This is a genomic window from Chromobacterium rhizoryzae (genome assembly GCF_020544465.1).
Lineage (GTDB): Bacteria > Pseudomonadota > Gammaproteobacteria > Burkholderiales > Chromobacteriaceae > Chromobacterium.
This window is the reverse complement of the sequence record NZ_CP066126.1, coordinates 797,738-913,080: the sequence shown is the minus strand read 5'-3', so window position 1 is coordinate 913,080 and position 115,343 is coordinate 797,738. Positions and strand designations below refer to the sequence as shown.

Here is a 115,343-nt window from a genome sequence, read left to right as displayed (position 1 = left end):
TGAAGATCACCGCGCCCACCAGCAAGGCGCTGTACAGCAAGGTGCCCTCGCAATGGAAGCGGTAGAGCGGATACACCCAGTAGCCGACGAAGAAGGTCAGGTGCAGATCGCGGCACGGCGCCAGCAGCAGGCATACCGCGGCAAAGCCGCCGGCCAGCCACAGCACGACCACGATGCGGTAGGGCCCTTCCTCCTGCGGAAACATGAACCACATCATCATGCTCCACACCAAGGCGCTGAACAGCATCAGTTGCCGCAGCGCCTGGTAATGCCGGAACACCTGGTCCTGGGTATGCGCGTAACGGCGAAAGCGGTAGACCAGGCGCGCGAACAGCAGCTGCATCAGCAGGAACATGCCCACCCAGCACAGGATGCGCCAGCCGGGCGCGTGCCCGTACATCAGCACGCCAAACAGGGGAATGGCGATGAAGGACTGCAGGATAGAGAGCTGAAGCATGGAGACGAACTGGCGCACCAGCTCTGCCTCCAGCTGCGGGTGCGCGGCCTGCCAGGGAAACGGCATCAGAATGCCCAGTCTTCGCCTCACGCCCCGGCCTCTCTCGCCAGGCAGACGCGGTCGCGCCCTTGCGCCTTGGCCTGGTACAAGGCCTTGTCCGCCTGTTGCAGCAAGCCCAGCGGATCCACGCCCCGCCGCCAGGCGGCCACGCCGCAGGACAAGGTCACCGGCAAATCGCCGGTCCAGCGCCGCCAGTCCCAGCCGCCCACCTTGTCGCGCAGCGTTTCCATGCGCCGGCTCAATTCGGCGCCGCTGCAGGCCGGCGCCAGCAGCAGGAATTCCTCGCCGCCGTAACGGCCGAACAGCTCGCCGTCCGCCAGGGCCTGCTGCGCCAGCTCGCACAGCTGCTGCAACACTTCGTCGCCGCGCGCATGGCCGCAGCTGTCGTTGATGCGCTTGAAATGGTCCAGGTCGATGATGGCGATGGCGAAAGGCGCGCCCTGGGTTTCCGAAAGCTCCAACAGGCGCTCCATTTCCCGCATCAGGGTTCGCATGTTCAGCACCCCGGTCAAGGGATCGCGCGAGGCCAGTTCGCTGATGCGCTCCACGGCGCCGTCCAGTTCTATGTTTTGCCGCTCCAGTATCGCGTTGTAGCTGTCCAGCTGCGTCTGTTCCAGCGTCAACTCGCGCATCAGGCTGGCGTTTTCGGCGCGCTGCCCCATGGATTCCAGCGCGAAGCGATGCAATAAGGCGGTGAACAGCGTCAGCGACAGGCAATAGATGATGCCGGAAGCGCCCACCCAGCGCAGCACCGCCTCCGGCGAGAGAAACATGCGCAGCAGCAGCAGGCCCCAGAGCGGGCCGACGAAGCCGTAAAACAGCTCCCGGCGCGCGGACAGCATCGCGCCTTGCACCGCGCTGACCGCGATGCCCCACAGCACCACGATCAGGCTGTAAGTCAGATCGTCGCCGGGCATCAGAATCCAGGCCGCCAGGCCCCAGCCCGCGCCCGCGGCGACGATCTGCGCCGAAAAACGCCTATGCAAGGCGGCGATCTGCCAGGCGTCGTGCTCGGGGCAGCGGCAGGCGCGCCACGTGGTGCCCCACAGGCTTAGCAGCAGCAGGCTGAAAAGCAATAGCCACAGCAAGGCGGCCACCAGCGGCGCCCGCCCCCATTCCAGACCGGTCAGCAGGGCCGCGCCCAATAAGGCGTGCGGCACGGACAGGTGGGTGGAGCGCATCGCATGCAGCATGGTGAAGCTGTCCAGCTGGCTGATCGGCAAAGACATGGCTTGGGCCTGTCCTATTTTGGAAACTTATTGTTAGTTATAGCGAGCAATGCGCCAAACCGGCCAAGGCCGCGCAAGAAAAAGCCCCGCGGGCCAAGGCGCGCGGGGCAGGGTCGGACGCAATCCGTTAAAGACGGATTACAGGTCCTTGGCGTTTTCGGCCAGGTAGGAAGCCACGCCTTCGGCGCTCGGCTTCATGCCTTTCTTGCCCTTGTTCCAACCGGCCGGGCACACTTCGCCGTGCTCTTCGGTGAATTGCAGCGCGTCAACCATGCGCAGCATTTCGTCGACGTTGCGGCCCAGCGGCAGGTTGTTCACCACTTGGTGCTGCACCACGCCGGAACGGTCGATCAGGAAGGAGCCGCGGAAAGCGACGCCGCCATCGGCTTCAACGTCGAAGGCCTTGCACAGTTCGTGCTGGATGTCGCCCACCAGGGTGTAGCCAACTTGGCCGATGCCGCCTTTTTCCACCGGGGTGTTGCGCCATGCGGCGTGGGAGAACTGGCTGTCGATGGACACGCCGATCACTTCCACGTTCTTGGCTTTGAAGTCCGCCAGGCGGTGATCGAAAGCGATCAGCTCGGACGGGCACACGAAGGTGAAGTCCAGCGGGTAGAAGAACACTACCGCGTACTTGCCGGCGGTAGCTTGCTTGAAGGAGTAGTTGTCAACGATCTGACCATCGCCCAGCACGGCGGAGAAGGTTTTCGCGCCATCGAAGAAGGGGGCTTGTTTGCCAACGAGTACGGCCATTGCGGATCTCCTTAAAGGTCTTGGTATGACTGCGCTTCCCTGTTCGGGCATCGGGAAACGCGGCGGAATGCGAGGCTTTATAAAACAGGGCCGCCGACATCGGCAAATTGTAAATCCATATCGTTGCGATAAAGTTTTGCAATGTCGGCCCGGCAGGCGCTCGCTTACAAGTATGAGGCCGCTATTAGATTGGGCCAAAAGCGCAAGGTTCAAGCCGACGTCTCCGGCCGGCCCGGAATAAAAAACGGCCGCTGCATGGGCAGCGGCCGTCGGCATCGCGTCAAACCGGCATCAAGCGGACGGCTCGGCCTTCTGGCGCAGACGCAGGTTCAGTTCGCGCAGTTGCTTGTCGTCCACCGCGTTGGGCGCGTTGGTCAGCAGGCACTGGGCGCGCTGGGTTTTCGGGAAGGCGATCACGTCGCGGATGGACTCCGCGCCGCACATCAGCGTCACCAGACGATCCAGGCCGAAGGCCAGGCCGCCGTGCGGCGGCGCGCCGAACTTCAGGTTGTCCAGCAGGAAGCCGAACTTGTTCTGCTGCTCTTCCGGGCTGATCTTCAGCGCGCCGAACACTTTTTCCTGGATCTCGGCGCGGTGGATACGGATGGAGCCGCCGCCGATTTCCCAGCCGTTCAGCACCATATCGTAGGCGCGCGCCAGGCAGGCGCCCGGATTGGTGGCCATCAGGTCCTCGTGGCCCTGCTTCGGGCTGGTGAACGGATGGTGGCAGGCGGTCCAGCGGTCGTCGTCCTCGTCGTGCTCGAACATCGGGAAGTCCACCACCCACAGCGGGCGCCATTCCTTGACGAAGTAGCCGTTGGCCAGGCCGTGTTCGTGGCCGATCTTGATGCGCAGCGCGCCGATGGCCTCGTTCACCACCTTGGCCTTGTCCGCGCCGAAGAAGATGATGTCGCCGTTTTGCGCGCCGGTGCGCTCGATGATGGCTTTCAGGCCGTCAGCGGACAGGAACTTGACGATGGGCGACTGCAGGCCTTCTTCGGTGGGCTTGCTGGCGTCGTTGACCTTGATGTAGGCCAGACCCTTGGCGCCGTAGATGCCGACGAACTGGGTGTAGTCGTCGATTTCCTTGCGGCTGAGGCCGGAACCGCCCGGCACGCGCAGGGCCACCACGCGGCCGCCCGCCATGTCGGCCGCGCCGCGGAACACCTTGAACTCTTCCGACTTCATCACATCGGTCAGTTCGGTGAATTTCAGGTCCACGCGCATGTCCGGCTTGTCGGAGCCGTAGTAGAACATCGCGTCGGCGTAAGTCATGCGCGGGAACTGCGGCAGTTCCACGCCCAGCACGTCGCGGAAGATCTCCTTGGTCATGCCCTCGGTGATGTCCATGATCTGGTCCTCGTTCAGGAACGAGGTCTCGATATCGATCTGGGTGAATTCAGGCTGACGGTCGGCGCGCAGGTCTTCGTCGCGGAAGCACTTGGTGATCTGGTAGTAGCGGTCGAAGCCGGCCACCATCAGCAATTGCTTGAACAGCTGCGGCGATTGCGGCAGCGCGAAGAATTCGCCCGGGTGCACGCGGGACGGCACCAGGTAGTCGCGCGCGCCTTCCGGCGTGGAGCGGGTCAGCATCGGGGTTTCGATGTCGATGAAGCCCTGCTTGTCCAGATGGTTGCGCACGCCCATCGCCACCTTGTAGCGCAGACGCAGGTTTTTCTGCATCGCCGGACGGCGCAGATCGATCACACGGTTGGTCAGGCGCACGTTCTCGGACAGGTTCTCGTCGTCGATCTGGAACGGCGGCGTGGCGGCGGCGTTGAGGATCTCGATGTCCTTGGCCAGGATTTCGATCTCGCCGGAAATCATCTTGCTGTTGGCGGTGCCGGCCGGACGCTCGCGCACGATGCCGGTGATGGACAGCACGTATTCGCCGCGGCTGCTGTCGGCCAGCTGGAACGCTTCCGGGGTGTCCGGATCGATCACCACCTGCACCAGGCCTTCGCGGTCGCGCAGGTCGATGAAGATCACGCCGCCATGGTCGCGGCGGCGGTGAGCCCAGCCCTTCACGGTAACGGTCTGGCCGAGGTATTTCTTGTCAATAAGTCCGCAATAGTCGGTACGCATTTGGGTAAACCCTTTTATTCAAATTCGGTGAGGCTTCCCCGCCCGGGGGAAAGAAAGGCGTTAAGGGCTAGACAGGGTGTCGGTCTAGCCCTGCCGATTATGTTCGTCGTTCAGACGCGGACGCTGAGCGGCCGGAGGCGGGTTCGGCGCCACCATGCCCATGGAGATCGCGTATTTCAACGCTTCGTCCACGCTCATGTTCAAGGCGCGAGTGTCCTTCTTGGCCACCATCACGAAATAACCCGAGGTCGGGTTGGGAATGGTGGGCACGTAGACCCCGATGAACTCGTCGTCGGACAGCGATTCGGACACGACTTCAGGCAGCGGGCCGGTTTGAAACGCCACCGTCCACATGCCGGAATGAGGGAACTGCACCAGCAGCGCCTTTTTGAAGGCCTGGCCGGAGTCGGACAACAGCGTGTCGCTGACTTGCTTGACGCTGTTGTAAATGCTTTTCACCACCGGGATGCGGGACAGCAGCGCATCCCACATGTCCAGCACGCGCTGACCCAGCACATTGGCGGCCAGCATGCCGGTGCCCAACAGAATCAGCACCGACAGCACCACGCCCAGGCCCGGCAGATGGAAGCCGAGCAAGGCCTCCGGCTGCCATTCCTGCGGCAACAGGTTCAGCGTCTGGTCCAGCGAAGTGACGATCAGGTTCAACACCCACAGCGTCACGGCCAAAGGCAGCCACACCAGCAAGCCGGTGACGAGATAGCCCTTAAGCGTCATTTTGATTTGCGGCGTCATCGAGGTTTACGCGCACCCACAGCCGGTGCCGCAGCTATGACCGCCGCCGCTGTCCGAAGACGCGGAGGAGGAAGAGCCGGACGCGGACGCGCCGCCCTTGAAGTCCGTGGCGTACCAGCCGGAACCCTTCAGCTGGAAGCCGGCCGCGGACAGCTGCTTGCGGTACTCCGCGCTGCCGCAGGCCGGGCATTGCGCGACAGGCTCGTCGCTGAGTTTTTGCAGATGCTCTTTGGCGACGCCGCAGGCGCCGCAACGGTATTCGTAGATTGGCATAGCTTTGCTTCCCCACCAGTAATCATGATGGCATAATAAACCGAACTCATGCTGCACTGCACTATCCGAGCGTGAACTTACGCTCGGCATGCCTAGTCGGACAGATGCGGACGAACGCCCCCAAGATCAAGCCTTCGTTCCCGCCAAATCGTCGATTATATCCGACTGAATCGTCAATACAAAAATCCCTTTGCTTCATTAGCCCGCAATACTGCCCTGCAACCCTACAAATCCCGGAGGTCACATGGTTTACCAAGAGGGTCAGATGGAAAGCATTCGCAACATTCTTGCCGGCAAGAAAGGCCTGATCGTAGGCATCGCCAACGAGAACAGCATCGCCTACGGCTGCGCCAGCGTGCTGCGCGACCTGGGCGCGGAGTTCGCCGTCACCTACCTGAACCAGAAAGCGGAAAAATACGTGCGCCCGCTGGCCGACCAGCTGGGTTCGCCGCTGGTGCTGCCGCTGGACGTGGAGCAGCCGGGGCAGATGGAAGCGGTGTTCGAGGCCATTCGTCAGCAATGGGGCAAACTGGATTTCGTCATTCACTCCATCGCCTATTGTCCGATGGACGATCTGCACGGCCGCGTCACCGACTGCTCGCTGGAAGGCTTCCAGCAGGCGATGCGCGTGTCCTGCTACTCCTTCATCGAAATGGCGCGTCTGGCCGAACCCTTGATGAGCCAGGGCGGCAGCCTGATCACCATGAGTTATTACGGCGCCGACAAGGTGGTGGAGAACTACAACATCATGGGTCCGGTCAAGGCGGCGCTGGAAAGCGTGTCGCGCTACCTGGCCAGCGAGCTGGGCGCCAAGAATATCCGCGTGCACGCGGTGTCCCCCGGCCCCTTGCGCACCCGCGCCGCCTCCGGCATCGCCCACTTCGACCAGTTGATCGAGGACGCCATCGCCCGCGCGCCGCAAAACCGCCTGGTGGAAATCGAGGACGTGGGCACCACCTGCGCCTTCCTGATCTCCGAAGCCGCCCGCGGCCTGACCGGCCAGACCATCTATGTCGATGGCGGCCATCACATCAAGGCCTGAGGGAGCACGCCATGACACGCGACGAACACGCTTTTTCCGACATCCTGCAACAGGCCGTCGGCCTGGGCCCGCTGCCGATGGCGGTGACCCACCCCTGCAGCCGCGAGGCGCTGTTGGGCGCGGTGGAAGCCGCCGACCACGGCATCGCCACCCCCATCCTGGTGGCCCCCGCCGCCAGGCTGGCCAAGCTGGCCGACGAACTGGAAGTGGACCTGAGCCGCTTCGAGCTGGTCGACGTGCCGCACAGCCACGCCGCCGCCGAACAGGCGGTGAGCCTGGTCCGCGACGGCTACGCCGACATCCTGATGAAGGGCAGCCTGCACACCGACGAATTCATGGGCGAAGCGCTGGCGCGCGGCACCGGCATCCGCACCGACCGCCGCATCAGCCACGTCTGGATCATGAAGGTGGAGACCTATCCGCGCTATCTCTTCATCACCGACGCCGCGATCAATATCGAACCGGACCTGCTGACCAAGCGCGACATCTGTCAGAACGCCATCGATCTGACCCAGGCGCTGGGCATACGCCAGCCCAAGGTGGCCATCCTGGCCGCGGTGGAAACCATCAATCCGGCGATGCGCTCCACGCTGGACGCCGCCGCGCTGTGCAAGATGGCGGACCGCGGCCAGATCACCGGCGCCATCCTCGACGGCCCGCTGGCTTTCGACAACGCCATCTCGCGCGAAGCCGCCGACAGCAAGGGCATCGTCTCGCCGGTGGCCGGCGATCCCGACATCCTGCTGGTGCCGGATCTTGAGGCCGGCAATATGCTGGGCAAGCAGCTGACGTATCTGGCCGCCGCGGCCTCCGCCGGCATCGTGATGGGCGCGCGCGCGCCCATCGTGCTGACCAGCCGCGCCGACGACGCCAACGGCCGCCTCGCCTCCGCCGCCGTGGCCAATTTGCTGGCGCACAGACGCCGGCAAAGCGGACAGCGGACATGAGCCGGGTGCTGCTCGCCGTCAACGCCGGCTCCTCCACGCTGAAATTCCGCGCCTTCGCGCCGGACGGCCGCCAATTGCTGGCGCGCGGCATGGTGGACCGCTTCGGCCAGGCCAAGCCGGAGCTGCAATTGCTGGACGGCAAGGGCCAGACGCTGAGCCGCCACGCGCTGGACGACGGCAGCCGCGGCAGCGCCATCGCCGCGGTGATCAACAGCCTGGCCGATCAGCAGCTGGAACCGCTGGCCGTGGTGCACCGCGTGGTGCACGGCGGCGGCCGTTTCACCGCCGCCATGCGGCTGGACGCCGACATCCGCGCCCAGCTGGAGGACTACGTGGCGCTGGCGCCGCTGCATCAGCCGGTCAGCCTGTCGGTGATCGCCGCCTTCGAGGAATACGACGCCCGTTTGCCGCAGTTCGCCTGCTTCGACACCGCCTTCCACGCTCAACAGCCGGAAGTGGCCACCCGCTTCGGCATCGCCCGCCATTGGCATGACGACGGCGTCCGCCGCTACGGCTTCCACGGCCTGTCCTACGCCGCCATCGCGCGGCGGCTGCCGGAGCTGGGCCTGGAGCGCGCCAAGGTGGTGGTCTGCCACCTGGGCAGCGGCGCCAGCGCCTGCGCGCTGGACGCCGGCCGCAGCATGGCGTCCAGCATGGGCTTCTCCGCGGTGGACGGCTTGATGATGGGCAGCCGCCCCGGCTATATCGATCCGGAAGTCATTCTCTACTGGCAGGAACAGGCCGGCATGAGCGTGGCCGAGGTGAGGCGCGAGCTGTACAAGAACTCCGGCCTGCTCGGCGTCTCCGGCCTGTCCTCAGACATGCGCGAACTGCTGGCCAGCGATTTGCCGGCGGCGCGCGAGGCCATCGAGCTGTTCTGTTACCGGGTGGCGCGTGAAGTGGCCAGCCTGGCGGCGGCGATGAAGGGGCTGGACGCGGTGGTATTCACCGCCGGCGTGGGCGAGCACTCGCCGGAAGTGCGCGGCCGGGTGCTGCAACAGCTGGCCTGGCTGGGCTTTGAAGTCGACCAGGCCGCCAATCTGGCCCAGGCGCGGCGGCTGACCACCGCCGCCAGCCCGCGCGCGGCCTATGTGCTGCCTACCGACGAGGAAGGCGAAATGGCGCGCCAGGCGGCCGCGCTGCTGCAATAAGCGCAGGGCCCGCCCATGGGCGGGCCTGCTTCGGACCTGTTCACAATCTTTTCAACAGCCGCGCAGCGAACTCCAAAGCTGGCGAGACTCACTCCAGCCAGTCGCTCATCGTCAGCCCCACGCCCAGCGCGCGGGTGCGCACGTTGTAATCGATCAGGCTTTCGCCGTAACCGTCGAAAGCCTGCACATAGCCGCGCAGCTTGCCCTTCACCGGGAAACTCCAGTCCAGTTGCAGTCCATGCTTGCCGCTGTCGAAATTGGGCCGCCACATGGCGCTGAAAGTCTGGCCGCGGTACTGGTAGATCGCCTGCAGATCCCCGTGCCCCATGTATTTGACGATGTCGGGATTGTCGTCCTTGTCGCCGGACTCCGGCAGCCTGGCCCACCAGCGGCCTTGCAGCGTGAACGGACCGTTGTCCAGCGCCGCCATCGCGTACACCCGGTTCCAGCTGCGCGACAAGGGATTGGCGCGGCCGTTGGATTGATGCAACAAACCCAGGCCGCCCATGCGCAGCCGGGTGTCGCCCCAGGCCCAGGCGGACGGCAAGGGGAAGGTAAGAATCAGTTCCGGCTCGTAGTCGGTGCCGCGGAACGGCGCGGAATGCGCCTGGTTGTAGATTTGCCAATGCGATTGCTGGGTGTAGGCGAACCACAGGTTCAGCGGGGTATCGAAAATGTCTTCCCACACCTTGGTCTTGAACGACAGCTGGAACTTGGCCTCGGTCTTGTCCAGTTCCCCGCCCGGCGTCTGGCTGGGCGGCCGGGTCGGCGACTGCGGCTCGTTATTGGGCTTGGCCATCTGCCAGACCGGCAGATAGTAATTGGGGCGGTATAAGCGAAACCCGAAGGTGTCGCCGCGCGAGCGCCCGTCCAGATCCCAGGCTTCGGCCAGCCGGCTGGGAGCCGGCGCGGCATCCGGCTCTACGCCGGCGGCTGGAAGCGGGCGCTCCGGAGGCGCGGCGGCCGCGGAAGACGGCGCTGCGGGCGCCGCAGCGGCGGGCACAGCGGCCGCCAGCCCGTCGTAGCAGGCCAGACGCAGCCTGGCGTCCGCCAGGCGGCCGCAATCGGCCAGTTGCTGCGGCAGTTCCGCCGCCAGGGTCTGCGCCGCGCACAAAGCCAGCGCCCAAGCCGTCCATCCCGACATAGCCATGCCTCCAGCGAGGGAAATCGATGCGCCAGACACACAAAAGGCTCCGCGATGCGGAGCCTTTGCGTATTCTTCAGCGCTGGGCTGTGATCAGGCCATGGCCTTGATCTGAGCCGACAGACGGCTCTTGTGACGAGCGGCCTTGTTCTTGTGGAACACGCCCTTGTCAGCAATGCGGTCAATCACTTTTTCGGAAGTCTGGAACACTACCTTGGCAGCGGCTTTATCGCCTGCTTCAACTGCCTTGAGCACTTTCTTAACTGCGGTACGGAACGCAGTACGCAGGCTGGCGTTGTGCGCGCGCTGCTTAAGGGCTGTGCGTGCACGCTTGCGAGCTTGTGCGCTGTTAGCCATGAATCTTTCTCCTGATGAGCGGAATCTGAAACCCGCGATTCTAAGCCCTAAACTCAGGTTTTGCAACAATAAACCTGGCGGCGTACACTAGCGGGCTTGCTCAACGCTAGATAAACCACCCGCAACATGAATCTGCTCAAGGCTCTGGCTGCTGTCAGCAGCATGACCATGGTGTCCCGCATCCTGGGTCTGGTCCGCGATACCATCATCGCCCGCGTTTTCGGGGCCGGCATGGCCGCCGACGCCTTCAACGCCGCCTTCAAGATTCCCAATATGCTGCGCCGCCTGTTCGCCGAAGGCGCGTTTTCGCAGGCTTTCGTGCCCATTCTCGGCGAATACAAGAACCAGCGCAGCGAAGAGGAAACCCGGGAATTCATCGCCAAAATCACCGGCGTGCTGGGCTCGGTGCTGCTGCTGGTCACCGCCGTGGGCATGCTGGCCGCGCCGCTGATCATGTGGATATCCGCGCCCGGCTTTTACCGCGAGCCAGCCAAGGCCGCCTTGTTCGCCGACATCCTGCGCGTGTCCTTTCCTTATATCTTCTTCATTTCGCTGTCCTCCATGACCGGCAGCGTGCTCAACAGCTGGGGCAAGTTCTCGATTCCGGCTTTCACGCCCACCTTCCTCAACCTGAGCTTCATCGTGTTCGCGCTGTTCTTCAGCAGCCGCTTCGACCCGCCCATCATGGCGCTGGCCTGGGCGGTCTTCGTCGGCGGCCTGGTGCAACTGGTGTGGCAGCTGCCCTTCCTGAAGCAGATAGGCATGCTGGCGCGCCCGGTGTTCGCCTTCCGCGACCCGGCGGTCTGGCGCGTGATCCGGCAAATGGGGCCGGCCATCTTCGGCGTGTCGGTGGCGCAGATCTCGCTGCTGATCAACTCCACTTTCGCCTCCTTCCTGCCCACCGGCAGCGTGTCCTGGATGTATTACGCCGACCGGCTGATGGAGTTCCCGTCCGGCGTGCTGGGCGTGGCGCTGGGCACCATCCTGCTGCCCTCGCTGTCCAAACACGCCGCCACCCGCTCCGACGGGGAGTTCAGCGTGCTCTTGGACTGGGGCATCCGCCTGTCCCTGCTGCTGGCGGTGCCGGCCACGGTGGGCCTGGGCCTGCTGTCCGGCCCGCTGCTGGCCACCCTGTTCACCTACGGCAAATTCACCGCCCACGACGCGCTGATGTCGCAGCAGGCGGTGATCGCCTACTCCTTCGGCCTGCTCGGTCTGATCCTGGTCAAGGTGCTGGCGCCCGGCTTCTACGCGCGCCAGGACATCAAGACCCCGGTGCGCATCGCGCTGATCACCCTGTGCCTGACCCAGCTGATGAACCTGGCCTTCGTGTTTCCGCTCAAGCACGCCGGCCTGGCGCTGTCCATCGGCCTCGCCTCCTGCCTCAACGCCGGCCTGCTGCTGCGCGCGCTGCTCAAGCGCGGCATCTACCAGCCCTCGGCCGGCTGGGGCGGCTTCCTCAGCAAGATGGCCGTGGCCATCGCGGCCATGGCCGCCGCGCTGCTGGCGCTGCAATGGCTGCTGCCCGTCCACTGGCACGGCCCGGCCTGGCAACGCGTGGCCTGGCTGAGCCTGCTGGTGTCGGCCGGCGCGGCCGTCTATTTCGCCGCGCTGTTCGCGCTCGGCTTCCGCCCGCGCGACTTCATGCGCCGCGAGCGCTGAGATGCCGGCCGGCCCGCGCGCTCCTCTCCTGACGCCGGCCGACCGTCAGACCGCCGGCGTGCTGCTGGTCAGCTGCCTGTGCCTGACCTTGCTGTACTACCCCGCCAACCGTTACTGGATGATGGACTGGCTGCTGCAATGGTGGCCGGCGCTGGGCTTGTCTTTCCGCCAGCAGGTGGTGCACAACCCGGACACCGATCTCTACCGCGCCGCCTACTGGGCGCTGGCCAGCATCGCCAGCTACTGCCTGCTGCCGCTGCTGGCCATCCGGCTGCTGGATCGCCGCCCGCTGGCCGACTTCGGCCTGGCCTGGCCGGACCGCGCCACGCTGAAGACGGACCTGAAGCTGTTCCCGCTGTTCTACGCCCTGATGCTGCCCTTGGTATGGTGGGCGTCCGGCCAGCCGGGCTTTTTGAAGATCTACCCCTTCTTCCGGCTCAGCCCCGGCGAGAGCTTATGGCCGCACTGGCTGCTGTGGGAGCTCTTGTATTTCGCCCAGTTCGCCGCGCTGGAGTTCTTCTTCCGCGGCTATATGGTGCACGGCCTCAAACCGCGGCTGGGCGTCAGCGCCGTCTTCGTGATGGTGCTGCCCTACTGCATGATCCATTTTGAGAAACCGCTGCTGGAGAGCCTGGCCGCCATCGTCGCCGGCGTCGCGCTGGGCGCGCTCAGCTACCGCTACCGTTCCATCTGGCTGGGCATCGCGCTGCATTGCAGCGTGGCGCTGACCATGGATTTGATGGCGCTGTGGCGCAAGGGCCTGCTTTAAAAAGCGGCTCACGATCTGCCGCCTCTTTGAAAATCGATATAATTCAAGCCATGAACACTCAAGCCATGTCCCCAGAGCAATCCCCTCTGGGCAAAACCGTCAGCTACCAGGATCATTACGATCCCCATCTGCTGTTTCCGATCCCGCGCCAGGCCAAGCGCGACGAAATCGGCGTGGACGCCGCCGCGCTGCCCTTTGCCGGCGTGGACATCTGGACCGGTTTCGAACTGTCCTGGCTCAACGCCCGCGGCAAGCCTCAGGTGGGCATCGCCGCCTTCCGCATCCCGGCCGACAGCCCGAACCTGATCGAATCCAAATCCTTCAAGCTCTATCTGAACAGCTATAACCAGACCCGGATGGCCGGCCTGGACGCGCTGCGCCGCCAGCTGGCCGCGGACCTGTCCGCCGCCGCCGGCAAGCCGATAGGCGTCGACATCATGCTGCCGCAGCAGTTCGGCGGCGAAACCGTGGCCGAACTGGCCGGCGACTGCATCGACGATCTGGACATCGAAGTGGACAACTACGCGCCCTGCCCGCAGATCCTGCGCGCCGACGCCGGCGACGTTGTCAGCGAGACCCTGTGCAGCCATCTGCTGAAATCCAACTGCCTGGTCACCGGTCAGCCGGACTGGGGCAGCGTGCAGATCCGCTACACCGGACCGCGGCTGGACCGCGAGGCGCTGCTGCGCTACCTGATAGGCTTCCGCCAGCACAATGAATTCCACGAGCAATGCGTGGAGCGCATCTTCACCGATCTGCTCCGCGCCTGCGCGCCGAGCCGCCTCACCGTCTACGCGCGCTACACCCGCCGCGGCGGACTGGACATCAACCCCTTCCGCAGCAATTGCGGCGAGATGCCGGTGGGCAACACCCGTACCGCGCGGCAATAAGATCCTTACTAAGCGGGAAAGCGAACAGGCCGGCGAATGCCGGCCTGTTTATTAATGACAACGATGTGATGCGAGCCACCCATTCACAGACAAAATTCATTTAGACCAGTCAATTGTATATAGAAAATAAAACATACTTCCGGCTTAGTAGGAGCGGGCCTATGTTTCATTAAATAAAAAGGCGCATATCCACGCTCCCTCTCTATTTCAAATGCAGTTCTAAACATGCGCACATAGGACTCATTGCCTTTCGAAAGTGCAAGCCAAACCGATCTTGCTGCTGAAAAGCACCACAGAGCCTAATCCGCTTATCAATTGACCGGTTAATGGCTTGCGAGGCGAGGAAAATTTTATTGGCAACTATCAAGCATTGATTCTCATCACAAGTAGCAGCCCCATAGGCTTCTCATTCAAAACCAGCTTCTAATTAATCTTCACAACCAGCTCTAAACTTATCAAAAACATGCCTTCCATATTATCCATTTTCACATCATTAGAAGCCACCTTTCCTTGATAGAAACCATTAATTATATCAACAGATCGATTTGCTATAACATAGCTTGAACCCATCATCACACCAACCGTACATTTAATTAATTGCATTGCTTTTACTCCCTTGCTTTCCTGCAGCCAATACTAGTATTTTCAATTATTTTATTTCATCTAAAAAATAGAAATCCACCTCAGGCTTTGCAGATAATGAAGCACGCTTGATAAGATAAAAGGTAGCATAAGCAGCTCCCTTTCCTGTTTCAAAAGCTGGCGTCAGCACACAAATATAAGATTGCCCCGGTTTTGTGATATCAAAAAAGATAGTACCAGCATTTGAAAAACCGTCACCAGGCTTAACTCTACTATCATTAGAGTGATTAACTGCTTGCGCTGCCAAAAATTTTTCACCACCAACGATTAGATATGACTGATCATTACAAGTCATAAAACCATAGCCATATTTTTTCCCATCAACAAAAATATCTAGCCGATCCTCACAACTTGAATCTGGCTTATCTGAAAATGCCCCATGCAACTTGGTCACTTTGATATTGCTAGAAGTTGGACCCCAGTTATAACAACTTTTTACAACGTCATCAGGCGGGGCTGCCAACACATAGTTAAAACACACCAACAACACACTAGCCATATATTTTCTTACTTGCATTGCTTCGCCCTTTCTGCCTTTAAGTATTGCTCATTAACTTTCCAAAAAACAATATCCCCATAAGCAGCAGTTGAATCATACATATAGTCATATGTATCAAATGTTCCTTGCTCCTTTCGTGCAGGGGGAGGTATAATCCCAAGAATATTGTGCTCAGGCGAAACAAAGCGGAACCCAACTTTATACCTATAATGCCTTTCACCTTTTATTTTGAGATCTTTAGACACTCCATCCCAAAAACACCCTCCATTACTGTAATCCACTCCATAGGCTAACGCATTTCTCGCCGCCTCATATGCCTGTGTGTATTTTTTAGCATCACTAGCGCACATCAACTCCTTGTAACGCACATTGCCATCGGTAAGCACATAGGCATACCGAGGGTACTTTTCATGAATTTTTGAAGCGACCCAACCTGTTGCCAGGTATCGCATGTCCTAATCATTACCAGCGCTAAAGCTTGAGGTGTAAAAAAACAGGCCGGTAAGTACAGGCCTGTTTACTAATAAAAGTGGGCTAGCGCGATCAGCCCTGCTCATTAAGACAAATATTATTTATCCCAATCGATTTTATCTATAAAATAAAAGTCAACTTCAGGGGTTATACTAGACTGGCCATGCTTGATCAAATAGAAAGTTAGATAATTATTCCATTTTCCACTATCAAAAATGGGGGAAATGATACAAAGGTAAGATTCACTTCCCTTTTTGACATTCAGCAAAGTTGTTGAGCTACCCGAAAAAGTATTGCCCGGGACAATATTTTTATCAATTGAATGATTAATTGCCTGAGAAGCTAGGAAGAATTTATTAGACACAATCAAATATTGCTGACTATTACAAGTACTATACCCATATATTTTCCCATCAACTTTAGCCTCCAGTTGATTTTCACAGCCGGCAGCAGCCTTCTTCGCAAACCCACTTACCACATCTTCAACTTGCACCCCTTGTGATACCACCTTCATTTTGCGACAGCTTTCCAAAATATCCGCTGATGGCGACGCCAAAGAGCTCACCGCATAAACCCCCCACACCCCTGCAAAAAATCTAATCAATTGCATTGCTTTGCTCCTCTTGCCGTCATATAACGATCATTAATTTTCCAAAAAATGGTTTCGCCATATGCGGAGGTTGACTCATAAACATAATCATAAAATCCAAATTCTGCTCTCTTATTTTTAGCAGGAGGTTCAGCGATATCAAAAACATTATGAGAAGGAGATGTAAATTTAAAACCTTCTATATATCGATAAGCACTCGTTCCTTTCACTTTCAGATCTCGACCATCCCAAAAACATCCTCCATTGCTGTAATCCACTCCATAGGCCAGAGCATTCCTCGCCGCCTCATATGCCTGCGTGTATTTTTTAGCATCACTAGCGCACATCAACTCCTTGTAACGCACATTGCCATCGGTAACCGCATAAGCATATTGTGGGTACTTCTTCAGGAACTTTTGCAGCGACCCTCCTTGTTGCCAGGCATCGCGTTTCCTGACCATCGCCGAAGCAATGCCGTACATCTCCTCCTTCACTTGCTGCACCGAGCTTTCACCGTACACGATGGCGGCCAGCAGCTTTTCTTGGGTAACGGCATTGATATCGGGCTTGCAAGGTGGCGGGCAGGGTTTGCCGGGAGCGGCCTTGGCCCATGGGGCCAGCATTGCGGTTTCCACGCATTGCTCTGGGTCCGGCCTGCTGCAGCTGCGCCCATCCTCTGACAAGGTCCAGGAAGCATCCGGGCAGGCCGGCAATACGCAGCTATGGCTGCTAGCCCAATATCCCGCACCAGGCGGGCACTCCGCCGAAGTCATCAGCGACAAGGCCATATAGTCAGGCAGATTGGGTTGCCGGCAGCGGTCCGGTGGTAGAAAGGTAGTATTGAAGTTGGCGCAAGCGCCTTGTTGAGTATCGGATCGCTTATCCCAGTTGATCCCAGGAGGGTAGACCACGTATACGGTTTTCGCCGGCGTCACCAGCGGCAGCATTTCAGCTTTCACAGCTAAAAATGGCATCCCTGACAACACCAGCGCACAGCTGACACGGTGCAGCATTCCTCACCTCGCATCGCAAGTTATGAGCGCATCCCCGGGGCAGAGTGTTTTACCAAATTTATTAATTTGTTAAATTACAATAAAAGAAATGCTCTGCCGACTGTCACAAAGGGCAGATCACCAAGTTCCAAGGAGACAAAAAGGCCTGCCAGGCATGGCAGGCCTTTGAAGAAGCAGCCTACTGTCGGAGCGGCCACTAGAGGTAAACAGCGCACTGGCAACCATACATCAGTATGGGAAAGGTGCTATCTCCGTTGGTCGCTAGGGATAGAACCAGTAAAGGCTATACCCCATCGCATGCACCTTGCCGGCGTCCAGCCGCATGGTGACCTTGACCTCGCTATTGGAATTGAAGTGGCCGAGCTTGAAATCGTCCGGCTTCAAATACTCCTTGGGCGCGAACACCTTGCGGATCAGCACCTGATCGTCCGAATCCTTCAGCGTCACTTCCAGCATCGGATAGGCCTGGGAGTAAGTGGCGTGGTTCTTCAGCGTGGCGGACAGCTGGATCAGATTGGGGAAATCCGGGACGAAGGCCAGTTCCGACCACTCCGTGCGCACGCGGGCGATATCGGTGGGCCAGGGCACGGCGCAGCCTACGGCGCCGCAGAGGTTTTCCAGCGTCGGGCGCAATTCCGGCACTTCCGCGGCGATGCGGGTGCGGTTGAAATACACCAATTGACCGGCCAACACCAGCACGCCTATCGCCGAGGCGACGACGGCCAGGAAGGTCAGCGCCGGATGGCGTCTTCGCGGCGATTCGTCCGGCTCGTCTTCGCCATGGCTGGACGGCGGCTCGACGCGCGCCTCCGGCGCCGGCTTGGCAGGCGGCTCTTCGAACTTGGGTTCCGGAACCGCTACCGGCGCAGGCTCCGCCACCGACTCCGGCGCGGGGCGGCGGCGGTTGCCGAACACCTCCGGCGCGGGTTCCGCCACGGCAGACGGCTCGGCGTCAAAGGGGTTGCCCAGCGGCGCGCTGACATGGCGATTCTGCATCGCCTCCGCCAACGCGCGCTGGAACTCCTCGACATCGGCGCGCGCGGCCGGGGCTTCCTCCGCCTCCGCCATCGGCGGCGGCATCAGCAGTTCGTCCGGCGGCGCTTCCGTCGCGCTGGAGCCCGGATCGAAATCCGGCACTTCCAGCTCGAAATCGTCCAGCGCCTCGCTCTGCCGAACCTGAGTCTGGACGGGCGGCGGCGCCGCGGCGCGCGGAGGTTCCGCCGGCGGCGCTTCCGCCGCGACGAAATGCTCGGTGGCGTTGAACACATGCGAACAGCGCCCGCAGCGCACCAAGCCATTGGCGGCCGCTAACTGGGCATCATTGACCTTGAAGCGTGTCTGGCAATTGGGGCACTGTGTCGTATATGTCATACCGTGGGGCGTCGGGTTCCTGTCAGTCTGGTCCATCCTTCGTCGAACACCGGAGCGTCCATCTGGAACCACTGTTCATAGATGGCCGACAGTTCTTCGGCTTGTTCGGCGAGAATGCCTGAAAGCACGATTCTACCACCGGTTTTGACGTGGCTCGCCAGCAACTGGCCCAACATGCGCAGCGGATTGGCCAGAATATTGGCCAGTACCACGTCGTAGACCGCTTCCGGGTTCTGGTCAGGCAGACAGAAGTCCGCCTTGACCTGGTTCTGTTCCGCGTTGTCCTGGCTGGCCCGCACCGCCTGCGCGTCGATGTCCACGCCCAAGGCGGAGGCCGCGCCCAGCTTGAGCGCGGCGATGGCGAGAATGCCGGAACCGCAGCCGTAGTCCAGCACGCTTTCGCCGCCTTGCAGCTGGGCGTCCAGCCATTGCAGGCACAAGCGCGTGGTCGGATGGCTGCCGGTGCCGAAGGCCAGGCCCGGATCCAGTTGCAGATTGACCGCGTTCGGCGCCGGCGGCTCGTGCCAGGTCGGCGTGATCCACAGGCGGTCGGAAATCCGGATCGGGTCGAACTGCGACTGGGTCAGACGCACCCAGTCCTGCTCCTCCACCCGCTCCACATTGTAGCTGGGCAGGGCCAGACCGCAGGCGTTGGCGGCGGCGGCGATCAGCAGGGCCACGTCGGCCGCTTCATCAAACAGCGTGATGATGCGGCTGCGACTCCACAGCTTGTCCACCGGCTCGCCGGGTTCGCCGAAAATCGGCTCTTCGCGCTCGGTGCCGGCAAAAGCGTCTTCGATCGCGGTGGACAGCGCGCCGGCGTCCATCAGCGCGTCGGCCAGACGCTCGGCGACGGTTGACTCGGCGTCAATGGTGGCTTGCAGCCAGGCCATCACGCGCCCCCTTTTTTCTGCTGCGACAAACGCTGCTCCAGATAGTGAATGCACGTGCCGCCGCGCTGGAAGGCCGCGTCCATGAACAGTTCCTGATGCAGCGGGATATTGGTCTTGATGCCGGAAATGGAGATTTCCGACAGCGCCACCCGCATCCGCGCCATCGCCTGCTCGCGGGTATCGCCAAAGGCGATCAGCTTGCCCACCATGGAATCGTAATGCGAAGGCACGGTGTAGCCCTGGTAAATATGCGAATCGATGCGGATGCCCGGGCCGCCGGCCGGGTGATAGCTTTCGATCTTGCCCGGGGACGGCACGAAGGTGAACGGGTCCTCGGCGTTGATCCGGCACTCCATCGCATGGCCGCGCAACACCACGTCCTTCTGTTTGTAGCGCAGTTTCTCGCCGGCGGCGATGCGGATCTGTTCCTGCACGATGTCGATGCCGGTGATCATCTCGGTCACCGGGTGCTCAACCTGCACGCGGGTGTTCATCTCGATGAAGTAGAACTCGCCGCGCTCGAACAGGAATTCAAAAGTGCCGGCGCCGCGGTAGCCGATGCGGCGGCAGGCTTCGGCGCAGGCTTCGCCAATCTTCTGACGCTGCTTGTCGGTGATGCCCGGCGCAGGCGCTTCCTCGATGATCTTCTGGTGGCGGCGCTGCATGGAGCAGTCGCGCTCGCCCAGATAGATGGCGTTGCCGTATTCGTCGGCCAGGATCTGGATTTCGATGTGGCGCGGCTCTTCCAGGAATTTTTCCATGTAGACGGTGGGATTGCCGAAAGCCGCGCCGGCTTCGGTGCGGGTCATCTGCACCGAATTGATCAGCGCGCCCTCGGTATGCACCACGCGCATGCCGCGACCGCCGCCGCCGCCGGCGGCCTTGATGATCACCGGGAAACCGATCTTCTTGGCGATCTTGACGATCTCGGCCGGATCGTCCGGCAAAGCGCCTTCGGAGCCCGGCACGCAGGGCACGCCGGCCTCTATCATCGCGTTCTTGGCCGACACCTTGTCGCCCATCTGACGGATGGTGTCCGGACGCGGACCGATGAACACGAAGCCGGACTGCTCGACGCGCTCGGCGAAGTCGGCGTTCTCCGACAGGAAGCCGTAACCCGGGTGGATGGCCTGGGAATCGGTCACCTCGGCGGCGGCGATCAGGGCCGGCACGTTCAGATAGCTCTTGCCGCTGGGCGCCGGGCCGATGCAGACCGATTCGTCGGCCAGCTTCACGTACTTGGCTTCGCGATCGGCCTCGGAATGCACCACCACGGTCTTGATGCCCATCTCGCGGCAGGCGCGCTGGATGCGCAGGGCGATTTCACCCCGGTTGGCAATCAGAATTTTTTCAAACATGGAATTCTCCGCTGGCGGATTCCGCGGCCGGCGTCGTCGCCGGCGGGGGCCGCCAATGCTGTCGTGGCAAACGACAAGGGCACAGACGCTGCGCCGTGCCCCCTTGCCGTCTGCCTGTCGTCTGGCTTACTCGATGATGAACAACGGCTCGCCGAATTCCACCGGCTGGCCGTCTTCGACCAGAACGGCCTTGACCACGCCGGAGCGGTCGGCTTCGATCTCGTTCATCAGCTTCATCGCTTCGATGATGCACAGGGTGTCGCCGGCGTTGACGCTCTGCCCCACTTCGATGAAGCTCTTGGCGCCCGGGCTCGGTGAGCGATAGAAGGTGCCCACCATCGGCGACTTCATCGCGTTCTTGTCGTTGTTGGCCGGCGCGGCGGCTTCGGCTGCCGGAGCGGCCACGGCGGCGGCTTGGGCGTTGGGCACTTGCAGCGCGGTCATCGGCTGAGCGTAGGCCATCTGCGGCGCGGCGGATACGCGGGTAATGCGGACTTTTTCTTCCCCCTCGGTCACTTCGAGTTCGGCGATGCCGGATTCCTCGACGAGATCGATCAGCTTCTTGAGTTTACGGAGATCCATTGATAATCCTTCGAGTGGGATATTCGGTAGAGTGAGTTAGGCCTGCGCGGCAAGATGCCGGATGGCGTGCGCAAGCGCCAGTTCATAGCCGTGGGCGCCGAGTCCGCAGATCACGCCGACCGCGAGGTCGGAGAAATAGGAATGCTTGCGGAACGGTTCGCGGGCATGAACGTTGGAAAGGTGGACTTCGATAAACGGCACTTGCACCGCCGCCAGCGCGTCGCGCAAGGCGACGCTGGTATGGGTGAAAGCGGCCGGATTGACCAGAATGAAGGCAGTACCGTCATGCAGGCACTGCTGCACGCGATCAATCAACACATGTTCCGCATTGCTCTGCAATGCCGACAATTCAAACCCCGCGGCGCTAGCCTGCTGTTCCAGCCGCTGGTTGATATCGTCAAGCGTTTCCCGGCCGTAGTGCTGCGGCTCCCGCTGTCCCAGCAGATTGAGGTTGGGGCCGTGCAACACGAGGATTTTTCCGGTCAAAGCCTGCTCCTGTTTATCATCTTGGGCGCGAGTTTGCCGCAATTCGCTGCAAGATGTCTAGCTTTTGCATCATTTCAAACAGTTGTTTGGATGGCGAACACGGCGGATCTTCGAGTCAAAGCACTAGTATCCACGGGCGTTTTTCCGCCTGGCAAGTTTTTACCGCCTGGCCGAAAATCGATGTTGATTCAGCGCAAATCCCGCCACTTCGCTCACTAAGCTGATGCCGGCCGGCGGCGGCGCGGGTATAATTTGCCGATTCTGAATCTTTTACGCCTTATGCAGCTTTCCGACTTCGACTACCACCTGCCCGAGCGCCTGATCGCCCAGCACCCTCCGGCAGAGCGCGGCGCCAGCCGCCTGCTGCGCGTGGCCGGCCATGACCGCGCCAATCTGCGCTTCACCGACTTCATCGATCAGGTCAGCCCCGGCGACGTGATGGTGTTCAACGACACCCGCGTGATCAAGGCCCGGCTGTTCGGCGAAAAAGCCAGCGGCGGCAAGATCGAGGCGCTGATAGAACGCGTGCTGGACGCGCATACCGCGCTGGCCCACGTCCGCGCGTCCAAATCGCCCAAACCCGGCACCCGGCTGATCTTCGCCGATCGCTGGGAGGCGGAAATGGTAGAGCGCCACGGCGAACTGTTCAAGCTGCGCTTCCTGGCCGAGGACAATCTCTTCGACATCCTGGAAGCTTCCGGCAAGCTGCCGCTGCCGCCTTATATAGAACGCGGCGCCGGCCACGAGGATGACGAGCGCTACCAAACCGTCTACGCCCGCGAGCGCGGCGCGGTGGCCGCGCCCACCGCCGGCCTGCACTTCACCGAAGACATGCTGGAACAGCTGCGCGCCAAGGGCGTGCAACTGGCCTACGTCACCCTGCACGTCGGCGCCGGCACCTTCCAGCCGGTGCGGGTGGACAATATCGCCGAGCACAAGATGCACAGCGAAATCTACGAAGTGCCGGAAATCACTCGCGCGCTGATCGCAGAAGCCCACGCCGCCGGCCGCAAAGTGCTGTCGGTGGGCACCACCAGCATGCGCGCGCTGGAATCCGCCGCGCGCGGCGGCGAACTGGCCGCCGGCTGCGGCGAAACCGACATCTTCATCACCCCGGGCTACCGCTTCCGGGTGGTGGACCGCCTGCTGACCAATTTCCACCTGCCCAAGTCCACGCTGCTGATGTTGGTGTCCGCCTTCGCCGGCTACGAGGAAATCCGCGCCGCCTACCAGCACGCGGTGGAGCAGGAATACCGTTTCTTCAGCTACGGCGACGCCATGCTGCTGGAACGCAAAGACTGATGCGCGGCTTAATCGGCCGCCTTTGAGGATCAGACCATGTCCGGACTCTCTCCCGACGCGCCCGCGCCGCAGGAAATCCAGCTGCACGCGGTGTCGCGCGTGCTGGAAATCAGCTTCGACGACGGCGCCCGCTTCGAGCTGCCCTGCGAATACCTGCGCGTCTACTCGCCCTCGGCGGAAGTGCGCGGCCACGGCGCCGGCCAGGAAGTGCTGCAAGCGGGCAAGCGCCATGTCGCCGTCACCGCGCTGGAGCCGGTGGGCCATTACGCGCTGAAGATCACCTTCGACGACGGCCACGACAGCGGACTGTACAGCTGGAGCTATCTATACGAGCTGGGCGCCAAGCGCGACCAGTACTGGCAGGATTATCTCAATCGCCTCGCCGCCGCAGGCGCGAGCAGGGAGTGACCATGGACAAGACGACCCACTTCGGCTTCAAGACCGTTGCCGAAAGCGAAAAAGCCGCCAAGGTGGCCGATGTGTTCCACTCGGTGGCCAAGAAATACGATGTGATGAACGACCTGATGTCCGGCGGGCTGCACCGGGTGTGGAAACACTTCACCCTGACCACTTCTGGCGTCAAGGCCGGCGACAAGGTGCTGGACATCGCCGGCGGCACCGGCGACCTGTCGCGCGGCTGGGCCAAGCGCGTGGGCAAGAGCGGCGAAGTATGGCTGACCGACATCAACAGCTCCATGCTGACCGTGGGCCGCGACCGGCTGCTGGACGACGGCCTGGTGCTGCCGGTGTCCTTGGCCGACGCCGAGAAGCTGCCCTTCCCCGACAATTACTTCGACGCGGTGTCGGTGGCTTTCGGCCTGCGCAATATGACCCACAAGGACGCGGCGCTGAAGGAAATGTGCCGGGTGCTGAAGCCGGGCGGCAAGCTGATGGTGCTGGAGTTCTCCAAAGTCTGGAAACCGCTGTCGCCGTTCTACGACTTCTACTCCTTCAAAGCGCTGCCGGTGATGGGCAAGCTGGTAGCTAACGACCCCGACAGCTACCAGTACCTGGCCGAATCCATCCGCATGCATCCCGATCAGGAAACGCTGAAGCAGATGATGCTGGACGCCGGCTTCGGCAAGGTGGATTACCACAATATGAGCGGCGGCGTGGTGGCCCTGCACAAGGGCTACAAGTTCTAAGACCCTGCTCAAAGTCCGCTGCGTGTCAGCGATACGGCGTTGAAACCAAGCTCAAAATGCTCATGTGCCACGCGTACATTCCGCTTTTTCACTCGTTTTCGCCTTGTCTCGCTCTGGCTCGCAAGACTTTGAACAGCTTCTAAGAGCCTGATTACGATCCGCGGCGCTCCGGCAATGCGGCCTTAGACCCTTTCACCTTCCAATCACGGCGGAGACAGCGCATGGGCATCCAGATCGCGGCATTCAACCACCTGTTGAACCAACACCCGGCGGTGCGGGCGGAACTGGCCGCGCACGCCGGCCGGCGCGTCGCCGTGGCGCTGCCGCCCTTCCACGTGGCCGGCGTGTTCACCGACGACGGCTGGCTGGCCGCCTGCGAGGGCGAGCCGGAAGCCACGGTGCGGCTCAAACACGCCGTCGCGCTGGCGGCGGCGGCCGGGCGCGACCCGGCGCTGAGCGACATCCAGCTGGAAGGCGACGCCGAACTGGCCGCCGCCGTCGGCCGCCTGCTGGGCCGCCTGCAATGGAACGCCGCCGAGGATCTGTCCCGGCTGGTGGGCGACGCCGCCGCCCAGCGCGCGGAAACCCTGGCCCGCGGCCTGCTCGGCTTCAAGGGCCAGGTGGCCTGGCGGCTGGCCGCCAACTGGGTGGAGCATCTGCGCGAGGAAACGCCGGTGCTGGCCGGCCGCCGCCAGGTGCAAGGCTTCGTCGCCGCGGTGGACACCTTGCGCGACGACGCCGGCCGCCTGGAAAAACGCCTGGCGCGGCTGCAGGCCGCGCTGCAACAAGAACAGACAAAGGCCTGACGGCACATGCGGACTTCGCGCTTCATCAAGATCGTTTCCACCTTCTACCGCTTCGGCCTGGACGACTTCCTGGAAGGCCATTCCAAGCTCGGCTTCGTCCACAAGCTGTTCGGCCTGCTGCCGCTGCGTCGCGACACCAGCGCGCCGCTGCCGCAGCGGGTACGGCTGGCGCTGGAAAGCCTGGGACCCATCTTCGTCAAATTCGGCCAGGTGCTGTCCACCCGCCGCGATCTGCTGCCGCCGGACTACGCGGACGAACTGGCCCGGCTGCAAGACCGGGTGCCGCCCTACGACGGCCTGCAGGCGCGCGAGATGATAGAACGCAGCCTGGGCCGCAAGGTGGACGAACTCTACGTCGATTTCGACAACACCCCGGTGGCCAGCGCCTCCGTAGCCCAGGTGCACAAGGCCTGGCTGCGCCAGCCCGACGGCGGCCGCGGCCGCGAAGTGGCGGTCAAGGTGCTGCGCCCCGGCATCCAGCCGGTGATCGAGCAAGACCTGGCGCTGATGGGCACGCTGGCCGGCTGGGTGGAAAAACTGTTCACCGACGGCAAGCGGCTGAAGCCGCGCGAAGTGGTGGCCGAGTTCGACAAATACCTGCACGACGAACTGGACATGATGCACGAGGCCGCCAACGCCTCACAGCTGCGCCGCAACTTCAAGAACTCGGACATGCTGATCGTGCCCGAGGTGTTCTACGACTACACCAGCCGCGACGTGCTGACGCTGGAATGGATGCACGGCATCCCGGTGGGCCAGGTGGACCGGCTGCGCGAAGCCGGCGTGGACCTGTCCAAGCTCAGCCGCTTCGGCGTGGAAATCTTCTTCACCCAGGTGTTCCGCCACGGCTTCTTCCACGCCGACATGCACCCGGGCAATATCTTCGTCGCCGCCGACGGCCGCTACATCGCGCTGGACTTCGGCATCGTCGGCACCCTGACCGACACCGACAAGCACTATCTGGCGGTCAACTTCCTCGCCTTCTTCAACCGCGACTACCACCGCGTGGCCACCGCCCACATCGAATCAGGCTGGGTGCCGAAAGACACCCGCGCCGAGGAGCTGGAAGCGGCGGTGCGCACCGTGTGCGAACCCATCTTCGAGAAGCCGCTGTCGGAAATCTCCTTCGGCATGGTGCTGCTGCGCCTGTTCGAAACCAGCCGCCGCTTCAATGTGGAAATCCAGCCGCAACTGGTGCTGCTGCAAAAGACCCTGCTCAATATCGAAGGCCTGGGCCGCCAACTGGATCCCAATCTGGATCTGTGGGACACCGCCAAGCCCTTCCTGACCAAGTGGATGAACGAACAGATAGGCTGGCGCGGCCTGCTGCGCACGCTGAAGCACGAAGCGCCGCAATGGGCCACCACCCTGCCCACGCTGCCGCGCAAGCTGAATGACGCGCTGTCCTCCGCCAACAGCGAGCTGCTGATCAGCGGCTACATCCAGCTGATGCGGGAACAGAAGCGCCAGAACTGGCTGTTGGCGCTGATCGCCGTTCTGCTGGCGGCCTTGCTGCTGAAAAACTGGCTCTGAGGCCCTCGTAAAGCATGATTTCATTCATGCCCTGCTTCATCAGGCCCTCAAGCAGGCATGGCGGGATCAAGGTTTCCAAGCTTCAGCCGCCCGCCATCCTGCAAACAGGAGCGCCCGTTTCAATGCCGGCGCTCCGTGCGTCTGCAAGCCCCCTTGCCAAGCCAAGCGGGGCTTTTATCTTTATTGGGTGCCTGACGTGATGGACCGCTCTTCCACTCTTCACAGGGAAAACTCGAAACGCCGGTTTGAGGGCGACAACATGTCTTCCTCGGCAATCGCCACACCCATTTCACCCATCCGGATGCCAATCCGATCACGCAAGGCCTGCAAATCTTCCCATGCCTGCGGGTGAAGCGCCTCGGCCACCATCAGCACGGTGTCCGTGGTCGGCGAAATCACCGACTGAGCGCCTTGCCGGAAAACCCAGCGGCGGGAATGCGCCTGATGATCCTCATCGGCAAAAATGATTTCACCCACGGCCGGCCGCTCAATCTCGCCGGAAAATGCCTGATACGCCTCCAGACCGTTCGCCGGTCTGACCACCACGCCTCCTCTAAGGCATGCGCAATCGAATGCCGCAATCGGAATGGCCGCATGCATGGACTCCGCGTTAAGCGCGTCGATCAGCGGCAAGACATGAGGTAGGCATCCCTCCTTCCGGAAACGACGCAGCAGCGCCTCTGCCGCGCAGCGATACTGCGTGGGCTTCAAGCCCATCTCAGCATAGGTTTGGCGCCATACCTGCAGCGACGGGACCTCGCTCTCGGCCCTCTCCGCCTGCAGAGCGGCAACCTCTGCATAAGTGGAGTCAAGCGCTCCCGCATTCAGTCCGGCGTTTCCAGCCTGTCGCAGAACCAGAACCAGGGCTCTCAGTTCCGGGAATCGCCCCCACACTTCGTCAGAATGATGAAAGTACATCTTTCCTAGCCCCCTCTGTCCTCATGCCTGGGTTGGCCATCACGGGATGAACGAATGCCGCTCACACTTGCGGCACCGGCTTCAAACGCGCCGGAATCGTCAGCACCAGAATGGCGAGCATCACCGCCGCGACGCCGACGGCTTGGCTCATTTCAATTTGCTCGCCCAGAACCAGCGCGGCAAGCAGCACCGCAGTCAAGGGCGCAACGGCGGTGAATGTGGCGGCTTCGCTTCCGCTTACCCGCGCGGCCCCGCCATACCACAACAGAAAACCGCCGACGGTCGGCACCAGCGCATACCAGATCACCGCCGCAATCGCCTCGGAACCCGGCATGGCAAACGGCAGCTCGAGGAAGGCAACGGGCAAGGACACCAACAGACCCAGAACCGTCATCGCCGTGGTCTGCAACAATGGCCGCAAAGGCGCTCGCATGCGCTTGTTGAGCAGAATGAAAGCGCTTTCGCAGACGACGGCCCCCAAAATGCAGGCCATGCCGATGAGAGACAGCGGCCCGGAGCCTTTCCACGCCACTGCCATCACGCCAATGGTGGCGAGCCCTACCGCAATGAGCAGCCGCGCGCTTGGCCGCTCCCCCAAAACCATGACAGAAAAAAGCGCGGAGACCGCGGGGAGCGTTCCAATGATTACGCCCGCATCGGCGGCAGGAAGATAGGACAGGCCGGAAATCAACAAGGTCGTGTAACCGACGCTCCCCGCCCCCGCCTGGAGCAGAAGCAAAAACCCGTCGCTGCGCGTCAGTTTTGGCCACCTCTCCCTCTGCAGGAGAAGCAAGGGAATCAACACAGGCAGTGCGAGAGCAAACCGCAGCGCCGTCGCAAAAAAAGGAGGCATGCTCCCAGCGATGAATTTTGAGGCGATCACGGTAGAACCAACGGTCATCATCGCCAACGTCAACATCAGATATCCGAGAGTGCGGTTTGACAATTCCACCTCCGTTCATGGCTAAGCTCACAAACGGATTTACTTCACGCGCTATTTAAAATCAAGCCTTTAAAAATATCGTCAATAGCTATTGATTTTTGTAGCTTCCAAGAAAGTTCGCTTCGCAAGCATCCATCCATGGCGATGGCGTTCAGCGAATTCCTGGGCAAGTTATGCCATACAGCACTTATTCACATCGATACATTTCAAATAAGGCGGCCAAGATGCTTTTGACTTTCTGAAGGGGAATGCGGGCCCAGGATTTTCGCAAGGGCGGGCACCATGAATCTCTCCCGAGACCCAGGCGTTCATACCGCTTACGCCAACAAGCCGGCTGCCTATGCACAGGCTGAGCAGGAGTTTAATGAACGGACAAAACAAGGCATCTCATGTCCGCCCCGCCTTTGACCACGCTTGCCCGGCGGCGGCATCAAGCCTTTTATAACCATGACATGCAAAGGACGGACAGAGGCGGTGTAATGAAAAAGGGAAACGCCCGCCTCCGCGCATCGCCTTAAGGTTCCGGCGGCGGCCCGGCACGGTTTGAGCTGTGCCCGCATGATTATCCAAGCCCGGGACGGGCATGAATGCAACAGCACATCCATTCACAGCTCGCGCAGCGCCGTGCCCTCCGCCGGCTTGCGCAGCCAGCCTTCCAGCAGCTTATAGCTGTCCAGGTCAAAGGACGGCGCGCCCTCCAGCGGGCCGCCGTCGCCCTGGCGCGAGCCCAGATAGCACCAGCGGTCGAACACATGCTCGGCGCGCTCGCCGGTCACCTCGTCGGTTTCCACCACCGCGATGGCGCCGGCGAACGGCCAGGCCTTCACCTTCAACTTGGCCAAGGCGCCCAGCAGCCGGATATTGTGCACCTCCGCCGGCTCGCGGCCGATGCAGGCGCCGCGGCAGCGGCCCAGCTTCAAAGCCGCGCACGGCGCGCCCTTGCGGCTGGTCACCGCCTCCACGCCCAATACCGACTGGCACAACGCGTTGCCCAGCGCGATTTCCGCCAGGATCTTGCGCGCCTCCCGCGCATGGCGGAACAGGCCGTACAAATCCGCGGTGCGGCTGAAATCCAGCTCGCGCGCGTACACCACCTTGGGGCGGGTGAAGCCGTCCTCCGTCTCCAGCTGGATGGAGCACAACTCCGGGCTCAGCTTGCCGCGGTGGTTATGCTGCGGCTTCAAGGCGTGAATCAAGCGCAGTTCCAGCAAATGCGCGCCGAACTCGCCCAGGGTCTCCTGCCACTCCACCCGGCCGATGGGCTCGCCGATATGCACCTCGCGGCTCTTGCCGCCGCCCTTGACCGCGGCGAAATGCGCCAGCACCCGCGTGCGCAGATTGCCGCCCTTGCCCACGTACAAGGGTTTGCCCTCCTCCCCGTACAGCGCGTACACCCCCGGCACGTCCGGCAGCAGCTCCAGTTGCTCTTGCAGCGCCGCCGGCAGGCCGGCCAGTTCCGGCGGCGCGGCCAATACCGCCGCCATCGCCGCGCCCACGGCCGCTTCGCCCAGTTCCTGGCTGGCGATGCCTAGGAAGCGATGCACCGCTTCCGCGTCCGCCAAGGCCCGGTGCCGCTCCGGCAGGCGAATGTCGTAACGCTCTATCAGGCTGTCCAGGCTGTGCTTGAAAAACTGCGGGTAGAGCCGGCGCGACAGCTTGACCGTGCACAGCGACTGGCTCTGAAAGCGCAGTCCGGCGCGGCGGAATTCGTTTTTCAGGAAGCCGTAATCGAAGCGCGCGTTGTGCGCCAGGAACAGGCGGCCGGACAGCATGGTCAGCAAGCGCTCGGCCAGATCGGCGAAGCTCGGCGCCGCCGCCACCATGGCGTCGGAGATGCCGGTCATGTTCTCGATGAAGGGAGGGATGGGCTGGCCGGGGTTGATCAGAGAGCTGAAGCGCTCCACCCGGTCGCCGTCGATCAGGATGACGCCCACCTCGGTAATGCGGTCGCGGCTGATGTGGCCGCCGGTGGTTTCCAAGTCGACGATGGCGCAAGGCTGGGCAAACAGAGGGTTCAATGTCTGGCTTTCAAGTGCGGCGCGCGGCGGCTTGATTGCACTATAGCCGCCGCCCTGGCCCCGCAGGTTGCAAATCAAGAGCGGCATTTTACTCCAAGAGCCGTGGCCCCATCCGCTTTCCGCCGCATCCGGCCGCGCCTACTTCGCCTTCGCCACCGGGATGTCCTCCCAGCGCGTGGTGTAGGCCGGCGACAACATGTCCTGCTTCATCTTCCACGGCTGCTCCAGCCCTTCCGCCAACAGCTTGACCGTGCCGCGGCCCATGCGATGGTTGATCGCGTCCAGCGCCGCCATCAGGCGCCGCGCCTTTTCCGGATCCGGTCCCTCCGCGAACAAATCCGGCTGCGCCCGTTCCGCGTCCACCAGCTGCCAGGCCATCACCCCGCATTTCTGATAGCCGGCGCCGGGCCGCCACAAACGCTCCACCGCCCGCCCGGCCGCGGCCGCCAGCACCCGGCTGTCCGCGCTGGCCGGCAACAAGGGCACCACCTCGCTGTCGCGCTGCACCGTGCCTTGCTGATACACACCGCGCTGCAAGCTCACCTGCAGAAAGGAAGCCAGCGAGCCCTGGCGCCGCAAGCGCTCCGCCACCTGCGCCGCGTGCATCGCCACCGCCTCGCGCGCCTCTTCCAAACGCGTCACCTTGTGGCCGAAGGAGCGCGTGGACATCAAGGATTGCCGCGGCGGCAGCGCCTCCTCCAGACTCAGGCAGGACAGGCCGTCCAGTTCGTCGGCGATGCGCGCCACGGTGACGCCGAAACGGCGGATCAGCCAATCCCGGTCCGCCGCCGCCAGCGCCGCGGCGTGGCCGATGCGCTCCAGACGCAGCTTGGCCGACAGCTTGCGGCCCACGCCCCAGATCTCCTCCACCGCCACCTCGGCCAGCAGCGTTCGCCGCTCCGCCGCGTCCAGCGCTTGCAGATTCATCACCCCGTCGCGGGACGGGTCCAGCTTGGCCAGGTGGTTGGCCAGCTTGGCCAAGGTCTTGCTGGGGCCGATGCCGACGCATACCGGCAGGCCCAGGCCGCGCGACATGGCGTCGCGCATCCGCTGCGCCAGCCGCTCCGGTTCCGGTTCGCCGCCGATGTCCAGAAAGCATTCGTCTATCGAATACACTTCCTGCGCGCGCGCGAAGCCGGCCAATAGCCGCATCGCGCGGCCGGACAAATCGCCGTACAGCGTGTAATTGGACGAGAACACCGCCACGCCCAGCTGCTCCAGCCGCGCCTTGTGCAGGAAGTAAGGCGCGCCCATCGGCACGCCCAGCGCCTTGGCCTCGGCCGAGCGCGACACGATGCAGCCGTCGTTGTTGGACAACACGACAATGGGCGCGCCGGCCAGGCGCGGGTTGAACACCCGCTCGCAGGAAGCGTAGAAGGAATTGTTCAGGGGCTTGCAAAAGGTTACTAATCTAGTATTTTAAAAACAATAAGTTACGTGGCAGGCGTATCAGTAGACGAGTAGGTTCTAGCTTCGTAGTTTTAACCTCCACGAAAACCTATGGGGAGCAAGGATATGTGCATCGTCAAGGCCCGGGTGTCAGGCTAATGGAGCTAGTGTGGGCAACCAAAGATTTAGTCATTGCTGGCCGTCCATATCCAGGCTTTCCCGTTTTGCTTTGGGATTCGATGGAAAGCTGTGTCCCTGCCAATGAGTTCTTTCGTCACTACCTGTTACGCGGTGCTATTGGGTCACGGAAGTCTTGGCCAAACACGGGGCGAGCGTTGTACGACTTTTTCAGCTTTCTTCAAGCTCATGACCTCGACTGGCACGACGTGGACCGTGGCGAGGCTAAGAGCATCGTCGCGGCTTACCGAGACTATTGCTTGGATGAATTCAACCTGGCCCCCTCAACTACCCGACAAAGGTTGCACTATGTATGCAAATTCTACGAGTTTGCCCAGCAGCAAGGATGGGTTGGCAGATTGCCGTTTGGTTATGAAGAAAAGGTGGTCAAGCGTACGCTAGGCTTCCTTGCCCACGTCAATGCTAGCGGTGGCAAAGTCATGGTGAATAACATCATGCCGCGTAAGCATCGCGAACTTCCGAAGTTTCTGAGCATGCATGAGATCAAGGCGTTATTGGCCACGGCAGAAAACCCTCATCACCGCATGATGATTCGGCTCGGGCTTCAGACTGGCCTGCGCCGGGAGGAAATCGCCACCTTCCCGCTTGCGTACGTCTTCGATCCTGACGCGGCGGGCAGGAAAGAGCGCAATATCCAAATTCACCTCAATCCTTATGATGGGCACGGTATGCGTACGAAGGGTAGCAAGCCCCGCGACATCTATGTCAGTCGCCGTTTCCTCTCGGATCTGCACCGTTACGTAGTGCAGGTGCGCGGTGAGCGAGCCACCCTAAGCCAGACGAGGCACAAGCCGCTGTTCCTAAACCAGTTCGGAGAGCCTTATGCAGATGGAGGCAAACGAATCGAACGCATCGTCCGGGAAATCGGCAAGCGAGCCGGCGTCCGCGTCCATCCGCACATGTTGCGACACACCTACGCGACGCATACCCTGCTTGCGCTTCAGCGAAACCGCAGCAGCGTGGAACCACTGGTGTTCGTACAGCGGCAACTTGGCCATAGCTCGATTCAGACGACGATGGTGTACCTACACCTGATCAATGAAATCGCCGACGAGGCTGTCTTGGCCTACGACGATGAATTGCACGGCGACTTGGATACGGTCTGATGGGCAAGCGCAAGGTATTTAGCAAGACAGATCTTAGTGTCCCTCAGGTCGAACACTCTCGTGAAGGAGCAGGTCGTATCGTCGTGCTCTCTGAAGAGATTCCGCCAGCCAAAACCACAGTTTCGTTCGGGCGAAATATCACACGGATGCAAAAATTCGATTTCGCACGCTGGTACGCCAGAGGGATCGATCCGATCACCTATGCGTGCCAGCGGCAGATCGAGCGTTTCTTGGTACGACAGGACGACGTGATTGAGGCAACTACCGTAGCAAGTCACTGCAAAGGCGGTTTACGCCACTTCCTCGACTATCTGGTGTTGCGAGCTACCTCGCTGAACCGCGGACTGACCCTGGCTGATATCGACCGAGCTTTAATTGATGACTTTCTTGGCTACCTCTCTGACCTTGGCATCTCTCCGCATAGCCAGAGGGGCCATTACTCTAATGCGAAGTCCATCCTGAATGCATTAGGCCGGCGCGGGCTGTTCCCACTCGTTACAGCTGGTGACGATGCAACTTTCCCACGAAATCCCTTTCCGAACATCGGCCCCCATCAGGGCGAGACGCCTTTGCCTACACGTCAACGGCAGGCGCTCGCCATGGCACTTAGGCAAGCAGTCATGCCTATCTTCCATGACGACGTACAGGTCACCGGCGAATTATTGGCTTACGCGCTGCTGACTGTTGCGCTACATACTGGACGCAACGCTACGCCGCTCCTAGAGATGGGGGCTGATTGTTTGCACCCTCACCCCAAGGATGGCAGTGTCTTCATGATCCTAAGAAAACGCCGCGGATACACCTCCTCCAAGATTGCGCTACGTGGCGAGAGTGGCGCTGAGCGCTGGCAGGAGTCCACTCCCACAGTCAAAACCAATGTCGAGCGCTTGATCCGGCGTGTACTTACGCTTGGCGAATCGCTGCGCGCGGAGGCCCCAGGCGATTTCAAGGAACGTGTATGGCTGTATCGTGTGCATCGAGGTTCTGGTCTTGGCAGGGTTATTGCACTGAATGGCGGGACGGTAGCACAGGCAATCAAGAAACTCGTGGCTGAGCACGGCCTGACCGATACCGACGGCCAGCCGCTACGTATCAACATTTCTCGCCTGCGCAAGACCTTCGCCAACCGCATTTTTGAGTTGCTAGAAGGCGACATAGCAACCACAGCCATCGCGCTTGGCAATACGCCTCAGGTTACTGGAAGAAATTATTTGGCCCCTAGTAACGATGCAAAGCGTAACTGGCAGTTCATGGGTGAGCTCCTAGTCGAAGAGCTGATGACCGGCCGCATCGGCGCAACCTACCACACTACCGCCATGGGGCGCTGTAGCGATCCAGTCTATGGACAATACGCCCCGAAACAAGAGGGGGCAACGTGCTTCTCGTTCCTCAACTGTCTGCGCTGCAAGCATTACGTAGTGACAGGAGATGATCTGCACCGCCTGTTCAGTTTCTACTTCCGCGTACTTGCGGAGCGCGCACGAATGAACAAACGTCGTTGGGAGAGGGAGTACGCACATATCCCTCGATTGATTGACAACTACATTGTGGCCGAGGGGCTTCGACGTGGGGTCTTCAAGCCGGCGACTGTCGAAACCGAACGCGAGCGAGCGCGTCGCGCACCGCATCCGTTCTGGTCGTGTGATGTGGTGGACAATCTAGGAGTCTTTGCATGAGCAGCAGCACCGCGGCCTTACGTTCCCCAGCGATCACCGAACTACAGCAGGTAGACGTACGCGGGCTGGCTGATCACGACCGAGATGCACTCATTGTGACGGCTATTCAAGTCGATGAACATTGGGTCATCCTCAGTCAATATGGTGACGACATCTGGCGGCTCGACGGCTTTTCTAACAATGTATCGGACAACTTACGCCGGATCGACTTTAGTCGGGTGCCTGATCCATTTCGAGCATTGATGAAGGCGGTTCTGTATCGCTACCTACGACGTGGCCTTGAGGGGCAGAAGCGGCCCAAGTCAGGCACTGTGCGCAATTTCTTTGAAAATACGCTGCCCTTTCTACGGTATCTGTATACGCTCAAACTGAGCCATTTCGGCGCGGTAACGCCCTTGGTCTGTACAAACTATGCTGCCGAGTGCAGGTCCCAACTGCAGACTCGTCGCAGCCGAGGCCAACCGTTGTCAAGAGAGGCTCTTAGTCGTCGTTTCGGAACGATCGAGGCACTCTATGAACTGAGCCAATACACCCATGACCCAATCCCTCTGCACCCCTGGCCTGACACCTCCGCGAGTGCCATGGCAGGCTACTGGAGCACCCGCAAGCAGGGCGGCAAAACACCCCTGATGCCGGATGAGGCGTTCTGCACCTTGTTCAAGAGCGCCGAGGAGCAGATTCAGTGCGGTAAGGCCCTGCTTGATCTCCGTGATGCGCTCGCGGCTGTCGCCATTGCGCGCAGAATGCAGGATCGTAGAACCGTCATCGAGGCTAAAAACCACTGCCTCTCAACTTTGGGCTGGAAGGGCGGTTTAGGCGCTTTCAATCAGGCAATCCTTGATCTACGAGCAGCCTGTTACATCGTGTTGGCCAGCACATCCGGGTGCCGCAACCACGAACTGGCCAACTTACAATTGGGCGCCCACCACCGTACAGAGGACGACGAGGGTACGATTTATCACTGGATGCGCTCCAAGTCGGATAAGACCGACACCGGTATCCACGACTGGATGATTCCAGAGGCTGCAGTGCGTGCATTGCGGCTCATTGAGCGCTGGGCCGAGCCTTACCAAGCCTTGATAGCTGCCGAGATCGTCGAGCGGCGAAGGATTGACCCACGTGATCCAGAAATTGCGAAAGCGCAGAAACATCAGCATGCACTTTTTATTGGGATGACTGCTACGAAGGGCAACCAAGTTCGCACCCTGTCAGGTGGCACATGGAACAGAGTGCTCAAGGCGTTCGCCCATAGCAATGGCGTGAACTGGAACTTAGCCAGTCACCAATTCCGCCGCAAATTCGCCAACTATGCTGCGCACAGCCAATTCGGCGACCTGCGCTACCTGCGCGAGCACTACGCGCACTGGTCTATGGACATGACTCTGGACTATGCCATGGACAAAGGTTGGGGGCTGCACCTCGATCTCGAACTGTTCAGTGACATCCGGGCAGAACACGAGGATATCAAGCTCGGTGTCGTAGAAACCTGGCTGGGTGACGAACTACTTGCGGGCGGCTACGGCCGCTCGATTAAACGCTGGCAGCGTGATCCGGCGAATCTCGCCATCTTCAAGAGCCATGCCGTAATGTTAACCTCAATTGCGGAGAGCACCGCGATCCGCAGCAATGGCCACTCATGGTGTACCGCAAGTGACGACCGTTGCATCGGCAACACCCTGGAACGAACCCGCTGTGCAGACTGCAACAACGCGGTGATCGGGCGCACCCACGTTGGCATTTACCAGCGTCTCTATGACAACTTAAAGGGGCTGCAGTATAGCCGCGACATTGGTGATGGTGGCCGCCAGCGCGTTTTGCGCGATTTGGAGCGCTGCCGTAACGTATTGGTGCAGCTTGGATACAACCCGGAGGCAAACGTAGTATGACAACTAACCGCAAGCCCTCGGATGTGCGTGAGCGGGATTTGCAACTTGCGCTCACCCGCATCCAGCACGGACGGGCACATACAGGGGAAACGAAAGTCAGCATCGCCGCTGTAGCGCGGGAGGCAGGCGTTTCAACAGCACTGATCCACAACCACTACCCCAACATCGCCGAAAAAATCCGCGAAGCGCAAGGACGCTCCAGCCGCATTCAGCGCAATGTGAAGTACCAGGAACTCCGCACAGAATGTGAGAAGAATCGTAACTTACGTGAGGAGATTAAGGAACTGCGCGCCAAGGTCGCCAGTCTCGCTTCCATCAACGAGGTTTTGATATCCGAGAACCGGATTCTAAAGGCAAAGCAGAGTGATCCCAAGGTAGTTGATCTGAGCTCGTGATTATTCTTGCGTACTGCCCAAATGATGATTTCCTCCCGCAAAAACATAGCGACGAAAAGGAGAGATTTCTGGCAAATTTAAGCCTATTCGGGCAGGAGGTTTACCATGAAAAACTAAGTTCACGGAAGAGCAGATCGCCTCCGCGTTGCGCTAGGCGGAGTCCGGCATCACCGTCGCCGAGGTCTGTCGCAAGATGGGCGTCTCCGAAACCACCTTCTGCAACTGGAAGAAGAAATACGGTGGTCTGGGCGTCAGCGAGCTACGTCGTCTGAATCAATTGAAAGAAGAAACGCCCGGCTCAAGCGTATGGTCGCAGGCCTGAGCCTGGATAGGCCGATACGGCAGGAAGCTATCCAAAAAAGCGGTGAAGCTGGCTAACAAACGCGAACTAGCCAACTTCCTGATCGATGTGTTCCGTGTCAGTATAACGTCGCCCCACAGCCATCATTCAGTTGCGGCAAGCGACGTATTTTTATCATCCCCACCCTCGTGACGATCGAACGGAGCGGCAGCAAATTCGCGAGATTGCCGCCATGCGCATTCGTAATGGGGCACGTCATATCCAGGTCCTGCTGCGGCAATAGGGTTGGCTGATCAATCACAAGAAGACCTACCGGATCTATTGCGAGGAGGGGCTAAACCTGCGGCGCAAACACCCCAGACGGCGTGTGTCAGCAGCCCATCGACTTGCACGGCCGACCGTCCCTAATCTGAATGCGTGCTGGAGCATGGATTGCGTGGCCGATCAGCTGCTTAATGACCAGCGAATTCGTGCCTTAACTGTAGTGGATAACTTTAGCCGGAAAAGCCAGGCAATCACGGTGGACTTCGCGCTGAAAGCAGAGGATGTCGTTGCGACCATGCGGAATGTACAAGCTTTGCGCGGAATACCTCAGCGGATTCAGGTCGACAACCGCAGTGAGTTTATTTCTCATGGCGCTGGATCAATGGGCCTATGAGCAAAGCGTCACGCTGGGCTTCTCGCGGCCAGGAAACCCCACGGATAATGCCTTTATCGAGTCGTTTAAGGCAGCCTGAACGTCCATTGGTTTCTGTCGCGGAAAGATGCTCGAGACAAGATCGAACCGTTGGCGGCAGAATTACAATGAATTCAGGCCGCACATGTTCGCTAGGTCAGACCCCGAGCCAATTCCAACTTGCTTACCTTGAAGCCGGAAATCCCCAACTTAGACTACTCGGTTAGTTTGGAAGGGGCCAAGGCGCAGCCAAATGCTAGATGGACAGCTCTTCCAACGCTTTGCCGCCGTCAAGCCAGGCTTGAACCCAAGTCGGTTTGCGTCCCCGTCCCGACCAAGTGATTCTGCTATCGTCAGGATTACGATACTTGGCCTCCACAGGTTTGCGAGCCGCAGCTTCCTTATTCAACACATCTTCCACCCTCAAACCATAGGCACGGGCTAGCTCAATGATTTGTTTCTTCGCTTTAGATTTTTCTTCTACTTCGCGGCGTTTAATCTCGCTTGCTACGTCAGCTTGCAGAGCAATCAGCGCAGTGAATTCCAGTTTGGACAATTCCATACCATGTTCCTTTAATCGTTGGTTTGATGATTATAGGGAGTCATGCATACAATTGAAATAGTGAAATTCAAATATTGAAAGCCCCTCCAAAGGAGGTATAGTCTATGTATCGGGCTAACGCCGCTGACCTTTCTCCGCCAGATATCGGCTGGGGTTTTTGCTCATTTTGGAATGGGGGATTTTACTGTGAGCAACACTCTTCACATTGCTGTCTTAAGCCACGATGCATCTAATGTGGTAATACGTAGTGCAGCCTCATATGAAAGCCTTGGGGAGAGGCTGAATCATGAGTTTCCGGCAGGGTTTGCTTTAGAGCCGTCGAGTCATGAAGGTCTGATCGAATGGTTTAAAAAAAGAGCAAGGGACGATGACGAGATTGTCCTCTATCGCCTTACCACCAAAGCCGCGACCAACGAATCAAACCACCAGGGACTGCGCGAGACCTGCTGAGCAGGCGATAGGTCAGAAGGTCTTTGGTGCCCGGAGCCGGAATCGAACCGGCATGCGCGAAGCCGCGCGACGGATTTTAAGTCCGTAGTGTCTACCTATTTCACCATCCGGGCGAGAGATGGTGGGTCCCCCCGAGAGTCGAACTCGGCACCAACGGATTATGAGTCCGCTGCTCTAACCAAGCATGAGCTAGAGGCCCTGGCGGAAGTGGTGCCAGCCCTGTCCTACTGGAGGCTCGGAGAGGCGATGCACTGTACATTTCTTGCACATTGTCCTCTGCTTGTTTTTACTGAACTCGTGCAAATTTTGCACAACTTCGTCTACTGAGCCAGCAGCTAGCCGGTACTGAGTCCCGGCTTCAGGTAACCTGCCGTTCACGACTCATGTAGGTCATCATGACCTATGATTGGAAGTGACTCTTTAACTCATCCTTCTCAATCATCAATCGTTCAAGCGCGAGTCGAACTTAGCTAAGGAGATCGAGATGGCTTCCCCTACAACCCGAGTCGTCACTCTGGAGATTCCAACCTCATTGGTAGACAAGATTGACCAAATGGCCGGTCGCTTGAAGACCTCGCCCGACGAGATCATGCAACAGGCCTTGTCCACCTGGATCGAGCGAGAAGAAGAACGCGCCCAACTTACTAGAGAAGCACTGGAAGACGTAGACGCTGGCCATGTCATCCACCACCAGGCAGTACAGTCCTGGGCGGATGGCCTAAACACAGACAATCCGCAGCCGATACCACGTTAATCTGAGAGCAGAGCAGCAAAGTCGTACCCGTTTTCCTCTCTCAGATCACCGGAAACAGATGGTCCAATGACGACTTAGCCCGTGAACTCCCATTAGTGATCGCCTTCACTTCCGTGGCATGGAAGGAGCTTGTGCAGAATTTCGTGTGCGGCCAGCTTATGATTCTCAAGGGCGGCCAGCTTATGGTTCCGGTCACACCACACTCCTCAAAGGACCTTAAAAGGCCTTGAATTCAATGTTATGTTTGTTGCCAGGATGGCCGAGGGAGCGGGTACAGAGCAAGAAGAAAGAAATCAACGAGGAGGTACGGAACGCCTTCGTTGGTGGTCTCTAGGTCAAAGAGACTGTCCTATCTCACCTATCCACGAACGAGCATGATGCCTTCGGGTGACCAAAGGAGGCTGCTCCTCCATTCTGGCTCCGGCCTGTTCATATAACGCCGTGCGTTTCACCAAAATCTCCTTGTCTTCACCGCTGTGGCGCTAGTAATACCCCTCCTCCCCAAAACCACCCAAACAGTTAACAACGACAAAACCATGAATTAATTGAAAAAAATAACAGCTAATAGTTAGTAATGGCCCAGAATTATTACAATCGACTTGGGCGTAGCAGGTGGACATGGCTGGGCTAAGGGGCGCGAATCCGGCGCGGCGGCGATGCTTGCAGTGTAGCGCCCGCGGCCCGGCGGAGGCGAGCGCGCGGCAAAAAACGGCGCGCCGTCATCGGAGGGCGCGCCGTCTTCAACAGGCTCCAGCGTCGGAAAGCCGTTCAGAGGCCCAGGCTGTCCAGCAAGGGCGAGGAGAACAGGCGGTAGGGGTCATACGTCGCCAGCGCCGCCTTGGCCGCGTCCCAATTGGCCGCCGCCGGCTGGCCGGCGCGGAAGGCGTTGGGAATGGTCGTTTGCAGCATGGCGGAATCCGCCCACGCCGCCTGGTCGGTATAGCCCCAGCCCTTGGACCATTCCGGACGCACCGCCGCGTAGGAGCCGTTGAAATTGGCCTCGATCCACTGCTCTATCTCGCGATAGAACTGGTTGGCGTAAGGCGTGCCCGGCAGCGTCAGGATGTCCAGCCACACCGCGGCGTTCCATTCCGGATGGTCCGGCCGCGGGCGGATGGCGGACAAGGCCGGCGCCACGCTACCGTTCAAGGCCGTCTCGCTAGGATCGTCCAGCCCGGTCACGCGGATTTCCACCGGCCCGTTCATCGGATAGCGGCCCTGTTGCTGATAGGCCTGCACCCGCGCCTGATAGAAGGTGACGAACTCGTTGAGCACGCGCTGCACGTTTTCGCGGCGGGTCAGCACCGCGTAGCCGTTGGCGGTGACGCGCAAGGTGGTGGGCTTGACGTAGAGCAGCAGGTTTTTGGACCAGCCCCACAGGTCCCAGCTGGCCGTCGCCACCAGGCCGGCGCTGGCCGCGGCGAACTGCGCCTTGCCGAAGGCCGGCGTCAGCTTGCCGTCGCCCAGCGACAGAATCTTGTTGGCCAGATCGGTCACTTCGTCGGGCAGATTATCCGAGAAGGGGTAGTTGAACGGCTTGTCGGTCTGACGGGAGAACAGCGGCTTGTTCGGCGTCACCGTCCACACCTTGAGCCAGGGGTTGCTGGTGAAGGGGAACCAGATCGCCTCCACCCGGCCGGCGCTGTCCAGATAGCTGGCGAAGGTGCGCCCGCCGCTGCCCGCCGCGGCGAACATTTCGCCGTAGGGAATATTGAACCAGCTCTGACAGCGCAAGCGCTGGTTGGGCGCCGCCTGCAAAGTGGCCTCCACGATCAGCGAACGGCCCACGTGCGCCAGCAGCGGCGCGATCTGCGGATCGTTGCGGGCAAACTTGCGCAAGGCGTAAGCGCCGCTGGCCTTGTCGTAGACCACGGCGGTGAGGCTGAGCACCAGATTGCTGATCGAGCCGTAGCTGGCGCCGGCCAGGCGGCGTTCGCCCTTGGCCGGAATCGCGGTGCCGTGGCCGTTGATGGCCAGCACCCCGCCCAGGGTCAGATCCCCGGGCGCCGGCGCGGCGGTCACGCCCAGACCGGCCTTTTCCATTCCGGTGAGCAAGGCTTCCATGGTGATGCCGGCCTGGGCGGTGACCTTGGCCACCGGGCCCGAGGCGTCGACGGACATCGCGGTCAGATAGCGCGTGGTGTCCAGCAAGACCACCGCCGGGCAGCTGACGCCGGCGGCCAGCGTCAACGGCGACCAGTTGTGCATCATGCCGCGCGCGCGCACCTTGTAGCCGTTGTCCTTGGCCCAGTTGGCCACCTTCACCACTTCGTCCGCGGAACGCGGCGCGCAAGTCCAGACATCGTCCACCTTGATGTCGCCGGCCCAGTTTTTGAAGCTTTGCTTATATAGGGGAATGTCCGCCGGGAAGTTGTTGGGCTGACTGCAAGTCAGCCTCGCCGCCATGATCCGCTCGGCCGGCAACCAGCCCGCCAAAGCCCCGGCGGAAGTCAATTTCAAGGCTCCGGTCAAAAAGTCGCGACGGCTGGCGGCCAAGGGTTTTTCCGCATCATTCGAACTCATTTCAAAACTCCTCGCAAATGCAAAAGTAAAGATAAAAACAATACGAGTTAAACAAGCAACATTTAAACCGTATTCAGCAAGAATATTTGAAAATCAATAATGCGAATCGCTGCATCAGCTATCCCATTATCTTAATAGAATGACGCTATCATGTACCGCAAGTATTAAAAACCTGACTTATTTACCAGTTAAATTGCTTCACTAATTTAATTCACATCGGTGTAGATTTACGCGACACACAAGGCAGTACAAAAGCATATTTCGGCATAATACTTTCTAAATAAGATTGGAATAACTCAAATGAAAACCTTCCCGCTTACACGCCGGCAGCTGGAAATCTATTTTCATCAATCGTTATTCTCCGCGCCCGAACTGTTCAATATCGGCGGTTTCATCAAAATCCAGGGCGCTCTCGATATCGAAACCCTGCGAACCGCGCTCGTCTCCCTGATGGAACACACGCCGGCGTTGCGCATCGCCATAGACGAAGCCGGCGGTCAGCCGCGCCAGGTGCTCTGCCCGCGCCACCCTTGCCCACTGACGGTGATAGACACCCGCGGCGAGGCGGACCCGGAGGCCGCGGCCAAGCAATGGACCGAGCGCGATTTCGCCCGCGCCTTCCCCTTCGACGGTCAAACGCCGCTGGCCGCCTACACCCTGCTACAGCACGGGGAAGAGGATTTCATCCTGTACGGCCGTTTCCACCACATCGCCTTCGACGGTTGGGCCATCGCCCGGCTCTACGGCGAGAAATGCCGCTACTACAACAGCCTGCGCCAAGGCCTGTCGCCGGAACCGGCGTCGACGATGACGCCGGCCGAACAGGTGGAGGAAGAGGACGGCTACTACGCGTCGCGCCATTACGAGAAAGACCGGCAATACTGGCAAGACAAGCTCGCCGGCTACTCAACCCGGCTGTTCGCCGACGCCGGCGGACAACTGGCCTGCGGCCAGCGCAGTTTCCAGCTATCGGCGGAAAGCTATAGCCGCATCGGCGAACTGGCCGCCGCGCACCAGGCCACCGTCTTCCACTTTTTCATCGGCCTGATCTACACCCACGCACTGCGGGAATTCGGCGCCGACGATCTGCTGCTGGCGCTGCCCATCCTCAACCGCCGCAGCGCCTTGGCCAAGAACACCCCCGGCCTGTTCGCCAGCCTGTGCCCGCTGCGTCTGAAGCTGCGGCCGCACTGGAGCTTCGCCGAGCTGCTCAGCCTGATCCAGCGCGAACTGAGAGCCGACTTCCGCCATCACCGCTTCCCGATAGGCGAAACCGAAGGCCTTAGCCGGGACCGGCTGCCCTACGAAATCAGCCTGTCGTTTGAGAAGCACGATTACGACGCCATGTTCGACGGCACCGTCAGCAATATGACCGCGATGCGCGCCTTGTCGCAGCACTATCCGCTGAAGGTCTTCGTACGCGAGGCGGACTCCCGCCAGCCGGTGAAAGTGGACCTTGATTACAATCTGGCCGGCTTCGCCGAGCTGGACGCCGCCGCCTTCATCGACGGCGTGGAACCCTTGCTGCACAGCCTCTTGCGCGATCCGCAGCAAACGCTGGCCAAGCCGCCGCGCACCGCCGCCTTGCCCGCTTCCGTCGCGCCGCCGCATCCCGATCTGTGCGCCTGGTTCGAACACGCCGCCCAGGCCTTCCCCGAGCGTATCGCCGTTCAGGGCGACACCGCCGCGCTGCGCTACCGTGAACTGGACGCCCGCGCCAATCAGCTGGCCCGGCAATTGCTGCAACTCGGCGTGCTGCCGGAACAGCGCGTCGGACTCTGCTGCCAACGCCAGCCCGATCTGCTGGTCGCCATCCTCGCCATCCTCAAGGCCGGCGCCGCCTATGTGCCGCTGGACCCCGGCTATCCCGCCGAGCGCCTGGAGTTCCTGGTCCGCGACAGCGCCATCCACGTCGTCGTCGGCGACGCCGAATCCGCCGACGCCCTGCCCGCCGGCCTGGCCCTGCGCTGGCTGGACGTCGCCGTCTCCTCCGGCGACGACACCCCGCCGCCGCGCCGCCTGCATCCGCAGCAGGCCGCCTACGTCATCTACACCTCCGGCTCCACCGGCACCCCCAAGGGCTGCGTGGTCAGCCACCACAATGTGGTCCGCCTGATCGCCGCCACCTCGGAGCGCTTCGCCTTCGGGCCCGACGATGTGTGGTCGCTATTCCACTCCTACGCCTTCGATTTCTCGGTGTGGGAGATCTGGGGGCCGCTGCTGTTCGGCGGCACTTGCCTGGTAGTGCCTTATTGGGTGTCGCGCTCACCCGAGGCCTTCGCCGGCTGGCTGCAACAGCACCGGGTGTCGGTGTTGAACCAGACCCCGGCCGCCTTCCGTCAGCTGATTCCCGCCGCCGCCGCTCACGCCTTGCCCGACTTGCGCCTGGTGATCTTCGGCGGCGAGGCGCTGGAGCTGGCCAGCCTGGAGCCCTGGTTCCAACAACGCGGCGACCAGCGTCCCGAGCTGGTCAATATGTACGGCATCACCGAAACCACCGTCCACGTGACCGAACGCGCCATCCGTCAGGCCGATCTCGACGCTCGTCGCGGCCAGGTGATCGGCCAGCCGATTGCCGATCTGGCCTTCCATCTGCTGGACCGCTTCCTGCAGCCGGTGCCCATCGGCGTGCCCGGCGAGATCTATGTCGGCGGACCCGGCGTCGCCCGCGGCTATTGGAACCGTCCGGCGCTGACCGCCTCCCGTTTCCTGCCCAATCCCTTTGCCACGGACGGCTCCCGCCTGTACCGCTCCGGCGATCTGGCCCGCCGCCGCGCCGACGGCGAGATCGAATACCTGGGCCGCGCCGACCATCAGGTCAAGCTGCGCGGCTTCCGCATCGAGCTGGGCGAGATCGAAGCCGCGCTGTGCCGGCTGCCCGCGGTGCGCGAAGCGCTGGTGCTGCTGGACCGTCCCGCCGCCGGCGAGCCGCGGCTGGTCGCCTACGCCGTCGGCGACGCCGAGCCGGCCGCCTTGCGCGCCGCGCTGGCCGCCGAGCTGCCCGAGCATATGCTGCCCGCCGTCATCGTGACGCTGGAGCGCTTCCCGCTGACCCATCACGGCAAGGTGGACCGCGCCGCGCTGCCCGCGCCGCAAGCGGCCAGCGCCGCCTTGCGCGTCGAAGCCCGCTCGGACGCCGAACGCGCGCTGGCCCAGATCTGGGCCGACGTCCTCGCCGTGCCCACACCCGGCATCGACGACAACTTCTTCGCCCTCGGCGGCGATTCCATCCTCTCGCTGCAAGTGGTCGCCCGCGCCCGCGACCAGGGCCTGGCCCTGAGCGTGCAAAAACTGTTCAGCCTGCCCACCATCCGTCAGCTGTGCGAAGCGCCGGACGCGGCCGCCGGCCACGAAGCCGCCGCGCGGCGGCCCTTCTCCCTGATTGCCGACGCCGACCGGCTGCGCTTGCCCGACGATGTGATCGAAGCGCTGCCGATGTCGCGGCTGCAAGCCGGCATGCTGTTCCACAGCGAGCTGTCGCAAAACGGCGCCATCTTCCACGACATCTTCAGCTTCGACCTGCGCCTGCCCTGGGACGAGGCCGCCTGGCGCGCCGCCGTTCGCCGCCTGGCGGAACGCCACGCCGCGCTGCGCACCACCTTCCACTGGAACGCCTACTCGGAACCGCTGCAACTGATCCATCGCGACGGCGACATTCCTTTGAGCGTCGCCGACTTGCGCGCACTGGCGCCCGAGGCGCAAAGCCGGGCGCTGGCCGACTTCGTCGCCGCGGAAAAAGCCCGGCCCTTCCAGCCGCAATCTCCGCCGCTGCTGCGCCTCGCCCTGTTCCGGCTGGAAACCGGCCGCGCGCGGCTAACGCTGAGCTTCCATCACGCGATTCTGGACGGCTGGAGCGTGGCCACCCTGGTCACCGACTTGCTGCGGCTGGCCCGCCAGCCGGACAGCGCGGCCGGCAGCGACGCGGCCGGCGCGCTGAGCGCGCTGTTCATCCAGCAAGAGAAACAGGCCGAGAAGGACCCGGCGCTGAAAGCGGCCTGGCAACGACGGCTGGCCGGAACGGAAGCCTCCATCCTGCCCCGGCTGAGGCCTGCGCGCCCAGCCGCCGGCGCGCGCAGCGTCCGCCGCCTCAGCCGCATGCTGCCGGCCGAACTGTCCGGCGCGCTGGACGCCGCCGCCGTGCGGCTGGCGCTGCCGCTCAAGACCGTGCTGCTGACCGCCCATCTGCGCGTGCTGGCGCTGCTGACCGGTTCCGCCGCCGCCAGCACCGGCTACGTCACCCACAGCCGCCCCGAGCGCGAAGACAGCGCCGCCGCGCTGGGCCTGTTCCTGAACACCCTGCCGCTGAACGTGGCGCTGCAAGCCGGCAGCTGGGCGCAATTGGCGCGCGGCGTCTTCGCCGAGGAAACCGCGCTGCAGCCCTTGCGCCGCCTGCCGCTGGCCGCCGTCATGCAACTGAATCAGGGGCGGCGCGGCTTCGAGGTCGGTTTCAACTACATCCACTTCCATGTCTACGGACAGGCGCTGCGCTTGCCGGAGGTGACGGTGGAAGGCGTGGAAGTGTTCGAGGAAACCGACTTCCCCTGCCTGGTGCAGTTCAGCCGGGACCCGCGCGACCAGGGCCTGGAGCTGACGCTGGCCTGGGACGAGGCGGAATTCGACGCGCCGCAGATCGAGGACATGGCCGCCTATCTGCAACAGGCGCTGACGGCGCTGGCCGCCGACCCGGACGCCGACTGGCTGGCCGCGCCGCTGCTGAACGCAGAGCAAACCGCCCAGGCCCTGGGCCCGACGCCTCTCGTCGTCGCGCCGCCGCATCCCGATCTGTGCAGCTGGTTCGAGCACGCCGCCCAGGCCTTCCCCGAACGCGTCGCCGTCCAGGGCGACACCGCCGCGCTGCGCTACCGCGAACTGGACGCCCGCGCCAATCAATTGGCCCGCCAATTGCTCCAGCTCGGCGTGCTGCCCGAGCAGCGCGTCGGACTCTGCTGCCAGCGCCAGCCGGATCTGCTGGTCGCCATCCTCGCCATCCTTAAAGCCGGCGCCGCCTATGTGCCGCTGGACCCCGGCTATCCCGCCGAGCGCCTGGAGTTCCTGGTCCGCGACAGCGCCATCCACGTTGTCGTCGGCGACGCCGAATCCGCCGACGCCCTGCCCGCCGGACTGGCGCTGCGCTGGCTGGACGTCGCCATTTCGTCCGGCGACGACACCCCGCCGCCGCACCGCCTGCATCCGCAGCAGGCCGCCTACGTCATCTACACCTCAGGTTCCACCGGCACCCCCAAGGGCTGCGTGGTCAGCCATCACAATGTGGTCCGCCTGATCGCCGCCACCTCGGAGCGCTTCGCTTTCGGGCCCGACGATGTCTGGTCGCTATTCCACTCCTACGCCTTCGATTTCTCGGTGTGGGAGATCTGGGGGCCGCTGCTGTTCGGCGGCACTTGCCTGGTGGTGCCTTACTGGGTGTCGCGCTCACCCGAGGCCTTCGCCGGCTGGCTGCAACAGCACCGGGTATCGGTGTTGAACCAGACCCCGGCCGCCTTCCGCCAGTTGATTCCCGCTTCCTCTGAGCACGCCTTGCCCGACTTGCGCCTGGTGATCTTCGGCGGCGAAGCGCTGGAACTGGCCAGCCTGGAACCCTGGTTCCAACAACGCGGCGATAGCCGTCCCGAGCTGGTCAATATGTACGGCATCACTGAAACCACCGTGCACGTGACCGAGCGCGCCATCCGTCAGGCCGATCTGGACGCCCGAAAAGGGCAGGTCATCGGCCAGCCGATTCCCGATCTGGCCTTCCATCTGCTGGACCGTTTCCTGCAGCCGGTGCCCGTCGGCGTGCCCGGCGAGATCTATGTCGGCGGCCCCGGCGTCGCCCGCGGCTATTGGAACCGTCCGGCGCTGACCGCTTCCCGTTTCCTGCCCAATCCCTTCGCCACGGACGGCTCCCGTCTGTATCGCTCCGGCGATCTGGCTCGCCGCCGCGCCGACGGCGAGATCGAATACCTGGGCCGCGCCGATCATCAGGTCAAGCTGCGCGGCTTCCGCATTGAGCTGGGTGAGATCGAAGCCGCGCTGTGCCGGCTGCCCGCGGTGCGCGAGGCGCTGGTGCTGCTGGACCGTTCCGCCGCCGGCGAGCCGCGGCTGGTCGCCTACGCCGTCGGCGACGCCGAGCCGGCCGCCTTGCGCGCCGCGCTGGCCGCCGAGCTGCCCGAACACATGCTGCCCGCCGTCATCGTGACGCTAGAGCGCTTCCCGCTGACCCATCACGGCAAGGTGGACCGCGCCGCGCTGCCGGCGCCGGAGCCGCTGGCCCGGCGCGCCTTCGAAGCGCCGCGCACGCCCAGCGAATACCTGGTGGCCGAAGCCTTCGCCGAGCTCTTGCAGCTGCCGCAAGTCAGCCGAGACGAAAGCTTCTTCGAGCTGGGCGGCGACTCCATCCTGGCGGTGCGCGCCGCCAACCGGCTGCGCGAGCGCCTGGGCGTGCCGCTGCCGCTGCGCCTCTTGTTCGAACATCCGCGCGCGGCGGAACTGGCGCAAGCCGCCGACGCGCTGCGCGGCCAGGCCTCGGCCGCCGCGCCGGTGCGGCCGGCGCGCCGCCAACTCGCGCGCGTCACACCCGGCGCCGACGGCGACACCTCATTCCAGCAGTCCAAGCAAGGCCAACCATGAACGCAATCGACGCCCACGCCTCTTTCGACGCCTATGTTTTCCCGCAATCCGGCGCCCAGCGCCGCTTATGGACGCTGACCGACCTTGAGCCGGACTCCACCGCCTACCACATCCCGCTGGCCCTGCGCCTGCGCGGCGCGCTGGACGCCGACGCGCTGCAAGCCGCGCTGGGCGCCCTGGTGGCGCGCCACGAGATCCTGCGCACCCAATACGATCTGATCGACGGCGAACCCTGCCAATTGATCCGCCCGGAAGCCGGCTGCGAGCTGCCGCTCACCGCCTGCGACGAGGCCGGCCTGACGGCGCTGCTGCGCGCGGAAGCCGCCCTGCGCTTTGATTTGCGGCGCGATCCGGTGATCCGGGCCCGCCTGTTCGTCCTCGGCCCGCAACATCATGTGCTGTCCATCGTGATCCATCACATCGCCTGCGACGGCTGGTCGCTGGGCGTGCTGGTGCGCGAGCTGGGCGCGCTCTATCCGGCGCTGGCCGCCGGTCTGCCCGCGCCGGCCCTGCCCGAGGCGCTGCAATACGCCGATTTCTCGGAATGGGAACGCGAAACCCGCGTCCAAGACGACGAGGCCTTGAGCTACTGGCGCGAACGGCTGGCCGGCCTGGACGGCGAGATGGAGCTGCCCGGCGATTACGCCGCCGGCCCAAGCCGGAGCGAAGCCGCCGGCCACGTCAGCCTGACGCTGCCGGCCGCGCTGACCGAGGCGCTGCGCGTCCAGGCCCGCGCCGCCGACGCCACCTTGTTCATGGCCCTGCTGTCCGGCTTCCAGGCGCTGCTGCAGCGGCTGAGCGGACGCGAGGACATCTGCGTCGGCAGCCCGGTGGCCAACCGCGACCGCGCCGAGTTCGAACAAACCCTGGGCTTCTTCGTCAACACCCTGATCCTGCGCCAGGATTTGAGCGGCGCGCCCAGCTTCGCCCAATTGCTGGCGCGCAACCGCGCCGGCTGCCTGGACGCCTTCGCCCATCAGCACGCGCCCTTCGATCAAGTGGTGAAGCTGGCCGGCCCGCGCGCCCAGGCCCAGGACGCGCCGTTCCGCGCCTTGTTCGCGCTGCAGAACGCGCCGCTGGGCCGCCTGGACTGGCAGGGCGTGGAGGCGGAAGCGCTGCCGCTGTTTCCCGCCGACGCCAAGTTCGACCTGAGCCTGATGCTGGAGCCGGACGGCGACGGCCTGCGCGCCACGCTGGAATACCGCGCCGGCCTGATCGGCGCCGACACCGCCGCCCGCTGGCTGGAACACTACCGCCAGCTATTGCAGGCGGCGACGGCGCAGCCGGATTGCCCGCTGGCGCGGCTGCCGCTGCTGAACGCCGAACAAGCCGCCCAGGCCCTGGGCCCGACGCCTCTCGTCGTCGCGCCGCCGCATCCCGATCTCTGCGCCTGGTTCGAACACGCCGCCCAGGCCTTCCCCGAGCGTATCGCCGTCCAGGGCGACACCGCCGCGCTGCGCTACCGCGAGCTGGACGCCCGCGCCAATCAGCTGGCCCGGCAATTGCTGCAACTCGGCGTCAGTCCGGAACAGCGCGTCGGCCTGTGCTGCCAGCGCCAGCCGGATCTGCTGGTCGCCATCCTCGCCATCCTCAAGGCCGGCGCCGCCTATGTGCCGCTGGACCCCGGCTATCCCGCCGAGCGCCTGGAGTTTCTGGTCCGCGATAGCGCCATCCACGTTGTCGTCGGCGACGCCGAATCCGCCGACGCCCTGCCCGCCGGCCTGGCGCTGCGTTGGCTGGACGTCGCCGTCTCCTCCGGCGACGACACCCCGCCGCCGCGCCGTCTGCATCCGCAGCAGGCCGCCTACGTCATCTACACCTCCGGCTCCACCGGCACCCCCAAGGGCTGCGTGGTCAGCCATCACAATGTGGTCCGATTGATCGCCGCCACCGCCGAGCGTTTCGCCTTCGGGCCCGACGATGTGTGGTCGCTGTTCCACTCCTACGCCTTCGATTTCTCGGTATGGGAGATCTGGGGGCCGCTGCTGTTCGGCGGCACTTGCCTGGTAGTGCCTTATTGGGTGTCCCGCTCGCCGGAGGCCTTCGCCGGCTGGCTGCAACAGCACCGGGTATCGGTGTTGAACCAGACCCCGGCCGCCTTCCGCCAGTTGATTCCCGCTTCCTCTGAGCACGCCTTGCCCGACTTGCGCCTGGTGATCTTCGGCGGCGAAGCGCTGGAACTGGCCAGCCTGGAACCCTGGTTCCAACAACGCGGCGACCAGCGTCCCGAGCTGGTCAATATGTACGGCATCACCGAAACCACCGTCCACGTGACCGAGCGCGCCATCCGTCAGGCCGATCTCGACGCTCGTCGCGGCCAGGTGATCGGCCAGCCGATTGCCGATCTGGCCTTCCATCTGCTGGACCGCTTCCTGCAGCCGGTGCCCGTCGGCGTGCCCGGCGAGATCTATGTCGGCGGACCCGGCGTCGCCCGCGGCTATTGGAACCGCCCGGCGCTGACCGCCTCCCGTTTCCTGCCCAACCCCTTCGCCGCCGACGGCTCTCGCCTGTATCGCTCCGGCGATCTGGCCCGCCGCCGCGCCGACGGCGAGATCGAATACCTGGGCCGCGCCGATCATCAGGTCAAGCTGCGCGGCTTCCGCATCGAACTGGGCGAGATCGAGACCGCGCTGTGCCGGCTGCCCGAGGTGCGCGAGGCGCTGGTGCTGCTGGACCGCCCCGCCGCCGGCGAGCCGCGGCTGGTCGCCTACGCCGTCGGCGACGCCGAACCCACCGCGCTGCGCGCCGCGCTGGCCACCGAACTGCCCGAACACATGCTGCCCGCCGTCATCGTGGCGCTGGAGCGTTTCCCGCTGACCCATCACGGCAAGGTGGACCGCACAGCGTTGCCCGCGCCGCAAGCGGCCAGCGCCGCCCTGCGCGTCGAAGCCCGCTCGGACGCCGAACGCGCGCTGGCCCAGATCTGGGCCGACGTCCTCGCCGTGCCGCTGCCCGGCATCGACGACAACTTCTTCGCCCTCGGCGGCGATTCCATCCTCTCGCTGCAAGTGGTCGCCCGCGCCCGCGCGCAAGGCCTGGCGCTGAGTCCGCGCCAGCTGCTGCTGGAGCCCAGCATCCGCCAGCTGGCCGCCGCGCTCAGCACGGCGGCGGCCGAGGAAGACGCCGCGGCCGCCGGCCCGCTGCCGGCCACGCCCATCCAGCGCTGGTTCGCCGGCCAGGAGCTGGCCGAGCCGCGGCACTGGAACCAGGCGCTGGCGCTGCAACTGGCCCGTCCCGTGGACGCGGCCCGGCTGCAAGCCGCGCTCGACGCCGTGGCCGCGCGCCACGACGCCTTCCGCCTGCGCTTCGCGCCGGAGCCGGCGCTGGCCGAGGCGGCCGGCGGCTGGCCCTGCCGCGAACTGGAGCTGGCGGACGAGAGCGAGGAGGCCGCGCGCGCGGCGATAGAACAGGCCCAGCGCCAGCTGGACCCGGACGCCGGCCCGCTGGCCCGCGCGCTCTTGCTGCGCCGCGGCCGGCAAGCGCCGCTGCTGGCGCTGATCGTCCACCATCTGGCGGTGGACGCGGTGTCCTGGGGCATTCTGCTGGACGATCTGACGCAAGCGCTGGACGCGCTGACGCGCGGCGAAGCCCCGCGGCTCGCCGCCGTGCCCGCCAACTGGCGGCGCTGGGCGGAGCGGCAGCGGGCCGACGCCGCCGAGGCGGACCCCGCGCCCTGGCTCGGCCAGGCCGCGGCCGGCTTCCCGACGCTGCGCCGCGACTTCGCTGCGCCGGCGGCCAATACCGAAGCCGCCTCGCGGCTGCTCAGCCGCGAGCTGGACGCGGCCTTGACCGGCCGCCTGCTGGCCGCCGGGGCCCGCGCCGCCGGCCAGCGCGTCAGCGCCCTGCTGCTCTTGGCCTTATGGCGCGCGCTGGCCTCCCGGCTAGACGCGCCGCGCTTCGCTGTGACGCTGGAACACCATGGCCGCGACGCGGAATCCAGCCTGGACCTGTCCCGCACCATGGGCTGGTTCACCGCGCTGTATCCGCTGAGCGTGGCCGGCGACGCCACCGCCGCCGGCGCGGCCGAACTCTTGGCCGCCATCGCCGCGCCCTTGTCGCTGTTGACCCCCATCGCGCCGGAATACGGCCAGGCGCGCTGGCTGGGGCCGGACAAAGAGGCGCGCCGGCGGCTGGACGCGGCCGGCCTGCCGGAAATCAGCTTCAATTACCTGGGCGCGCCGCGCGGCGTCGACAACGCCTGGTTCCAACTGCGGCCCGAGCTGATTGCCGGCGAACGCGCCGCCGCCAACCTGCGCCCCTTCGCGCTGGACCTGGTGCTGGTGGTGCTGGACGGCAGGCTGCGCGTGGACTGGCGCTACCCCGGCGTCCAGTTCGAAGCGGCCACCGTCGCCGGCTGGGCCGACGCCTTCGCCCGCGAACTCGCGCTGGCGCTGGACGAGATCGAGGCCGCGCCGCTGCTGGCCGCCGATTACCCGCTGGCGCGGCTGGAGCAGGCCGCCGTGGAAGAGCTGGCGCGCCGGAGCGGCCCTTTCGACGATCTCTATCCGCTGTCCCCACTGCAACAGGGCATGCTGTTCCACAGCGTGGCCGACGCCGCCGACGGCGCTTATCTGGAACAGCTCAGCAACGTGGTCAACGGCCCGCTGGACCCGGACGCCTTCGCCGAGGCCTGGCGCGCGATGCTGGCGCGTCATCCGCTGCTGCGCTCCGGCTTCCACTGGCAGGGCCTGGCCCAGCCGCTGCAGGCGGCGATGCGCGCGGCGCCGCTGCCGATCAGCCGGCTGGACTGGTCCGGCCTGGCCGAGCCCGAGGCCGCGCTGGCCGACTATCTGGCCGCCGACGCCGCGCGGCCGTTCGCGCTGGACGCCGCGCCGCTGATGCGGCTGGCGCTGATCCGCCTGGGCCAGGACCGCTGGCGCTGGATCTGGAGCTATCACCACCTGCTGCTGGACGGCTGGTCGCTGCCGCTGTTCTTCCGCGAGCTGCTGACCCTGTACCGCGCGCTCAGCCGCGGCGAGGCCCCGGCCCTGCCGCCGGCGCGGCCGTTCTCCGCCTATATCGGCTGGCTGGACCGCGCCGGCCGCCGCGCCCGCTCGGACGAGCGCTTCTGGCGCCGCTATTTCTCCGGGCTGGAACAGCCCACCCTGCTCGCCGGCCCCGCCGGCGGCGGCGCCGACTTCGTCGAGCGGGAAATCCGGCTGTCGCCGGAGTGGAGCGCGCGCGCCGCCGCCGCGATGCAGGCTTGCGCCAGCACGCTGAACACCCTGTTCCAGGCCGCCTGGGCGCTGACCCTGGCGCGCAGCGGCCACGGCGAGGACATCGTGTTCGGCGCGGCCCTGTCCGGCCGCAACGGCGATCTGCCCGGCATAGGCGAAATGATAGGGCTGTTCATCAACACCCTGCCCTTGCGGGTGCGGCTCAATCCGGCCGCCGACACGCGCGCGCTGCTGGCCCAGGTGCAGGCCGATCAGGCCCTGGTGCAGGACTACGCCCACAACCGGCTGGTGGACGTCCAGCGCTGGGCCGGCCGCGACAACGCCCAGTTGTTCGACTCGCTGCTGGTCTTCGAGAACTACCCCGCCGACGCGCTGCTGCGCGACGAGGCCGCCGGCCTAGGCTTTGAAACGCCGCGCTTCAGCGAACACACCAACTACCCGCTGACGCTGGCCGTGATCCCCGGCGCGGCCCTGACCGTCAAGCTCACCTTCGACCGCAGCCGCGTCGCCGACGCGGCGGCCGAGGAATTGCTGCAACGCTGGCTCGCGGTGGCGGAACGCATGGTCGCCGCGCCGGACGCCGCCGTCGCCTCCATCGAGCTGCTGCCCGCGGACACGCGGCGGGCGCGGATCGCCGACGCCGCCCGGCCGCCGCTGGCCTCGCCGGAACTGGCGCAGCGCCTGTTCGAGCGCCAGGCCGCCGCCGCGCCGCGCGCGCCGGCGCTGCTGGACGAGAACGGCGCGCTCGATTACGCCGGACTGGAGCGCCGCGCCAACCAACTGGCCCACCGGCTGCAAGCGCTGGGCGCCGGCCCGGAAACCGTGGTGGGCGTGCTGCTGCCGCGCGGCGCGGACGCGGTGACGGCGCTGCTGGCCACGCTGAAGGCCGGCGCCGTCTATCTGCCGCTGGACCCGGCCTATCCGGCCGAACGGCTGGACTATATGCTGGCCGACAGCGGCGCCGCCATCCTGCTCAGCGAAACACGCCTGCTGCCGACGCTGAGCCGGCTGCCGGCCAAGCTGCTCTTGCTGGACCAAGCCCCAGACGCTGCTGACGCCGCGCAGGACGCCGCGCCGCCCTGCACCGCCGGCGTCGACAATCTGGCCTATCTGATCTACACCTCAGGCTCCACCGGCTGGCCCAAGGGCGTGGGCGTCAGCCATCGCGGCGTCGCCAACCTCTGCCGCGCCCAATGCGAGGTTTTCCAGGTGGACGCCGGCAGCCGCGTCTACCAGTTCGCCCCGCTGAGCTTCGACGCCTCGGTGTCGGAAATCTTCATGGCCCTGGGCAGCGGCGCGGCCCTGTGCCTGCCGGAAGCCGACGCCGCTCAAGACCCGGCCGGCGCACTGCGCCGCGCCGCGCGGCGTCACGGCCTGACCCACGCCACCCTGCCGCCGGCGCTGCTGGCGGCGCTGGAGCAAGACGACCTGCCCGGCCTGCGCACCCTGATCTCCGCCGGTGAAACCGCCGCGCCCGGCCTGCTGGCGCGCTGGGCCGCCAAGCGCCGCGTGGTCAACGCCTACGGCCCGACCGAGGCCACGGTCTGCGCCAGCATGCAGGCCTGCGACGCGCTCGAGCCGCTGCCGTCCATAGGCCGCGGCATGGCCGGCGTCCGCCTCTATCTGCTGGACCGCTGGGGCGGCCTGGTGCCGCCCGGCGTGCCCGGCGAGCTGCACATCGGCGGCGAGGCGCTGGCGCGCGGCTATATCGGCCAGCCCGGCCGCACCGCCGCCAGCTTCGTGCCGGACGCGGTGTCCGGCCTGCCCGGCGCGCGGCTGTACCGCAGCGGCGACCTGGGCGAATACCTGCCCGACGGCGGCATCCGCTTCCTGGGCCGCGCCGGCGGCCAGGTCAAGCACCGCGGCTACCGCATCGAGCTGGACGGCGTCGCCGCCGCGCTGAACGCCCATCCGGACGTGGACGAGGCGCTGGCGCTGATCCGCCGGGACGGCGAGCGCCGCCAGCTGCTGGCCTACGCCCGGCTCAAACCGGAGGCCGCCGCCGACGCCGCCGCGCTGCGCGAACACCTGGCCGCCCGGCTGCCGGCCCACGAGCTGCCACAGGCCATCCTGATCCTGCGCCAATGGCCGCTGACCCCGGCCGGCAAGATAGACCGCGCGGCGCTGCCGTCGCCGGAAGACGCCGCGCCGGACGCGCCGGACGCGGACGCCGCGCTGAGCCCGGCCGAGGCCGCGCTGCTGGAGATCTGGCGCTCGGCGCTGGGACGCGGCGGCATCGGCGTTCACGACAATTATTTCGCCGCCGGCGGCGATTCCATCCTGGCCCTGCAAATCGTCTCGCGCGCCAAGCAGGCCGGTTTCGACATCGAGCCGCGCGCGCTGTTCGCCCATCCCACGGTGGCCGGACTGGCGGCGGTGGCCGGCGCGACAGCGCGGCGGACCCACATCGAGGAGCCGGAGCAGGCCGAGGCGCCGCTGGCGCCCATCCAGCGCTGGTTCCTGCAACAAGACTGGCCCGCGCCGCAGCACTGGAACCTCAGCCTGCGGCTGAGCCTGGACGCCGCCGCGGACCCGGCCGCGCTGCGGGCGGCGCTGACGGCCGTGGCCCTGCGGCACGACGCGCTGCGCCTGAGGCTGCGCCGCGAGCCCGACGGCGGCTGGAGCCAGCATTACGGCCCGCGCGCCGCGCCGCCGCTTGAAACGCTGACGCTGCGGGAAACGGAAGCGGCCGCGCGCGAGGCGGAGCTGCAAGCCCACGGCGCGCGCTTGCAAGCCTCGCTGGACCTGGAGCGCGGCCCGCTGCTGCGCGCCGTGCTGATCGAGGCCGGGCCGGACGGCCGCCCCGAACTGCTGCTGATCGCCCACCACTGGGTGCTGGACGTGGTGTCCTGGCGCATTCTGCTGGACGACCTGGACCAGGCCTACGGCCAGGCCGCGGACGGCGTAGAGATCTCGCTGCCGCCGGTGGCCGTCAGCTACCGGGCCTGGACACGCTCGCTGGCGGAAGCCGCGCCCGCGCTGGCCGGCGAACTCGGCTACTGGCGCGCCGCCGTCGCCCCGCTGGCCGCGCCGCCCGGACTCTCTGCCGTCGGCCGCGTGGCGGAACGCCGCCGCGCGACGGTCAGCCTGGACGCCGACGCCAGCGCCGCGCTGCTGGAAGGCGGCGCGGAACGCTACCGCGCCCAGCCGCAGGAACTGCTGCTGGCGGCGCTGACCCTGGCCTGGCGCCGGCTGAGCGGCCTGCCCGCGCTCGCCCTGGATCTGGAAAACCACGGCCGCGGCGCGGCGGCGGGCCCCGCGCCCGATCTGTCGCGCAGCGTGGGCTGGTTCACCTGCCTGCACCCGCTGCGCATTGAACCGGCCGGCGACGGCTGGGAGCCGGCGGCGGCGGCGGCCAAGGCCGCGCTGCGCGGCGTGCCCGGCGGCGGCATCGGCTTCGGCGCGCTGCGCTATCTGGGCAATCCGGCCCAGGCCGCCGCGCTGGACCAGGCGCCGCCGCGGCCGCTCAGCTTCAACTATCTGGGCCGGCTGGACGACGCCGCCGACGGCGTGCTGCCGCGGCTGCGCGCGCGGCTGTCGGCGCGGGAGGCCGGACCGGCGCAAGACCCGCGCCAGCGGCTGCCGCACGCCGTCGCCGTCAACGCCCGCATCGAGAAAGGCCGCCTGCGGCTGGACTTCGACTACGCCGACGCCCACGACACCCCGGCGTTGGCCGAACAGTGCCGACTGGCGCTGGAAGAACTGGCCGCGCTCTGCCGCGCCGGCGGCCTGCCCGCTGTCGCCTACCACACCTCGGACTTCGCCGGCGTCGCGCTGGAAGAGAACGAATTGGCCGCCTTGCTGGACGACCTCACCGACATAGAATGACCATGACAAGCACACCGAACCTCAAAGACCAGATCCAGGACATCCTGCCCCTGAGCCCGCTGCAACGCGGCGTGCTGTTCCACACCTTGTTCGCGCCCGGCTCGCCGGTCTATTTCGAGCAATTGATCTGCCGGCTGGACGGCGCGGTGGACCCCGCCGCCATGGCCGACGCGCTGGAGCGGCTGGCCGAACGCCATCCCATCCTGCGCACCGCCTTCGTCACCAAGGGCCAGGCCGAGCCGCGCCAGGTGGTGTTCCGCCGCGCCCGCGCGCCGCTGGCCGTTCACGACTGGAGCCAAGACGATGCGGCCGAGCGCGAGCGGCGGCTGGAGGCGCTGCTGGACGAAGACCGCCGCCGCGGCTTCCAGCTGAACCGGCCGCCGCTGATGCGGCTGACGCTGCTGCGCTACGGGCCGGCGGAATGGCGGCTGATCTGGAGCCACCATCACATTCTGCTGGACGGCTGGTCGCTGCCCATCCTGATGCGCGATTACTTCGCGCTGCTGTCCGGCGCGGCGCTGCCGCCGCCGCCGCCGCCCTTCTCCGCCTATCTGAGCTGGCTGGGCCGCCAGGACCAGGACGCCGCCGCCAGCCGCTGGCGCGCCCTGCTGGGCGATCTCGCCGCGCCGACGCCGCTGGGCCTGGACCGGCCGGCGCTGCCGGGCGCCTTGGCCGGCGCCGACGTCGGCCAGATCGAACGAGGGCTGGACTACCGCGTCGACGGCGACCTCGCCGCCGCCGCCGAACGCTGCCGGGTAACGCCGGGCACCCTGCTGCTGGGCGCCTGGGCCATTCTGCTCAGCCGCTACGCGCGCCAGGACGACGTGGTCTTCGGCCTCACCTTGTCCGGCCGCGCCATCGACCTGCCCGGCGTGGACGGCATGGCGGGCCTGTTGATCAACTCCCTGCCGCTGCGCCTGGCGACGCCGGCCGACGCCGCGCTGCCGCAATGGCTGGCCGAGGTGCAGCGCCGCCAGCTGGAGCTGCAATCGCTGTCGCACAGCGACCTGGCCGACGTCCAGCGCCACAGCGGCGTGCCGCGCGGCCAGCCGCTGTTCGAAACCCTGGTGGCGATAGACAACTTCCCGATAGGCGACGCCCTGCCCTCGGACGGCTTGGGCTTCCGGATTTCGGACGTCTCCCAGCGCGAGCGCACCCACTATCCGCTGACCCTGACCCTGGTGCCGGGCGCGGACGGCTTGAGCTTGAAGCTGGGCTTCGACCGCGCGCGGGTGGACGAGGCGCCGGCCGCGGCGCTGGCCGAGGCCTATCTGGAGCTGCTGCGCCAGATCGCCGCGCGGCCGGACGCCGCGCTGCGCGAGCTGGGCCTGGTGCGGCCCAGCGCGGTTCAGCCGCCCGCGCCGCTCCCGCCGGCCGGCCGCGGCGGGCCGGACACCCTGGCCGCCGCCTTCCTGGCCGCCGCCGAGCGTTTTCCGGACCGCGTCGCCGTCAGCGACGGCCCCGCGACGCTGAGCTACCGGCAGCTGCGCGCCCAGGCCGCCGCCATCGCGGAACGCTTGCGCCAGGACGGCGTCGCGCCCGGCGTCAGGGTGGGCGTCTGCCTGCCGCGCTCCGCCGGACAAATCGCCGCCATGCTTGGCGTGACGCTGGCCGGCGGCGTCTATCTGCCGCTGGACCCGGATTATCCGGAAGAGCGGCTGGCCTATCAGCTGGACGACAGCCAGGCTTTGCTCACGCTGACCGACGCCGAACTCCGGCCGCGGCTGCCGGCGGAACACCGCTGCCTGTCGCTGGCGGAAATAGGCTGCGGCGCCAGACCGGCGGCGCGGCCGCCCGCCGGCCTGGAAGCCGGGCACGGCGCTTACGTGATCTACACCTCCGGCTCCACCGGCCAGCCCAAGGGCGTGCTGGTTTCCCACCGCAACGTGCTGCGCTTGTTCTCCGCCAGCGCCCGCCATTTCGCCTTCGACGAGAACGACGTCTGGACTTATTTCCACTCCTTCGCCTTCGATTTCTCGGTGTGGGAAATCTGGGGCGCGCTGCTCTACGGCGGCCGCTGCGTGGTGGTGCCGCGCGAACTCAGCCGCGATCCGGCCGCCTTCGTCGAACTGCTGGGCCGCGAGGGCGTCACCGTGCTGAACCAGACCCCGTCGGCGTTCAAGCTGGCGATCGCCGCGGAAAGCGCCGCGCCGCTGCCGCGTCCGTCGGCGCTGCGCTGGGTGATCTTCGGCGGCGAGGCGCTGCGGCTGGCGGAATTGGGCCCGTGGCTGGAACGGCACGGCGACGACGGCCCGCGGCTGGCCAATATGTACGGCATCACCGAAACCACCGTCCACGTCACCTTCCGCCGCATCCTCGCCGCCGATCTTGAGACCGGCGGCGAACTCAGCCCGATAGGCGAGCCGCTGGACGACCTGAGCCTGGAACTGGTGGACCCCTGCGGCCACCCCGTGCCCTTGGGCGCGCCCGGCGAAATCCTGGTCGGCGGCGCCGGCGTCAGCCTAGGCTATCTGAACCGCCCGCAATTGAACGCCGAGCGTTTTCCCGGCGTCGGCGCGGAACGGCGCTACCGTTCCGGCGATCTGGCGCGGCGCAGCGCCGACGGCGAACTGCTCTACTGCGGCCGCATCGACCATCAAGTGAAGATACGCGGCTTCCGCATCGAGCTGGGCGAAGTGCGTGCCGCGCTGCTGAGCCATCCGGCGGTGAGCGACGTTCACCTCGTCGCCGCCGACGACCAACTCATCGCCTATCTGCGCGCCGACGACCCGGCCGCGGCCGGCGCCGACGCCTTGCGCCGCCATCTGGCCGCGCGCTTGCCGGCCCACATGATTCCGGCGACTTTCATCGTGCTGGCCGAGTTTCCGCTCACCCTCAACGGCAAGGTGGACGCGCGCGCGCTGCCGTCGCCGCAAGGCGCGCGCTCGGCGCTGGACACGCCCTACGTCCCCGCCGCCACCGCCAGGCAAAAGCTGCTGGCCGAGATCTGGAGCCAGGTGCTGGGCCTGCCGCGCGTCGGCATCCACGACAATTATTTCTCGCTGGGCGGCGACTCCATCCGCAGCGTGCGCATCGCCGGCCTGGCCAAGGAGCGCGGCTGCCCGCTGAGCATCCAGGACATTTTCCGCCACGGCACCATCGCCGCCATCGTCGAGGCGATGGGCGAAGGCGAAGACGAAAACACCAGCGCGCCGGACCCAGTCCTGCCGCCCTTCGCGCTGATAGACGCCGCCGACCACGCGCGGCTGCCGCCCGAGGTGGAAGACGCGCTGCCGCTGGCCAGGCTGCAGGCCGGCATGCTGTTCCACAATGAATACGACGACGGCCGCAATCTGTACCACGATGTGTTCTCCCACCGGCTGCGCGCCGACATCGCCCCGGAACGCCTGCGCCAGGCGCTGGCGGAGCTGAGCCGCGAACATCCGCTGCTGCGCACCGGCTTCGCGCTGGCCGGCTACTCCCAGCCGCTGCAGCTGGTCTGGCGCGATCTGACGCCCAGTCTGGACATCGACGACCTGCGCGGTCTGTCGCCGCAGCAGCGAGACGAGGCCGTGGCCAGCCAGCTGCGGCAATTGAGCGAACAGCGCTTCGCGCCGGAACGGCCGCCGCTGCTGCGCGTCGGCTGCCTGCGGCTGGCCGACGACGAATGGCAGCTGACGCTGGCCTTCCACCACGCCATCCTGGACGGCTGGAGCGTGGCCACCCTGTGCGCGGCCCTGTTCAAACGGATGCGCGGCCAGACCGGCCCCGCGCCGGCTCCGCGCGCGGCCTTCCGCGACTTCGTCGCCGCGGAGCGGGCGGCGCTGGCCGATCCGGCGCAACAGGCTTACTGGCGCGCCCAATTGAGCGGCCTGCCGTCCGCCGCCATTCCGCGCTGGCCGCAGCATGCCGCGCCGGCGGGCAAGGCCAGGGTGGGCGCGCAGGAAATCGGTTTCCCGGCCGCGGTCGCCGCCGCGCTGATCCGCCTGGCCGCCGACAGCGGCCTGCCGCTGAAGACCCTGTTGCTGGCGGTGCACGCCCGCGCGCTGGCCTGCTTGTGCGGCCAGGACGAAATCGTCACCGGCCTAGTCAGCAACGGCCGCCCGGCCGACGCCGACGGCGCCGAAGCGCTGGGCCTCTTCCTCAACACCCTGCCGCTGCGCGTCCGCGTCGGCGGCAGCTGGCGCGCGCTGCTGGCGGAAACCATGGCGGCGGAAGGCAACAGCCTGCCTCACCGCTTCTTCCCGCTGGCGGACATCCTCAAGCTGGGCGAAGCCGCCCGCTTCGAAGCCTCCTTCAACTACGTGGACTTCCACGTCTACCGCGAACTGGGCGAGGCCGGCGCGCTGGAAGTGCTGGACAGCAGCCGCCTGGAAGCGGTGGACATCCCGCTGGCGGTCACCTTCAGCGCCAGCCGCGCCGAGGGCGCCGTCACCCTGGGCTTTTCCTACGACCGCGCGGCCTTCCCCGACGCGCAAGTGGCCGCCATCGGCCGGCTCTACCTGGCCGCCGCCGAGGCGCTGACGCGGAACCCGGACGCCCTGTGCCTGGACGCGCCGCTGACCCAGAGCGCGCCCAAGCCGCTACGCGGCCCGTCCGCCGGCCTCGCCGACTTCTCGGTGCCGCAGGCCATCGCCGCCGTCGCGCGGCAACGCCCGGACGCCGTGGCCGTGGCCGGCGAGGGCGCGACGCTGAGCTACGCCCAACTAGACGCCCGCGCCAATCGGCTGGCGCGCCGGCTGCTGGCGCACGGCGCCGGCCCGGACGCGGTGGTGGCGCTGGACTTGCCGCGCTCGCCCGAGCTGGTGGTGGCGATGCTGGCGACGCTGAAAGCCGGCGCCGCCTATCTGCCGCTGGACCGCGGCCAGCCGGAAGCGCGCCGCCGCGACATCCTGCAAGAGGCCGCGCCGGCGCTGCTGCTCAGCCTGGACCCCGCCGCTGACGCGCCGCCCGGCTGCGCCGTCTTGCAAGCAAACCTGGCCGAAGATCTGAACGATGAAGACGCGGCCGCCCCCGTCGCGCCGGTCCACGGCGACGCGCTGGCCTATCTGCTGTTCACTTCCGGCTCCAGCGGCCGCCCCAAGGGCGTCGCCGTCGGCCGCGCCGCGCTGGACAACCACATGGCCTGGATGAAGCGCCGCTACCCGCTGGACGCGGACGACGCGGTGCTGCAGAAAACCCCGGTGGGTTTCGACGCCTCGGTATGGGAATTCTGGGCGCCGCTGACCCAGGGCGCGAAGCTGCTGCTGGCGGCCGAGGACGGCCACCGCGACCCGGACTACCTGATCCGCGCCGTGCGCGAACAAGGCGTCACCGTGCTACAGCTGGTGCCCAGCCTGCTGGCCGTGCTGCTGGCGATGCCGGACTTCGCCGGCTGCCGCGCGCTGCGCCGGGTCTTCGTCGGCGGCGAAGCGCTGCCGGCCGCCACCCTGGCCCGCTTCCACGCCGCGCTGGACATCCCCCTGGTCAATCTCTACGGCCCCACCGAAACCGCCATCGACGCCTCCAGCGCGGAATACCTGCGCTCGGACCCGCCGGCGCTCGCCGTCGGCATCGGCCAGCCCATAGACGGCGTCGTCTTCCACGTGCTGGACGCCCGCCTCAATCCGGTGCCGCCCGGCGTGCGCGGCGAACTCTACATCGCCGGCTGCGGCCTGGCGCGCGGCTATCTGGGCCAGCCGGCGCAGACCGCGCGGCGTTTTATCCCGGACCCGCTGTCGCCGCTGCCCGGCGGCCGCCTGTACCGCAGCGGCGACATCGTGCGCCTGTTGCCGGACGGCGCGCTGGAATACCTGGGCCGCGCCGACGGCCAGGTCAAGCTGCGCGGCCAGCGGGTGGAACTGGAGGAGATCGAAGCCGGCCTCGCCGCCTGCCCCGGCGTGCGCCAAGCCGCCGCCGCGCTCTACCGCGACCGCTCCGGCGCGGACCGGCTGGCCGCCTACGTCCGGCTAACGCCGGAGGCCGAGGCCGGCGACTGGCGCGCGGCCATGCTGGCGACGCTGCGCCTGCGCTTGCCGGAATACATGCTGCCGGCGCAATGGATCGCGCTGCGGCAATGGCCGGTCGGCCCCAACGGCAAGACCGACCGCGCCGCCTTGCCGGCGCCGCAGACGGACGCGGCGTCCCCGGCCCGCGACCGCGCGCCCGACACCCCGCAAGAGCGGGCCTTGGCCGCGATCTGGCAACAAGTGCTGGGCCGCGAGGACATCGGCGCCGACGACAACTTCTTCCAATTGGGCGGGGACTCCATCCTCGGCCTGCAGATCGTGGCCCAGGCCCGCCAGGCCGGCCTGGCGCTGGCCGCGCGCGACATCTTCAGCCATCCCACCGTCGCCGAGCTGGCCGCCCAGGTACGCCCGGCGCGGCCGGAAGCCGAACTGCCGGAGATTCCGTCCGGCGCGCCGCTGCCGCTGACCCCGGCCCAGCACTGGTTCTTCGAACGCCTAAGCGCCCTGCCGCGTCCCGGCCACTGGAACCAGGCGCTGCTGCTGAGCGTGGCCGCCGGCGTCTCCGCGCCGGCGCTGCGCGACGCCCTGCTGCGGCTGGAACAAAGCCACGACGCCTTCCGCCTGCGCTTCGCCGCCGGCGCCGACGGCTGGCGCCAACACTACGCGCCGCGCGAGGCCTTGCGCGAAGAAGACTGGCTGGAGCGCGTCGATCTGAGCGCGCTACCGGCCGCGGAACGCGCCGCCGCCATCGAGGCCCGCGCCGAGGCGGCGCAGCGGGCGCTGGATCTGGAGCGCGGGCCGCTGCTGCGGGCCGTGCACTTCGACTGCGGCGACGGCGAAGCCGGCCGGCTGCTGTTGCTCATCCATCATTTGATCGTGGACGGTGTGTCCTGGCGCGTGCTGTTGCAGGATCTCGCCGGCCTGCTGGCCGGCGTGGCCCCGCCGCCGGCGCGCGTCGGCTTCGGCCATTGGGCGCTGCGCCCGCGCGCGCCCTCCGCCGAAGAACGCGCTTACTGGCTAGACCAGGCGCGGCTGGCCGCCGACGCGGTCCGCGTCCCGCTGACGGCGGAGGCGGAACGCGACAACCGCTACGGCGCGGTCGACACCGTGGAACTGTCGCTGGACGGCGGCGAAACCGCCGCCCTGCTCCGCGGCGGAGCGCTGCGCGCCAGCGCCGAGGAAATGCTGCTGGCGGCGGCGCTGGGCGCGCTGCGCGACTGGCTGGACGCCGACGCGCTGTCCGTCACCATGGAAGGCCACGGCCGCGACGACGAGACGCTGGACCTCTCCCGCACCGTGGGCTGGTTCACCGCCCTGTACCCGCTGACCGTGAGCGGCCTGGCCGAAGCCACGCCGCAGCGCCTGCTGCGCCGGGTCAAGCAGACGCTGCGCGCGGTGCCGGCCGGCGGCGCCGGCTACGGCGCGCTGCGGCAGGCGGACGACGCCGACGCCCGCGCGCTGGCCGCCGCTCCGGAGCCGCAGATCGCCTTCAACTACCTGGGCCAGTTCGACGCCAGCCTGCCGGCCGACGGCGCGCTGGCGCCGGCGCCGGAATCAGTGGGCGCGATGGAAGACCCGGACGGCCTGCGCCCGCGGCTGATCGACATCGTGGCCCTGGTCAGCGACGGCAAGCTGTCGCTGCGCTGGAACTACGGCCGCGCCGCCCTGCCGCGCGCGACAGTGGAAGCCCTCGCCCGCCAGACGCGGCAGCGGCTGCTCGCGCTGCTGAGCCTGGACGCGGACGCCGCTGCCGCGGCGGCGGCCCTGACCCCGGACGATTTCCCGCTGGCCGCGCTGGACGAGGCCGGCCTGCCCGCGGCGCTGGGCGCGCATGGCGACATCGTCGACCTGTGGTCGCTGACCCCGGTGCAGGAAGGCATGCTGTTCCACACGCGGATGGAAGCCGCCGCCGGCCCGGCCGGCGTCTATATCGAGCAAGTGGTCGCCGAACTGGACGGCGCGGTGGACCCGGCCTTGCTGCGCCAAGCCTGGGAACAGGTGCTGGCGCGGCATGACGCGCTGCGCGTCAGCTTCGCCTGGGAAGGGCTGGCCGCGCCGCTGCAGCGGGTCCACCGCGCGCCCGCGCTGCCGTTCTCGGTTCTCGAAACGCCGGACGAGGCCGCGCTGGAACGCTATCTGGCCGCCGACCGCGCCGCCGGCTTCGCGCTGGACGCCCCGCCCCTGATGCGCCTCGCGCTGCTGACGCGTAACGGCGCGCCGTGGCGGCTGGTCTGGACCCATCACCACGCGCTGCTGGACGGCTGGTCCATGGCCGTCGTCTTCGACGAGGCGTTGGCCCTGTACCGCGGACTGAGCCAGGGCCAGAGCGCGGCGCTGCCGCCGGCGCCCTCTTTCGGACGCTTCATCAAATGGCTGCGCGCGCACAGCGACCGCCAGGCCCAGCAAGCCTTCTGGCGCGACTACTTCAGCGGCTACGCCGCCGCAGCCGATCTGGCCCTGCTGCCGGCCGGCGGCCCGGCCCGGCCGCGCTCCCAGTCGCTGCGGCTGAGCCCGGAACTGGGCGCCGCGCTGCGCAAGACCGCGCGCGAACGCAAAGTCACGCTCAACACCCTGTTCCAGGGCGCGCTGGCGGTGGCCCTGTCCCGCATCGGCCGCTGCGACGATCTGGTGTTCGGCGTCACCATGTCCGGCCGGCCCGAATCGCTGCCCGGCCGCGACGCCGCCGTCGGCCTGTTCATCGCCACCCTGCCGCTGCGCGCCGACTGCTCGGCCGCGCAGCCTATCGGCGATTTCCTCGGCCGGCTGCAAGACGCCCAAAGCCGGCTGGTGCCGCACGAAGCCAGCGCCCTGGTGGACATTCAGCGCTGGAGCGGCCTGTCCGCGCGCCAGCCGCTGTTCGACGCGGTGCTGGTCTATGAGAACTACCCGATCCGCGCCGAGGTCGGCGACGCCGCCCAGGCGCTGCGCGTGGGCGCGGCCTCCGCGCGCGAGCAATCCAACTACCCGCTGACCCTCTACGTCAAACCCGGCGCCGACGCCATCGAGCTGGACGGCGTCTTCGACGCCGGCCGCATCGAGGCGGAACGCGTGGAAGCGCTGCTGCACGCGCTGCCGCGGCTGCTGAGGCAGATCGCCGACGGCGCGGACCGCGTCGGCGATCTGCGCCTGGCCGAGCCGACGCCGCCGGCCGCCTTCCCGCCGCCGGACGGCGACACCGTGCTCGCCATGCTGAGCGCCGCCGCGCGGCTCAAGCCGGGCAAGACCGCGGTCGCCGCCGAGGATGGCAGCCTGAGCTACGGCCAACTGGTGAGCGGCGCGCGCGCGCTGGCGCGCCGGCTGATCGCCGACGGGGTCTCCCCGGGCGACACCGTGGCGCTGGCGCTGCCGCCTGACGCGCGCGCGCTGACCGCGCTGCTGGCCACGCTGTGGGCCGGCGCGCAATACCTGCCGCTGGACCCGGCGCTGCCGCCGCTGCGGCGCGACGCCATCCTGGAAGACGCCCGCCCCGGCCTGATCCTCGTCGACGGCGACGCCTCCGGCTGGCCCGCCTCCGCCAAGCTGCTGACGCTGCCCGCGCCCCTGCCGCCCGCAGCCGCGGACATCGACGAGGGCCCGCTGCCCGGCGACGCGCTCCACCCGGAAGCGCCGGCCTACACCCTGTTCACCTCCGGCAGCACCGGCCGGCCCAAGGGCGTGCAGATCGCCCATCGCTCGCTGGCCAACATCCTGAGGCATTTCCGCGCCGAACCCGGCTTCGGCGCCGACGACGTCTTGCTGTCGGTCACCACCTGGTCCTTCGACATCGCCGCGCTGGAACTGCTGCTGCCCCTGGTCTGCGGCGGCACGGTCGCCATCGCGCCGGCCTCGGCCGCCGGGGACGGCCCGGCGCTGGCCGCCGAGGCCGCGCGCCGCGACGCCGGCGTGATCCAGGCCACGCCGGCCAGCTGGCGCATGCTGCTGGAAGCCGGCTGGAAACCGGTGCCCGGCCTGCGCGCCTGGTGCGGCGGCGAGGCGCTGCCCGCCGATCTGGCCCGCGCGCTGCTGGACGCCGGCGCCGCGCTGTGGAACGTCTACGGGCCCACCGAAACCACCATCTGGTCCGCGCTGCACCGGGTGGACGGCGGCCAGCTGCCGCCGCCGGCCGGCCACGCCATCCGCCGTACCACGCTGTGGACGGCCGACCACCACGACCAGCCGCTGCCGCCGCATCTGGCCGGCGAACTGCGCATAGGCGGCGACGGCCTGGCGCTGGGCTATCTGGGCGCGCCGGCGCAAACCGCCGCCCGCTTCCTCCCCGATCCGCTGGCCGGCCGGCCCGGCGCCCGCGTCTACCGCAGCGGCGATCTGGCCTGCCTGCTGCCGAACGGCGAGGTCCGCGTGCTGGGCCGGCTGGACGGCCAGGCCAAGCTCAACGGCTTCCGGCTGGAGCTGGAGGAAGTGGAAACCAGGCTGCGCGAGCTGCCCGGCGTGCGCCAGGCCGCGGCGGCCGTCCGCCGCGACCCGCAAGGCCACGCCCGGCTGATCGCCTATTTGGTGCCGGACGACAGCGGCGCCTGGCGCGCCGGCGACGAGGCCGATCCGGCCGCCTTGCAGCGGGTCCGCGCCCGGCTGTCCGCCGCGCTGCCCGGCTATATGCTGCCCAGCCGCTTTGTCACCCTGGAGCGGCTGCCGCTGACGGCCAACCTCAAGCTGGACCGCAAGGCCCTGCCCGAACCGGCGGGGAACGCGCCGACCCGCGCCGGCAGCGCGCCCCAGGGCGCGCTGGAGCAAGCGGTGTGCGCGCTGTGGGAAGAAGTGTTCGAACGCGCCGGCGTCGCCGCCGACGACGACTTTTTCGAACTGGGCGGCCATTCGCTGCTGGCCACCCGCATCCAGGTGCGCGTCAACAAGATCTTCCGGCAGACCCTGCCGCTGCGCGCCACCTTCCACGCCCAGACCCCGCGCGCCTTGGCCGCGCTGCTGGCCGAACGCGAGTCCGCGCCCGGCCTGGCCGCCAAGATCGCCGCCGTCTACCTGAAGCTGCGCGGCATGTCCGACGCCGAGCGCGACGCGCTGCGCCAGGCCGCCGCCCAAACCACCACCATGGAAACCGCAGAATGAAACTGGAACACATCAACGCCATCGTCAGCGGCGCCGCCAGCGGCATCGGCCGCGCCTTCGCGCTGGAGCTGGCCCGCGCCGGCGCGCGGGTCCACGCCGCCGACCTGGACGCCGCCGGCCTGCGCCGGCTGGAGGAAGACGCCGCCGGCCTGCCCGGCGCGGTGCGCGGCTCGGTGCTGGACGTGAGCCAGGAAGCCGCGGTCCGCGCCTTTCTGAAAACGGCGTCTGAGGACGCGGAGCCGGCCAATCTGCTGGTCAACAACGCCGGCATCCTGCGCGACGGCTGGCTGGTGAGGCTGGACGTGGAAGGCTTCGTCCGCAAGCTGCCCACCGCGCAATGGCGGGCGGTGCTGGACGCCAACCTGACCGCGCCCTATCTGCTGAGCCGAGAATTCGCCGCCGCCCGCGTGGAGTCCGGCCTCAAGACGCCGGGCCTGATCGTCAACGTCTCCTCCGTCACTAGCGCCGGCAATCCCGGCCAGTCCAACTACGCGGCGTCCAAGGCCGGCCTGGACGCGCTGACCCGGACCTGGGCGCTGGAACTGGCGCCCTTCGGCATTCGCGTGGCCGGCCTCGCGCCCGGCCTGACCGACACCCCGATGGCGGCGGGCCTGGCGCCGGCCACCCGCGAGGACTTGATCGCCCAGGTGCCGCTGCGGCGCATGGCCGAGCCGGCGGAAATCTGGCAGGGGCTGAAATTCATCATCGAATGCGATTACTTCAACGGCCGCATCATCGCCATCGACGGCGGAGCGACCTTCTCGTGAAGCCGATACTTTCCGCTCCGGAGGCGGGCATTCCGCGCCGCATCCATCAGATCTGGTATCAAGGCGCCGCCGCGCTGCCGGACAAATACCGCCGCTACCGCGACAGCTGGATGCGACGCCATCCGGACTGGGAGTTCGTGTTCTGGGACGCGCCCAAGATGCAGGCGCTGGTCGACGAACACTATCCCTGGTTCGCGGCTCGCTACGCCGGCTTCGAGCGCGACATCCAGCGCATAGACGCCGCGCGCTATCTGTTCCTGGCGCTGCACGGCGGCTTCTACATCGACATGGACATCGAAAACCTGCGGCCCATAGACCCGCTGCTGCCGGAGAGGCGGCTGATCCTGTCGCGCACCCACGGCTTCAACAACGCGCTGATAGGCAGCGCGCCCGGCCACCCCTTGTGGGACACGGTGCTGGACCGGCTGGCCGCCGGCCAGTGCGCGCCGCTGGACCCGGCGATGCCGGCCCGGCTGCGCGAATCGCCGGCGATGCGCACCGCCGTCACCGTGGGGCCGCGCTTCTTCACCTGGTGCGTGCAGCAAAGCGGCTGCCTGGACGACGCGGCCACGCTGTGCTGCCCCGGCTATTACTTCGAACCCGGCTCGCCCACGCCGGACGGCAGCTCCTGGCCGCCGGCCGACGATCCCGACGGCGGCTACGCCCGCCACCACATGGACCTCAACTGGCTGGACCTGCGCCACCGGCTATTGTCCCGGCTGAACCGGCTGCTGCTGCCCTGGCTGACGCGACGGCTGCCTTTGCAATGAAAAAGTCGCCGCGATGCGGCGACTTCAAAAACAAGACATAGACACCATTAATTCGCGGAAGGGGAAGCCGTTTGATTTTCCTGCATGAACTGCCTCAGGCTCAAGGGACGCATATCCGTCCAATTCTTTTCAATATAGTCCAGACACTCCTGTTCCGCGCCGCTGACGCCAAGCGAGCGCCAGCCGGCTGGAATGTCGCGATATTCCGGCCATATCGAATATTGCTCCTCGTGATTCACCACCACGATGTATTTGGTTTCGTTCATCGCGTCCTGCGTCATATCAACCTCCGTGCCGTCGCTAGAAAATTAAAACAGTTTCTAAATAAATCTATTTATCCAACCAAAACATTGCTAATTGGAATTGTTTAAATCGGAGAATACCGACTCACAAAACCCGCCGAAGAATATACCGCATAAATTGAATATTTTTACAGACCTCGAAAAATAATCGAAATCAAATCGGGCGCGATGGACGCGCAGCCCGATGGGCGCCGACAACACATCACCTGGAAAGCCATTGAAATGAGCGTTAGCGATTGGAACGATAACGACCTGGACCTTCTCGACCATTTGCTGGAACAAGAACTGGACGTCTTGCTCCCGGCCCCCGCGCCCGTCGACGGCGGGCGGATCGCCCGCGGCGACGCCGCCTCCGGCCCGCTGTCCTTCCAACAACAGCGGCTCTGGTTCCTGCACCAATTGAGCGCCGGCGCCGCCGCCTACAATATCTGCTCCGCCTTCCGCCTGAGCGGCGCCTTGCAAGCGGACGCGCTGTGCCGGGCCTTTGATTGCGTGGTGGCGCGCCACGCCTCGCTGCGCACCGCCATCCGCGAAGTGGACGGCGCGGCGGCGCAGATCCCGCAGCCGGCCGGCCGCGCGGCCATCGAGCGCCTGGACTGGTCCGGCCTGCCGGCCGAAGAAGCCGCCTCCCGGCTGGAGGCGCTGGCGCGCCGCGAAAGCGCCCACGCCTTCGACCTGTCCGTCGGCCAGCCGCTGCGCATCGCGCTGCTGAAGCTGGCGGCGGACGAACACGCGGTGGTGCTGACCCTGCATCACATCGTCGGCGACGCCTGGTCGCTGACGGTGCTGATGGACGAGGCGGCCCGCGCCTACGCCGCGCTCAGCCGCGGCCGCGCGCCGGAACTGCCCGAGCTGCCCATCCAGTACCTGGACTACGCGCGCTGGCAGCACGCCAACGGCCGGCAAGACCGCTGGGACGCCGACCTCGCCTACTGGAAAACCCAGCTGGCCGGCCTGCCCACGCTGGAACTGCCCACCGACAAGCCGCGGCCGCCGGTGCAGGGCTTCGACGGCGCCACCGTGGGCTTCGACATCGGCGCCGATACCGCCGAGCGCCTGCGCCGGCTGGCGGCGGCCGAACGCACCACCCTGTTCTGCCTGCTGCTGTCCGCCTTCCAGGCGCTGCTGGCCCGCCACGCGCGTCAGGACGATCTGGCCATCGGCACCTCGCTGGCCGGCCGCGAACGGGTGGAAACCGAGGGGCTGATCGGCTTCTTCGCCAATATGCTGGTGATCCGCGGCCGCATCGGCCCCGCGGACAGCTTCCGCCAGTTCGCGCGCCGGCAATCGGACACCATGCGCGACGCGGTGGAGCACGCCGCCGTGCCCTACGACCAACTGGTCGGCGCGCTGGGCCAGGCCAGCCGCGACCCCAGCCGCAACCCGCTGTTCCAGGTCGCCTTCACCCTGCTCAACATCCCGGCGGCGATGCCGACGCTGGACGGGCTGCGGCTGACTCCGGTGCTGAGCCAGGAGGCCGCCCGCTTCGATCTGGAGCTGTTCATGCGCGAGACCGAGGACGGCCTGTCCGGCGCGTTCTCCTACAACACCGCGCTGTTCGAGCGGCTCTCGGTGGAGCGCCTCGCCGAACAACTGAGCCTGCTGCTGGACGCCGCCAGCCGTCAGCCGGACGCGCCGCTGGCCGCGCTGCCGCTGACCACGCCGCAGCAGGCCGCCGCCCTGCTGACCCTGCCGCGGCAGGCGGCCGCCGTCGATTGCGAGCCGGTGCACCGCGCCTTCAGCCGCTTCGCCGCGCGGCAAGCCGACGCCGCGGCGCTGCGCTGCGACGGCCAAGAGCTCAGTTACGGCGAACTGGAACGGCTGTCGGACGCCGCCGCGCGGCGGCTGGCGGCCGCCGGCGTGCGGCCGGGCGAACCGGTGGGCCTGTGGCTGACGCCCTCCTTCGAAATGCTGATCGGCGTGCTGGCCGCGCTCAAGGCCGGCGCCGGCTATGTGCCGATGGACCCGGCCTATCCGGCCGACCGCATCCGCTACATCCTGGAAGACAGCGGCGCGCGCGCCGTGCTCAGCACCGAGGCGCTGGCACCCTCGCTGCCGCCCTTCGCCGGCCCGCTGCTGACGCTGGACGCGGCGGAACCCGCGCCGGCGGCGGCGCTGCCGGCCGGCGACGACCCGGACGGCCTGGCCTACATCATCTACACCTCCGGCTCCACCGGCCGGCCCAAGGGCGTGGCGGTCAGCCACCGCAACTGCGCCCGGCTGTTCTCCGGCAGCGCCGAGCTGTTCCGCTTCGGCCCGTGCGAAGTGTGGACGCTGTTCCACTCCTACGCCTTCGATTTCTCGGTGTGGGAAATCTGGGGCGCGCTGGCCCACGGCGGCGTGCTGCTGATTGTGCCGCCGCTGCTGGCCCGCTCCTCGGACGCCTTCTACCAGCTGTTGTGCGAGGAAAAAGTCACCGTGCTGAGCCAGACCCCGTCGGCCTTCCGCCAATTGATGGCCGCCGAGGAAGCAAACCCGCGCGAAGGCGATCTGGCGCTGCGCTACGTCGTCTTCGGCGGCGAGGCGCTGGACCTGAGCAGCCTGGAACCCTGGCTGGACCGCCACGGCGACGACTACCCGCAGCTGATCAATATGTACGGCATCACCGAAACCACCGTGCACGTGACCTTCCGTCGCATCGGCCTGCCCGAGATCAAGCGCAAGCTGGGCAGCGTGATCGGCGCGGCGCTGCCCGATCTGTGCATCCGTCTGCTGGACGACGCCCTGCAGCCGGTGCCGCCGGGCATGGTGGGCGAAATCCACGTGGGCGGCGCCGGCGTGGCGCTGGGCTACGTCAATCAGCCGGAGCTGAGCGCCCAGCGCTTCATGCCGGACCCGCACCTGGACAGCGGCCTGCGCTTCTACCGCAGCGGCGATCTGGCGCGCGTCACCCCGCGCGGCGAGCTGGAATATCGCGGCCGCGCCGATCAACAGGTCAAGCTGCGCGGCTTCCGCATCGAAACCGCCGAAATCCAGGCCCTGCTCAGCCAGCACCCGGCGGTGGCGGAAGCCGCCGTGGTGGTGCGCGGCGACGGCGATCAGGCGCGGCTGGTCGCCTACGTCGCCAAGCGCAGCGGCGTAGACGCCGCCGCCAAGGACAAGGACAAGGGCTGGCTGCCCGCCTTCGACATGATCTACGAGGACGCGCCGGCCGAGGACGCCGACCTCGATCTGGTCGGCTGGACCGACTCCTACGACAACGCGTTGATTCCCGCCGAGCACATGCGGCGCTGGCGCGACGAGATCCTGAGCCGCATCCGCGCGCTGCGCCCGCGCCGGGTGCTGGAAATCGGCGTCGGCAGCGGCATGCTGCTGCTCGCCGTCGCCCCGGACTGCGAGCATTACCACGGCCTGGACTTCTCCGCCCGCGCGCTGGAGCGCCTGGGCCGCACCGTGGCCGCGCGCGGCCTGGAACAGGTGACGCTGGAGCGGCGCGAAGCCCGCGAGCTGGCCGGCCTGCCGGACGACTTCGACACTGTGATCCTCAACTCTGTGGCGCAATACTTCCCCGACGCCGCCTACTTCCTGGACGTGGTGGACCAGGCGCTGGCGCGGCTGCGCCCCGGCGGCAAACTGCTGCTGGGCGATCTGCGCCACCTGGGCCTGCTGCGCCACTTCCAGGCCAGCCGCCTGCTGCGCCGCCTGCCCGCCGTCGCCGCACCGACGCGGACGGAACTGCGCCGTCAACTGGACGCGCTGATCGCCGAGGAAAAGGAACTGCTGGTGGACCCGGCGCTGTTCCGCCGCCTGGCGCGCCGCCGCGGCGACATCGCCGCGATCGAAATCCGCCTGAAGGAAGACGGCGGCGATTGCGAGCTGACCACCTACCGCTACGACGTGGTGCTGAGCAAGGGCGCGCCGCGCGCCGCCACCGCGCCGGCCGCCGACGCCTCGCGCTTGCGGCCCGGCCTGGCCAACCGCCGCGCCGCCGAGGTCAACCGCTTCCTCGCCTGGCTGGATCATGATCCGGTCAACAGCGCGGCCGACGACGAAGCCGCCGACGGCCAGCCCTGGCAGGCGCAAGCGCCGTCTGACGCCGCCGAGCCGGCCGAACTGCTGGCCGAAGCCGCCGCCGCCGGCCTGGCCGCCCGCCTCAGCTGGAGCGAGGACGCCGCCGACGGCCGTTTCGACCTGGCCTTGGCCGCCGCGGCCGACGCCTTGCCGCCGCTGGCGCTGGAACGGCTGGACGGGAACGACGACGGCGAGCCCGCCGCCTGCTTCAACACCCCGGCGCAAAGCCAGCCGCGCGACGCGCTGGGACCCGAGCTGCGCCGCCACCTGGCCGCGCACCTACCCGACTACATGCTGCCGGCCGCCTTCGTCACCCTGGACAAGCTGCCGCTGACCCATAGCGGCAAGCTGGACTGGCGCGCCTTGCCCGAGCCCGGCCAGGCCCAACAAGGCGGCGCCGACGCCGGCGCGCCGCCGCGCAACCGCGCCGAAAACGAAGTGGCCCGCCTCTGGGGCGAGGTCTTGGGCGTCAGCGGCCTGGGCCGCGAACAGAACTTCTTCGAAGCCGGCGGCCACTCGCTGCTGGCCACCCGGGTCATGTCCAGGCTGCGCGCCGAATTCGGCGTCGAACTGCCGCTGCGCACTCTGTTCGAACACCCGACGGTGGCCGAATTCGCCGCCGCGCTGGCGGCACGCGTCGCGCTGGAAGACCCCGCCGCGCCGGCCTCCGCGCCGGAGCGCCGCATCCCGCCGGCCGACCGCTCGCGGCCGCTGCCGGCCTCCTTCGCCCAACAGCGCTTCTGGTTTCTGGAACGGCTGGACCAGGGCGAACACGGCGTCTACAACATCGCCCAGGGCCTGCGCCTGCGCGGCCGCCTGGACCTGGCCGCGCTGCGCGCCGCGCTGGCCGGCGTGGTCCGCCGCCACGAGGCGCTGCGCACCCGTTTCGCGCTGAGCGACGGCGAGCTGCGGCAAATCGTCGACGGCGGCGACGGGCCGGAACTACAGGAACTGACGCTGCGCGTGGACGCCGGCGACAACCTGGACGCGGCGCTGAATCGCGCCGCCGACGCCTTCGCCCGGCCCAAATTCGACCTGGAGGCCGCGCCGCCGCTGCGCTTCGCCCTGCTGCGCATCGGCCCGGACGACGCCGCGCTGCTGATCGCGCTGCACCACGCGCTGTCCGACGGCTGGTCGCTGGGCGTGCTGGTGCGTGAATTCGGCGAGCTCTACGCCGCCGCGCGGGAACAACGCCCGCCCAGCCTGCCCGCCCTGCCCATCCAGTACGGCGACTTCGCCCAATGGCAGCGCGACGCCCTGTCCGGCGAACGCTACGACCAGATGCTGGCGCGCTGGAAAACGCGCCTGGCCGACGCCCCGGCGGCGCTGGAACTGCTGGGCGACCGGCCGCGCGGCGCCGGCGGTCCGCGCCGCGGGCGCTTCGTCCGCTTCGATTTCTCGCCGGCGGAAACCCAGAGCTTGCGCCGGCTGGCCGAGCGCGCCGGCGGCACCCTGTTCATGGTGCTGCTGGCCGGCTACGCCGAACTGCTGTCCCGCTACAGCGGCCAGCGCGATCTGGTGATAGGCAGCCCCATCGCCAACCGCAATCACCTGGACCTGGAGGGCCTGATCGGCTGCTTCGTCAACACCCTGGCGCTGCGCGTCGATCTGAGCGGCGCGCCCAATGCGCTGCAACTGCTCTCGCGGGTCCGCGACGTGGTGCTGGAAGCCTACGAACTGCAAGACATGCCGTTTGAAACCATCGTCGACGCGCTGCGGCTGGAGCGCTCGCTGGCGCGCAACCCGCTGTTCCAGACCATGCTGGTGCTGCAGAACGCGCCGCTGGACACGCTGCGCCTGCCGGGGCTGGAGCTGGAAACCCTGTCCAACGACGACAGCTCGCCGCGCTTCGACCTGACCCTGACCGTGCACGAAGCCGACGGCGGCCTGCAGGCGATGCTGGAATACGACGTCGACCTGTTCACCGACGCCGGCGCGCGCAGTCTGGCCTCCAGGCTGCAACGCTTGCTGCTGGCCATGGCCGACCAGGCGGAACAGCCCTTGCCGCGCCTGGCGCTGCTGGACACGGACGAAAGCCGGCGGCTGCTGGCGGACGACGGCGACGCGGCGTCCGCGCCGGCCACCCTGCTGCCCCTGATCGAGGCCAGCGCCGCCGCCGCGCCGGAAGCGACGGCCTTGAGCGACGAGCGCCTCAGCCTGAGCTACGGCGAACTCAACCGCCGCGCCAATCAACTGGCGCGCGGCCTGATCCGGCTCGGCGTCGGCCCGGAAGACATCGTCGCCATCGCGCTGACGCGCTCCGCCGACACCGTGGTGGCCATGCTCGCCGCGCTGAAAGCCGGCGCCGCCTATCTGCCGCTGGACCTGGACTACCCGGCCGCCCGTATCGCCTTCATGCTGCAAGACGCCGCCCCGCGCTGCGTGCTGACCCTGAGCGACGCCACGCTGCCGGACGGCGCGGCGCGGCTGAATCTGGACGAGCCGGCCCTGCAAGCGCAACTGGCCGCGCTGCCGGACGGCAACCCCGCCGACGCCGAGCGCGTCCGCCCGCTGCGGCCCGAGCACCCCGCCTACCTGATCTACACCTCCGGCTCCACCGGCGTCCCCAAGGGCGTGGCGATCCAGCACGGCAATCTCCACGCCTCCACCGCCGCCCGGCTCGCCTTCTATCCGGCGGAACTGTCGCGGCCGGGCACCGCCTTCCTGCTGCTGCCCTCCTTCTCCTTCGATAGCTCGGTGGCCCTGCTGTTCTGGTCGCTGGCCTGCGGCGGCCGGCTGATCCTCAGCCGCGCCGGCGGCCAGCTGGAGCCCGGCTACCTGGCCGGCCTGGTGGAGCGCGAACGGGCCGAAGTCTGGCTCAGCCTGCCCTCGCTGTACCGGACCGTGGCCCAGGCCCAGCCCGCCGGCTGGGGCGGATCGCTGCGCGCGGTGGTGTTCGGCGGCGAAACGGTGTCGGCCGGCGACCTGATAGGCCAAGGCCGGCGCTTCTACAACGAATACGGCCCCACCGAGGCCACCGTCTGGGGCACCGCGACGGAAATCGCCGCGCGCGACGGCCAGCCCATCGACATCGGCCGCGCCATCCCCGGCTACCGCGCCTACATCCTGGACGAAGCCTTGCAGCCGACGCCGCCGGGCCTCGCCGGCGAACTCTACCTCGCCGGCCCCGGCGTCGCCCGCGGCTATCTGCGCCGCCCGCGGCTCACCGCGGAGCGCTTCCTCCCCAACCCCTTCCGCTGCGGCGAGCGGATTTACCGCACCGGCGACCGCGCGCGCTGGCTGGCGGACGGCCGCATCGAATACCTGGGCCGCGGCGACCAACAGCTGAAGCTGCGCGGTTATCGCATCGAAACCGGCGAGATCGAAGCCGCGCTCAGCGCCCAGCCCGGCATCGCCGCCGCCGCGGTGGCGCTGCACCACGCGCCGCCCGCCGCCGCGCGGCTGGTGGGCTATCTGGTGCCGGCGGACGGCGAGGCGGATACCGCCGCGCTGCGCCGCGCGCTGGCCGAACAACTGCCGGAATACATGATTCCCAGCGCCTGGGTCAGCCTGCCGGCGCTGCCGCTGACGCCCAACGGCAAGCTGGACCGCCGCGCGCTGCCGGCGCCGGAGCTGGCAGCGCGCGCCTACCGTGCGCCGGGCACCCCGCTGGAAGCGCAGCTGGCCGCGCTGTTCGCCGCCGTTCTGGGCCTGCCGCGCATCGGCGTGGACGACAGCTTCTTCGACATGGGCGGCCACTCGCTGCTGACGCTGCAACTGCTGTCCCGCATCCGCGAGGAACTGGGCGTGGAGCTGCCGCTGGCCTCGCTGTTCACCTCCGGCACCGTCGCCGAGTTCGCCCGGCTGGTTCAGGAGGCCGGCCAGGCCGCCGCGCCGTCGGTGCTGGTGCCGATCCGGACCGACGGCGACGACGGCGCCCTGCTGCTGGTCCACGACGGCTCCGGCCAGATCATCGGCTATCAAAAGCTGGTGGAGCGGCTGTCGCCGCGCTGGCGCGTCTACGGCCTGCAAGCGGCGGGGCTGGACCCGGCCGTCGCCGCCGACGACAGCGTGGCGGCCATGGCCGAACGCTACGCCGCCGCCGTGCGGCAAGCCGGCCTGCCCGGACCGCTGATCCTGGCCGGCCACTCCTTCGGCGCCGCGGTGGCGGCGGAACTGGCACGGCGGCTGGTCGAGACCGGCGTCGAAGTCAGCCTGCTGGCGGCGCTGGATGCGCCGCCGCGCCCGGACGCCGGCTTCCTGAACGAGCTGCCCCAGGACGAGGCCGGGCTGCTGCATTACATGGCCCGCACCGTGGAAATCGCCACCGGCAAAACGCTGGCCGTCTCGGAAGACATGCTGCGGCCGCTGGACCGCGCCGGGCGCTTCGCGCTGCTCAGCCGGCAGGTGCGGGCCTCCGGCCTGTTCCCCCAGGGCATGGACCCGCGCCGGGTGGAAGCGATGTTCGACGTCTACCGCGCCAACCTGCTCAGCCTGCGCGGCCATCAGCCGCAAACCGCGCCCTGCCCGGTGGCGGTGTGGGTCACCGACGGGCTGGCCGCCAGCATGGCCGGAGCGGCCGACCTGGGCTGGTCCGACTACGCCGCCGGCCCGGTCCAGGTGTTCCGCGCCGCCGGCGAACACGCCGACATGCTGCGCGAGCCGCATGTGGCCGGGCTGGCGGACAGCCTGGAGCGCGCGATGCGAGAACGTCATGTCTAAGCCCATGTCCGCCTCCCTCGCCGCCCCGCCGTCCTCGCTCTGGCGCGACCGGCGCTTTCTCTGGCTCTCCGCCGCCTGGTTCTGCTCCATCCTGGGCCAGCAGACCGCGCTGATCGCCCTGCCCTGGCTGGTGCTGCAGCTGGGCGGCGACGGCCTCGCCCTCGGCCTGGTCGTCACCGCGATGGAACTGCCGCGCGCGGTGTTCATCATCGTCGGCGGCGCGGTGGCGGACCGGCACTCGCCTCGGCGGGTGTTCCAGTGCTCGCTGCTGTGCTGCGCGGCGCTGCTGGCGCTGCTCGGCTACGCCGCCTACCGCGGCGGGCTGCCCTTGGCCTGGCTCTATCCCTTCGCCGCGGCCATGGGCGTCGTCGCCGCCTTCACCGGACCGTCGGCCGCCGCCCTGCTGCCCAACACCGTGCCGGAAGACAGGCTGCAACAGGCCAACTCCGTGTTCATGGCGGTCAACCAGCTCACCTTGCTGACCGGCCCCATGCTGGCCGGCGCGCTGATCGCCCTGCCCGGCGTCCGCGCCGGCGGCGGCCTGGGCCTCGCCTTCCTCTTGGGCGCCGCCTGCTTCCTGAGCGCCGGCCTGATGCTCAGCCGGCTGCGGCCGCTCGCCGCCGCCGCGCCGGCACCGACGCAATCCGCCGCCGGCATCCTGCGCGCCATCCGCCGCGGCGCCGCCTGGACCTGGGGCGACGCCACCCTGCGCGCGCTGTTCTTCTACTGGGCGGTGATCGCCTTCCTGACCGCCGGCCCCATCCAGATCGGCCTGCCGCTGCTGGTCAAGAACGTCTTGAGCCTGGACGCCGGCCATTTCGGCACCCTGCTGTCCGCCCAAGGCGCGGGCAGCCTGCTGGGCATGGCCCTGCTCAGCCTGCTGCCGCCCAAGGCGCTGGGCCGGCTGGGATGGATGGTATTCTGCGCGGACGCGCTGATGGGCGCGCTGATCATCGGCCTGGGCCTGTCCGCCGCGTTTGCCGCCAGTTGCGCAATGATGTTCCTGATCGGACTCTTGGGCGGCCTGGTGCAAGTCCGGCTGATGGCCTGGATCCAGGCCCGCATTCCGGCGGAGATGCGCGGCCGGGTGATGAGTTTTTTGATGTTCATGATGGCGGCGGTCACGCCCTTGTCCACCACGCTGGCCGGCCTGAGCCTGACCTCGGCGCCGGTGCGCGCCTTGTTCGCCGGCGCCGGCCTGCTGCTGATCGGCGTCGCCGTGCTGGCCTTGTGCAGCCCCCGGCTGCGCGCCATCGGCGCGCCCGCCGGCCCCGGCGCCGCGGACGCCCGAGCCACCCCTTCCCTGCAAACAGGAGACTGAATCGATGCACCCCACCCCCTGGCTCCAGCGCCAGTCCGCCAGCCAAGCGCCGCGGCTGCGCCTGTACTGCTTTCCCTACGCCGGCGGCCACGCCGGCGCCTATGCCGGCTGGCAAGGCCGGCTGCCTCCGGAAGTGGAAATCTGCGCCGCGCAACTGCCCGGCCGCGCCGCCCGCTTCCGCGAAGCCGGCTTCAAGGCGCTGCCGCCGCTGGTGGATGCGCTGGCGCGAGAACTGCCGCTGGACGACGAACTGCCCTTCGCCTTCTTCGGCCACAGCATGGGCGGGCTGATCGCCTTCGAACTGGCGCGACGGCTGCGCGCCCAAGGCCGGCCGCAGCCGCTGCGGCTGATCGTGTCCGGCTGCGACGCGCCGCAACACCGCCAGCCGCCGCGCATGCTGCACCGGATGGACGACGACGGCTTCATCGACGCGCTGCGCGACTACAACGGCACGCCCGCGGAAATCCTGGCCCACCGGGAAATGATGGATCTGCTGCTGCCCACCCTGCGCACCGACTTTGAACTGGTGGAAACCTATCGCTACCAGCCGGCCCCGCCGCTGACCCTGCCCATCACCGTGCTGGCCGGGCGCGGCGACCGGCAACGTCTGCCGGAACAGACCGAAGGCTGGCAGCGGGAAACCGCCGCGCCCGCGCGCGTCCACTGGTTCGACGGCGACCACTTCTTCATCGCCAGCGCCCGGGACGCCGTGCTCGCGCGCCTCAACAGCGAACTCGCCGATGCGCTGTCCAGCCCTGCCGCCGCCATGCCGGACCTTGCCTAAGACCCGCTAACAAAACCCCTGATCCTGCGTTGCGCCTCCTTGCCGTACGACTTGTACTGCCTGCGTCGGCGCGCCTTGGCTCAGCTTCTCTGCGAGGTTTTGTTAGCGGCTCTAAGAACCTGCTTACGATCTGCTGCGCGTTGTGGAGCGTTACACGGTGAGTTCGCCTTGCCTCGCTCTTACTCGTGAGATCGTAAACCGACTCTAAGCCGCAGCCGCCCGACGAAACGCCGGGCGCAAACGCGCCCGGTCTCGCAGCGCCGCCATAGCGGACGCCCGCCCCTTGCCTCCCCGCTGCAAGCACGTGATAATCCGGCCGTGCTGTGCTTCAGCACCGGGCGTAGGAACCCGAGTTGCATCATGGCGGACATCACTGCGAGAGCAGCTGTGTCCGTGTGCCTTGTCATGCCCTCATAGGCGGACCGGGCGAGGCAGCCCACGGGCTGGCCGGTTCCATGGTGCCGGTATTCCTACCCTCGTTCGGGCTGCCGCCCACCGTAGGAAGTGGGCTGCGGAAAACATACCGTACATCATGGAGGCACCATGTCTAACGCCCCTCGCCCCCACCACATCCCATCGCTATCAAGCTTGCTGCTCCAACTGAAAAGCTTGCGTCAGCAGGATGCCACGCTCCACCCGATTGACCCGCTATTGCGGCAACTCGACGCGTACTGCGAACACTTCGATCACAGCCTTCATCTGCTCAGCCTGGAATTCAATCAAATCAGCACCGCCTTGTCGGCGCTGGCGGCGATGCTGGAGCAATCCAAGCTAGACACGCTGGAATGCGAGCAGGTGTATTGCCTGCTGGAACCCTTCGCCCGCCGCTTACAACAGACCACAATGCAAATGCAGGAACTGGCCTAACCCCTCCAAACGACCAAAGCCCCGGATGGGGCTTTGGTCGGAAGATCGGGATTAGCATGTTGGCATGAGGCGACATCCTGAATCCGCCCACTCGCGGCCATGTGAAATTTTTTTCAAAAATCCTTGACGCTCAAAAGCCGGATCTATATTATTCCGCTTCTCGCAAGACACAACGTCTAGCGAGACAGCGCACCCGTAGCTCAGTTGGATAGAGTATCTGGCTACGAACCAGAGGGTCGGGCGTTCGAATCGCTCCGGGTGCGCCACAACTTAAAGTGTCCCTATAGTTTAGCGGTTAGAACACCGCCCTTTCACGGCGGTAGCCGGGGTTCGATTCCCCGTGGGGACGCCACTAGCACCCGTAGCTCAGTTGGATAGAGTATCTGGCTACGAACCAGAGGGTCGGGCGTTCGAATCGCTCCGGGTGCGCCACAATTTAAGTCCCTATAGTTTAGCGGTTAGAACACCGCCCTTTCACGGCGGTAGCCGGGGTTCGATTCCCCGTGGGGACGCCAGTATTAGCAAAAGCCCGTCATGGCGACATGACGGGTTTTTTGTCGTCCGCGCAAACCACACCACAAAGACAAACGGCTTGCCACGCAAGCCGTCCGCAATAGCCACCTGGTTTGTATTGATTCGTACAAGACCATTCTCACGCAAACCCATAACCCCTCCTCCGCTTGCGCCTGGGAACCCAAGCCTCGCGAGCCAAGGCGCACTCACTGAGTAAGGCTCCACAAGGCGCAACAGATCGTGAACAGCTTCAGAGCCTGTTCAAAGTCTCGCGAGCAAGGGCGAGACAAGGCGAAAACAAGCGAAAAAGCGGAGTGCACATACGGTACATGAGCATTTTGAGTTTGTTTTCAACGCCCCTTTCTATCCATCCCGCCGACGCGCAGCAGATCGTAAACAGGTTCTTAGCGCTCTGCCCAAGCCAAGGTCGCCTTATACCCGTCCGGCGCCTCCAGCGCCCAGGCTCTTGTCGCCGGCCAGCGTTCGGGCGCGGCAATCCGCAACGGCAGTTCCTTATCCGTCAGTTCCAAGGCCTCGAACGCGGACAGGTGCTGAGCAATGCCCACGCCCCAGGCTTTCAGCACCGCCTCCTTGATGGTCCACAACTGGAAGAAAGCCGCCACGTCCCGCCCGTGTCCGCATAGTTCCAGCTCCCCCGGCAGCAAGGTCTGCTCCGCCAGCGCCGGCACGTCGCGCATGGCTTGCACCGTTTCGATGTCCACCCCCACCTGCCCGCCGCGCGCGATGGCGATCAACGCGTAAGCGCCGGAGTGAGACACATTGAAGACCGGCGCGCCGGCCAGGCTCAAGACGGGTTTCCCATGGGCGCCCAGCTCAAACGTCAGCGCGTCCGGCGTCAGGCCGGTTTCTTGCGCCAGCAGCCGCCTTAAGGCCAGCCGGGTCAGGGCGAACTGCAACTGGTTGATGGTGCGCAGATAGCGCAGGCAGCGCTTGCGCTCGTCCTGACTCAAGCCCGCCAGCAGCGCCTCGTCCACCGGCCAATCCACATCCAGCCGCACGCGGTACAGCCGCAAGGCCTGCGGCGCGCCCGCCGGGCAAGGCAAGGGCTTGATCAAAGCGTTCAGTTCCATCCGCCTCTCCGCGCAAAAACCGCCATTATCCCTAGCCTGTAGCACGGCAACCAGGCTATTTGTGACCATCCCGCCACAATTTGGCACTTTTCATGCGTAATAATCACATTCCTTGGTTGAACTCGATAATGAGAATCGTTACCATTTGGCTATGGATAAATTCATGCATGCCCAAAACGCGGCCAAACTTGGCAACGGGGCCAGCGCAGCCAACCTGTCGCCGGTGCTGCGCAGCTGCGAGCTGTTCGCCAAAGGCAGAGAAATCCTGATCGAGCATCAGGGCGAAATGTATCGCTTGCAACTCACACGCAACGGCAAGCTCATCCTAATCAAATAGGTCTCTGACCACACACACCGCAAGCCAGCCAAGACTAGCCAGCCAGCGGAAGCACCCAACCTTAGGAAGTTTGGAGTTTCCATGGCCTTATTTCGCGCCACCCCCTTGGTTCTGAGCCTGGCCGCCGCCTGGCCCGCGCTGGCGGCGACGCCGGCGGAACTGGAGACCGTTCAGGTCACCGCCCACCGCAGCAGCAAACCGCTGGCGGAAACCGCGCCCAACGCCAGCGTGATCTCGCGTCACAAACTGGACGATCAACTGGTGCGCGACATCGCCGACGCGGTCAAATACGAGCCCGGCGTGGAAGTGGCCACCGATCCGGCGCGCCGCGGCAACGCCGGCTACACCATCCGCGGCATCGACGGCAACCGCATCCTGATGCTGATCGACGGCATCCGCCTGCCGGAATCCTATGCCGGCGGCGGCAGCAATAACGGAGCCGTTTCCGGCCGCGATTACGTGGAACTGGAAACCCTGCGCGCCATCGACATCGTCAAGGGCCCCACTTCCAGCCTGTACGGCTCCGACGCCATCGGCGGCGTGGTGGGCTACCGCACCAAGACCGTGGACGACTTCGTGCCGGAAGAACAAGGCGTGGGCGGCAGCGTCAAGGGCTTTGGCGGCACCGCCAACAATGGCTGGGGCAGCAGCGCCGGCGTGGGCGTCAAGGGCGAGCGCGCCGATCTGATGCTGCTCTACACCCATCGCAACGGCCATGAAACCGACAACCAGGGCAATAACGACAGCAGCAGCACGCTGCGCACCAAACCGAATCCGCAAAGCTGGGACAGCGACAATGTGCTGGCCAAGCTGGGCTTCAAGCCGGCCGCCAACCAGCGGCTGGAACTGACGCTGGAACACTATCGACGCGATACCGACAGCGCATTGCTGAACTCGCTGGGGCCGGTGCCCCGAACCACTTACGCCCTCACCGACAACCAGGCCAAAGACCGCACCCAGCGCGACCGCGCGTCGCTGGCCTGGGAAGGCAAGCAGCTGGGCGCCTTCGACCGGCTGGCGGTGAAAGCCTATTATCAGAAGCTGGACAACGCCGACACCAATACCGAATGGCGCAGCAACGGCCTGCGCATCTTGTCCGACTACGGCTTCAAGCAGGATAGTTACGGCCTGACCCTGGAAGCCGAACACAACTTCCAGGCCCTCTCCGCCGAACACCAGCTCTTGTGGGGCGCGGACTTGAGCCGCACCGACACCAGCCGTCCGCGCACCAAGACCCAGTACAACCCGAACGGCAGCACCAGCAATATCGTCGGCGGCGAAACCTACCCCAACAAGACCTTCCCCGACAGCCGCTCCGAGCGCATCGGCCTGTTTGTCCAGGACGAGATCAAGTTCGGCAACGGCCTGGTGGCGTCTCCGTCGCTGCGCTGGGATCACTACAAGATGACGCCGCAGCCGGATCAGGCTTTCGCCAACGGCAACCCCAACAACTATCAGGTGCCCACCTTCAAGGACAGCGCCTTCTCGCCCAAGCTGGGTCTGAGCCTGCCGTTCGCCGATCATTACACCGGCTTCCTGCAGTTCTCCTCCGGCTTCCGCGCGCCGCCGTTCGACGACGCCAATATGGCGTTCACCAACCCGATTCAGCGCTATCAAGTGCTGCCCAACCCCAATCTCAAGTCCGAAAGCAGCCGCGGCGTGGAACTGGGCCTGAAAGGCCAGTGGGACAGCTTTGATTTCGGCGTCACCACCTATGCCAACCGCTACAAGGACTTCATCGATCTGGCCGACATCGGCATGATCAACGGCCTGTCCGCCTATCAGTACCAGAACATCGGCGAAGTCGAGATCAAGGGCGTGGAAGGCCGCGCCGCCTGGCGCTTCGCGCCGAGCTGGCGCGCGATGGCGTCCATCGCCTACACCCATGGCCAGAACAAACAGAAGAACGAACCCTTGGCCAGCATCACCCCGCTCAACGCCACGCTGGGCCTGCGCTACGACCAGGCCAGCTTCGGCGGTGAAGCCTTGCTGAAACTGGCCAGCGCCAACGACCGCCTGCCCAATGTCGCGCAACAGGGCAGCAGCCAGACCTCGCCGCCATTCAAGGCTCCGGGCTACGCCGTGCTGGACCTGACCGCTTACTGGAAGCCGGCCAAGAACACCACGCTGCGCGCCGGCGTGTTCAACGTCTTCGACCAGAAATACTGGAAAGCCGCCGACGTGCGCGGCAAGACCAGCAGCGACCGCACGCTGGACCTGTTCACCCAGCCTGGCCGCAACCTCAGCGCCAGCGTCGAATACACCTTCTAACCGCGAGCGCCCGCCCCTTGGCGGGCGCCCGTTTTTGATCGTTCCAAGGAGAATCCAAACATGACCGACTTCAGCCAGCTGTGGGATCGTTACCAAATCCTGAAAGCCAGCCAGCCGAAACTGCGCGTGCGCGACGCCGCCGACGCCCTGGGCGTCAGCGAGGCCGAACTGGTAGCTGCGGACCCGGCCAGCCAGGCCCTGCAACCGCATTGGAACGACATCCTGGGCCAGATCGCCCAGTTGGGCCCGGTGATGGCGCTGACGCGCAATCACGCCTGCGTGCACGAAACCACCGGCGATTACCGCAATGTGCAGATCGACGGCAAGATCGGCCTGGCCATCAACCCGGTCATCGACCTGCGCATCTTCCTGTTCCATTGGCAGCACGCCTTCGCCGTCACCACGGCCGGCGCGCGCGGCGAGCAGCGCAGCTTGCAGTTCTTCGACCGTTTCGGCGAGGCGGTGCACAAGATCTATCTGACCGCCAATAGCGATGTAGCCGCCTACCAGCGCCTGGTGGAGACCTTCTCCGCGCCCAAGGCCGCGCTGAGCATAGACCCGCAGGAAGCCGAAGCGAAGGAGCTGGACGACGAGGCCATCGACAAGGCCGGCTTCCAGCAGGAATGGCAGAGCCTGCAGGACGTGCACGCCTTCCATCCCTTCCTGCGCCGCTGGGGCGTGTCCCGCCAGCAGGGCTTCCGCCTGGCGCCGGAAGGCCAGGCCTGGCGCGTGCTGCCGGAAGCGGTGGAGCAGCTGCTGCGCCGCGCCGCCCATATCGAAGCCCCCATCATGGTGTTCGCCGGCAACCGCGGCATGATCCAGATTCACACCGGTCCGGTGCGCAATGTGCAGATCGTCGGCAACTGGCTCAATGTGCTGGACCCGCACTTCAACCTGCATCTGCGCACCGATCTGATCGCCGAAGCCTGGGTCACCCGCAAGCCGGGCGATCACGGCGTGGTGACCTCGCTGGAACTGTTCGACGACAAGGGCTTGTCGCTGGCCACCTTCTTCGGCGAGCGCAAGCCGGGCCAGGCGGAACGCGTGGAATGGATCAAGCTGCTGGGCGAGCTGCCGGCACTGGAGCGCGCCGATGTCGCCTAAATTCGCCTTCGCCGCCCTGCTGGGCCTGGCCGCCGCGCTGCCCGCCTGGGCGGCGCAACGCATCGTGGTGATGACCCCCGACATCGCCGACATCGTGGTGGCGCTGGACGCCGGCAAGGAAGTCGTCGGCCGCGACCGCTCCAGCAAGTCGCCGGCGCTGGCTCAGGCCCAGGTGGTGGGCTTTTCCCGCGCGCTGAACGCTGAAACCATCGCCCGGCTCAAGCCCACCCTGGTGCTGGGCAGCGCCGAGGCGCAACCGCCGACGGTGTGGACCCAGCTGCGCCAATTGCAGGTGCGCGCCGAGGAAGTGACGCGCCGCGAGGACGGCGCGGACTTCGCCGACGCGATCCGCAAAGTGGGACAGCTCTTGGGCCGCGACGCCAACGCCCAGCAACTGGCCAGCCGCTGGCAACGCGAGATGACGCCGCGCCCGGCGCGCGGCGTGCGCTATCTGGTCAGCTACGACGGTCAGCTGGTGGCCGGCCGCGACACCGCCGCCGACACCCTGATCCGCGCCGCCGGCGGCGTCAACGTCGCCAGCCAGCTGTCCGGCTTCAAGCCGATGGCCCGCGACGCCTGGCAAAGCCTGCAACCGGACGTGATCATTCTGGGCAGCCACACCGGCGCGGTGCACGGCGGCAAGGAGGCCTTCTCCAAACGGCCGGAAATCGCCTCCACGCCGGCCGGCAAGCAGGGCCGCATCTACCTGTTGCCGGCCAAGGACGCGATGATGGTGGGACTGAACAGCCCGGCGGTGGTCGAGCAGATGGTGAAGATGTGAGCGCGCTGAGCATGGAAGCCGCCGCGCCCAATCGCGGCCGCTGGCTGCTGCTGGGTCTGCTCGCCGCCAGCCTGCTGTTGCCGCTGCTGGCCTTGTCCAGCGGCGGCAGCGGCCTGGCCTGGCCGGACTTCAGCGATCCGCTGCTGACCCAGCTGCGGCTGCCGCGCATCGCCGCGGCGCTGGGCGTGGGCGCGGCGCTGGCCGCCAGCGGCGCGGCCTTGCAAGCGCTGTTTCGCAATCCGCTGGCCGACCCCGGCCTGATCGGCACGTCCAGCGGCGCGGCGCTGGCCGTGGTCAGCATGCTGGCCATCGGCGCCGCCGGCCTGTCCTTGCCGCTGGCCGCCTTCGGCGGCGGCCTGCTGGCCACCTGGCTGATTCTATTGCTGTCGCGGCTGGTGCGCGGCGGCCTGGCCGGCCTGCTGCTGATGGGCCTGGTGGTGGGCGCCTTCTGCGGCGCCATCACCAGCCTGATGATTTTCATGTCCGACGACCTGACGCTGCGCGCCGCCACCAGCTGGCTGGCCGGCAATCTGTCGTCGGCCTCGTCGGAACGGCTGCTGGCCTGCCTGGGCGTGGCCGGCCTGGGCTTGCTGATCCTGATCGCCGTGGGCCGCGATCTGGACTGCCTGCTGCTGGGCGAGGACGCCGCCCGCTCGCTGGGCATCGATGTGCGCCGCACCCGCCGGCTCACCGCCGTCGGCGCGGCGCTGGCCACCGGCGGCGCGGTGGCGCTGTCCGGGGTGATCGGCTTTGTCGGCATGATGATTCCCAACGCGCTGGCGCTGCTGCTGGGCGGCTGCCGCCGCCGGCTGATCCTGCTGTCGGCCTGGGCCGGCGCCTTATTCCTGCTGGCGGTGGACACGCTGGCGCGCACCATCGCCTGGCCCATCGATCTGCCGGTGGGCTTAATGGCGGCCTTCGCCGGACCGCCGTTCTTCGTATGGCTGTTCCGGCGGCAACAAAGGAGTCTGATCAATGGCTGATACCACTACCCTGTGCGTGCGCCAGCTGGCCTACGACATCGGCGGCAAGCGGATTCTGGACGACATCAACCTGGACTTGCCCACCGGCCGGGTCAGCGCGCTGCTGGGCCCCAACGGCGCCGGCAAGACCACGCTGATGCGGCTGCTGGCCGGTTTGAACACGCCCGGCGCCGGCGCGGTGCGCCTGGCCGGGCAATGCGTCGGCCGCATGGAGCCGGCGGTGCGTGCGCGCCGCATCGCCTGGGTGCCGCAGCACATCCCGTCCGGGATTCCGCTGACGGTGCGCGAATTCGTGATGCTGGGCCGCGTGCCCTACCTCGGCGCCTTCTCGCAGCCGCGGGTGGAGGACAAGAGCGCGGTGGCGGACGCCTTGGGCACGGTGGAGCTGGACGATTACGCCGACAAGCGGCTGGACCAGCTGTCCGGCGGCGAGCGCCAGCGCGCGGCCATCGCCCGCGCCTTGGCGCAGCAGGCGCCGGTGCTGCTGCTGGACGAACCCACCAATCACCTGGACTTGCGTCACCAGCACCGCTTGCAGCAACTGCTGCTGGAATTGTCGCGCCAGGGCCGCACCGTGGTGCAGGTCTTGCACGACCTGGCGCTGGCGGCCAGCTACGCCGACCACGTGGCCTTGCTGGAACAGGGCCGGCTGGTGGTGGCCGGCGCGCCGGAGCAGGTGCTGACGCCGGAACGGCTGCTGGCGGTCTACCGCTGGCCGGTGCGTTTGCAGCGCAACGGCAACGACTGGCAGGTCAACGCCGCCTTGGCGCAGGCGCAGAAGCCCGCGGCGCTGGCGGCCGGCGCCTGAGAGCCTGTTCATAGTCTGCTGCGCGTCGGCGGGATGGATAGGTAAAGGGCGTTGAAACTGGTTTCGAAATGCTCATGTACCACTTGAGCATTCCGCTTTTTCGCCCGTTTTCGCCTTGTCTCGCCTTAGCTCGCGAGATCGGAAACACGTTCTTAGACTAGGTCCAAAAATAAAAACCCCCGGCTTGCTGACGCGAGCCGGGGGTTTTTCGCGATCTGGCCGCGCTTATTTCAGCGCGTAGATAGCCGGCAGATTGCGCCAGGCGCCGCGCACGTCCATACCGTAACCGAACACGTAGCGGTCCGGCACGTCCAGGCCGACGAAGTCAGCCAGCATCGGCTTTTCCTTGCTGATCAGCTTGTTGGCGAACACGCCGCTGTAGAAGGCCTTGGCGCCCATGGCCATCACTTTGTCGCGGATCGCCGCCATGGTATGGCCTTCGTCCAGGATGTCGTCCAGCACCAGCACCACGCGGTCGCGCACGTCTTCCTTGGGGGCCTGTTTCCACACCAGTTCGCCGCCCTGGGTCTTGTCGCCGTAGCGGGACACGTGAACGTAGTCGAAGTCCAGCGGGAAAGCCAGGCGCGGCAGCAGCTGACCGGTAAACACCACGGCGCCGCCCATCACGGACAAGACCAGCGGATAGGTTTCGCCCAGTTCCTCGGTGATTTCCACCGCCATGCGGTCAACGGCCGCGCTGACTTCCTCGGCGGTAAACAGCACGTCGGAGCTGTTGATCAGGCCACGGGCCTCGGCAATATTGGGCATGATGACTCCTTGATTCACACACGCAAACGCCGCTTTGAAGCAAGCGGCGTGATTGAAAAAACGATTAGTTCTTGGCCAGCGACCGCAGATAGGCGGCGAACTCGGCGCCCACCTCGTGATGCTGCAAGCCGTAATTGACCGTGGCTTTAAGATAGCCCAACTTGGAGCCGCAGTCGTAACGCACGCCCTTGAACGGCAGCGCCAACACCGGCTCGTCCTTCATCAGCGCCGCGATGCCGTCGGTCAGCTGGATTTCGCCGCCGGCGCCGGCCGTGGTGTTGACCAGCTTGTCGAAAATGCGCGGGGTCAGGATGTAACGGCCCACCACCGCCAGATTGGACGGCGCCGCTTCCGGGCGCGGCTTCTCCACGATGTGCTCCACCTGCTGATGGCCGCGCGCGTCCGGCGCCACCTTGACGATGCCGTAAGAGCCGGTCTCCTCCGGCGCCACGGTTTCCACCCCCAGCACCGAGGTGTGGGTTTCGTCGAACAGCTTGACCATTTGTTCCATCGCGCCCGGCGCGCCTTCGATCAGGTCGTCGGCCAGGATCACCGCGAACGGCGCGTCGCCCACCACCGGCCGCGCGCAGAGCACGGCGTGGCCCAAGCCCAGCGCCTCGGTCTGACGGATGAAGATGCAGGACACCGACGGCGGGATGATGCCCTGCACGGTTTCCAGCAGCTTCTGCTTGTTCTTGTTTTCCAGTTCGGTTTCCAGCTCGTAAGCCTTGTCGAAATGGTCTTCGATCGAACGCTTGTTGCGGCCGGTGATGAAAATCAGCTCGGTCATGCCGGCGGCGATCGCCTCTTCCACCGCGTACTGGATCAGCGGCTTGTCCACCACCGGCAGCATTTCCTTGGGGCTGGCCTTGGTGGCCGGCAGGAAGCGAGTGCCCAGCCCGGCGACGGGGAAGACCGCTTTCGTGATTTTTTTCATGCCCATTCTCGTTAACAAGCGTTGACAGCCGCGCATTCTACCGCGCCGCGGCCCGCTGGTGAAAGTCCCGCCTCACAAAGCGGCGGCAAAACGCTGAGCCAGCGCCTGCGCCGCGCCTTCCAGCACCGGCCCCCAGACGCCGGCCTCGGTCTGGCGCCAGACCCGCATCGAGTCGTACCACGACGCGCGCTCGCCGGCGGCCAGGAAGAAGGGCGCGCTTTCCGCGCGCATCAACACCCAGACCGGCTTGCCCATCGCGCCGGCCAGGTGGGCGACGGCGGTATCGACGGTGATCACCAGATCCAGCTCCGCCACCCAGGCGGCGGTGTCGGCAAAGTCGTTCAAGGCCGGCGTGCTCAACAAACCTTGCAAAGCCGAAGGCGTCGTTCCCGGCTGCAAGGACACGAAATCAATGCCGGGCAGCCGGCACAAAGCGGCGAAGTCCTCCGGCGGCACCGATTTGTGGCGGCGCCAGTGATCGGCCTTGCCCACGCCCCATTGCCCGCTCTCCCACACCACGCCGACGCGCGGCCGGCCGCCGTCGCGCGCCGGGACCGCGGCCGGCACCGCGCTCAGATAAGGCTGGCCGGACAGATTGTCCAGCGTCACGCCCAGCGCGCCGGGCAAGGACATCAGCGGCAGTTGCCAATCGAAAGCCGGAGCGGCCTCCGGCTCCAGCAATTCCACGCCGTCGAATTGGGCGAACAGGCGATGAAAGGTTTTGGGGCAGGCCAGCAGCAGGCGCGCCCGCGGATGCTCGGCCCGCAGCCGCGGCAGGAAGCGCGCCATCTGCAGGCTGTCGCCCAGGCCCTGTTCCGCCCACAGCAGCAAGGCGGACGCGTCCAGCGCCTGGCCCTGCCAGCGCCGTTCGCGGTGACGCGGCTGCAGGATGGCGTCCCAGCGCGCCTCGTAATACGGCCAGGCCTCGGCGTAGCGCCCGGCCAGCAATAGCGCGATGGACAAGCTGAAGCGCAGATTGGCGTCGTTCGGGTCCAGCTCCAAACCGCCTTGCAACACGGCGATGGCGTCGTCCAGCAGCAAGGCGCAGGTGCAGGCGTAGCCCAGGTTGTTGCAGCGCGCCGGGCTCGCGCCGGCCAGCTCGATGGCGCGCAAATGGCAGGCGATGGCCTCCTGGTATTGCAGACGATATTGCAAGACCACGCCCAGATTGCTCCAGGCGTCGACATGCTCGGGTTCCGCCCCCAGGGCCTCGCGCAGCAGCGCTTCCGCCAGTTCCAGTTCGCCCAGTTCCTTGAGCAGCACCGCCAGATTGCACTTGATGTTGACCGACTGCGGATTGAGCGCGGCGGCGGCCAGGTAGTCGTCCAGCGCACGCGCGCTGTCGCCCTGGCGCAGACGGGCGTTGGCGCGGTTGGCCAGCGCCTGCCAATCCTTGGCGTTCCGCCTCAGACATTGATCAAACGCCTGCTCCGCCTCGCGCCAGCGGCCCTCCGCCGCCAATCGGTTGCCTTGTTCGAAAGCTTGGTCCGCCGTCATCTGTTCCGTTCCTTCTTAAATTCCTGCCACGGAAAAACAAAAACCGATTTAGCCACGGAAGCGCACGGAAGGGCATGGAAGGCAAACCCTTTAGCCACGAAATCCACGAAAATAACAGCAGCCTCTGGTTTGGTCCGTGTTTTTCCGTGTGCTTCCGTGGCAAAAAACATTTGCCGCCGAGGCTACAGGCTCTTAAGTCACTCTCCGGCCAGCAAGGCTTGCAAGCCGGCCTCGTCCAGAATCGCCACGCCCAGCTCTTCCGCCTTGGCCAGCTTGCTGCCGGCTTCCGCCCCCGCCACCACGTAATGGGTTTTCTTGGACACGCTGCCGGACACCTTGCCGCCGGCGGCTTCTATCAATTCCTTGGCCTGGTCGCGGCTCAGCGTCGGCAAGGAGCCGGTCAGCACCAGGGTCTTGCCTTCCAGCACGCCGGCCGCCGCCGCTTGCGCCGGCAGCGCCGCCAGCATCTCGTCGACCAGGGCGGCGAGCGCGCGCAGGCTGTCTCGCTTGCCCGGCAGGTCCAGCCAATCGGCCAGCGCGTTGATCACCTCGGCCGGCAATTCCAGATCCAGCAGCGCGCGCCGTTCGCGCCCGGCCAGCGCGGCCAGGCCGTCTATCTGCGCCGCCAACTGTTGGCTGCGCACCTCGGTCAGACGCGGAATGTCCAGCCGCGCCAGCAACACGGCCGGCTGAAGACGCTCGGCCAGGCGCGGAGACGGCGCGTGCTCGTCGGCCGGCGCCACATGGCTCAACAAGGCGTCCAGCGCGGCTTCGTTATTGGCTTCGGCGAAGAAGTCCGCCAGCGATTCCGCCACCACGTCGCCGATGTCCGGCAGCGCGGCGAACAAGGCCGCCGGGGAACGACGGATCAAGGCCATCGTCCCCAGCCAATCGGCCAGGGTCTTGGCGGTGGATTCGCCGACATGGCGGATGCCCAGCGCGAACAGCAGCCGCGCCAGCGGCGGCCGCCGGCTGGCGGCGATCGCCTCGATCAGGTTTTCCGCCCATTTGCTGGCCACCTTGCCCGCCTTGACGGTTTCCGGGGTCGCGTCCTCGTCCTCGTCGGCGCGGCGCTTCATTTCCAGCAAGTCTTCCAGCGTCAGCCGGTACAGATCGGCCACGCCGCGCACATAGTCGTACTCCACCAGCTTGTCGATATAGCGTTCGCCCAGGCCGTCGATGTCCATCATCCGGCGGCCGGCGAAATGCTGGATCGCCTGGCTGCGCTGCGCGCGGCAGGACAGGCCGCCGGAGCAGCGCGCCACCGCCTCGCCCTCTTCGCGCACCACATGGCTGCCGCATACCGGACAGGCGCCGGGCAGCCGGTAGGCCGGGTATTGCGGTTCGTCGAACAAGCCGCCATCCGCGGCCGGCTGCATCGGCCGGCGCTCCATCACCACCGACACCACTTCCGGAATCACGTCGCCGGCGCGGCGCACGATCACGGTGTCGCCCACGCGCACGTCTTTGCGCCTCGCCTCGTCCTCATTGTGCAAGGTGGCGTTGGTGACGGTGACGCCGCCGACGAACACCGGCTTCAGCCGCGCCACCGGGGTGATGGCGCCGGTGCGGCCCACCTGCTCCTCGATCGCCTCGACCTGGGTCAAGGCTTCCTCGGCCGGGAATTTGTGGGCAATGGCCCAGCGCGGCGCGCGCGACACAAAGCCCAGTTCGTCCTGCAAGGCGCGCTGATTGACTTTGTACACCACGCCGTCGATATCGAAAGGCAGGCCGGGGCGGCGCTGCTGTACTTGTTCGTAATAGGCGATCAAGCCGTCCACGCCGCGCACCACCGGCCGCAGGTCCTCGGCCACCACCGGGAAACCCAGCGCACGCAACCAGGCCATTTCCCCGCTGTGGCTGGCCGGCCAGTCCGCGCCCTCCACCTGGGCGATGGCGTAGGCGAAGAAGGACAGCCGGCGCTGAGCGGTGATGCGCGAATCCAATTGACGCAAGCTACCGGCGGCGGCGTTGCGCGGATTGGCGAAGGTCTTGTCCCCGCGCGCCGCCTGCTCGCTGTTGAGCTTGTCGAAATCCTGCTTCAGCATCAGCACCTCGCCGCGCACTTCCAGCAGGCCGGGCGTGGCCGCGCCGGCCGGCAGCCGCAGCGGAATCGCGCGCACGGTGCGGATGTTCTCGGTGACGTTCTCGCCGGTCACGCCGTCGCCGCGGGTGGCCGCCTGAACCAGCACGCCGTCGCGGTAAAGTAGGGAGATCGCCAGGCCGTCGAACTTGGGCTCGGTCGCGTACTCCACCTCGGCAAGATCCAGCCCTTTGCGCACCCGCTCGTCGAACTGCAGCAGCTCTTCATGGCGCTGCTCGCGCTCGCTCAGCTGCATATCGGAAAACGCGTTGGACAGCGACAGCATGGGCACGCTGTGGGTCACTTGCTGGAATTCGTCCAACGGCATGCCGCCGACGCGGCGGGTGGGCGAATCCGCGCTCGCCAGTTCCGGATGCTCCTGTTCCAGTTGTTGCAGCTCGCGGAACAGGCGGTCGTATTCGGCGTCCGGCACGGTGGGGGTGTCCAACACATAGTATTCGTGGCCGTAGCGGTTCAGCAGTTGATGCAGTTCGGCTACGCGCTGTTGCGGAGTTTGGGCGGTCATGTTCAGTCGGACTCAAACAGAAAAAGCCGGCGTGGCGCCGGCCTTGGAAACGGAGGATTATCGAGCGGGCTTATCACCCCAGTGTAGCGGCTGGACAGCAAGGCGACACCAGGGCTTCCCGCCGGTTTCAGGCAAACAGTCTCAAAGCGGCCACGCTGCCGGGAGCGATGCCGCGGTCGTCCATGCTGCCGTAGATGTGCAGCAGCTGGTCGCGGATGCGGGTCAGGCCGGCGTCGGACAGCGGACGGCGGTTGTCGTCCACCAATTGGGCGTCGAACTCTTGCGCCAGCTGGCGCGCGAAGTAAACGGCGCGGTCGAACACCTCGACGCCGCCGGCCACGCGCGGCACGTCGAACAACAGCGTCAGCGCCGGGAAGGACTTGTCCAGCAAGGTGTGGAAGGTGAACGGCATCTGGTCGGCCGCCATCAGCGAATACAGGGTGTTGCCGGAGTCCGCCAGATAGTGGAAGGCGCCGTCCGGCTCCAGCTGCAGGCCGGCGGCCTCGGCGAAGCTGCGCAGACGCGTGCCTTCTATCGGCCCCTGCGGCACGATGTTGATGCCGATCAGCACGTCCACATCGGCGCAGAAGCGGTCCAGTTCGCGCGCCGCCACCAGCTTCTGCTGGCGCTGCGGGAAACTGACCGCGGCGTCGTGCTCCTCGGCAAAGCGCGATACCTGCTGGCAGAAGCCGGCCAGTTCCTGTTCGGTCACCGCGCCGCTGCGATCCACCATCTGCATGCTGACGTTGATCTGCTTGTAACGGGTGCCGGGCAAGGCCTCAGCCGGCTTCCACAGGCCTTTTTCGGTGCGGCCGATCAACTGTGTGCGCTTGCCCACGTTGAAGCGCGGAATCGCCGCCAGCTCGTGCGGCGCGTGGAACACCACTTCAGCGATGAAGTCCAGCGACGGATCCAGCATCGCCACCACCAGCGCCTGGTGGTCGGCGGAGTCCATCTGCGGGATGTCCTCCTCTTCCTCCACCACCGGCACCGCGTCGAAAACCGCTTCGCGCGGGCGTTCGGTCTCGGCTCGCGCCGGCTCCGCGGGGATGTGCGGCTCGAAATAAGCGGCTGCGTAATCGTCCGGCTCCGGCGCGGCGTCCACCAGCACCGGTTCCATCCTGTCCTGCTTCACGCCGTCGCGCACATTGTTCTTGGGCACGTCCAGCAACACGTCGTCGTGGCCGCGCGTGAAGGCCTGGCGAGTCTTCTTGCGAAAACGCCATTCCTGGAAAGCATTGAATCCGTAAACCAGGGCGATCACCGCGCCGCCCAGTATCAACACACCAATCTGTAATTCGCTCATCAGCCAGTCCGCATTAAGGCGAATAATCGAAGCCGTCGGCAGCCCCCTCGCCGCGCGCCGGCGCATCTTTCAATGCGCGATGCGGCGTCTTTCGGCAATAGCCAGGCCGACAGCCTCCCTTTAAGTATTCGGCAACAAAACCGTTCGAATCTGGCGTTTCGGCCAGTCGAGAACGGCGATAGACCACGGTTATTATAACGAAAGCCTCAGCTTGCGCACCATTTGGCGGCAATTTAGCCGTAAATGCCTTGCCGCCAGCCTAAATCAAGCCGAGGCGATAGCTGATGCGGGCAATTTGGCGCTTCAAACCGGGTTCGCAACCTGAATTGGATGCCGAATCGCCCCTGCTGGTTCCATCGGACCGCGTCGAATCGCCCCAGTCGGCAGTTCGGCGCCGCGAGTCAGGCCCGCCGCAAGCGAGCCAAATGGAAGCGGAACGTCATTTTCAGGCCCATAAGGTCCGGTAGATGACATTTCTGACAGGGGCGCTCTGAAATATCTCGTGCCAGAATATTTCGTGTTCATGCAAATGAATGATTCCAAATCGTCTTAAACACTGCTTAGGAAAGCAAGGGATAGATCGATGAAAAACACTTCTCAAGCCAGTTTCCTTCCGGTGGTCCACGAGCTGGCGCGCACCTACCAGGCATTCGAACAGTTTGCCAGCCAGCACATTCGTCAGCTGGGCCTGACTCCGCCGCAATTCGACGTGGTCGCCACGCTGGGCCACAGCAAGGGCATGAATTGCAAGGAGCTGTCCGACCGCACGTTGATCACCAAAGGGACGCTGACCGGCGTCATCGACCGGCTGGAAGACAAGGGTCTGGTTACCCGCACCATGCAGCCCAACGATCGCCGCAGCGTGTTCGTCTCCTTGACCCAACACGGAGAACGCCTGTTCGACCAGGCCTTCCCCGCTCATATCGACTATATGCAGATCGCCTTTAAACGCTTTGGCGAACACGACCTGTCCGGTTTCTGCCAGGAATTGGGCCGCCTGCGCGAAGGCTTCAGCCTGGCGCTGGAAGAACAGGAAGAAGTCACGGCTTAGGATTCCTCCTGCCGTAACCGCCTTTACCCGGCGGCGAGGCGCGCGGTCCCGCAATGCGCTCCGCCCCTCGCCGCCATTGCGTTTTCAGCGCCGGCCGCGCACGCGGCTCATGGGCTCTGAAACCGCACCGGCACCGTCAACACCGAATCCACCGCCTGGCCATTGCGCTTGGCCGGCGCAAAGCGCCAGCTTTCCACCGCGGCCTTGGCCGCGCGGTCCAGCCGCGGATAGCCGCTGCTGACCGCCACCGTCACCTCGCCGGCGCGGCCGGCGGCGCTAACGCTGACCCGCAGCAAGACCGTGCCCTGCTCGCCGTTCTCCCGCGACCGCTCCGGATATTCCGGCCGCGGATTGTTCAAATATTCGGCGCGATACAAGGCCACGCTGTCCTGTCCGCCGCCCCTTGCCGCGCCGGAAGCGCTTTGCGTCGACGCCGAGCCGGCCGGCTCGCCTTCCACGACGCTGGAGCCGCCTCCAAGCGCCGTCGGCAACGATGGACGCTGCCGCGGCGCGGCCGCAGCCGGCGGCGCCGCAATAGCCTTGGCAATGGGAAGGCGCTTGGACTGCGGAGATTGGCGGCGCGGGGCCGGCGACGCTTTGGCCGCGTCCAACCTAGCCCCTACGCCATCGGGAACGCCGGCGGCCCGCGGCGCCGGCAGGCTTAGCGTCAGTACCGCGGCGCGAGCAGAAGGCCGAGGCGCGAACGGCCGCCAGCAAAACAGCAACAAGGCGTGCAGCAGCAAAGACGCCAGCAAGGCCCAAGCCCATCCAGGCCGCGCGCGCATCGCTCGCCTCAGCAGCGCATCCGGCTGCCCGGCCGGCTGTATTGCCACCAGGCCACCAGCATGGACACCAGATAAAACACAAAGAACATGCCGAAGGCCGGCAGGAAGCTGCCGAAGGCGGCCAGCGCGCTGCCGAAGGATTTGGGAATCACGAAACCGCCGAAGGCCGCCATCACCGAACTGACGTTCATCGCCGACGCGCCGCGGCGGCCGCCGCGCGCATAGGCCTCGGCGATGTCCAGGCCGGCGGCCTTGGCCCCTTGGCCGGCCTGCAACAGAAAGACCTTGGGCGCCAACTGGAAGGAAGATCCGTTGCCGACGCCCGCGGCGAAGAAGATCAGCTGGAACATGGCGAGGAACAACCAGAACGAACCGCCGTTGCCGGCGGAGGGCATGCTCAGGTAGACGCCGACGGTGGCCAGCGCCATCACCCCGTTGCTGAGCATGGTGGCGATGCCGCCGCCGATGTGATCGCCCATCCAGCCGCCCAGCGGCCGCGACAAGGCGCAGACCATGGGGCCGATGAAGGCGTAAGGGGTGACGTCGACCAGCGGAAACATATTGCGCGCCAGCAAGGGAAAGGCAGCGGCGAAGCCGAGGAAAGTACCGTAGCTGCCCATGTACAGCAGGCAGATATACCAGGTGTGCGGGTCGCGCATCGCATCCAGCTGGTCATGCGGCGTGATGCGCAGCTTGGGCAGATCATGCGCGTACAACAGGCAGGCCAGCGCGATGACCACGATGAAGGGCAGCCATAGATAGCCGGCGTTCTGCAGCCACACCGGGTGAACGACGCCGCCGACGCCCCAGATCTGCGGCCCGCCCGCCTCGCCGAACAAGGGCAGCAGAATGACCACCGGAATCGCCAGTTGCGCCACCGACACGCCCAAATTCCCCAAGCCCGCGTTCAGCCCCATCGCCAGCCCCTTGGCCGCCTTGGGAAAGAAGAAACTGGTATTGGACAGATGGGAGGCGCTGGCGCCGCCGCCGATGCCGCACAGGCCGGACACCAGCAGCAAGATTGGAAACGGCGTAGAAATGTCCTGCACCACCGCGGCCACGCCCAAAGCCGGCAGCAAGAGCAGCAAGGTGGAAATGCCCAGCCACAAGCCGCCGCCCACCCAGCTCCAGATCCACGAGTACAGCAGCCGCATCAGGGCGCCGACCAGCGGCGGGATAGACACCAGCAGGAATTGCTGCTGATTGCTGAGCGCGAATCCGACCGCCGGCAGATTGACCACCACCATGCTCCACATCATCCAGATATTGAAGTTCAGGTGCAGCGACAGGATGGACAGCCAGAGATTGCGATTGGCGATGCGCCGCCCGCGGCGCAGCCAGAAGATAGGGTTTTCAGGTTCCCAACGCTTGATGCTTACGGTCATGCCCATTCATCCAGCAATGATATCGCCCGACGGCCGCTGCCGTCGGGAAGCTGCGCAGTATGCCATCCGCGCGCGCGGCCCGGTTTGCGCGCCGTCAAACTGTAACTGACGATAATAGTCCTCACCAGCCTGTTTAAACGATGACGAACAAAAACCTGGCCGACGCCAAGCGGACTTTGCCATTGCGCCAAGCGCTTTTTCAAAAGCTCGCCAGCGAGGGCGAGGCAAGGCCAAAACCGCTGAGAAAGCCGAATGTACGCGTGCGACATGAGCATTTCGAAGCGGTACTCACCGTGTAACGCTCCACGACGCGCAGCAGATCGTAAACAGGTTTTTAGGCGGTTTCCCGCATTTTCAACGCTTCCACGATGTCCACCGCCACAATGCGGCTGACGCCCTGCTCCTGCATGGTGACGCCCACCAATTGCTCGGCCATTTCCATGGTCAGCCGGTTATGGGAAATATAGAGAAACTGCGTGCGCTCCGACATCTGCTTGACCAGATCGCAGAAGCGGCTGGTATTGGCGTCGTCCAACGGCGCGTCCACCTCGTCCAACAGGCAGAACGGCGCGGGATTCAGAGAGAACAGCGAGAACACCAGGCTCATCGCCGTCAACGCCTTTTCCCCGCCGGACAGCAGGTGAATGGTGCTGTTCTTCTTGCCCGGCGGCTGGGCGATGATCTGCACGCCGGCGTCCAGCAAGTCCTCGCCGGTCAGCACCAGTTCGGCGCGGCCGCCGCCAAACAGCGTGGGGAAGAACTCGCGCATCTTGGCGTTGACCGCGTCGTAAGTGGCTTGCAGCATTTCGCGGGTTTCGCCGTCTATCTTGGCGATGGCCTCCTCCAGCGTGGCCATCGCCTGATTCAGGTCCTCGGACTGAGCCGCCAGGTAATCGCCACGCTTCCGGGCTTCGTCCAGTTCTTCCAACGCGGCCAGGTTGACCGCGCCCAGGCCTTCCAGCGCGCGCGCCAGCCGCGCGATCTCGGCGGCCAATGCGTTCGGTTTCACCGCCTCGCTCAAATCGGCCATCAGCGCGGCTTCGTCGGCGCCGGCGCTGGCCAGTTCTTCGGCGAAGCGCTCCATCGCCAGCCGCGCTTCCTGGTGTTTGAGCAACCAGTCCGAGCGCGCTTCGCGCAGCGCCGGCAAAGCGGCGTTGGCTTGCTGTTGTTGATGGGTCAGTTCGCGCAGCTTCTCGGTCAGGCCGTTTAGCCGGTCGCGCACCGCGCCCAGACTGTGTTCGCGTTGTTCCCGCTCGGCCAGGGCCAGTTGCAAGGCCTCCTCCGGCACCGCCTCCTCCACCGCCTCGGCCTCTTCGGCCAGGGTTTCCAGGCGCTCGGCCAGTTGCTGGTCGCGCTCGTCCAGTTCGCGGCCGCGCCGCGCCAGCTCCGCCACCTTCTGCTCGGCGGTGCTCATTTCCAGCTTGATCTCGTGCAGCATGCGCTCGGCGTCGCGGGTCTTGTTGCGCGCCAGTTGCAAGCCGGTTTCGGCGTTGAGCCGGTCCACCCGCATGTCTTCCAGCTGCACCGTCAGTTCTTCCAGCGTCAGCGCCGTCTCTTCGCCCAGCATTTCGGCCTCGGCGATGCTCTGACGCGCCAGTTCGCCCTCTTCGGCGATGCGGCCGCGCTCGGCCTCGATCGCCGCCAGCCGCGCCGCGCCCTGCCGCGCGGCCTGATCCAGCTTGACGTGTTCCAGCGTCGCCGCGTTCAGCTCCGCTTCCAAGCGGGTCAGCGCGCCCTTTTGCGCGCGCACCGCCTCGGCCAGCATGCCGCCGCGGCTTTGCAAGGATTCGCGGCGGCGCTGCAAGGCGTCGATTTCCGGCGACAAGGCGTCCAGCCGCGCCTGCGCCGCTTCCAGCAGCGCCTTGCGCGCCATCAGGCCGTCGCCGCTGGCTTCGGCGTGCAGGCAGAGGCTGGCGGCGTAAACGCGGTGGCCCTCCGGCGTCAGCAGGCAGGCCCCGGCCGGCAACTGCCCGCGCATGGCCAAGGCCTCGTCCAGCGAGCCGGCCAGGTAGACGCCGGCCAGCCAGTCCTGCAAGGCCGCCTGGAAGGGCTGGGCGGCGCGCACTTGCTGCAGCAACGTCGGCCACGGACGCTCGGCCTGCCAATCGCGCGCTGCCGCGCCGTCCGCCAGCGCCAGCGCCGCCGGCGGCGGTTCTCCTTGCAGCGCGGCGGCGCGCGCGGCCAGGCGCTCGCCCAGCACCGCCTCCAGCGCCGGCTGCCACTTGGGCTCCACCTGCAGGCTTTGCCACAGCTGCGGCGCCTCGGCCAGGCCGCGGCGCTGCAGCCAGGCGTCCAATTGTTCGCTGGCCGCCTCGCGCGCCAGCATGCCGGCCAGCGCGGCGGCCTCGGCCTCGGCCCGCGCCTGTTCGCTGCGCAGCCCGGCCAGTTGTTCGTCCAGTTTTTCCCGCTCGGCCGCCAGGTCCGCCTGCTTGGCCTCGTCGGCCACCAGCCGGCTGCGCACCGTTTCCAGCGCGCCGCGCGCGCGTTCCGCTTCGGCGGCGGCGGCTTGTTGCTTCTCTTGGTCCGGCAGGTTCAGATCGCTCAGCTCGCGCCGCAATGCGTCTTCCCGGCCGGATAGTTGTTCCAGGTTGCGGCGCTGATGCTCGCCGTTCTGGCGCGCCAGGTCGCGATCGCGGCCGAGCTTGGCCTGCTGCGCGGTCAATCCGTTCAATTGTTGTTCGATGGCGCGGTATTCCGCCTCGGCGGTGGGCAGTTCGTCGGCGCCGTCCTCCAGCGTCATCTGCGCCTCTTCCAGCCGCATCTGCGCTTCTTCCCGCCGCGGCAGCCAATCGTCCAGTTCGGCCTTCACCTGACCGCGGCTTTCGGCCAGCACCTGGCGCTCGGTGCGCACGGCGCCCAATTCGCGGTCGACGCGGGCGCGGTTCTGCTCGCGATGGCGCTGAGCCTCTTCCAGCCGCGCCAGTTGGGCGTTGGCCTCGAACAAGCGCTGCTGCGCCTCGTGCACTTCGTCGCTGGCGGCGAAATGGCTTTCGCGCACGGTTTCGGACTCGGCCTCCACATGGGTGACCGCGGCCTCCAGCGCCGCTTCCTCGGTTTCTATGCGCGCCAGTTCCCCGCGCGCCGCCGCCTCGTTGCGCGCGGCCTCTTCGCGCCGCGCCAAGGCCAGCAGGTTTTGCTTGTGCGTCAGCGCGCCGCGCAGATCGTGGTATTGGGCGGCCACTTCGGCCTGCTCGGACAGCCGTTCCACCTGGCGTTCCAGCTCTTGTCGCAAGTCGGCGATGCGTTCCAGATTGGCGCGGGTGTCCGCGATGCGGTGTTCGGTCTCGCGGCGGCGTTCCTTGTACTTGGACACGCCGGCGGCCTCTTCCAGATAGGCGCGCAGTTCTTCCGGCCGCGCTTCGATGATGCGGGAGATCATGCCCTGCTCGATCACCGCGTAGCCGCGCGCGCCCACGCCGGTGCCCAGGAACAGATCGGTGATGTCGCGGCGGCGCACTTGCTGGTTGTTGATGAAGTAGCTGGATTCGCCCTGGCGGGTCAGCACCCGCTTGATCGACACTTCCGCGTACTGGCCCCAGGCGCCGGTGAGCGCGCCGTCGCCGTTGTCGAACACCAGTTCCACCGAGGCGCGGCTGACCGGCTTGCGCGTGGACGAACCGTTGAAGATCACGTCCTGCATCGATTCGCCGCGCAGCTGCTTGGCCGAGGATTCGCCCAATACCCAGCGCACCGCGTCTATCACATTGGACTTGCCGCAGCCATTGGGGCCGATCACCGCCACCAGTTGGCCGGGCACGGCAATGCTGGTGGGATCGACGAATGACTTGAAACCGGCAAGCTTGATGTGGGTGAGACGCAAAATGTCCTCGCAATGGCTGGGCGAAAATCGGCATTTTAGCAGTTGCCCGCCTTCGCCGCGCGTCGCGCGCGGACCTGTTGCGCGTCGCGCAGCCGCATCTACCCGGCCCGCCGACTTATGCCATAATGGCCGCATGGAACCGCTATCGTTGTCCAATCAATTCTTGATCGCCATGCCCAATATGGCGGACCCGCTGTTCTCGCGCTCGCTGGTCTTCGTCTGCGAGCACGGCGAACACGGCGCCATGGGCCTGATCGTCAACAAGCCTTCCGGCATCGCCATGGCGCAGTTGTTCGATCAGATCGATCTGCCGCTGGACGGCGACTCGCTGCGCGCCGAGCCGGTCTACTTCGGCGGACCGGTTCAGCCGGACCGGGGTTTCGTGCTGCACATGCCGGTGGGCAATTGGCAATCCAGCCTGCTGGTCACCGACGACATCGCGCTGACCACGTCCAAGGACGTGTTGATCGCGGTGTCTGAAAACCACAAGCAGCCGGACCGCATGCTGATCACCCTGGGCTATTCCGGCTGGAGCGCCGGCCAGCTGGAGCAGGAGATCGCCGACAACGGCTGGCTGACGGTGCCGGCCCGGCCGGACATCATCTTCGGCCTGCCCTGCGAAGAACGCTACGACGCCGCGATGGCGCTGCTGGGCTTCGATCCCTCGCTCTTGTCCACGGATGTCGGCCATGCCTGAAGGTTGTGCTTTGGCATTCGATTTCGGCGAACGCCGCATCGGCGTCGCCGTCGGGGACACCCTGCTCGGCATTCCCCACCCGCTCATCACCATAGACACGGAAATCAACGACGCGCGCTTCGCCGCCATCGCCGCCTTGATCGCGGAATGGCAGCCGGCGCAGCTGGTGGTGGGGCTGCCGATGCACATAGACGGCACCGAACACCAGATGACGCAGCTGGCGCGCCGCTTCGCCAACCGGCTCAAGGGCCGCTACGGCCTGCCGGTGTGGCTGGTGGACGAACGGCTGACCTCGGTGGTGGCCGAATCCATGCTAGAAGAAGCCGGCGTGCGCGGCCGCAAGCAAAAGCCGGCGCTGGACCAGGTGGCGGCCCAGGCCATTCTGCTGACCTGGTTCGAGCATCCCGGCCAGGCCGTCTGAGCCCATCATGAAATTCTCGCCGCAAGCCCGGGTCAGCGCGCTGATGCTGGCCTTTCTCGCCAGCCTGCTGGGCTTGATCGCGGTCTTGCTGACGCCCAGCCATCAATTGCGCGAATGGCGCAACGCGCCGGGCCACGTGGAAAGCAGCCGCATGCTGGTGGTGTCCAGCGACGAGCATCCCGATCAGCTGTACTGGCAGCCGCATGTGCAATACCTGTACACGGTGCGCGGCCAAGTCTACCACAGCGACCGGCTGTTCGCCGTCGACGGCGCCCTGCCGGGCGACCGCAGCAACGCCGACGATCTGACGCGGCGCTTCCCCTCCGGCAAGGCGATCACCGTCTACTACAATCCGCGCAGCCCCGCCGAATCCGTGCTGATCAAGGGCGGCGACAGCGATATCGGCAGCGCCAAATTCATCCTGGCGGCGCTGAGCGCGCTATTCGGCTGGGCGCTGCTGTACCGGCTGCGGGCCAAGCTGCCGCTGCCGCGCCGGCGCATTCACCGAGGCATCCGCGCCCCATGAGCGAAAAAGTCATCGCCCTGCTGGTCATCGCCATCGGCGTGGCCGTTTCCGCCTATCTCTGGCAGCAGTCCGCCAAGGCCCAGCAAGCCGCCGGCTGGCCCAGCGTCGCCGGCAAGATCGTCTCCAGCGAAGTGGACTGGCGCCACGCACGCGGCGGCGACAGCTCGGACCGTCGGGAATACCGCGCCATCGTGCGCTACGAATACCGCGTGGCCGACGGCGTCCACCGCGCCGAGCGGCTGCGCTTCCCCAACCCCGGCTACGGCAGCAGCGACGAGCAGGCGCGAGAGATCGTGCAACGCTATCCGGCGGGCAAAACCGTGCCGGTGTTCTACAACCCGCAGAATCCCGAAGAAGCCTGCCTGGAGCCGGGCAAACACTGGTCGGCATGGCTGGCCCAGGCCGTTGGCGCGCTGGTGGTCCTTGTCGGCCTGTTCTTGCTGCGGCGCTGAATTCGGACCCGCCCCCAAGCGACGAACGGCGAGAACCGTCCGCCTGCGCCTATCATTACAAAGTCATCTTTCATTGCGCCGACGATATCTGTTTTAATTTTTGGCGTAAGCGCTGACAAGAAATGACATTGCCGTCACAATGTCGCCCCAATCCCGAACTTCGAGCCGTTGACCCGATGACACGCGCGCTGTCGACATTGCTGCTGCTGTGCCTGCTCTTGGCCGGCGGCGTCGCGCATGCCGGCTTCCGGACCTTCAGCGAACGGGACGCCGCCGTCTATTGCAGCGCCGACGCCGGCCTGGACATAGACCGCGTCGCCAGCGCCGGCTGGCAGACGCGTTTCCAGCCGCTGCCGGACGGCAAACTGGCGCGCGGCTACGGGCACGACACCTGCTGGCTGCGGCTCAAGCTAAGCGATGTGCCGCCCCGGCCCTGGCTGGAGCTGATTCCCAGCTATTTGGCGCGGCTAAGCCTGTATCAGCGGCTGCCGGACGGCGGTTGGCAACGACGGGACATCGGTTCCTGGCGTCCGGTGTCCGCGATGGAGCTGCCGCTGATCGCCGCCAGCTTTTCCCTGCTGCCGCATGAGCAAACGGTCTTCGTCAAAGTCCAGTCGCTGGCCTTGAACGCGCAGCCGCGCCTGTGGAGCGAGGCGGAACTGGCCGCCCACAACAATCAGCGCCTGCTGCAATTGGGTCTGATCTACGGCTATATGCTGACCATGGTGCTGATCGCGCTGGCGGCCTGGCTGATCACCCGCCGGGCGCAGCACGCCAAGCTGTTCGGCTACATCCTGGCGGTGGCCTGCCACCGCTTCGCCACCGACGGCATGGCCCGCCTGCTGCTGTTTCCGGAACAGCCCCAGATCGCGCTGCTGTGCAATTACGTCGGTCTGGGCGCCGCCGTCATGCTGGGCTGCGCCTATTTCGCCCATCTGCTGGAGCTGAAGCGCGACTACCCCCGCACCTACCGGCTATACCAGCTGCAGGCCGCCGCCGGCGCCGCCACCGTGCTGTGCGCCTTGTTCTGGCCCTTTGGCCTCGCTTACAGCATTCCGGTCACCCTCTACGCCATCATCGTCATCAATCTGCTGACCCTGCCGGTCTGCTGGCGGCTGTGGCGGCGCAACGACAGCGGCGACCGCCTGATCGCGCTGCATCTGCCCACCAATCTGGCGCTCAACATCCCCGCGCTGCTATTGCATCTGGGACACATCCCCTATCAATCCTGGATCCAGGAATACGGCCGCCTGGCCGATCTGCCGCCCATCACTCTGCTCTACATCGGCCTGTTCCTGCGCATGCGCACGCTGGAGCGCGAACGCATCGAGGCGCTGCATCAGGCCAGCCAGGCCCAGGCCGACAGCCTGCGTCAGCGCGAGGCGCGCGAAGAGCAGGCCGATCTGCTGGCGATGATCACCCATGAAATCCGCACCCCTGTGGCCATCATCGACGCCGCCAGCAGCAGCCTGCGCCTGCTGGAAGAGGACGCGCCGGCGCCGCCGGTGCTGGCGCAGCGGCAGGCGCGCCACGAACGCATCCAGCGCGCCTTGCAGCGGATGCAGGAATTGATGCGGCTGGCCGAGCAGCACGGCCGCGCCGATGTGAGCGACGCCGGCCTGCACAACCGCCCGCTGGATTTGCTGGAGCTGACCCGACGCAGCCTGGAACAACTGGACGCGGACGCGCAGCGGCGCTTCTGGCTGCAAAGCGGCGGCGCGCGCATGCCGCTGTGCGGCGACGACCAACTGCTGACGATGCTGCTGCAGAACCTGATGGAAAACGCCCTGAAATACGCGCACCCGGACACGCCCATCCAGATCGGCGTCCACCGCCTCGCCGACCGCATCGTCTGGCAAATCAGCGACTACGGCCCCGGCATCGCGCCAGGCCAGGAAGAAGCGATTTTCCAGCGCTTCACCCGCTTGGCGGAAACCAGCAACCGCCCCGGCCTGGGACTGGGCCTGCACCTGGCGCGGCGCATCGCCGTCCAACACGGCGGCGAGCTGGGCCTGGACCCTCACTGGCCGCACGGCGCCAGCTTCATCTTGCATCTACCGAAAGCCGCTCATGACGCACATAGCCTTGCTTGAAGACAACCCGGACCTGCGCGAAGAGCTGCTGTTCCAGCTCAAGCGCTGCGGCTACCAGGCCACCGGCCTCGCCTGCGGCCAGGAGCTGGAACGGCATCTGGCCGAACATCCCTGCCGGCTGCTGATACTGGACTTGGGCTTGCCCGATATCGACGGCATGGCGCTGAGCCGGCGGCTGCGCGCCAGCCACCCCGGCCTGGGGCAAGTCATGCTCACCGCGCGCGGCGCGCTGGACGACAAGGTGCAGGGCCTGCAGCAAGGTGCCGACGCCTATCTGGTCAAACCGACGCCGCTGGCGGAATTGCTGGCCACGCTGGCCAGCGTGCTGCGGCGGCTGGACGGCGACGCGGCGGAGCGCGCCGACGGCTGGCGTTACCACGCCGCCAACCGCACGCTGACCGCGCCCAACGGCCAGCAGCTGCACCTGACCCATGCGGAACATCAGGTGATGAGCACGATGCTGCGGCGCGCGCCGGAACCGGCGCACCGTCGCGAACTGGCGGAGGCGCTGGGCGCCAATTATCTTCATTACGACGAACGCAGACTGGAAACCCTGATCAGCCGTCTGCGGCGCAAGCTCAGCGGCATCGCGCCGCAACACAACCCCATCCTGGCGGCCAGGGGCGTGGGCTATGGTTTCAGCGAGCCCTGCCAGCCGCTTTGAGGCTGCAAAAAAAACGCGGCCCGCAATGGGCCGCGCTTGGGCGGAGCAAGAAGGGACGCAGGCTCAGCGGCGGCCGGACTTCTTGCTGTCTCTCTCCTGTTGCCGGGCTTCGCGTTCGGCGGCGCGGATGGCGGCCAATTCCTTGGCGCGCTTTTCCCAGGCCAGCCATTCTTCCGGCCGTTCCAGCGTGATGCGGCCGATATTGCCGTCGCGGAAATCGGTCAGCACGATCTCGGCCGCCTTCTGCACATTGATCTTGCCGCCGGACTGCACCGCGCCGCGCTTGCGGCCTATCATTTCCAGCACCTGCCAATCCTGCTGACCGGCGATGTCGTCCAGCTTGTAGCGCGCGCTCAGCTCCGGCGTGTAGTGCTGCATCAGATACTTGAGCAGCTCCAACGCCACTTCCTCTTCATCCATCGCGTTGCGGCCCACCGCGCCGCTGGCCGCCAGATTGTAGCCGCCCTCTTCCACCTCGATCTTGGGCCACAGCATGCCCGGGGTGTCGAACAACTCCACGTCGTCGGCCAGGATGATGCGCTGCTCGTTCTTGGTGACGCCGGGCATATTGCCGGTCTTGGCCACCTTGCGGCTGCTCATGCTGTTGATCAGCGTGGACTTGCCCACATTGGGAATGCCGCAGATCAACACCCGCAGCGGCTTTTCCAGGCCGCCGCGCGTCGGCGCCAGCTCGCGGCAGGCGGCCACCAGCTTTTGCGCCGGTGCGCGCTCGCCGGCGTCCATGCCCAGCGCCTGGGTGTTTTTCTTGGCGCGATACCAGTCCAGCCACTGCTGGGTGGCGGCGGCGTCGGCCAGGTCCTGTTTGTTCAGAATCATCAGCCGCGGCTTGCCCTTGGCCATGCGCGCCAGCATGGGATTGGCGCTGGAAGCCGGCAGCCGCGCGTCCAGCATTTCAATGACCACGTCGATGTCTTTCAATCGCTCGGCCACATCCTTGCGGGCCTTGTTCATATGGCCGGGGAACCATTGGATTGCCATGCTTCTAGCGCTTTCTTATCGGATCAAGTAGATAGGTTAGGCCATTATGGTCCAGCTCCTGCATCAATTGCAGCAGGCGGCCAATTTCGCCGGGAGGAAAGCCTTCGCGGGCGAACCAGTTCAGATAGTTGCCGGGCAGGTCGCAGATCAGCGTGCCCTTGTGTTTGCCAAACGGCATGGCCCGGGTCACCAGGCTTTGCAAATCATCGGCTTGCATTGCGCCTCTCGTTCAAACAGCCTGCGCATTGTGCCAAAACCGCGGCCCGCTGGCCATGCCCGCGCCCCTGGCTTGACATGGCGCAAGCGCCGGCCGGGTTTTGCTGGGGGCGGCCAGGCGCGCGGTTTAGCATGTAGGCGGCTTTCAAAAACCAGCGGCTCGCCGGCCGCCCATTTTCCGGTTCGCGCAGAACCTTGTCGGGCGCCGGGCATAACATATGCCCGCGCCCGCTCTTTTTGTCCGGAGGCCGCTCACTCCGGCATCGGTTTGCCGTCGTTGAAATTCAGGAAACCGCGCACGATGCGGTACACGTACCACACCCAGGTAACGCCCAAAATCACGAAGCCCACCAGGATCCAGGCCAGCGCCACGCCCAACACGGTGCCGAGCAAGGCCCACCAGAAGGTGCGGATCTGCCAGCTGAAATGGCTTTCATAGCGCGTGCCGCGCACATCGTCGCGCTTGACGTAGTTGATGATCACCGCCACCAAGCCGGTCAGGCCGACAAACAGGCTGATTGCCTGCAGGATATAGACCACCAGGGTCAGATTGTTCAGTTTGCGTTCGTCTTCTTGCGTGATCACGTCCATGGACATCATGCCTCCCCGGCTCAAAATTTATGCAAAACAATTATCAAGATACCCTAGCCAGCAGCGCTTGCAAGCGCTGTTCGCAATGCCGCGTCAACGCCGCTTCCCCTCTGCCGCCGGCCAGGGCCAGCGCCACCTCGGCGCTGCGGCTCCAGGCCTGCAAGCACGATTCGCCGCCGGCGTCCGCCACCAGAATGGGCAAGGCCGGCGCGAACGGCAGGCCGATCTGTTCCGACCAGGCGCGGCAGCGGCGGTTCGCCAGATCCAGCCGGGCAAAGCTCTCCGCCGTCACCAGCACGTGGCTGAGGCCCAGCAGCAGAATGCGCGCGGCCAGCCAATCCGCCGCGTCGGCCAGCTGCGCCGGCGTCTCCCCGCTCCGTTCGCGCCAGCGTTGCGCGGCCAGCAGCATGGCCATCGCGCGCAGCTGCGGCAGCCGGCTTTCCAGCACGCCGCCGTCGCGCCGCGCGGCGGCCATCCACGCGGCGTCCGGCGCCGGGCGGTTGGCGTAGCGTTCGCCGTCGGTCAACACTTTCACCGGAACGGCGTCGCTGGGACACAGCAGGGACCAAGACTGGCGCGCGATTTGCGCGGCATCGCTGACTTCATTCATGGAACGGACCTCCTGGGGTCTGGCCTGGCTTCCGGAGGTCATGTATTTCGGGGAGGAAAAACAAATGCCGCCGGTAGCGCGGCGGCATTTATCGGGAATCTTTACTAGTGCTGGGTCAATCTTTCAGTCCACAGCCATCCCTTGGCGCCGCCGGTGTGCGGTACCAATAAAAATAGCTGTTGAAGAAGGCGAAAGATTGGGTCATGTCGTGCATGCTGCCAACAATAGGCCCGGCTTGTCAAGAAAAACCCCGGAGCATGCTCCGGGGTTTCGCCAGACCATCCCGCTTACATATTGGGATAGTTGGGGCCGCCGCCGCCCTCAGGCACGGTCCAGACGATGTTCTGGGTCGGGTCCTTGATGTCGCAGGTCTTGCAGTGCACGCAGTTCTGCGCGTTGATCTGCAAGCGCGGCTCGCCCTCTTCGCGGCCGACGATCTCATACACCCCGGCCGGGCAGTAGCGTTGTTCCGGCGCGTCGTACTTGGCCAGATTGAACTGCACCGGCACGCTGGCGTCCTTCAGCTTCAGATGCGGCGGCTGGTCTTCGCCGTGATTGGTGTTGGAAATGAACACCGAGGACAGGCGGTCGAAGGTCAACACCCCGTCCGGCTTGGGATAGGCGATGGGCGCGCACTCGTCGGCCGGCTTCAGGCTCTGATGGTCGGCCTGGTGGTGGCGCAGCGTCCACGGCGCCTTGCCGCGGAACAAAAAGGTGTCCAGCGCCGAATAAATCATCGCCGGCCACAGACCCCAGCGGAACGAGGGCCGGATATTGCGCACCCGGTGCAGTTCCTCGTGCAGCCAGCTCTGCTTGAATTTCTGGCTGTAGGCGGTGGCTTCGCGCGCCGGCTGTTCCTGGCCCAGCAGTTCGAACACCGCTTCCGCCGCCAGCATCGCCGACTGCATCGCGGTATGGGTGCCCTTGATCTTGGGCACGTTGAGGAAGCCGGCGGTGTCGCCCACCAGCAGGCCGCCGGGGAAGGTCAGCCGCGGCAGGCTTTGCAGGCCGCCCTCGGTCAGCGCGCGCGCGCCGTAAGACAGCCGGCGGCCGCCTTCGAACACCTTGCGGATGGCCGGATGGGTCTTGAAGCGCTGGAATTCATCGAACGGCGACAGATAGGGGTTCTGGTAATCCAGGCCGATGACGAAGCCGACCACCACCTGATTATTGTCCAGGTGGTACATGAAGGAGCCGCCGTAGGTGGCGGTGTCCACCGGCCAGCCCACGGTATGGGTGATGCTGCCCGGCTGATGCAGTTCCGGCCGTACCTCCCACAATTCCTTGATGCCGATGCCGTAGGTTTGCGGATCGGCGCCGTCGTGCAGGCGGAAACGTTCGAACAGCGTCTTGGTCAAGGAGCCCCTACAGCCTTCGGCGAAGATGGTCTGCTTGGCCCACAGCTCCATGCCAGGTTGCCAGGCGTCGGTTTTTTCGCCGTCCTTGCCGATGCCCATGTCGCCGGTGGCCACGCCCTTGACCGAGCCGTCCTCGTGATAGAGCACTTCGGCGGCGGCGAAGCCGGGGTAGATCTCCACGCCCAGTTCCTCGGCCTGCTGGCCGAGCCAGCGACAGAAATTGCCGAGGCTGACGATGTAGTTGCCGTGATTGTGCATCTGCGGCGGCGTCGGCAGCTGAATGGATTCGGTTTCGGTCAACAACAGGAAACGGTCGGACTTGGCCTCGGTGTTCAGCGGCGCGCCTTTTTCCTTCCAGTCCGGGATCAGCTCATTAAGCACCCGCGGTTCGATCACCGCGCCGGACAGGATGTGGGCGCCGATTTCCGAGCCCTTCTCCAATAGACAGACGCTGATCTCCCGGCCCTGCTCCGCCGCCAGCTGCTTCAGGCGAATCGCCGCGGTCAGCCCGGAGGGGCCGCCGCCGACGATCACCACATCGTATTCCATGTAATCGCGTTCCACTGCATCTCCTTAATCGCGCGCCGGGTTCAAAAGCCCCGCTACCGCATGCATGTTGCATGGCGCGCGATCAAAAATCAAACAACCGTTTAAAAACTGTCAGACGCCCGACCGCCGGCCGCCCGTCTGACTTCAATCTGTAAAGGCTCACCCTGTTGCAAATGCACATCTCGCTGCGGGAAGGGCAGCTCGATGCCGGCCTTGGCCAGCGCGCCGTCTATCATGTGACGCAGATCGCTGGCCACCAGCACGGAATCGGCGTCGCCGATGTCCAGCCAGTACTCCAGCTCGAACTCCAGCGCGTCGGCGCCGAAGTTGCTGAACAACACCCGCGGCGGCGGCTCCTTCAGCACCAGGCCGTGACGCTCCGCCTCCGCCAGCAATAGATTGCACACCTCGCGCGGCGGGCTGCCGTAAGCCACGCCGATGGCGATTTTCCGGCGAATCCGCCGGTTGCTGTAAGTCCAGTTGGTCACCGCGCTCTCCACGAAGGTGGAGTTGGGGATCAGCGTTTCGATGCCATCGCCTGCGCGTACCACCGAAGAACGCAGCCCTATGCTGCTGACGGTGCCGCTGATGCCGCCGACCTGGACGAAGTCGCCCACTTTCAGCGGCCGCTCCACCAAGAGCATCACGCCGCTGATCAGGTTCTTCAGCAGGTTCTGAGTGCCGAAGCCGATGCCGATCGCCAGCGCGCCGCCCAGAAAGGCGAACACCGTCAGCGGAATCTTGACCAGATTGAGCGCGAACACCACCAGCAGGGCGATCACGCAGACATAACTCCAGCGCCACCAGATATTGGCGGCGGCCTCGCTGAAGCCCAGCCTATGCGTGGCCAAGCGCCGCAAAGCGCGCAGCAGCGCGGTGCTGGCGGCGTAGCCTATCAGCAGCACCAGGATGGCGCCCAGACTCTTGCCTATGGTCACGCTGCGGGTGGCCTGCACTTTCTGGCCGTTGATCTCCACGCTGTCGTCGGCGCTGAACAGTTCATAATTCCACAGCGCCCGCGCCGCCTGCAACACGCGCTCGCTCAGCCGGCGGGACACCTCCTGCGGCGTGCCCTCCGCCGGCGCGCCGACGTCGAACTCCTGCTGCAATAGCAGAATGCCGGTCAAGGCCGCCTGCACCGGCTGTTGGGCGGCGTTGACGATGTCCAGCCGCTGGCGCAGCAGTTGCAGCATCGCCAGCGCGTGGCCGCCGCCGCGGTCCAGGCCGACTTCATGCTGCACGTCCGCCATCTTGGCCATGGTCAGCTCCGCCTCTTTTTGCAGGTAGTCGCGCACCGCGCCCAATTCCTCGCCGGCCTGACGGCTGGCGCTGGCCACCTCGGCCAGATTGGCCGCCTTGCCGGCGTACAACTGGTAGCGGTACTCCCAGATGCCGCCCTCCTGCGAGTTCGCCTCCTGACGGATGCGCATCAGCTGCACCGCGAGGTCGCTATTGTCCAGAGCCTGGCGCTGCTCGACTGTGCGCTGGGTCAAATCCTGTAACAGCGCGGCCTGCGCCGGCGCGTCCTTTTTCTGCTTCAAGGCCGCCAACTGCCGCTCCAGTTCCTCCAGCTCGGCCTTGACCCGGCGGCGGCGCTGCTCGTGCGCGCTCATCTCCCGCTCCAGGCGCAGGCGTTCCTCTCCCAAGCGCCGTTGCACCCCGTCCAGTTCCGCCGGCTGGAAACGGACCTGTTTGCCGACGCCGTCCAGTTGCTTCCGCCACAAGTCCAACTGCGCCTGCAAGGTCTGCTGACGGATGCGCAGCACTTGCCCCAAGGCGTCGAACTGCAGCAATTCCGACGCGCTGATGTCGCGGCGCCAGCGCGCGCCGTCCATCCGCCAGCGCAGCGCCTCGGCCTCGCCGGCCGCGGCCCCTTCCAACTGCTCCCGCGCCTGGCGCAGACTCACCTCGTTGAGCTTGAGGCTGTTGCGCATCGCCTCCTGCATCTGCGACAACATCAGTTGCTGCGCCTGCTGGGTATCCTTTTCCCAGCCGCCGG

The 115,343-nt window shown here is 66.0% G+C and carries 79 protein-coding genes, 6 tRNA genes and 2 pseudogenes (2 of these 87 running past the window's edge); 44 read left to right on the top strand and 43 right to left on the bottom strand.

The window, feature by feature from the left end; genetic code table 11:
• From JC616_RS04080 to JC616_RS04055, 6 genes are all read right to left on the bottom strand, one after another.
• On the bottom strand, window positions 1-547 hold the beginning of the coding sequence (locus JC616_RS04080; RefSeq protein WP_227106857.1) for a GGDEF domain-containing protein. Its footprint begins 695 nt before the window's first position; only the first 547 of its 1,242 coding nucleotides appear in the window; the start codon lies at window positions 545-547; its stop codon lies off the left edge, out of view.
• Window positions 544-1,746: a GGDEF domain-containing protein gene (locus JC616_RS04075; protein ID WP_227106855.1), complete on the bottom strand. Its 1,203-nt coding sequence runs from the start codon at window positions 1,744-1,746 to the stop codon at window positions 544-546. The genes JC616_RS04080 and JC616_RS04075 overlap by 4 nt, the downstream gene beginning before the upstream one ends.
• Before the next feature lie 138 nt (window positions 1,747-1,884).
• On the bottom strand, window positions 1,885-2,499 hold the full coding sequence (locus JC616_RS04070; RefSeq protein ID WP_107798102.1) for a peroxiredoxin: 615 nt from the start codon (window positions 2,497-2,499) through the stop codon (window positions 1,885-1,887).
• Between the two features lie 291 nt (window positions 2,500-2,790).
• Window positions 2,791-4,584 (bottom strand): aspartate--tRNA ligase, encoded by a 1,794-nt coding sequence (gene aspS, locus JC616_RS04065; RefSeq protein ID WP_227106853.1) that lies wholly within the window; start codon window positions 4,582-4,584, stop codon window positions 2,791-2,793.
• An 84-nt stretch (window positions 4,585-4,668) separates the two neighbouring features.
• Complete coding sequence (locus tag JC616_RS04060; RefSeq protein ID WP_081550658.1) at window positions 4,669-5,337, bottom strand: DUF502 domain-containing protein; 669 nt, start codon at window positions 5,335-5,337, stop codon at window positions 4,669-4,671.
• A 6-nt stretch (window positions 5,338-5,343) separates the two neighbouring features.
• The gene (locus JC616_RS04055; RefSeq protein WP_107798100.1) at window positions 5,344-5,610 is read right to left on the bottom strand and encodes an FmdB family zinc ribbon protein; all 267 of its coding nucleotides are present in this window, start codon (window positions 5,608-5,610) and stop codon (window positions 5,344-5,346) included.
• A gap of 265 nt (window positions 5,611-5,875) precedes the next feature.
• On the opposite strand from JC616_RS04055, the gene fabI reads away from it, so the two are divergent.
• From fabI to JC616_RS04040, 3 genes are read left to right on the top strand one after another with little or no spacing between them, the layout of a single operon-like run.
• On the top strand, window positions 5,876-6,652 hold the full coding sequence (gene fabI / locus JC616_RS04050; protein ID WP_107801628.1) for an enoyl-ACP reductase FabI: 777 nt from the start codon (window positions 5,876-5,878) through the stop codon (window positions 6,650-6,652).
• 11 nt (window positions 6,653-6,663) lie between these two features.
• A complete protein-coding gene (locus JC616_RS04045; protein ID WP_227106851.1) occupies window positions 6,664-7,599 on the top strand; it encodes a phosphate acetyltransferase in 936 nt (311 codons plus the stop codon).
• Window positions 7,596-8,750, top strand: coding sequence for an acetate/propionate family kinase (locus JC616_RS04040; RefSeq protein ID WP_227106849.1), 1,155 nt, complete (start codon window positions 7,596-7,598; stop codon window positions 8,748-8,750). The genes JC616_RS04045 and JC616_RS04040 overlap by 4 nt, the downstream gene beginning before the upstream one ends.
• An 88-nt stretch (window positions 8,751-8,838) precedes the next feature.
• On the opposite strand, the gene JC616_RS04035 is transcribed toward JC616_RS04040, so the two are convergent.
• Together JC616_RS04035 and rpsT are read right to left on the bottom strand one after the other, a co-directional pair.
• Complete coding sequence (locus tag JC616_RS04035) at window positions 8,839-9,894, bottom strand: phospholipase A (protein WP_227106847.1); 1,056 nt, start codon at window positions 9,892-9,894, stop codon at window positions 8,839-8,841.
• Between the two features lie 93 nt (window positions 9,895-9,987).
• Window positions 9,988-10,251, bottom strand: a complete 264-nt coding sequence (gene rpsT / locus JC616_RS04030; protein WP_048409254.1) for a 30S ribosomal protein S20 — start codon at window positions 10,249-10,251, stop codon at window positions 9,988-9,990.
• Window positions 10,252-10,377: 126 nt separating this feature from the next.
• Between rpsT and murJ the strand changes: the two genes are divergently transcribed.
• From murJ to queF, 3 genes are read left to right on the top strand one after another with little or no spacing between them, the layout of a single operon-like run.
• Entirely contained in the window at window positions 10,378-11,913 is a 1,536-nt protein-coding gene (murJ, locus tag JC616_RS04025) for a murein biosynthesis integral membrane protein MurJ (RefSeq protein ID WP_227106845.1), read from the top strand.
• A 1-nt stretch (window position 11,914) separates the two neighbouring features.
• The gene (locus tag JC616_RS04020; RefSeq protein WP_053077365.1) at window positions 11,915-12,682 is read left to right on the top strand and encodes a CPBP family intramembrane glutamic endopeptidase; all 768 of its coding nucleotides are present in this window, start codon (window positions 11,915-11,917) and stop codon (window positions 12,680-12,682) included.
• 50 nt (window positions 12,683-12,732) lie between these two features.
• Window positions 12,733-13,572, top strand: a complete 840-nt coding sequence (gene queF, locus JC616_RS04015; protein WP_264372995.1) for an NADPH-dependent 7-cyano-7-deazaguanine reductase QueF — start codon at window positions 12,733-12,735, stop codon at window positions 13,570-13,572.
• 423 nt (window positions 13,573-13,995) lie between these two features.
• Here queF and JC616_RS04010 read toward each other — a convergent pair whose 3' ends face one another.
• The 10 genes from JC616_RS04010 to aroQ form a co-directional block, all read right to left on the bottom strand.
• A complete protein-coding gene (locus tag JC616_RS04010; RefSeq protein ID WP_227106842.1) occupies window positions 13,996-14,175 on the bottom strand; it encodes a hypothetical protein in 180 nt (59 codons plus the stop codon).
• Between the two features lie 46 nt (window positions 14,176-14,221).
• Window positions 14,222-14,731, bottom strand: a complete 510-nt coding sequence (locus tag JC616_RS04005) for a hypothetical protein (protein ID WP_227106840.1) — start codon at window positions 14,729-14,731, stop codon at window positions 14,222-14,224.
• Window positions 14,722-15,165: a hypothetical protein gene (locus tag JC616_RS04000; RefSeq protein WP_227106838.1), complete on the bottom strand. Its 444-nt coding sequence runs from the start codon at window positions 15,163-15,165 to the stop codon at window positions 14,722-14,724. The genes JC616_RS04005 and JC616_RS04000 overlap by 10 nt, the downstream gene beginning before the upstream one ends.
• Before the next feature lie 116 nt (window positions 15,166-15,281).
• Window positions 15,282-15,794: a hypothetical protein gene (locus JC616_RS03995; RefSeq protein ID WP_227106837.1), complete on the bottom strand. Its 513-nt coding sequence runs from the start codon at window positions 15,792-15,794 to the stop codon at window positions 15,282-15,284.
• Window positions 15,785-16,786 (bottom strand): hypothetical protein, encoded by a 1,002-nt coding sequence (locus JC616_RS03990; RefSeq protein WP_227106835.1) that lies wholly within the window; start codon window positions 16,784-16,786, stop codon window positions 15,785-15,787. Before JC616_RS03990 ends, JC616_RS03995 begins: the two co-directional genes overlap by 10 nt.
• A 261-nt stretch (window positions 16,787-17,047) precedes the next feature.
• Entirely contained in the window at window positions 17,048-18,157 is a 1,110-nt protein-coding gene (locus JC616_RS03985) for a DUF3426 domain-containing protein (RefSeq protein WP_227106833.1), read from the bottom strand.
• The gene (gene prmA / locus JC616_RS03980) at window positions 18,154-19,050 is read right to left on the bottom strand and encodes a 50S ribosomal protein L11 methyltransferase (protein WP_107798093.1); all 897 of its coding nucleotides are present in this window, start codon (window positions 19,048-19,050) and stop codon (window positions 18,154-18,156) included. The genes JC616_RS03985 and prmA overlap by 4 nt, the downstream gene beginning before the upstream one ends.
• Complete coding sequence (accC, locus tag JC616_RS03975; RefSeq protein ID WP_107798092.1) at window positions 19,050-20,408, bottom strand: acetyl-CoA carboxylase biotin carboxylase subunit; 1,359 nt, start codon at window positions 20,406-20,408, stop codon at window positions 19,050-19,052. The genes prmA and accC overlap by 1 nt, the downstream gene beginning before the upstream one ends.
• 126 nt (window positions 20,409-20,534) lie before the next feature.
• Window positions 20,535-20,990, bottom strand: coding sequence for an acetyl-CoA carboxylase biotin carboxyl carrier protein (accB, locus tag JC616_RS03970; RefSeq protein WP_107798091.1), 456 nt, complete (start codon window positions 20,988-20,990; stop codon window positions 20,535-20,537).
• A 36-nt stretch (window positions 20,991-21,026) separates the two neighbouring features.
• Window positions 21,027-21,476, bottom strand: coding sequence for a type II 3-dehydroquinate dehydratase (gene aroQ / locus JC616_RS03965; RefSeq protein ID WP_107801626.1), 450 nt, complete (start codon window positions 21,474-21,476; stop codon window positions 21,027-21,029).
• 279 nt (window positions 21,477-21,755) lie between these two features.
• Here aroQ and queA point away from each other — a divergent pair, with 279 nt between their 5' ends.
• The 5 genes from queA (at window position 21,756) to ubiB (ending at window position 26,262) form a co-directional block, all read left to right on the top strand.
• A complete protein-coding gene (queA, locus tag JC616_RS03960; RefSeq protein ID WP_227106832.1) occupies window positions 21,756-22,778 on the top strand; it encodes a tRNA preQ1(34) S-adenosylmethionine ribosyltransferase-isomerase QueA in 1,023 nt (340 codons plus the stop codon).
• Window positions 22,779-22,814: 36 nt separating this feature from the next.
• The gene (locus tag JC616_RS03955) at window positions 22,815-23,186 is read left to right on the top strand and encodes a gamma-butyrobetaine hydroxylase-like domain-containing protein (RefSeq protein WP_227106830.1); all 372 of its coding nucleotides are present in this window, start codon (window positions 22,815-22,817) and stop codon (window positions 23,184-23,186) included.
• Window positions 23,187-23,188: 2 nt separating this feature from the next.
• A complete protein-coding gene (gene ubiE, locus JC616_RS03950; RefSeq protein ID WP_048409245.1) occupies window positions 23,189-23,923 on the top strand; it encodes a bifunctional demethylmenaquinone methyltransferase/2-methoxy-6-polyprenyl-1,4-benzoquinol methylase UbiE in 735 nt (244 codons plus the stop codon).
• Between the two features lie 221 nt (window positions 23,924-24,144).
• Entirely contained in the window at window positions 24,145-24,729 is a 585-nt protein-coding gene (locus JC616_RS03945) for a ubiquinone biosynthesis accessory factor UbiJ (protein ID WP_227106829.1), read from the top strand.
• A gap of 6 nt (window positions 24,730-24,735) precedes the next feature.
• Window positions 24,736-26,262 (top strand): ubiquinone biosynthesis regulatory protein kinase UbiB, encoded by a 1,527-nt coding sequence (ubiB, locus tag JC616_RS03940; RefSeq protein ID WP_227106827.1) that lies wholly within the window; start codon window positions 24,736-24,738, stop codon window positions 26,260-26,262.
• Between the two features lie 219 nt (window positions 26,263-26,481).
• On the opposite strand, the gene JC616_RS03935 is transcribed toward ubiB, so the two are convergent.
• The 4 genes from JC616_RS03935 to JC616_RS03920 all read right to left on the bottom strand — a co-directional run bounded on the left by JC616_RS03935 (window position 26,482) and on the right by JC616_RS03920 (window position 31,530).
• On the bottom strand, window positions 26,482-27,180 hold the full coding sequence (locus JC616_RS03935; RefSeq protein WP_227106825.1) for a B3/B4 domain-containing protein: 699 nt from the start codon (window positions 27,178-27,180) through the stop codon (window positions 26,482-26,484).
• A 61-nt stretch (window positions 27,181-27,241) separates the two neighbouring features.
• Complete coding sequence (locus tag JC616_RS03930) at window positions 27,242-28,099, bottom strand: DMT family transporter (RefSeq protein ID WP_227106823.1); 858 nt, start codon at window positions 28,097-28,099, stop codon at window positions 27,242-27,244.
• Window positions 28,100-28,728: 629 nt separating this feature from the next.
• Window positions 28,729-30,228, bottom strand: coding sequence for an exonuclease domain-containing protein (locus JC616_RS03925; protein ID WP_107798085.1), 1,500 nt, complete (start codon window positions 30,226-30,228; stop codon window positions 28,729-28,731).
• A gap of 51 nt (window positions 30,229-30,279) precedes the next feature.
• Window positions 30,280-31,530 carry a Y-family DNA polymerase gene (locus tag JC616_RS03920; protein ID WP_227108535.1) on the bottom strand — a complete coding sequence of 417 codons (1,251 nt, stop codon included), beginning with the start codon at window positions 31,528-31,530 and terminating at the stop codon, window positions 30,280-30,282.
• A gap of 335 nt (window positions 31,531-31,865) precedes the next feature.
• Here JC616_RS03920 and JC616_RS03915 point away from each other — a divergent pair, with 335 nt between their 5' ends.
• The 6 genes and pseudogenes from JC616_RS03915 to JC616_RS24625 form a co-directional block, all read left to right on the top strand.
• Complete coding sequence (locus JC616_RS03915) at window positions 31,866-32,834, top strand: tyrosine-type recombinase/integrase (protein WP_227106822.1); 969 nt, start codon at window positions 31,866-31,868, stop codon at window positions 32,832-32,834.
• Window positions 32,834-34,510, top strand: a complete 1,677-nt coding sequence (locus JC616_RS03910; RefSeq protein WP_227106821.1) for a hypothetical protein — start codon at window positions 32,834-32,836, stop codon at window positions 34,508-34,510. The genes JC616_RS03915 and JC616_RS03910 overlap by 1 nt, the downstream gene beginning before the upstream one ends.
• Window positions 34,507-36,396 (top strand): site-specific integrase, encoded by a 1,890-nt coding sequence (locus JC616_RS03905; protein ID WP_227106820.1) that lies wholly within the window; start codon window positions 34,507-34,509, stop codon window positions 36,394-36,396. The genes JC616_RS03910 and JC616_RS03905 overlap by 4 nt, the downstream gene beginning before the upstream one ends.
• A complete protein-coding gene (locus JC616_RS03900; RefSeq protein ID WP_227106818.1) occupies window positions 36,393-36,791 on the top strand; it encodes a TetR/AcrR family transcriptional regulator in 399 nt (132 codons plus the stop codon). Before JC616_RS03905 ends, JC616_RS03900 begins: the two co-directional genes overlap by 4 nt.
• A gap of 133 nt (window positions 36,792-36,924) precedes the next feature.
• Window positions 36,925-37,128, top strand: a pseudogene (locus JC616_RS03895) (transposase); the annotation flags it as partial.
• Between the two features lie 91 nt (window positions 37,129-37,219).
• Window positions 37,220-37,913 (top strand): annotated as a pseudogene (locus JC616_RS24625) (IS3 family transposase); the annotation flags it as partial.
• A gap of 111 nt (window positions 37,914-38,024) precedes the next feature.
• Here the strand turns inward: JC616_RS24625 and JC616_RS03885 are convergent.
• The 3 genes from JC616_RS03885 to JC616_RS03875 all read right to left on the bottom strand — a co-directional run bounded on the left by JC616_RS03885 (window position 38,025) and on the right by JC616_RS03875 (window position 38,980).
• Entirely contained in the window at window positions 38,025-38,330 is a 306-nt protein-coding gene (locus JC616_RS03885) for an H-NS histone family protein (RefSeq protein WP_227106814.1), read from the bottom strand.
• 474 nt (window positions 38,331-38,804) lie between these two features.
• Window positions 38,805-38,893, bottom strand: a tRNA-Leu gene (locus tag JC616_RS03880).
• 6 nt (window positions 38,894-38,899) lie between these two features.
• Window positions 38,900-38,980, bottom strand: a tRNA-Ile gene (locus JC616_RS03875).
• Window positions 38,981-39,264: 284 nt separating this feature from the next.
• On the opposite strand from JC616_RS03875, the gene JC616_RS03870 reads away from it, so the two are divergent.
• Window positions 39,265-39,534, top strand: a complete 270-nt coding sequence (locus JC616_RS03870) for a CopG family ribbon-helix-helix protein (RefSeq protein ID WP_227106812.1) — start codon at window positions 39,265-39,267, stop codon at window positions 39,532-39,534.
• A gap of 768 nt (window positions 39,535-40,302) precedes the next feature.
• Here the strand turns inward: JC616_RS03870 and JC616_RS03865 are convergent.
• Complete coding sequence (locus JC616_RS03865) at window positions 40,303-42,057, bottom strand: cholesterol oxidase substrate-binding domain-containing protein (protein ID WP_227106810.1); 1,755 nt, start codon at window positions 42,055-42,057, stop codon at window positions 40,303-40,305.
• 300 nt (window positions 42,058-42,357) lie between these two features.
• Here JC616_RS03865 and hmlA point away from each other — a divergent pair, with 300 nt between their 5' ends.
• From hmlA to JC616_RS03840, 5 genes are read left to right on the top strand one after another with little or no spacing between them, the layout of a single operon-like run.
• Window positions 42,358-48,684 (top strand): jagaricin-like haemolysin non-ribosomal peptide synthetase HmlA, encoded by a 6,327-nt coding sequence (hmlA, locus tag JC616_RS03860; protein WP_227106808.1) that lies wholly within the window; start codon window positions 42,358-42,360, stop codon window positions 48,682-48,684.
• A complete protein-coding gene (hmlB, locus tag JC616_RS03855; RefSeq protein ID WP_227106806.1) occupies window positions 48,681-57,689 on the top strand; it encodes a jagaricin-like haemolysin non-ribosomal peptide synthetase HmlB in 9,009 nt (3,002 codons plus the stop codon). Before hmlA ends, hmlB begins: the two co-directional genes overlap by 4 nt.
• Window positions 57,686-68,638, top strand: a complete 10,953-nt coding sequence (gene hmlC / locus JC616_RS03850) for a jagaricin-like haemolysin non-ribosomal peptide synthetase HmlC (RefSeq protein WP_449727708.1) — start codon at window positions 57,686-57,688, stop codon at window positions 68,636-68,638. Before hmlB ends, hmlC begins: the two co-directional genes overlap by 4 nt.
• On the top strand, window positions 68,635-69,405 hold the full coding sequence (gene hmlD, locus JC616_RS03845; RefSeq protein WP_227106803.1) for an SDR family oxidoreductase HmlD: 771 nt from the start codon (window positions 68,635-68,637) through the stop codon (window positions 69,403-69,405). The genes hmlC and hmlD overlap by 4 nt, the downstream gene beginning before the upstream one ends.
• Entirely contained in the window at window positions 69,402-70,175 is a 774-nt protein-coding gene (locus JC616_RS03840) for a glycosyltransferase family 32 protein (protein ID WP_158274218.1), read from the top strand. Before hmlD ends, JC616_RS03840 begins: the two co-directional genes overlap by 4 nt.
• A gap of 47 nt (window positions 70,176-70,222) precedes the next feature.
• Here JC616_RS03840 and JC616_RS03835 read toward each other — a convergent pair whose 3' ends face one another.
• Window positions 70,223-70,456 carry an MbtH family protein gene (locus tag JC616_RS03835; RefSeq protein WP_107798078.1) on the bottom strand — a complete coding sequence of 78 codons (234 nt, stop codon included), beginning with the start codon at window positions 70,454-70,456 and terminating at the stop codon, window positions 70,223-70,225.
• Between the two features lie 243 nt (window positions 70,457-70,699).
• Between JC616_RS03835 and hmlG the strand changes: the two genes are divergently transcribed.
• The 8 genes from hmlG (at window position 70,700) to JC616_RS03795 (ending at window position 82,637) form a co-directional block, all read left to right on the top strand.
• Entirely contained in the window at window positions 70,700-79,150 is an 8,451-nt protein-coding gene (gene hmlG / locus JC616_RS03830) for a jagaricin-like haemolysin non-ribosomal peptide synthetase HmlG (RefSeq protein ID WP_227106801.1), read from the top strand.
• Entirely contained in the window at window positions 79,143-80,471 is a 1,329-nt protein-coding gene (gene hmlH / locus JC616_RS03825) for a jagaricin export MFS transporter HmlH (RefSeq protein ID WP_227106798.1), read from the top strand. The genes hmlG and hmlH overlap by 8 nt, the downstream gene beginning before the upstream one ends.
• Window positions 80,472-80,475: 4 nt before the next feature.
• Complete coding sequence (locus JC616_RS03820) at window positions 80,476-81,255, top strand: thioesterase II family protein (protein WP_227106796.1); 780 nt, start codon at window positions 80,476-80,478, stop codon at window positions 81,253-81,255.
• A 543-nt stretch (window positions 81,256-81,798) separates the two neighbouring features.
• Window positions 81,799-82,122: a hypothetical protein gene (locus JC616_RS03815; RefSeq protein ID WP_227106794.1), complete on the top strand. Its 324-nt coding sequence runs from the start codon at window positions 81,799-81,801 to the stop codon at window positions 82,120-82,122.
• A 189-nt stretch (window positions 82,123-82,311) separates the two neighbouring features.
• Window positions 82,312-82,388: transfer RNA gene (locus JC616_RS03810), tRNA-Arg, on the top strand.
• Between the two features lie 11 nt (window positions 82,389-82,399).
• Window positions 82,400-82,474, top strand: a tRNA-Glu gene (locus tag JC616_RS03805).
• Window positions 82,475-82,477: 3 nt separating this feature from the next.
• Window positions 82,478-82,554, top strand: a tRNA-Arg gene (locus JC616_RS03800).
• A gap of 8 nt (window positions 82,555-82,562) precedes the next feature.
• Window positions 82,563-82,637 (top strand) — tRNA-Glu (locus JC616_RS03795).
• Between the two features lie 402 nt (window positions 82,638-83,039).
• Here JC616_RS03795 and JC616_RS03790 read toward each other — a convergent pair.
• Entirely contained in the window at window positions 83,040-83,726 is a 687-nt protein-coding gene (locus JC616_RS03790) for a 4'-phosphopantetheinyl transferase family protein (protein ID WP_227106792.1), read from the bottom strand.
• A gap of 163 nt (window positions 83,727-83,889) precedes the next feature.
• Here JC616_RS03790 and hemP point away from each other — a divergent pair, with 163 nt between their 5' ends.
• The 6 genes from hemP (at window position 83,890) to JC616_RS03760 (ending at window position 90,010) form a co-directional block, all read left to right on the top strand.
• A complete protein-coding gene (hemP, locus tag JC616_RS03785; RefSeq protein ID WP_107801622.1) occupies window positions 83,890-84,063 on the top strand; it encodes a hemin uptake protein HemP in 174 nt (57 codons plus the stop codon).
• Between the two features lie 81 nt (window positions 84,064-84,144).
• The gene (locus tag JC616_RS03780; protein ID WP_227106790.1) at window positions 84,145-86,334 is read left to right on the top strand and encodes a TonB-dependent hemoglobin/transferrin/lactoferrin family receptor; all 2,190 of its coding nucleotides are present in this window, start codon (window positions 84,145-84,147) and stop codon (window positions 86,332-86,334) included.
• 60 nt (window positions 86,335-86,394) lie between these two features.
• Window positions 86,395-87,438, top strand: a complete 1,044-nt coding sequence (locus JC616_RS03775; RefSeq protein ID WP_227106788.1) for a hemin-degrading factor — start codon at window positions 86,395-86,397, stop codon at window positions 87,436-87,438.
• Window positions 87,428-88,219, top strand: a complete 792-nt coding sequence (locus JC616_RS03770) for a heme/hemin ABC transporter substrate-binding protein (RefSeq protein ID WP_107798070.1) — start codon at window positions 87,428-87,430, stop codon at window positions 88,217-88,219. Before JC616_RS03775 ends, JC616_RS03770 begins: the two co-directional genes overlap by 11 nt.
• 11 nt (window positions 88,220-88,230) lie before the next feature.
• On the top strand, window positions 88,231-89,202 hold the full coding sequence (locus JC616_RS03765) for a FecCD family ABC transporter permease (protein WP_404990267.1): 972 nt from the start codon (window positions 88,231-88,233) through the stop codon (window positions 89,200-89,202).
• Complete coding sequence (locus tag JC616_RS03760; RefSeq protein ID WP_227106785.1) at window positions 89,195-90,010, top strand: ABC transporter ATP-binding protein; 816 nt, start codon at window positions 89,195-89,197, stop codon at window positions 90,008-90,010. Before JC616_RS03765 ends, JC616_RS03760 begins: the two co-directional genes overlap by 8 nt.
• A 225-nt stretch (window positions 90,011-90,235) precedes the next feature.
• Here the strand turns inward: JC616_RS03760 and JC616_RS03755 are convergent, their stop codons facing one another.
• The 5 genes from JC616_RS03755 to JC616_RS03735 form a co-directional block, all read right to left on the bottom strand.
• Complete coding sequence (locus JC616_RS03755; protein WP_019103182.1) at window positions 90,236-90,778, bottom strand: hypoxanthine-guanine phosphoribosyltransferase; 543 nt, start codon at window positions 90,776-90,778, stop codon at window positions 90,236-90,238.
• Window positions 90,779-90,842: 64 nt separating this feature from the next.
• Window positions 90,843-91,715, bottom strand: coding sequence for a UTP--glucose-1-phosphate uridylyltransferase GalU (galU, locus tag JC616_RS03750; RefSeq protein WP_107801619.1), 873 nt, complete (start codon window positions 91,713-91,715; stop codon window positions 90,843-90,845).
• Window positions 91,716-91,787: 72 nt separating this feature from the next.
• Window positions 91,788-93,212 (bottom strand): tetratricopeptide repeat protein, encoded by a 1,425-nt coding sequence (locus JC616_RS03745; RefSeq protein ID WP_227106783.1) that lies wholly within the window; start codon window positions 93,210-93,212, stop codon window positions 91,788-91,790.
• A 197-nt stretch (window positions 93,213-93,409) separates the two neighbouring features.
• Window positions 93,410-95,821 (bottom strand): NAD-dependent DNA ligase LigA, encoded by a 2,412-nt coding sequence (gene ligA / locus JC616_RS03740; RefSeq protein ID WP_227106780.1) that lies wholly within the window; start codon window positions 95,819-95,821, stop codon window positions 93,410-93,412.
• A 127-nt stretch (window positions 95,822-95,948) separates the two neighbouring features.
• Window positions 95,949-97,127, bottom strand: coding sequence for a cell division protein ZipA C-terminal FtsZ-binding domain-containing protein (locus JC616_RS03735; RefSeq protein ID WP_227106779.1), 1,179 nt, complete (start codon window positions 97,125-97,127; stop codon window positions 95,949-95,951).
• Between the two features lie 583 nt (window positions 97,128-97,710).
• On the opposite strand from JC616_RS03735, the gene JC616_RS03730 reads away from it, so the two are divergent.
• Window positions 97,711-98,178 (top strand): MarR family winged helix-turn-helix transcriptional regulator, encoded by a 468-nt coding sequence (locus JC616_RS03730; RefSeq protein WP_019103187.1) that lies wholly within the window; start codon window positions 97,711-97,713, stop codon window positions 98,176-98,178.
• A gap of 107 nt (window positions 98,179-98,285) precedes the next feature.
• Here the strand turns inward: JC616_RS03730 and JC616_RS03725 are convergent, their stop codons facing one another.
• The 4 genes from JC616_RS03725 to smc all read right to left on the bottom strand — a co-directional run bounded on the left by JC616_RS03725 (window position 98,286) and on the right by smc (window position 104,303).
• Window positions 98,286-98,669, bottom strand: a complete 384-nt coding sequence (locus JC616_RS03725; protein ID WP_158274214.1) for an energy transducer TonB — start codon at window positions 98,667-98,669, stop codon at window positions 98,286-98,288.
• A 302-nt stretch (window positions 98,670-98,971) separates the two neighbouring features.
• The gene (locus tag JC616_RS03720; RefSeq protein ID WP_227106777.1) at window positions 98,972-100,348 is read right to left on the bottom strand and encodes an MFS transporter; all 1,377 of its coding nucleotides are present in this window, start codon (window positions 100,346-100,348) and stop codon (window positions 98,972-98,974) included.
• On the bottom strand, window positions 100,345-100,617 hold the full coding sequence (locus JC616_RS03715; RefSeq protein ID WP_227106775.1) for a hypothetical protein: 273 nt from the start codon (window positions 100,615-100,617) through the stop codon (window positions 100,345-100,347). Before JC616_RS03715 ends, JC616_RS03720 begins: the two co-directional genes overlap by 4 nt.
• 65 nt (window positions 100,618-100,682) lie before the next feature.
• A complete protein-coding gene (smc, locus tag JC616_RS03710; RefSeq protein ID WP_449727707.1) occupies window positions 100,683-104,303 on the bottom strand; it encodes a chromosome segregation protein SMC in 3,621 nt (1,206 codons plus the stop codon).
• Between smc and JC616_RS03705 the strand changes: the two genes are divergently transcribed.
• The 6 genes from JC616_RS03705 to JC616_RS03680 all read left to right on the top strand — a co-directional run bounded on the left by JC616_RS03705 (window position 104,302) and on the right by JC616_RS03680 (window position 109,021).
• Window positions 104,302-104,865, top strand: coding sequence for a YqgE/AlgH family protein (locus JC616_RS03705; protein WP_107798062.1), 564 nt, complete (start codon window positions 104,302-104,304; stop codon window positions 104,863-104,865). The two genes, smc and JC616_RS03705, sit on opposite strands and share 2 nt — an antisense overlap.
• Complete coding sequence (ruvX, locus tag JC616_RS03700) at window positions 104,849-105,286, top strand: Holliday junction resolvase RuvX (RefSeq protein WP_107798061.1); 438 nt, start codon at window positions 104,849-104,851, stop codon at window positions 105,284-105,286. The genes JC616_RS03705 and ruvX overlap by 17 nt, the downstream gene beginning before the upstream one ends.
• Window positions 105,287-105,293: 7 nt before the next feature.
• On the top strand, window positions 105,294-105,812 hold the full coding sequence (locus tag JC616_RS03695) for a DUF3592 domain-containing protein (RefSeq protein ID WP_107798060.1): 519 nt from the start codon (window positions 105,294-105,296) through the stop codon (window positions 105,810-105,812).
• Entirely contained in the window at window positions 105,809-106,264 is a 456-nt protein-coding gene (locus tag JC616_RS03690) for a DUF3592 domain-containing protein (RefSeq protein ID WP_107798059.1), read from the top strand. Before JC616_RS03695 ends, JC616_RS03690 begins: the two co-directional genes overlap by 4 nt.
• A gap of 176 nt (window positions 106,265-106,440) precedes the next feature.
• Window positions 106,441-108,357, top strand: coding sequence for a sensor histidine kinase (locus JC616_RS03685; RefSeq protein WP_227106771.1), 1,917 nt, complete (start codon window positions 106,441-106,443; stop codon window positions 108,355-108,357).
• Window positions 108,335-109,021 (top strand): response regulator transcription factor, encoded by a 687-nt coding sequence (locus tag JC616_RS03680; protein WP_227106769.1) that lies wholly within the window; start codon window positions 108,335-108,337, stop codon window positions 109,019-109,021. The genes JC616_RS03685 and JC616_RS03680 overlap by 23 nt, the downstream gene beginning before the upstream one ends.
• Before the next feature lie 63 nt (window positions 109,022-109,084).
• Here JC616_RS03680 and ylqF read toward each other — a convergent pair whose 3' ends face one another.
• The 6 genes from ylqF to JC616_RS03650 all read right to left on the bottom strand — a co-directional run.
• Window positions 109,085-110,020, bottom strand: coding sequence for a ribosome biogenesis GTPase YlqF (ylqF, locus tag JC616_RS03675; protein ID WP_107798056.1), 936 nt, complete (start codon window positions 110,018-110,020; stop codon window positions 109,085-109,087).
• 4 nt (window positions 110,021-110,024) lie between these two features.
• On the bottom strand, window positions 110,025-110,237 hold the full coding sequence (locus JC616_RS03670; RefSeq protein ID WP_019100859.1) for a DUF3820 family protein: 213 nt from the start codon (window positions 110,235-110,237) through the stop codon (window positions 110,025-110,027).
• Window positions 110,238-110,488: 251 nt separating this feature from the next.
• On the bottom strand, window positions 110,489-110,827 hold the full coding sequence (locus JC616_RS03665; protein WP_107801617.1) for a DUF4870 family protein: 339 nt from the start codon (window positions 110,825-110,827) through the stop codon (window positions 110,489-110,491).
• A gap of 43 nt (window positions 110,828-110,870) precedes the next feature.
• Window positions 110,871-111,437 (bottom strand): hypothetical protein, encoded by a 567-nt coding sequence (locus JC616_RS03660; protein ID WP_107798055.1) that lies wholly within the window; start codon window positions 111,435-111,437, stop codon window positions 110,871-110,873.
• Between the two features lie 287 nt (window positions 111,438-111,724).
• On the bottom strand, window positions 111,725-113,344 hold the full coding sequence (locus tag JC616_RS03655) for an electron transfer flavoprotein-ubiquinone oxidoreductase (protein WP_227108533.1): 1,620 nt from the start codon (window positions 113,342-113,344) through the stop codon (window positions 111,725-111,727).
• Window positions 113,345-113,445: 101 nt separating this feature from the next.
• On the bottom strand, window positions 113,446-115,343 hold the 3' portion of the coding sequence (locus JC616_RS03650; RefSeq protein WP_227106767.1) for a mechanosensitive ion channel domain-containing protein. It continues 487 nt past the right edge of the window; 1,898 of the gene's 2,385 nt are visible here — the last part of the coding sequence; its start codon lies beyond the right edge, outside the window; its stop codon occupies window positions 113,446-113,448.

What these genes read in the sequence shown, in the direction of transcription:
- JC616_RS03655 (WP_227108533.1), bottom strand. Translation starts at nt 113,344, where the DNA reads ATGGAATACGATGTGGTGATCGTCGGCGGCGGCCCCTCCGGGCTGACC.
- JC616_RS03870 (WP_227106812.1), top strand. Translation starts at nt 39,265, where the DNA reads ATGGCTTCCCCTACAACCCGAGTCGTCACTCTGGAGATTCCAACCTCA.
- JC616_RS03705 (WP_107798062.1), top strand. Translation starts at nt 104,302, where the DNA reads ATGGAACCGCTATCGTTGTCCAATCAATTCTTGATCGCCATGCCCAAT.
- JC616_RS04035 (WP_227106847.1), bottom strand. Translation starts at nt 9,894, where the DNA reads ATGTCGGGATGGACGGCTTGGGCGCTGGCTTTGTGCGCGGCGCAGACC.
- smc (WP_449727707.1), bottom strand. Translation starts at nt 104,303, where the DNA reads ATGCGGCCATTATGGCATAAGTCGGCGGGCCGGGTAGATGCGGCTGCG.
- JC616_RS04045 (WP_227106851.1), top strand. Translation starts at nt 6,664, where the DNA reads ATGACACGCGACGAACACGCTTTTTCCGACATCCTGCAACAGGCCGTC.
- JC616_RS03730 (WP_019103187.1), top strand. Translation starts at nt 97,711, where the DNA reads ATGAAAAACACTTCTCAAGCCAGTTTCCTTCCGGTGGTCCACGAGCTG.
- ubiE (WP_048409245.1), top strand. Translation starts at nt 23,189, where the DNA reads ATGGACAAGACGACCCACTTCGGCTTCAAGACCGTTGCCGAAAGCGAA.
- JC616_RS03985 (WP_227106833.1), bottom strand. Translation starts at nt 18,157, where the DNA reads ATGACATATACGACACAGTGCCCCAATTGCCAGACACGCTTCAAGGTC.
- JC616_RS03815 (WP_227106794.1), top strand. Translation starts at nt 81,799, where the DNA reads ATGTCTAACGCCCCTCGCCCCCACCACATCCCATCGCTATCAAGCTTG.
- JC616_RS03680 (WP_227106769.1), top strand. Translation starts at nt 108,335, where the DNA reads ATGACGCACATAGCCTTGCTTGAAGACAACCCGGACCTGCGCGAAGAG.
- ylqF (WP_107798056.1), bottom strand. Translation starts at nt 110,020, where the DNA reads ATGGCAATCCAATGGTTCCCCGGCCATATGAACAAGGCCCGCAAGGAT.
- JC616_RS04060 (WP_081550658.1), bottom strand. Translation starts at nt 5,337, where the DNA reads ATGACGCCGCAAATCAAAATGACGCTTAAGGGCTATCTCGTCACCGGC.
- JC616_RS04000 (WP_227106838.1), bottom strand. Translation starts at nt 15,165, where the DNA reads ATGCGATACCTGGCAACAGGTTGGGTCGCTTCAAAAATTCATGAAAAG.
- JC616_RS03660 (WP_107798055.1), bottom strand. Translation starts at nt 111,437, where the DNA reads ATGAATGAAGTCAGCGATGCCGCGCAAATCGCGCGCCAGTCTTGGTCC.
- JC616_RS03715 (WP_227106775.1), bottom strand. Translation starts at nt 100,617, where the DNA reads ATGTCGCACGCGTACATTCGGCTTTCTCAGCGGTTTTGGCCTTGCCTC.
- JC616_RS03665 (WP_107801617.1), bottom strand. Translation starts at nt 110,827, where the DNA reads ATGGACGTGATCACGCAAGAAGACGAACGCAAACTGAACAATCTGACC.
- ligA (WP_227106780.1), bottom strand. Translation starts at nt 95,821, where the DNA reads ATGACCGCCCAAACTCCGCAACAGCGCGTAGCCGAACTGCATCAACTG.
- galU (WP_107801619.1), bottom strand. Translation starts at nt 91,715, where the DNA reads ATGAAAAAAATCACGAAAGCGGTCTTCCCCGTCGCCGGGCTGGGCACT.
- JC616_RS03905 (WP_227106820.1), top strand. Translation starts at nt 34,507, where the DNA reads ATGAGCAGCAGCACCGCGGCCTTACGTTCCCCAGCGATCACCGAACTA.
- JC616_RS03900 (WP_227106818.1), top strand. Translation starts at nt 36,393, where the DNA reads ATGACAACTAACCGCAAGCCCTCGGATGTGCGTGAGCGGGATTTGCAA.
- JC616_RS03820 (WP_227106796.1), top strand. Translation starts at nt 80,476, where the DNA reads ATGCACCCCACCCCCTGGCTCCAGCGCCAGTCCGCCAGCCAAGCGCCG.
- aspS (WP_227106853.1), bottom strand. Translation starts at nt 4,584, where the DNA reads ATGCGTACCGACTATTGCGGACTTATTGACAAGAAATACCTCGGCCAG.
- hmlH (WP_227106798.1), top strand. Translation starts at nt 79,143, where the DNA reads ATGTCTAAGCCCATGTCCGCCTCCCTCGCCGCCCCGCCGTCCTCGCTC.
- JC616_RS03910 (WP_227106821.1), top strand. Translation starts at nt 32,834, where the DNA reads ATGGGCAAGCGCAAGGTATTTAGCAAGACAGATCTTAGTGTCCCTCAG.
- JC616_RS03835 (WP_107798078.1), bottom strand. Translation starts at nt 70,456, where the DNA reads ATGACGCAGGACGCGATGAACGAAACCAAATACATCGTGGTGGTGAAT.
- JC616_RS03990 (WP_227106835.1), bottom strand. Translation starts at nt 16,786, where the DNA reads ATGCTGCACCGTGTCAGCTGTGCGCTGGTGTTGTCAGGGATGCCATTT.
- queF (WP_264372995.1), top strand. Translation starts at nt 12,733, where the DNA reads ATGAACACTCAAGCCATGTCCCCAGAGCAATCCCCTCTGGGCAAAACC.
- JC616_RS03745 (WP_227106783.1), bottom strand. Translation starts at nt 93,212, where the DNA reads ATGACGGCGGACCAAGCTTTCGAACAAGGCAACCGATTGGCGGCGGAG.
- ruvX (WP_107798061.1), top strand. Translation starts at nt 104,849, where the DNA reads ATGTCGGCCATGCCTGAAGGTTGTGCTTTGGCATTCGATTTCGGCGAA.
- queA (WP_227106832.1), top strand. Translation starts at nt 21,756, where the DNA reads ATGCAGCTTTCCGACTTCGACTACCACCTGCCCGAGCGCCTGATCGCC.
- accB (WP_107798091.1), bottom strand. Translation starts at nt 20,990, where the DNA reads ATGGATCTCCGTAAACTCAAGAAGCTGATCGATCTCGTCGAGGAATCC.
- JC616_RS04020 (WP_053077365.1), top strand. Translation starts at nt 11,915, where the DNA reads ATGCCGGCCGGCCCGCGCGCTCCTCTCCTGACGCCGGCCGACCGTCAG.
- JC616_RS03770 (WP_107798070.1), top strand. Translation starts at nt 87,428, where the DNA reads ATGTCGCCTAAATTCGCCTTCGCCGCCCTGCTGGGCCTGGCCGCCGCG.
- JC616_RS04040 (WP_227106849.1), top strand. Translation starts at nt 7,596, where the DNA reads ATGAGCCGGGTGCTGCTCGCCGTCAACGCCGGCTCCTCCACGCTGAAA.
- JC616_RS03925 (WP_107798085.1), bottom strand. Translation starts at nt 30,228, where the DNA reads ATGCCGCTCTTGATTTGCAACCTGCGGGGCCAGGGCGGCGGCTATAGT.
- JC616_RS04055 (WP_107798100.1), bottom strand. Translation starts at nt 5,610, where the DNA reads ATGCCAATCTACGAATACCGTTGCGGCGCCTGCGGCGTCGCCAAAGAG.
- JC616_RS03995 (WP_227106837.1), bottom strand. Translation starts at nt 15,794, where the DNA reads ATGCAATTGATTAGATTTTTTGCAGGGGTGTGGGGGGTTTATGCGGTG.
- JC616_RS03775 (WP_227106788.1), top strand. Translation starts at nt 86,395, where the DNA reads ATGACCGACTTCAGCCAGCTGTGGGATCGTTACCAAATCCTGAAAGCC.
- JC616_RS03945 (WP_227106829.1), top strand. Translation starts at nt 24,145, where the DNA reads ATGGGCATCCAGATCGCGGCATTCAACCACCTGTTGAACCAACACCCG.
- JC616_RS03935 (WP_227106825.1), bottom strand. Translation starts at nt 27,180, where the DNA reads ATGTACTTTCATCATTCTGACGAAGTGTGGGGGCGATTCCCGGAACTG.
- ubiB (WP_227106827.1), top strand. Translation starts at nt 24,736, where the DNA reads ATGCGGACTTCGCGCTTCATCAAGATCGTTTCCACCTTCTACCGCTTC.
- rpsT (WP_048409254.1), bottom strand. Translation starts at nt 10,251, where the DNA reads ATGGCTAACAGCGCACAAGCTCGCAAGCGTGCACGCACAGCCCTTAAG.
- JC616_RS03720 (WP_227106777.1), bottom strand. Translation starts at nt 100,348, where the DNA reads ATGACCGTAAGCATCAAGCGTTGGGAACCTGAAAACCCTATCTTCTGG.
- hmlD (WP_227106803.1), top strand. Translation starts at nt 68,635, where the DNA reads ATGAAACTGGAACACATCAACGCCATCGTCAGCGGCGCCGCCAGCGGC.
- JC616_RS03865 (WP_227106810.1), bottom strand. Translation starts at nt 42,057, where the DNA reads ATGAGTTCGAATGATGCGGAAAAACCCTTGGCCGCCAGCCGTCGCGAC.
- JC616_RS03735 (WP_227106779.1), bottom strand. Translation starts at nt 97,127, where the DNA reads ATGAGCGAATTACAGATTGGTGTGTTGATACTGGGCGGCGCGGTGATC.
- fabI (WP_107801628.1), top strand. Translation starts at nt 5,876, where the DNA reads ATGGAAAGCATTCGCAACATTCTTGCCGGCAAGAAAGGCCTGATCGTA.
- JC616_RS03765 (WP_404990267.1), top strand. Translation starts at nt 88,231, where the DNA reads ATGGAAGCCGCCGCGCCCAATCGCGGCCGCTGGCTGCTGCTGGGTCTG.
- JC616_RS03690 (WP_107798059.1), top strand. Translation starts at nt 105,809, where the DNA reads ATGAGCGAAAAAGTCATCGCCCTGCTGGTCATCGCCATCGGCGTGGCC.
- JC616_RS03695 (WP_107798060.1), top strand. Translation starts at nt 105,294, where the DNA reads ATGAAATTCTCGCCGCAAGCCCGGGTCAGCGCGCTGATGCTGGCCTTT.
- JC616_RS04075 (WP_227106855.1), bottom strand. Translation starts at nt 1,746, where the DNA reads ATGTCTTTGCCGATCAGCCAGCTGGACAGCTTCACCATGCTGCATGCG.
- JC616_RS03790 (WP_227106792.1), bottom strand. Translation starts at nt 83,726, where the DNA reads ATGGAACTGAACGCTTTGATCAAGCCCTTGCCTTGCCCGGCGGGCGCG.
- JC616_RS03780 (WP_227106790.1), top strand. Translation starts at nt 84,145, where the DNA reads ATGGCCTTATTTCGCGCCACCCCCTTGGTTCTGAGCCTGGCCGCCGCC.
- hmlB (WP_227106806.1), top strand. Translation starts at nt 48,681, where the DNA reads ATGAACGCAATCGACGCCCACGCCTCTTTCGACGCCTATGTTTTCCCG.
- JC616_RS04005 (WP_227106840.1), bottom strand. Translation starts at nt 14,731, where the DNA reads ATGCAAGTAAGAAAATATATGGCTAGTGTGTTGTTGGTGTGTTTTAAC.
- JC616_RS03930 (WP_227106823.1), bottom strand. Translation starts at nt 28,099, where the DNA reads ATGTTGACGTTGGCGATGATGACCGTTGGTTCTACCGTGATCGCCTCA.
- JC616_RS03755 (WP_019103182.1), bottom strand. Translation starts at nt 90,778, where the DNA reads ATGCCCAATATTGCCGAGGCCCGTGGCCTGATCAACAGCTCCGACGTG.
- murJ (WP_227106845.1), top strand. Translation starts at nt 10,378, where the DNA reads ATGAATCTGCTCAAGGCTCTGGCTGCTGTCAGCAGCATGACCATGGTG.
- prmA (WP_107798093.1), bottom strand. Translation starts at nt 19,050, where the DNA reads ATGGCCTGGCTGCAAGCCACCATTGACGCCGAGTCAACCGTCGCCGAG.
- hemP (WP_107801622.1), top strand. Translation starts at nt 83,890, where the DNA reads ATGCATGCCCAAAACGCGGCCAAACTTGGCAACGGGGCCAGCGCAGCC.
- JC616_RS03885 (WP_227106814.1), bottom strand. Translation starts at nt 38,330, where the DNA reads ATGGAATTGTCCAAACTGGAATTCACTGCGCTGATTGCTCTGCAAGCT.
- JC616_RS03955 (WP_227106830.1), top strand. Translation starts at nt 22,815, where the DNA reads ATGTCCGGACTCTCTCCCGACGCGCCCGCGCCGCAGGAAATCCAGCTG.
- accC (WP_107798092.1), bottom strand. Translation starts at nt 20,408, where the DNA reads ATGTTTGAAAAAATTCTGATTGCCAACCGGGGTGAAATCGCCCTGCGC.
- JC616_RS03670 (WP_019100859.1), bottom strand. Translation starts at nt 110,237, where the DNA reads ATGCAAGCCGATGATTTGCAAAGCCTGGTGACCCGGGCCATGCCGTTT.
- hmlA (WP_227106808.1), top strand. Translation starts at nt 42,358, where the DNA reads ATGAAAACCTTCCCGCTTACACGCCGGCAGCTGGAAATCTATTTTCAT.
- hmlG (WP_227106801.1), top strand. Translation starts at nt 70,700, where the DNA reads ATGAGCGTTAGCGATTGGAACGATAACGACCTGGACCTTCTCGACCAT.
- JC616_RS03760 (WP_227106785.1), top strand. Translation starts at nt 89,195, where the DNA reads ATGGCTGATACCACTACCCTGTGCGTGCGCCAGCTGGCCTACGACATC.
- JC616_RS04010 (WP_227106842.1), bottom strand. Translation starts at nt 14,175, where the DNA reads ATGCAATTAATTAAATGTACGGTTGGTGTGATGATGGGTTCAAGCTAT.
- JC616_RS04070 (WP_107798102.1), bottom strand. Translation starts at nt 2,499, where the DNA reads ATGGCCGTACTCGTTGGCAAACAAGCCCCCTTCTTCGATGGCGCGAAA.
- hmlC (WP_449727708.1), top strand. Translation starts at nt 57,686, where the DNA reads ATGACCATGACAAGCACACCGAACCTCAAAGACCAGATCCAGGACATC.
- JC616_RS03685 (WP_227106771.1), top strand. Translation starts at nt 106,441, where the DNA reads ATGACACGCGCGCTGTCGACATTGCTGCTGCTGTGCCTGCTCTTGGCC.